Source organism: Sphingomonas sp. BT-65 (genome assembly GCF_026107375.2).
Classification (GTDB): Bacteria; Pseudomonadota; Alphaproteobacteria; order Sphingomonadales; family Sphingomonadaceae; genus Sphingomonas.
Window position 1 is genome coordinate 460,001 of the sequence record NZ_JAPCIA010000002.1, and the last position, 115,343, is coordinate 575,343.

Consider the following 115,343-nt stretch of genomic DNA (forward strand, 5'->3'; position numbering starts at 1 on the left):
TCGTCATCGCCAGTCTCCTTCTCCTGTTTTAGGCGGTTGAGAATCCCACGTTTCGCCCCCAATTGAAAGGGCATGAAACCCGATCTCGACAATCCGGACTATGCCCGCCTCGCCTGGGGCCGCTATCGCCGCATCTTCGGCATCGTCGCGGTGGTCGCCTTGCTCTCCGCGGTCGTCGCGGTGGTCGCGCTCTACATCTCGATTGGCGAGTTCCAGCTCCACGCATCGATCGCGATGGCGATCGGCATCGGGCTCTCGGTCCTGCTCGGCGGCGCGCTGATGGGTCTGATCTTCATGAGCTCGGGGACGGGTCATGACGAGCGCTCTCGCGACGCCACCGAGCGCAGGGAACCCTAGCGCGGCGCGCTGAGCGTATAGCGCAATGTCGCGCTGCCGTTTGCCGGCACGGTCACCGCCCAGAGGCTGCGCCCGTCCTTCTTGCCGAGCCTGGCGGAGGCCTTGCGCACGCGATCGTCGCCGATCTCGAAATCGCCCTCGAAGCGAATCGCGAAGGGATTGGCGTTGCGCACCACCGCCTCGAACTGCCGCCCCTTGGGTTCGTTCTTCACGTTACGCAGCTCGAGCGTGACGTTGCTCGCCTCCTGGAACTTGATCTCGACATCCTCGCCGACCGCCTTGTCGTCGGTCGCGGATTCGCCGATCAGCAGCTCGCGCTTGCCGTGCCGCTCGAACAGCGCGACCGGGCCGGCGGGCAGCGGCAGCCCTAGTCCCTTGTCCGCCTTGTTCACCGCGCGCAGCTCGATCCGCGGTGTCGTCGCCTGATCGGGATAGAAATCGGCGACATAGACGATTCGCACCGGCACTGCGTCCTTGGCGAGCAGCGCCACCTGTTTCTGCGACTTGGCCGCGACCGTGGTCGGCTCGGGCACGCGATAGGCCTTGAGGTCGCCGAGATCCTCCTGGACGACCTTGCGCATCCGCGATCCGGTGACGACGATCGCCTCGGCTCGCATCGCCATCGGCGCCGGCGGGGGCGGCGGGGGCGGCGGCGCGAAATCGACAATGCCCTGCACGCTCACCGGCTCCTTGAGGTAGCATCGGAACTCGAACGTATCGGCCGCCTCATAGGGATTCGACGTCCGCCCCGTGGTGCGGTTGACCTTGCCCGCCACGACCATCGTCTGCGCATCGGCGAAGCTCGTCATATCGGTGCTCGCCAGCGTCACCCAGGCGAACAGATCGGCGGCCGCCGCGCCCGGGTGCAGCGTCGCGACATAATTGGCCTGCCAGTCGAACCCCCAGGCGAGATAGGACAGCGTCACCGTCGCGGTCCCGCCCTGCGGCGATTCGGTCTCGACCGACAAAGTGGGCTTGGCCGAAAGCCCGGCCGGCACCCCGTCATAGGCGATCGCATCCTCGGTCGGGCCGCAGTTGAGCACCTCGAACCCGCGCGCGGTCTCGACGATCGCCGACCCTTCCGGTCCCGAGCGGATCACCGCGCGCTCCTCGACCGTCTTGCCGTCGCGGGTGCGGCGCAGCGTCACCGGCCGCGCATAGCCGCGACTGTAGAGGCTCGCGGCCGAGAGCAATTCGCCGTCGAGATTCTTCTCGCGCACCCCGGCGGGCAGGCCGGTGACGATCGCGCTCTCGGGCAGGATGCCCGACGCCACGCCCTCGAACCGGATCACCGCACGCCCCGCGGGAATCGTGATCGTTCGCGTCTCGGTGATCAGCGCATAGCCGCCGAGCCAGCCAAGATTGATCTTCGTATCCGCGTCACGATTAGGCGCGCGATAGACGGTGACCGCGACCGAATCGGGTGCTGCGGACGTCTGCACGCTCTGCGCCTGCGCGCCGCCCGCGCCCGCCAGCATGGCAAGCGTCAGCAGCGATATGCGCAGCCGCCGCACGGGCGGCGCTCAGTACCGGGTTTCGAAGGTGGCGGTGACGCTCGCCTCGCCATTGGCGGGCACGCTCACCTTCCACAGCGTCTCGTCGGCGTCGACGCGCTCGCTCTTCAGGCTCTCGCTGAGGATGCGGGTGTCCTTCCACCAGCTGTCGAGCCCGCCCTGCGACAGCTCGACCGTCACCGCCTCGGGCCGCGCGTTGGTGAGCGTATAGGCCATCGTGGTGCGCCACTTGAAGTCGTCCAGCCGCTCGCGCGCCTGCACCACCACCTTGACCTTCACGTCGAACGCCTCGCCGGTCTTGATCCCTAGGCGCGAGCCCATCGGGGTGTGGCCGATATTGTTCTCGCCGATGAACTGCGGGGCGCCGCGCGCGTCGCGCATATAGATGCGCACCGTGCCCGCGGGCAGCGCGTCGCCGAGCCCGCCTTCCTTCGACGAGGAGAAGCGCAGCACGGTGTCGACGCTGCGCGCCTGGTCCTGCCGGCCGAGCCAGGGGTTGCGAAAGGCATAGACCCGCGCCGCCGGCGCGCCCGCGACGTTGAGGAAGCTCACCTGCTTCTGCTGGCGCTGCGCGATCGTGATCCGGCCGGGAATCGGATAGACATAGAAGTCGCCGAGCTGCTCGCGGCCGGCGGTCTCGGTGCCCGCCTGCTCGAGCGAGCCGCGGCGCGGCGCGCCGTAGCGAGGCCCGCCGCGCTCGCCGCTGTTGCCGACCACCCCGGCGACGAGCAATGTGCTGGCATTGGCATAGGTGGTGCCGCTGTTGTTGGTCAGCGTCAGCCAGCCCTGGACGTCGATCTTGCCCGCCTTCTCGTCGAACAGCGCGACATAGTCCGATTTCCAGCTCATGCCGGAGGTCAGGTAGGAGAGCGTCGCCGGCCGTGGCCCGGCGGCTTCGGCGTCAAGCGTCACCGACAGCGTCGGGCGCGCGCGCAAGGACGGCGGGAGCGACGGGAAGACCACACGGTCCTTCTCGTTCAGCACCTCGATCCGGCCGCCGATCTCGACCACCGCGCCGTTATTATAAGCGAGCACCTTGGCGGGCATGCTCTTGCCCTCGCGCACGACGGTGACGTTCTGCCCCACTGCCTTTTCCATCAGCGCTTCGGGGGTGAGCAGGTCGAAGTCGAAATTCTGCTCGACGATCGCCGCGCCCGGCGCGGACAGCGTCACCGTCTCCGGCCGGATCTGCGCCGCGACGTCGGGAAAATCCTGTTTCGATTTCCCCGCGGGCAGCCGCAGCTCGCGCTTGTCCTGCACCAACGCGAGATTGTTGTTGTAGATGGTGACCGCGACCTCGCCCTGGGCCGAGGGCGTCTCGACAATCTGCGCGAACGCGGTTCCGGGAAGCACGGCGCCGGCCGCCGCAAGAGCCCCTGCAAGAATTGGCTTCAGACGCCGCATCGCACTCCCCCTACCGATATGTGCGGCCAGCATCGTCACCGCGCGATCCGTGTCAACGGTCAAAGCGGCGCCAACGAAAAAGGCCAGCCCGCGGGTAGCGGACCGGCCTCGATTCTCGTTCGGGCGAAAGCTCACTCCGCCGCGGCGGGCTCCTCGTCCTTCTTCACGCGGCGGCGGCGCGGCTTGGCCTCGACCACCACCTCGCCCTCGACGCCGAGCGCGGGCGGAAGCACCGCGGCGATGCCGGGCAGCTCGTCCATGTCCTCGGCCTCTTCGCGGCGCGGACGGCCGCGACGGCGGCGGCCTTCCTCGCGCATCTCGTCGTCGCGCGGAGCCTCGTCCTCGTTGGCGGCGACAGGCTGGTCGACCTCGCCGTCATAGCCATTGGCCGGGCGGTCGCGGCGCGCATCACGCTGACCTTCACGGTCGCGGCGCGGCTCACGCTGCGGTTCGCGCTGACCGTCGCGGTCGCGGCGGCCCTCGCGGCGCTCGAAGCGCTGCGGCTCGCCCCCCTCCTCACTGGCGTCGCCGGCATCGCCCTCATTCGCGCGCATGCCCTCGCTGCCATCGTCGAGATCATCGTCATCGCCGTCGAAATCGTCGCGGTTGCGGCGCTGGCGATCCTGCTCCTCGAAGCGCGAGCGGCTCTCGGCCAGCACGCGAAAATAGTGATCGGCGAACTGGAGGTAATATTCGGTGTTGACGCGGTCGCCCTGCATCTGCGCGTCACGCGCCAGATTCTTGTACTTCTCGAGCAACTGGGCGGCGTTGCCGCGCGCGCGGTTGTCGATGCGGTTGCCATTGCCCTGATTGGGGTTGCCACCCTGCTGGCGCTGGCCACCACGGCCACGCCGGCGGCCGTTGTTCGCCTGACGATTGTTCATCAACGTCTGTGTGTCCTGTCCTTACTCAATCCGCCATCGATCATCAGCGATCCCGGATGCGTGTTATCCCGCCCGCCGCGCCGGAACTGGCCCGGAGCGGCGCCCCGCATGGCTGCCGGACATTCAGCAGCGTACATGCCTTGGATTGGGTCGGCGTGCCTTTTCAACGATTTAGGTCGAAAGTGCCTTCCCCGGGGTCATCTTTAGCCCGTGGGGCACCAATCTCCAAGCACTATATTGGTATCGGGAGGCGATAGTTCAACTTGCCGTGACGACGCGATCGCGCCCGCCCAGGTCCTTGCGAATCGCCGGTGTCAGCCCCGCGTCGCGGACCAGCGCCGAGACCACTTCGCCCTGCGTCCAGCCAATCTCCAGCACCGCGATCCCGCCCGGCGCGAGCAGCCGCGGCAGGTCGGGCACGATGCGGCGATAGGCGTCGAGCCCGTCCGCGCCGGCGAACAGGGCGGTGGCGGGTTCGTGGTCGCGTACTTCGGGAGCCAGCTCTTCCTGGGTACCGATATAGGGTGGGTTGCAGAGAATGAGGTCGAACTGTCCGTCGAGGCCGTTGGCCCAGTCGCCCAGCTCGAACCGCGCGCGGCCCGTCATGTCGAGCATGGTGGCATTGGTGCGCGCATATTCGAGCGCCTCGGGCGACGCATCGATCCCCAGCCCACTGGCTTCCGGCCACTCTGAGAGCGCGGCCAGCAACAAAGTACCCGGCCCGGTGCCAAGGTCGAGCACCCGCCGCGGCCCATCGGTCCCCGCGAAATGCGCTACCGCCGCCTCGATCAGCGTCTCGCTGTCTGCGCGCGGCACCAGCACACCGGGGCCCACACGCAGCTCGATCGTCCAGAACCCCCGGCTGCCGAGGATATAAGCCATCGGCTTATGCGCGATCCGCTCCTCGACCAGCGCCGAATACTGGAACGGCTCGGGTTCGTTCAATCGCGACAGCAGCATCGTCTCGCGGGACACGCCCAAGGCAGCGGCCATCAGCAGCTCGGCATCGAGCCGCGGCGTGTCCGATGGAATGCGCGCGGCCGCCGCGGCGATCGCCGCGCGGACCGTCACGAATCGAGCGCCGCCAGCCGCTCCGCTTCGTCCTCCGCGACCAGCGCGCCGATCAACTCGTCCATCTCGCCTTCGAGGATCTCGGGCAGGCGATGCAGCGTCAGGTTGATGCGGTGATCGGTCACCCGCCCCTGCGGGAAATTATAGGTGCGGATTCGCTCCGAACGGTCGCCCGATCCCACCATCGACTTGCGCGCGCCCGAGCGCTCGCTCGCCAGCCGCTCGCGCTCGAGCTCGTAGAGCCGCGTGCGCAGCACCTGCATCGCCTTGTCGCGATTCTTGTGCTGCGAGCGCTGGTCCTGCTGGATCACGACCAGCCCGGTCGGGATATGCGTCAGCCGCACCGCCGAATCGGTGGTGTTGACGTGCTGCCCGCCCGCGCCCGACGAGCGGTAGATGTCGACGCGCAGATCCTCGTTGCGAATCTCGACATCGACCTCCTCCGCCTCGGGCAGCACCGCCACAGTCGCTGCGGACGTATGGATGCGCCCGCCGCTCTCGGTCACCGGCACGCGCTGCACGCGGTGCACGCCGCTCTCGAACTTGAGCTTGGCGAACACGCCCTTGCCCGCGACGCTGGCGACGACTTCCTTGAAGCCCCCGGCCTCCGACGTGCTGGCGGCGATCATCTCGACCTTCCACCCCAGCCGCTCGGCATAGCGGGTGTACATGCGCAGCAGGTCGCCCGCGAACAGCGCCGCCTCGTCGCCGCCGGTGCCGGCGCGGATCTCGAGCATCGCCGCGCGCTCGTCGGCCGCGTCGCGCGGGAGAAGCGACAGCGCGAGCGCATGCTCGGCCTTCGCCAGCGCGTCCTCATTCTCGCGCAGTTCCTCGCTCGCCATCGCGCGCAGCTCGGGATCACCGTCGCGGCTCATCTCGGCGAGGCTCGCCGCCTCCTCGCGCAGCCGCCGCACCTCGCCCGCCGCCGCGGCGACCGGTTCGAGCTCGGCATATTCCTTGGAGACGGCGACAAAACGGTCCGACGGCAGGTCGCCGGTCGCCATCATCGCCTGCAGCTCATCGCGCCGCGCCTCGATCGCGGCGATCTTGTCGGGCGAGATGCGGGTCACGACGAAGCGCTCGCTACGTCGCCCCGGGTCTGACCCGGGGTCCAGCTGTCTAGCCCGGCCGCGAAAAAGCGGGACCCCGACTCAAGGCCGGGCCGACGGAGGTTCGGAAGGATCACAGCGGGTCAACAATCTTGCCTGATGGCAGCGTCCAGAAGACGCCGCTCTTCTGCGGCATCCGCTGGCTCAACGGAGGCCGATCGTCAGGCGCGGAATCGTCCCAGAGAAAATCCCAAAGCGTTTGCGGAACCAGCTTTGCCAGTAGCTTCTCCTGCTCTCCGCTCGCCAGATCCTTGATCGTAAAGAGACCGGATTGGATCTCCTCCTCGCCGACGAGAACCGCATATCGCGCGCCGCCTTCGGAGGCTTTCGACAGCCGCTTCTTCAAATTCCCTCGAAAACCCATGTCGGCGACGACCCCGGCACGACGCAAGCTCGCTACAACACGCAGACAATGCGCCATCGCAGCCTCGCCCATCGGGATCACGGCGACGTCAATCGTTTCGACCTCCGGCGCCTCGATCAACATCCCCAGCCGCTCAATCCCAGCGGCCCAGCCCACGCCCGGCGTCTCGGATCCACCGAGATTGCCGATCAGCCCGTCATAGCGCCCGCCCGCCAGCACCGTGCCCTGCGCGCCGAGCCGGTCGGTCACGAACTCGAACGCAGTGTGGCGGTAATAGTCGAGCCCGCGCACCAGCCGCGCATTGCGGGTCCAGGCGACGCCAGCCGCATCCAGCCCCTTGGTCACCGCCTCGAAGAACGCCCCCGCCTCGCTGGTCAGGAACGCGTCGATATCCGGCGCCGCATCCGCCACCGGCCGGTCGCGCGGGTCCTTCGAGTCCAGGATTCGCATCGGGTTCTTCTCGAGCCGGGTCAGGCTGTCCTCGGACAGCTCGCCGCGATGCTTCTCGAAATGCGCCACCAGCGCGCCACGCCACGCCTCGCGCGTCTCCGCGTCGCCCAGCGTGTTGAGCTGAAGCGTCACGCCCTCGGCGATCCCCAGCTCGCGCAGCAGCTGGTCGGCAAAGGTCAGCAGCTCGACATCCGCCGCAGGCTCGGCCGCGCCGATGATCTCGGCGTCGATCTGGTGGAACTGGCGGTAGCGCCCCTTTTGCGGCCGCTCGTAGCGGAACACCGGCCCGTGCGTGGTCAGCTTCAAAGGCGCGTACTGCTGCCACCCCTCGGTGATATAGGCGCGGCAGATGCCCGCGGTGAACTCGGGCCGCAGCGTCAGCAGATCATCGCCGCGGTCTGGGAAGGTGTACATCTCCTTGGAGACGACGTCCGAGGTCTCGCCCATGCTGCGCGCGAACACGTTGGTCGCCTCGAACACCGGCACCTGCACCTGCTGGAAGCAATAGAGCCGCCGCACATGCTCGAACGCTTCGACGACGCGCGCGAAGCGGCGCTGCTCCTCGCCGAAGATGTCCTGCGTGCCGCGCACGCGCTTGGGGGTCTCGATCCGTGCCATTTGGGCGGGCTATCTATTGGCAGAGGGGGCGGAACGCCAGAGGCGGTTTCGCGGTGCAGCCCGTTGGACTATAGGCGCCGGGATGAAGTCCGCGCCCAAAACCTATCACGTCAAGTCCTTCGGCTGCCAGATGAACGTCTATGACGGCGAGCGCATGGCCGAGCTGATGGCCGCGCAGGGCATGACCGCCGCCGCCGATGCCGAGAGCGCCGACCTCGTCGTGCTCAACACCTGCCACATCCGCGAGAAGGCGACCGAGAAGGTCTATTCGGACATCGGCCGCTTGCGGAAGAATGCGCGCCAGGGCGAGCGCGATGCGCCGATGATCGCGGTCGCCGGCTGCGTCGCGCAGGCCGAGGGCGAGGAGATCGTGCGGCGGGCCAAAGTCGATGTCGTGGTCGGGCCGCAGGCCTATCACAACCTTCCCGCGCTCGTCGCGCAGGCCGCATCGGGCGCGAGCGCGGTCGACACCGACATGCCGATCGCGAGCAAGTTCGGCGCGCTCCCCGCCCGCCGCCGCGTGCCGCCCTCGGCCTTCCTCACCGTGCAGGAAGGGTGCGACAAGTTCTGCACCTATTGCGTCGTGCCCTATACCCGCGGCGCCGAAGTCAGCCGCCCGTTCGACGCGATCCTCGACGAGGCGAAGGCGCTGGTCGATGCCGGCGCGCGCGAGATCACTCTGCTCGGCCAGAACGTCAATGCGTGGGACGACGATGCCGGCACCGGCCTGCACGGCCTGATCCGCGCGCTCGACGGAATCGAGGGACTGCACCGCATCCGCTACACCACCAGCCACCCCAACGACATGAAGGAAGGCCTGATCCGCGCCCATGTCGAGGTGGAGAAGCTGATGCCCTTCCTCCACCTCCCCGTGCAGGCGGGCAACGATCGCGTCTTGAAAGCAATGAACCGCAGCCACAGCCGCGATTCGTACCTGCGCATCCTCGATCGCGTCCGCGAGGCGCGGCCCGACATCGCCCTGTCGGGGGACTTCATCGTCGGCTTCCCCGGCGAGACCGAGGACGAGTTCCGCGACACGCTGAGCCTGGTCGACGCGGTCGGCTATGCCCAGTGCTTCAGCTTCAAATACTCGCCCCGCCCCGGCACCCCGGCGGCGGAGATGGACGGCGCCGTCCCCGCCGAAGTGATGGACGATCGTCTCCAGCGCCTGCAGGATGCTCTCAACCGCGACCAGGCCGCGTTCAACGCGGCAACCGTGGGCAAGAGCTGCACCGTCCTGATCGAGCGCAACGGCAAATTAGCAGGCCAGATGCTCGGCAAGTCGCCTTGGCTGCAATCGATCCATCTGATGACCGACGCGCAGGTCGGCGATCTGGTCGAGGTCGAGATCGTCCAGGCCGGCCCCAATTCGCTCGCGGGCGTGGCGAAGGTGAAGGCGGCAGCCTAGGCGACGGAGCGGAGTTCCGCAGCGTCCGGCTGGCCGAGCGGGCCCGCACCGAAGCGCGTCGAGCACCCTTCATAATCGCCGAGCACCGGCTCGCCGCCTTGCTGACCGCCTTCGAGCCACGCCACCTTGGCGCGGGTATAGTCGATCATCGCGCCCAGTTGCGCGGCCTTCTCCTCGAGCCGGGCGAGTTGCGCCTGCATCAGCTCGAGGCTGCGCGCGGCGGTCATGCCGGCATTATATTCCGCCGCCAGCGTCGCGATCTCGCGCAGGGTGAAGCCCAGCCCCTGCGCCATGCGGATGGCGCGCGCCACTTCCAGATGCTCGGCGGTGAAGAGCTGGTACGGGTTCGATCCGCCCTTCACCCCCGTCCCGGGCGCGAGCAATCCCTTGCGGATATAGAAGCGGACGGTGTCGACGCTCAGCCCCGCCCGCTTCGCGAATTCGGAGATCAGCATTCCAAACACCCTTGACCATGGACTATGGTCCACACTTATATGGTCGGACTCCAGAGATCAATTGGAGTGCCGCATGCAGAAAATCGCTCTCGTCACCGGCGCCTCGGCCGGGATCGGCGAAGCCACCGTCAAGCGCCTGATCCAGGACGGCTGGAAGGTCTATGCCGCCGCCCGCCGCCTCGACCGGATGGAGCCGCTCCGCTGCCTCGGCGCCGAGCTGATCCATCTCGACCTGACCGACGACGCATCGATCGTCGCCGCGATCGAGACGATCCGCGCCGCCGCCGGCCGCCTCGACCTGCTCGTCAACAATGCCGGCTATGGCAGCTATGGCGCGATCGAGGACGTGCCGATGGAGGAGGCGCGGCGGCAGACCGAGGTCAATCTGTTCGGCCTCGCGCGGCTGTGCCAGCTGACGACGCCGCTGATGCGCGCGCAGCAAACGGGCACGATCGTCAACGTCACCTCGATCGGCGGCAAGTCCGGCGAGCCGTTCGGGGGCTGGTACCACGCGACGAAGTTCGCGGTGGAGGGCCTGAGCGACTGCCTGCGCATGGAGCTTCGCCCGTTCGGCATCCGCGTGGTAGTGATCGAGCCCGGGGCGATCCGCACCGAATGGCAGGGCATCGCCGGACAGAGCCTGGTCGAGCGCTCGGGCAAGAGCGCCTATGCGCCCTGGGCGCTCAAGCACGCCGCGCTGCTGGGCAGCGTGGAGGGCTCCAGCCTCGCCTCCCCGCCCGAGGTGGTCGCCAATACCATCGCCAAGGCGGCCACCGCACGCCGCCCGCGCATCCGCTATGCCACCGGCGGCGGGGCGCAGTTCTTCCTGTTCCTCGTGCGCTGGCTGCCCGACCGCTGGCTCGACGCGCTGATGTGGCGGCTGAGTCAATCGGGGCGGATCGGCTAGCCCGCCGCCACCAGGTGATCGAGCACGCGCGGCAGCAGCTGCTCGGTCGCCGCCTCCAGCTCCTCCGGCCCGGTCCCGAACGCGCCGCTCAGCGCCAGCTCGACGAAGCCGTGGACGATCGACCAGGCCGCGATCGACGGCGCCAGCACCGTGAGGTCGGGCGCTTCGGGGGCACCCGCCCCGCGCGCGGCGCGGTCGAGGAGCAGGAATGCGCGGTCGCCGGCCGCGCAATAATCGGGGTCCTCGCGGTCGAGCAGCGCCTTGCGCCACATCAGCTCGAAGCGCGCGCGGTTGGCGAGCGCGAAGCGGACATAGGCGATGCCCTGTCCGCGGATTCGTTCGCGCGGGTCCTCGCCCGTGGTGCCCGCCTCCAGCGCGTCGCCGAAATCGCGGAAGGCGCGTGTCGCCACCGCAGTCAGCAGCCCGCGCGCATCGCCGAAATGATGCCCTGGCGCGGCGGGTGAGACGCCCGCCCGCCGCGCCGCCTCACGCAGCGAGAATCCTTCCACGCCGCGCTCCGCGATGATCGCCTCGGCGGCGTCGATCAGCGCCTCGCGCAACGCCCCGTGATGATAGGCGCGGCCCGCCATCTTGACACTGTTCACTTCATCATTCATACCCAATCTATACGCTGTTCAGATTGGAGTCGCAACATGCTCGATCCGTCGTCCATCTTCGGCCTCGCCAGCAACCTCGCGATGCTCGGCTGGCTGGCCCTGCTCGTCGCGTTGTTCGTCAAGCCGGCGCGGACCTACGCCTGGCCCGCCGCGCAATTCGTCATCCCGGCGATCCTCGCGATCGGTTACGTCCTGCTGATCTGGCAGGGCCGCAGCGGGTTCGAGCAGGGCGGCTTCAGCTCGGTAGAGGCGGTGCGCACGCTGTTCGCCAACGATGCCGCGCTCACCGCGGGCTGGCTCCACTATCTCGCCTTCGACCTGTTCATTGGCGCGTGGATCAGCCGCGACGCCGCGAGTCGCGGCATTTCACCGCTGATCGTTCTCCCATGCCTCCCGCTCACCTTCCTGCTCGGCCCGGCGGGGCCGCTTCTCTACCTCGCCGCGCGCGCCGTGCTCGCCAATAAGGAGACCGTGCAATGACCGCCCTCGCGCTCAATCCCGCGCGCCCGTCGCAGCTGCTCGCCGAGTTCGATCGCCGCCATCGGCTGCTCACCCGCTATGGCCTCGCCACGCTGGCGCTCGGTGCCGTCGCGATCCTGCTCCAATTCGTCGACCCGCGCACGCTGGCCAGCGGTGTCGGCATCTGGGTCAAGCCCGCCAAGTTCTTCATCTCGGTCAGCGTGTTCGCATTCACCGCGGCATGGTTCATGGGCTATGTCCGGCCCGAGCGGCGCAACAGCCGGCTGATGCGTGGGACGGTCTTCGCCCTGATCGCCAGCGGTACGTTCGAGCTCGCCTATATCGTCTTCCAGGCCGCGCGAGGGCTCGAATCGCACTTCAACACGGGCACGCCCTTCCACGCGATCATGTACGCGCTGATGGGCCTGGGCGCGGTGATCCTCACCGCAACCACGCTGCCGCTCGCCTGGGAGATCGCCCGGCGGCCCGCGCCCGGCCTGCAGCGCAGCTTCGTCGCGGCGGTGGTGATCGGGCTGCTGCTCACCTTCGCTTTGGGCGCCACGCTCGGCGGCTATATGAGCTCGCAGGCGGGCCATGCCGTCGGCCAGGCCGGCGGCAGCGTGCCGCTGTTCGGCTGGAACCGGCTGGGCGGCGATCTGCGCATCGCGCATTTCTTCGGCATCCATGCCGAGCAGGCGATCCCGTTGCTCGCCGCCGCGGTCGCCGGGGCGTCGGCGCGCCTGCGCTGGACCGCGGTGCTGGGCGGAAGCGCAATCTATGCCGCGCTCACCCTCGGCGTGTTCTACCAGGCGGTGGCCGGCCGCGCGCTGCTGCCGCTCTGACCTCAAACTGTTGCCCGCTTGCGTCACCCGCGGGCCAAAGCGCCCGTGGGTGATTTTGCCCTGTCCTACATGGTCCGGCTCTGCCATCCTCCGCCGCACGACATGCGTAACGGAACCTCCGCGCCATATCCCGGTTTGGCCTCAGATGGCCGCCTGACACACGCGCGAATCTGTCAACCTCGTCAACTGGCCGTCATGCTCCCGCGCGAAGGGGAGCGTGACCTTTGTGACTTTTCAATCAGCGAAAGGACCGCATGAGCCGCAAACCCGTCCCCGCCCAGCAAGGACAACGCGCCCGCGTCGAGGTGACGTTCGACCGGCCCCAGCTGCTCCCGCAGCTGTTCGGGGAATATGACAGCAACATTCTCGCGCTCGAGGAGCGGCTCGGCGTCTATATCCACGCGCGCGGCCAGCGCGTGGTGATCGAGGGCAGCGCCGAAGCCGTCGCGCATGCCCGCGAGGTGCTGACCGAGCTGCATACCCGCGTGATCCGCGGCGAGGACATCGATACGGGGCTGATCGACGCGGTGATCGCGATGTCGAGCGAACCGATGCTGACCGGCATCGTCCGCGCCGAGAATGACGAGGACGGTCCGCCGCCGATCATGATCCGGACGCGCAACAAGACGATCGTTCCGCGCTCGATGACCCAGACCGCCTACATGCGCGCGCTGGTGTCGAACGACATCATCTTCGCGCTCGGGCCGGCGGGCACCGGCAAGACCTATCTCGCGGTTGCCCAGGCAGTCGCGCAGCTGATCACCGGCTCGGTCAAGCGCCTGATCCTGTCGCGCCCCGCGGTCGAGGCGGGCGAGCGATTGGGCTTCCTGCCCGGCGACATGAAGGACAAGGTCGATCCGTACCTGCGCCCGCTCTACGATGCGCTCTACGATTGCCTGCCCGCCGAGCAGGTCGAGCGGCGCATCGCCTCGGGCGAGATCGAGATCGCGCCGATCGCCTTCATGCGCGGCCGTACCCTCGCCGACGCCTTCGTCATCCTCGACGAGGCGCAGAACACCACGCCGATGCAGATGAAGATGTTCCTCACCCGCTTCGGCCAGAACAGCCGCATGGTGGTGTGCGGCGATCCCAAGCAGACCGATCTGCCCGGCGGCCCGTCCACCTCGGGCCTCAACGATGCGGTGGGCAAGCTCGAGGGGATCGAGGGGATGGCAATGGTCCGCTTCGGCATCGGCGACGTGGTCCGTCATCCGATCGTCGGCCGCATCGTCGAAGCCTATGAGGGCGAAGGCCGCACCGATGCTTGACGTCGCGGTCCAGCGCGAGGGCGATTGGCCCGAGCTCGACTGGGACGCGATCGGCGTCAGGGCTGCCGCCGCGGCGGTCGAGCAGACGCCCTTCGGCGAGCTCGCCGCCGCCGACGCCGTGATCGAGATCGCAGTGCGGCTGACCTCGGACGACGAGGTGCACCAGCTCAACGCGCAGTACCGTCAGAAGGACAAGCCGACCAACGTCTTGTCCTTCCCGATGGTCGAGCCCGACCTGATCGAGGCGCTGACCCAGAACAGCGACGATGGCGAGGTGATCCTGGGCGACATCGTGCTCGCCCACGGCGTCTGTGCGAACGAGGCGGCGGACAAGGGCATTTCGGTCGAGGATCATGCCACGCACCTCATTGTCCACGGGGTGCTGCATTTGCTAGGCTACGACCATCAGGGGGATTCCGAAGCCGAGGCGATGGAATCGATGGAGCGCGCCGCGCTCGAGACTTTGGGGATCCCCGACCCCTATCTGGTACGCGAGGATTGACCCGGGAAATGGCGGACGGACCCAGTAGCAGCGGGAACGGCGACAGTAGCAGCGAAGGCGGAATATGGCGCGGCCTTCGCACCCTGCTGTTCGGGGAGGAGCATGAGGAGACGCTGCGCGAGCGCATCGAGGATGCGATCGACGAGGTCGAGGAAGAGGGCGGTGCCCCCGCGAAGAATGGCGACCTCTCTCCGCTCGAGCGCAAGATGCTGCGCAACCTCCTTCATTTCGGCGAGCGCGATGCGGGTGATGTCGGCGTGCCCCGCGCGGACATCATCGCGGTCGAGGAGAAGACCAGCTTCTCCGAGCTGGTCCAGCTCTTCGCCGAGGCGGGCCATAGCCGCCTGCCGGTCTACCGCGAGAAGCTCGACCGCGTGATCGGCATGATCCACATCAAGGACGTGTTCTCGACCCTCGCCGCGGGCGCCGGCCCGCCGGCCAGGATCACCAACCTGATGCGCCAGCCGCTCTACGTCCCGCAGTCGATGGGCACGCTCGACCTGCTCGCGCAGATGCAGGCGAGCCGCACGCACCTCGCCATCGTACTCGACGAATATTCGGGGACCGAGGGCCTCATCACGATCGAGGACCTAGTCGAGGAGATCGTCGGCGAGATCGACGACGAGCATGACGACGCCCCGGAAGCGTTGTTCGTGCCGCTCGACGACGGCGGCTGGGACGCCGACGCCCGCGCCGAGCTCGAGGATGTCGCCGCGGCGATCGATCCGCGGCTGGGCGAGGTCGAGGAGGATATCGAGACGCTGGGCGGGCTCGCCTTCGTGCTGGCGGGCCATGTCCCCGGGCCAGGCGAATGCTTGAAGCATCCGAGCGGGTGGACGCTCGAAGTGCTCGAGGCCGATGCGACCCGCGTCCGGCGTCTGCGCCTCCACCCGCCTGTCGTACGCAAGGGACCCGAAGAATGAAGCGTCTGCGCATGTTCCTGATCGTCGGATTGGGGCTGATCCTGTTCGCGGCGGGCTTCTTCTGGTGGGTGAGCCGGCCCGACGTGGCGCGGCTCGATGCCAATGCCGTCGCCGGGCAGCGCCCGGAACTGAGCGACCCGCGCAACCAGAGCTTCCCGACAGTCAAGGTCGCCAAGGCGGTAGGCTGGCCGCAGGGCGCGATGCCGACCGCCGCTGCCGGGCTCCAGGTCAACGCGTTCGCGCGCGGGCTCGATCATCCGCGCTGGCTCTACCGCCTGCCCAATGGCGACGTGCTGGTCGCCGAGAGCAACTCGCCGCCGCGCGAGGAGAGCGGCATCACCAACAAGGTGATGAAGTTTCTGATGGGCCGTGCAGGCGCCGGCGTGCCCTCGGCCAACCGCATCACCCTGTTGCGCGACGCCGATGGCGACGGCGTGGCCGAAGCGCGCTCGGAGCTGCTCACCGCCGCCAACGGGCTCGATTCGCCGTTCGGCATGGTGCTGGTCGGCGAGACGCTCTACGTCGCCAACCACAATGCGTTGATCCGCTATCCCTTCAAGGTCGGCGAGACCAAGATCACCGCGAAGCCGGAGAAGGTCGTCGACCTGCCCGGCGGCGGCAATCACTGGACCCGCGATGTGATCGCCAGCCCCGACGGCAATACGCTCTATGTCACCGTCGGCTCGGCCTCGAACATCGCCGAGAAGGGCATCGAGATCGAGAAGAACCGCGCGACGATCCTGGCGGTCGATCCGAGGGCGCGCCGCGCGACGATCTTCGCCTCGGGGCTGCGCAACCCGGTCGGCATGGCGATCAACCCCGATACCAAGCGGCTGTGGGTGGCGGTCAACGAGCGCGACATGATGGGTTCGGACATGCCGCCCGACTATATGACCCAGGTCGATTTCGGCAGCTTCTACGGCTGGCCCTGGCATTATTGGGGCGGGTACGAGGACAAGCGCGTGACCCCCAGGCGCCCCGACCTGCGCGAATATACCGCGCGGCCGGACTTCGCGCTGGGGGCACATACCGCGCCATTGGGGCTCACCTTCGCGCAGGACCTGCGGCTCGGGCCGAACTATGTGAGCGGCGCGTTCGTCGCCCTGCACGGCTCGTGGAACCGGGTGCCGGCGACGGGCTACAAGGTCGTCTACGTCCCCTTCGGCCCCCGCGGGCTGCCCGCGCCGGGCGCCAAGCCGGTCGACGTCCTCACCGGCTTCCTCGATGCGCAGGGCCAGGCGATGGGACGGCCCGTCGGGGTGACCGCGGACAGGACCGGCGCGCTGCTGGTCGCGGACGATGTCGGCAACGTCATCTGGCGCGTCAGCGCGCCGGGTGCAGCCCCCGCCCCCGCTGCTTCGCCTAGCGCTCCACCTGCGGCAGCCCGATAAGCTCGTCGCGGCTGGTCGCGGCGCGCAGGTCCCAGCCGTCGCCGTCCGCCACCGCGGTCAGCCGGGTGAGGGGCAAGCGCACGAAACGGTCGGGATCGGTGTCGTCGATCTCGATCACGACGTCGACGATGTTGCCCGAGGCATCGGTCTCGACGCGGTGGACGTCGCCCAAGTCGGTGCCGCGCACATCGACCAGGCCGGCCTCCTCGATCTGCCTGGTGGTCAGCCCGAAGGCGGTGCCGGGCCCGCTGGCGGAAGGCAGCGCCTTCGGCGTCAGCACCGGCGCCGGCGCCGCGATCGCGCCGTTGGTCGTCAGCTCGGTCCCCGCCGGGGCCTCGGGCGGATCGTTGGAGCAAGCGGCGAGGCCGAGCGGAAGGGCGAGCAGCAGGCGGTTCATCATCATTCGAGCAGCTTCGGCGCTTCCTTCTGGAGCTTCTCGCGGATCTTGCCGGCGAACAGCGCGAGCATCGGCGGCAGGTCGACCTCGGCATGGACGCGGTCGTCGAACACCTCAAGCCGGCTCGCCACGCTCTGCCCCATCGCCGTCACTGTAAAGTGCAGCGTATCGCCCTGCCAGCTCTCCTGGACGGTGCCGCCGCCGGGGAACATCTGGCCGATCTTCCCCACGCCACCGGCCAGCCGGGCGCGGGCGCCCTCGCGGCCGAGCTTGTGCGGGATATCGACGATGACGGGTTCGGTCATGCTGCTTCCTTGGTGTGCTGCAACCTTAATACGCCGCGTGCTTGTATCTGTCACGGTCTGGCCCGATAGCAACGCACGATGCTGCCCCGTCCCCGCCTGATCGCGCTCGTTGCCGGCGCGACCTCCGCCACCGCCTTCGCCCCGCTCGACTGGTGGGTTGTCGGCCTCATCTGCTTCGCGATCCTGCTGCGGCTGACGCATGAAGCGCCGACGCTCCGCCAGGCGCTGCTGCGCGGCTGGCTGTTCGGCCTCGGCCACTTCACCGTCGGCAACAACTGGATCCAGCACGCCTTCGACTATCAGGACAAGATGCCGCCCGCGCTTGGCTATCTCGCGGTAGTGCTGCTTTCGCTCTATCTCGCCGTCTATCCGGCGATCGCGATGGGGCTCGCCTGGCGCTTCGGACGGATGGGCGCGACGCTGCTGCGCAGACCGGACCTGCCCTTCGTGCTCGTCGCGGGCGCGGCGTGGACTGTCGCCGAATATCTGCGCGGGGTGATGTTCACCGGCTATCCATGGAACCCGCTCGGCGTGATCTGGCTGAAGCTGCCGGGGGTCGCGCAGATCGCCGCGTTTACCGGCACCTATGCGCTGTCGGGACTGACGGTGGTGGTCGCCGGCACGCTCTATCTCGCCTCGCGCCGCGACTGGCGCCCGGCCGCCGGCGTGGCCGTCGCGCTGCTCGCGATCGGGCTGCTGCTCAACCCCGCCGTCTCCCCGCCCGCCGCGAACGCCCCGCTCGTCCGTGTGCTCCAGCCCAATGTCGGGCAGGACGCGACGCTCGACGGCACCTATGCGCAGAAGGCGATGGAGGCGCTCACCCGCCTGTCGAACGATCGCGTGACCATCCTGCCCGGCGGCCCGGTGCCGCGGCTGATCGTGTGGCCGGAGGGCACGGTCGATTACTGGATCGAGGAGGGCTATCCGCCCGAATGGTACGGCAAGGGCGATCCGCGCACGATCCGCCAGATGATCGCGATGACGCTGGGGCCGAAGGACATGGCGCTGGTCGGCGGCAACGCACTGCTGTTCGGCGGCGACCGCACGCTCGACGCCGCGACCAATTCGGTGTTCGCGATCGATCCCACGGGCGCGATCCGCGGCCGCTACGACAAGGCGCATCTGGTGCCCTATGGCGAGTATCTGCCGATGCGCGCGATCCTGAAGCCGCTTGGCCTGTCGCGGCTGGTGATGGGCGATATCGACTTCCGGCCAGGCCCGGGGCCGCAGACGCTGGAGGTGCCGGGCTTCGGCAGGATCGGCATGCAGATCTGCTACGAGATCATCTTCTCGGGCGAGACCGTCGATCCGGCGAACCGCCCGGCGATCCTGTTCAATCCTTCCAACGACGCCTGGTTCGGCAGCTGGGGGCCGCCCCAGCATCTCGCCCAGGCGCGGATGCGCGCGATCGAGGAGGGGCTGCCGATCCTGCGCGCCACGCCCACCGGCATCTCGGCGATCATCGATGCGCGCGGCCTGATCGTCGCGGCCGCCGGCCCGGGCGAGGCCAAGGCGATCGAAGCGCCGATGCCCACCGCCTTGCCCCCGACGCTGTTCGCGCGGCTCGGCAACTGGCTCGCATTCATCATTGCGGGGCTGCTGCTCGTCGTCGCGATTGCCATTCGCCGCTTCGCCCGCTAGTGGCCCCATATAACAAAAGCTTTATATCGTCCGTCGTCTCCATCAGGCATGGCAACGGCCTGAGCATCACGAGGAAAATCATGCGTTCCAACTATCTCTTCACCTCCGAATCGGTCTCTGAAGGCCATCCCGACAAGGTCGCGGACCAGATCAGCGACGCGATCGTCGACCTGTTCCTGTCCAAGGACCCCGAGGCGCGCATCGCCTGCGAGACGCTGACCACCACCCAGCTCGTGGTGCTGGCGGGCGAGATCCGCGGCAAGGGCATCATGGACGAGGCCGGCAACTGGGCCCCGGGCGTCCAGGAAGAGGTCGAGAAGACCGTCCGCGAGACGGTGAAGCGGATCGGCTACGAGCAGTCGGGCTTCCACTGGGAGACGCTGCGCTTCGAGAACAACCTGCACCCGCAGTCGGCGCACATCGCGCAGGGCGTGGACGCCAGCGGCAACAAGGACGAGGGCGCGGGCGACCAGGGCATCATGTTCGGCTATGCCGCCGACGACACGCCCGACCTGATGCCGGCGACGCTCGACTACAGCCACAAGATCCTGGCGCAGATGGCCGCCGACCGCCATTCGGGCAAGGCGCCGTTCCTAGAGCCCGACGCCAAGAGCCAGGTCACGCTGCGCTACGAGGGCAGCAAGCCCGTCGCGGCGACCGCGATCGTGGTGTCGACCCAGCACGCCCCGGGCTATGACCAGGGCGACAAGGAAGCCGAGCTACACGCCTATGTGAAGGCGGTGGTCGCGAACGTGATCCCGGCCGAGCTGCTGAGCGATGCGACCGAATACCACATCAACCCGACCGGCAGCTTCGAGATCGGCGGCCCGGACGGCGACGCCGGCCTCACCGGCCGCAAGATCATCGTCGACACCTATGGCGGCGCCAGCCCCCATGGCGGCGGCGCGTTCAGCGGCAAGGACCCGACCAAGGTCGACCGTTCGGCGGCGTACATCACCCGCTACCTCGCCAAGAACATCGTCGCCGCGGGCCTCGCCCAACGCTGCACGATCCAGCTCGCCTATGCGATCGGCGTCTCCAAGCCGCTGTCGCTCTATGTCGACACGCACGGCACCGGCACCGTCGGCGACGACAAGATCGAGGAAGCGATCCAGAGCATCGAGAAGCTCGGCGGCCTGACCCCGCGCGGCATCCGCACGCATCTCGGCCTCAACAAGCCGATCTACCAGAAGACCGCGGCGTACGGCCATTTCGGCCGCAAGGCCGAGGGCGACTTCTTCCCCTGGGAGAAGACCGACCTGGTCGATGACCTCAAGGCCGCGCTGGCCTGATCCCACACCCCGGTAACGGACAAAGGAAGGCGGCGGTCCCCGGCGGGATCGCCGCCTTCTTCGTTTCCGGACGCTGAAAAGTCACAAAGGTCACTTTGACACGCGCGCGAGGGCGAAAAGCCGGAACGTCCCAAAAGTCACACTGCCACGCGCGCGAGGCAGCTGAGACGCGATTCAACCTTTCAAAGAGCAACACCGAGCCAAGCAGGCGAAATCCAACATTTCAAGCTTGCGGCGCTTACCCTCAACGGACGCCTTCGATCCCCGCGCCGGCATCCACGCTCGGACGATAGCCCGGCTTCACCCGGGCGCGCGACGCCTGCTCATAGGCATAGCCGAGCTCGAGCAGCCGCCCGTCGCTCCACTTCGAGCCGATGAAGGACAGGCCGACCGGCAACCCGCCCACCAGCCCCATCGGCACGGTCAGGTGCGGATAGCCCGACACCGCGGGCAACTGGCTCGCGCTCGGGCCGCTGGACTGATCGCCATGCACCGGATCGGAGAGCCAGGCGGGACCGGTGCTGGGCGCGACGATCGCGGTAACGCGGGCATTCGCCAGCACGGTGTCGATCGCCTCGGTCGCACGGCGCCGGGTGTCGTCGCGGGTCTTCGCATAGGCGGGGTCGTCCATGCCGGCGGTCTTTTCGGTCGTCTCGAAGATATCCTGGCCGAAATAGGCGAGCTCCGCCTTCGACGCCGTATTGAAGGCGATGACATCGGCGAGCGTACGCACCTTCACCGCCGCGGGCGTGGTGGCGAGATAGGCCGCGAGCCGGCTCTTGAGCTCCAGCTGAAACAGGCGGAATTCGGCCTGGCTCAGTCCCTCGGGCGCGGTCAGCTTGATCTCGACCAGCTCGGCGCCGGCGGTGCGCAGCACCGCGAGCTGTGCATCATACTGCGCCGCCAGGCTTGCCCGCATCTTGGGCCGCACCACGCCGAGGCGGACACCTTTGAGGCTGGCCTTGCTCCAATCGGGCGTCAGTACGGCGCGGCGGGCATCGGCCTCGATGGTGACGGCATCGGCCTGATCGGTGCCGATCATCGCGGCGAACAGCGCCGCCGCATCCTTGACGCTGCGCGCCATCGGACCGGCGGTGTCCTGGCTGATGCTGATCGGCACGACATGGGTGCGGCTGATCGCGCCGATCGTGGGCTTCAATCCGACCAGCCCATTCATCGATGCAGGGCAGATGATCGAGCCGTCGGTCTCGGTCCCCACCCCCACCGCAGCAAGGCTCGCGGCGATCGCCGCACCGGTGCCGCTCGACGAGCCGCAGGCGCTGCGGTCGAGCGCATAGGGGTTGCGCACCAGGCCGCCCACCGCGCTCCATCCGCTCATCGAATCGGTGTCGCGGATGTTCGCCCATTCGGAGAGGTTGGTCTTGCCGAGGATGATCGCCCCGGCCGCGCGCAGCCTTGCCACCAGCGGCGCGTCGCGGCGCGTGAAATTGTCCTTGAGCGCGAGGCTGCCCGCAGTGGTCGCATTCTCGGCGGTGTCGATATTGTCCTTCACCAGCACCGGGATGCCGAACAGCGGCCCGCGCGCAATGCGCAGCCGCCGGTCGCGGTCGGCCTTGCGCGCCTGCTCCAGCGCTTGCGGGTTGAGCGCGATCACGCTGCGTAGCTTCGGGCCCGCGCGGTCCAGCATGCGGATACGTTCGAGATAGGCTTCGGCCAGCTGCTCGCTGGTCAGTTCGCCACGAGCAAGCATCGCCTGAAGCTCGTCGATCGGCTTCTCGCCAACCTTGATCGACAAGGGCGGGAGCTCGGCAAGGACGATGTCGCCCTGCTGCGCGGCCGCCGGTGTTCCAAGCGCCAACGCGGCAGCCAGCCAACCATATCGCATGCATTCGTCCCCCAATCCGCGCGCCGCGGACGATACCGCGTCGCGCCCGCTGTGCAACGGCTTCCCGCGCGGTTACCCTGCCCGCATGAAGACGATCCGTGACCCCGCTCACGCCCTCGCCCGCGAGCTTGCCGCGATCCGGACGGAGTTTCAGGTGCCGGACGGCTTCCCGCCCGCGGTGCTGGCGGCGGCCGACATCGTCGCGACGCGCGCGCCGACCAATCATGCCGACTGGACGCACCGCCCGTTCGTGACGCTCGATCCGGCGAGCGCGACCGACCTCGACCAAGCCTTCTGCATCGAGGCGGCGGGTGGTGACCTGATCCTTCATTATGCCATCGCCGACGTGGCGTGGTTCGTCGACGAGGGCGGGCCGATCGACGCCGAGGCCTGGGTGCGGGGCGAGACCCTGTACCTGCCCGACGGTAAGGCCGGGCTCTATCCGCCGGTGCTGGCCGAGGGCGCGGCCAGCCTGCTGCCCGATGGGCCGCGACCGGCGGTGGTGTTCAGCGTGCGGGTGGCGCCGGACGGCGCCGTGAAACTCGACGCGGCGACCCGCGCCGTGATCCAGAGCCGCGCCAAGCTGGCCTATGCCACGGTGCAGCCCGAAGACCTGCCCGCGGACTTTGCCGAGCTGTCGCGGCGGATCACCCAGGCCGAAGCCGAACGCGGCGCTGCCCGCATCGACCCGCCCGAGCAGGAGGTGTCGGAGGGCCCCGACGGCGCGCTCGCGTTGGTGTTCCGCACACGGCACGCCTCCGAGGATCGCAACGCCGCGCTCTCGCTCGCGTGCAACATGGCGGTGGCCGACGTGCTGATCGCGCATGAGACCGGGCTGTTCCGCGTGATGGCGGAGCCGAGCGATCATGCGGTGCGGCGGTTGCGGCACACGGCGCGCGCCTTCGGCATCGACTGGCCCGAACAGGCGACCCTTACCCAGTTCGAGCGGACCCTGGATCCGGCAGACTCGCGCCATGCCGCGCTGATGCTGGCGATCCGCCGCGCGGGCAACGGCGCGGGCTATCAGCCGTTCCGCGCCGGGGAGACCCCGTGGCATGCCGCGGTCGCCGCCTCCTATGCCCACGCCACCGCGCCGTTGCGGCGGCTCGCCGATCGCTATGTCGTGCAGGCCGTGCTGGCGGTCGCCCATGGACGCCCGGTGCCGGGATATGTGAGCGACGCCTTCGCCAGGCTCCCCAAGGTGATGGCCCGCGCCGACTCGCGCGCCGGGCAGGTCGACCGCGCGGTGATCGACATGGCGGAGGCGGTGATGCTGGCCGGCAACGAGGGTGAAGCCTTCGGCGCGGTGGTCACCGACATCGGCGAGCGCGGCGCATCGATCCAGCTGCGCGAGCTGCCGGTGACGGCGCGAGTCGACGCCTCGGAACTGACGCCTGGCGACGCGCTCGACGTCCGTCTGACCCGCGCCGATCCGCGTGCCCGGCAGATCGCGTTCGAGCGACTGAGCTGAACCCGCGGATTGCGATTGTCTCGCCAGCAGCTTGCTGTCAGGCTCCGCTGCACAGAGGGGATTGCCGCCATGATCGTTCGCCTGCTCGCCATCCTGTCGTTGGCCTGTGCAGCACCCACCATGGCGCAGAACGGTCCCGCACCGCTTGATTTGCCCGCGGGCAAGCCATTTCTCCACGCCAACAGCGGCATTACGCTCCCGGTGACCTTGCTCGATCTGCCGCGTGTCGGGGCAAGCGAATATGCGACGCCGCAGCTCGATGTCCTGTTCTCCTACAAGGACACACCGCTTCGCGAAGAGCTGTCGGTTTACATCTATCGCGCGCCCGCGGGTTCGCCTGCAGTCTGGTTCGACCAGGCGACCGAAGTGATCGGCATGCGCCCCGCCTTTCAGCGTCTCACCGACATCGATCTGCCCGCAACCTTCACGCCGCCGGGACAAGCGACGGCGAGCGGGATGAAGGCGGCATGGACGGTATCCGACAGTCAGATACGAAGCACGGCGCTGGCGATCGTCCCGGTGGGCGAATGGCTGGTGAAGTTCCGCTATTCCTCGACCGTCCACGAGGCAGCCTCATTGCTGCGACGGCTCGACGAGGTGATCGCAGCGATGGGCTGGCCGGCGGCAATTCCCTCGGCCCCAGCCGCTACCCTGGTGAGCGATTGCGCCGCGCCGCTCGACCTCGCTGGCGCTTCGAAGCCCGTGAAGGAGAAAGGAGCGGGAGTGGCGGCCGACGCCTTTGCGCTGATCTTGGAGGCCAAGCTCAAAGCCGTCGACAAGGGCGACAGGCCGGTCGAATGGTGCCGGGATCGGGCGGCCAAATCAGCGCTGCCGATTTACCGCCCGCTGGGCAGCGCGAACAGCTATCTCGCAGCCCTGTCCGACTCCGGCCACGGGGTATGGGTGCGGCCGAGCTTCGCCGGCCTCAGTGCTCCGGGCCGGAAGCCCCGGTGGAGCGTCAGCATCGTGCTGGCCGGCGAAGCACGCAACTATCCGCCGCGCGACCGGCTGCCGCCGCCCGGCCAGCTCGACGAAATCCTCAAGGATGCGCCCATGTCGCGCGTCACCACCTGGGGCGAGAACCAGACCATCTCGATCGATACGAGCCGCGTGAAGTAACCGGCGACGCGAAAGGCTCGCCGTGGTTCACATTGCAGCCGCGCGCAGCTAGGGCCGCACGCCATGAACGATCCCGCGAAGATCCGCCGGCTCTATGGCCGGGCCAAGGGCCACAAGCTACGCGCCGGGCAAGCCGCCCTGGTCGAGGAGATGCTGCCGCAGGTGGCGGTGCCGGAGACCGGGCCGCTCGATGCCGTCACATTGTTCGGTGACGCGCGTCCGCTGGAGCTCGAGATCGGCTTCGGCGCGGGCGAGCATCTCGCCGGGCAGGCGGCGATGCGGCCGGACCATGGCTTTATCGGCTGCGAACCCTTTCTCAACGGCGTGGTCGGCGCGCTCATGCATGTCCGCGACAGCGGGCTCAGCAACGTGCGGCTGCACATGGGCGATGCGCTCGACGTGGTCGAGCGGCTGCCCGATGCGAGCCTCGAGCGCGTCTATCTGCTCCACCCCGATCCCTGGCCCAAGGCGCGCCACGCCAAGCGGCGGATGGTCAATCACGGCCCGCTCGACCTGATCGCATCCAAGCTCAGGCCCGGCAGCGAGTTCCGCCTGGGCACCGACGACCCGACCTATTGCCGCTGGGCGATGATGGTGATGAACCAGCGCCGCGACTTTGCGTGGCAGGCGAGGGAGGCCAGCGATTTCCTAACCCGCCCCGCCGACTGGCCCGAGACGCGCTACGAGCGCAAGGCGCGGCGGCAGGGGCACGAGGTGTGGTACTTCCGTTACCTGCGCGTCTGATCGATCCACAATAGGGGTTGGCGGACGGGGAAGTTGCGGATCACCTCGCCGATCACCGGATCAGGGTTGAGCCTGGTCCAAATGCGCAGCCAGTCGGGGCGGTCGAGCGCGCGGGCGCCGAACAGCAAAGCGGGATGGCGCACCGGAAAGCCGTCGAAATATTCGATGTCCCTCGCAAAGGGCCATTGGCCCTTGTCAGCGATGTAGCGGGCCATGAACGCGATCGCCTGCCCGGCCGAGCGGCCATCGGGGGTGCGCCAGGCGATGAGCTCGCCCTTCCTCTCCGACAGCAGCCAGGCGCAGGCGGCGAGGACGTCGAGGTTGAACAGCGAATAGGCATAGGGCTTGGTGCGCGCGAGCTCGAGCGGCTGGCGTCCGTCGGGCGCGATCTGGGTGGGGATGATGACGGTCTTGAGGCGCGCGCGGGCGAGTTCCAGCACGTCGCGGCGGCCGACAACCGCGGCGAAGGCGGCGGCTTGGAGCAGCCAGCAGGTGCCGTGGTTGTTCTTCTGGTCGCGCTCCTCGATCCCGAAGGGCGAGGTGGTGAGCCAGTCGAGATAGCTTGCGAACCAGTCCTCCACGCCCTTGCGGATCGCGGCATAGCCCGGCGCGTCACGCCGCGCGAACAGCGTGGCCGCGCGCGCGACCTCGACGATCTGGAGCGTGTCGATCACCCCGATCGCACGGCCGGTGTTGACGCCGATGATCGCCTGGGCGTGCTGGAGATTGGGGTTCATCCGCGTCGCCGGATCGACGAACCAGGCGATGAGGTGCCGGATCGCCGCGGCGGCGTAGCGCGTCTCGCCGGTGAAGTCCCAGGCCGCGGCGAGCATCGGGACGATCCGGCCGAAGTGGATCAGCGCGTCGCGATGCCCGTCGAACTTGTCGGGGTTGGAGCGCCCGTCGCGGCGGATATAGGGCCCGCCGGGATTGGCAGGATCGGGCCACCAATAGTCGCCCTCGGAATAATAGTCCTGGCGCCCGCCCGGGCTGCGCGGGGCGGGAATCACGGCGATGGTGTGCGGCGGCTCGGCAAGCATCGCGCGGGCCTGCGGAACCACGCGGCGGCGCTCGACCGTTCGAAGATCAGGCGCACGTAGATCGGGTTCGGCGGCACGGGCGGCGGGAAGCGCGAGCAACGGCACGGCGAGCAGGGTGCGGCGGGGGATCATGGCGTGCACGCCGCCGCGGCGGGCGCCACCCGGCCGAAGCGCCATGCGGCATGCCAGCGCAGCGGCTTGCCCGGCGCGACGCGGGTCGAGGGGAAGGCGGGGATGGCGGGGGAATCCGCGAAATGGCCGGGCTCGAGCGCGATTGCGGCGTGGCGTGCGATCGGGCGGCCGGCGCGGTCGCGGTCGGCGCCATCAAAGGCGTTGCCGGTGAAGACCTGTAGCCCCGGCTGGTCGGTGGTGACGGCGAGCATGCGGCCGCTGGCCGGATCGGTGAGCCGCGCGGTGCGGCTGCCCGAGAGCACCAGCATTTCGTCCATCCCGCCCGCTTGCAGGACGGGCGCGAGCGGGCGATCCCGCGTGAAATCGGAGGCGGTGCCGCGCACCGGCACGAGGCGGCCGGTGGGGAGCTTGCGCGCATCGAGCTCGACGCGGCGGTCGGCATCGACGCGCAAGACGTGGCACGCCACGCTGCCCTGGCCCGCCAGATTGAAATAGACATGGTTGGTGAGGTTGGCGACGGTCGGGCGATCGGCGGTTGCGGTGATGTCGAGCGTCAGCGTGTCGCTGTCGCGGGCGAGCGTGTAGCGCGCCTCGATGGTGAGCTTGCCCGGGAAGCCCTGGTCGCCATCGGGGCTGACATGGGTGAAGACGAGGCCGACCGCGTCGCGCGTGGCGAAGCTGCGCGGCACCCACGCCGCGCGGTCGAAGCCGGGGTCGCCGCCATGGAGCGTGACCCCGGAGGCGTTGGTGGCGAGCGGGTAGCGCGTGCCGTCGATTGTCACTTCGCCCCGCAGCCGCCCGGCATAGCGGCCGACGATCGCGCCGTAGCGGCGATTGCTGGCGAGCAAGCCCGCGAGATCGACAGGTGCTGGAACGACATCGACCGCGCCGCCCTTCCCGTCCGGCACCGCGATCCGCACGATCGCCGCGCCATGATCCATCAGCTCGACGGTCATGCCGCGCGCGTTGACCAGGATGTGGCGCTGGACCGCGCGGCCGTCGGTCCGTGTGCCGAACGCCTCGCTGCGCACCCCGGGTTGGTTCGCCGCGCCCAGTGTGGCGAGCGCCAGCAGGGCGACCAGCGGTTTCATCGCGTAGTGCGGTAGCGTAGCACCATGTCCCCGCTCGCCGCGCGTGGATAGGCGCCCGGCCCCCAGGCGGCATCGGCGCGGGTGAGCAGTTCGTCGAGCGCCTCGGCCGGCCACTTCATCTCCTTGTACGGCCAGTCGGCCTGGCGCCCGCGATAGGCCGCGACATAGGCGGTCGCCTTGCGCAGCGAGCGGCCCTGCATATCGGCGCCATAAAGATCGATCCCCATGCACGCCGCACTGTCGGCGACATGATAGGCGGCGTCGAGGGTGAAGACCGAATAATGGAAGCTGCGCGTGCGCGTGAGCTCGTGCGGGAGTGCGCCCGAGGGGTCGACCTGCTTCTCGATCCGCGCCTTGGCAAAAGCGGCGACGGTGCGCCGGGCGATATCGTCGCGGCGCGCGAACAGCGCGAAGCGGGCGAGCTGCGCGTCGTACCAGATGCCATGATTGTTGCGCGCGGCCGCCTCCGCCTTGCCATTGGCGCTGGTGCGCATCCAGTCGACATAGCGCGAGAACCAGCCCTCCAGCGCCTTGACCTCCTCCGCCGACAGCGCACCCGAGGGGCCGATCAGCCCGACCGCATCGATCACCGCGATGAAGCCGCTGGTGTCGAGCACCCCCTCGGCGCGGCCATTCTCGCGCCCCGGCACCGCCTGGGCATAGTTCATATTGGGGTTCATCGCCGTGGCGGGGTCGAGGAACCAGGCGCGGACGAGCGCGGCAGCCTTGTCGGCATAATTGCGGTCGCCGCTGTAATAATATGCGAGCCCGAGCGTGTCGGTGTCGTTGATCAGCCGGCCGAGCGCGGTGCGATCGAAGCGGTTGGTCTCGCGCTCCGGGTTCACCTGCCCGTCGCGGCGGACATACGGGCCTTTGGGATTGACCGGGTCGGGCCACCAATAGGGGGCCAGGCTGACATAATCGTGCCGGTCGCCTGACAGGGGAATCGTGCGCTTGTCGAGCACCGAGCCGGGCTTGCGCGCGAGTGCCTGATCGGCCTGCGCGATCAGCATGCGATAGGCCTGGGCGACCGCGGGATCGCTTTGCAGCGAGGCCTTGATCGCTTCGAGCTCGCCCGGGCGCAGCGTGAAGGTGCGGCGGCCGCCGAACGCAGCAGCATAGCCTTCGCTGCCCTGGCAGACGGCGGGTGGGGAAGGAAAAGCCGCCGCCGCGGATGGGGCACCCGCAGCGGCGGTGGCGGCAAGGACCGAGAGAGGGATGGTCCGGCCAAGTTTCATCAGAGGCGCACCCGGAAGCCGAAGAAATACTGGGTGCCGCTGTTGGAGACTTCGGTGATGCTGTCGAAGCCGCCCTTGTACATGATGTCGGGCGTGCCGGTGACGTTGAGCGCCTGCAGCTTGAGCTGCACGTTCTTGGTCAGATCATATTGCGCCGAGAGGTTGAGATAGGTGCCGTCGCGGATCTCGCGGTTGGTTCCGCCGTTCGGCTTGTAATAGTCCGAACGGTAGCGGACATTGGCACGCAGCGAGAGGCCCCATTTCTCGAACCACACCGATCCGCTCGCGGTCCATTTCGACAGGCCGATCAGGTTCGCCGGATCGACATAGGCGGCGATCGGCGAGGTATCGGGATATTCGAAATTGGCGAAGGCGCGGTTGACCGAGCCCTGGACGCCGAACCCGTCGAGCGGATCGGGCAGCCAGGTCAGCACATGGCTGAAGGTCGCCTCGACGCCATAGAGATGGCGCGTCTCGGTATCGTTGGCTGAGCTGACCGGGCTGATCGTGAAGGTTTGCGTCGTCGGCGGACCGTTATCGCGGATCGTGGTCACGGTGATGTCGGTGGGCTGGGGCTCGGACCGGCCGATCACGGTGCCGGTGACCCATTTATAATAGCCGGCCACTGACAGCATTGTATCCTTCGACGCATAGAGCTCGATGCTGGCATCGGCATTCCACGCGCGAAGCGGCTTCAGGTTGGGGTTGCCAGTGGTGGCGTTGAAGACGATGTTGTTGATGCCGCTCGCCGCGACCGTCGGGGTCAGGCTGATCCCCGCGCCGAAGCTCTCGATGCCCGAGCGCGCGATCGCACGATAGGCGGCGAGGCGCAGCTTGAGCTGCTGCGACAGGTCGAACGAGATGTTCGCGCTCGGCAGCAGGTAATTATAACTCCCCTTGGCGGAGAGGACAGAAAGCGGCTGAGTCGGATCGATCGCGATATCATAGGTATCGTTGCCGGAGTTGATCGTCAGGCGATAGCCCTGACGATAGCCGACCGAGGTAATGTCGGTCTTCACCCAGCGCAGTCCGACATTGCCGCTGAACGGCACCGTCCCCTCGTCCGAACGGAAATTGGCCATCGCATAGGCCGCCCAGATCTTCTCGCGCACGTCGATGTCGCTCGGATCGCGCCCGTCCGTGGGATAGGGTAGCGCATCGTCGCTGCCGGTGAAGGTGCGGAACAGGCAGTCATTGTCGAAGGTTGCCCAGCGGGTCACGTTGGTACCCATGCCCTGCATGTAGGAGCTGGTCGTGAAGGGCACGCGGCACTGCTGGTTCGCCTGGGTGATCAGCGCGGTGACCTGCGCCGGCGTGCCCGGAATAGTATTGAGATCGGTGTTGCGGGCATTGTCGTTGGTGCGGTGATGGTCGGAATAGCGGCCGCCGAACTTCACCGAATTGATGAACCCATCGAGCTCGCGCGTAATGTCGAGCTTGCCCGCCCAGATCACGTCCTCGCGGTCGGTGACAAAGCGGTTGCGCGCATAGACGGCGGTGTTGCCCACCGCGAGGAAGTTGGCGTGGTTGGTGATGTCGAAGCTGCCGAAATCCACCGTCGGCACGACGTCATCGCCATTATAGGTCAGCGTATAGGGCACGCGCGTGGTCGAGCGCATGCGGGTCTGCTTCTGCGTCTCGGTGCGGTGGCTGCGCGAATAGGAGCCGTCGAACGATATGTTCCAGCGATCGGGCGACCAGATCAAGTTGATGCCGCCGCCCAGATACTCCTCGTTGCGCTGGCGCGTCTCCAGCTGGTTCTCGAGATTCGAGTTGCCGCGATAGCTCATCAGCGCGCCCGGCGAATAGCCGTTGGTGCCGTTGCCGATCACCAGCGGCTGGACGCCACGAAGCCCCTCCGTGATCTGCAGGACGTTACGGTCCTCCAGGCTCGCGCGGTTCGAATACTGCCCGTCGAGCGCGATCTCGAAATCGGGATGCGGGCGCCACTGGATCGCGCCGATGATGCCGTCGCGCACTTCGGACGTCTTCTGCGTGCGGAAGCTGCGCGAGGAGTTGGCGAAATAGACGTCCCCGCGCGTCTCTCCGACGAGCACCGGCGTCGCGCCCGTCGTCGGCGGGATCGACCGCGGCCCGGTCGCGACCGTGCAGTTGGCGCCGGCCCCGGCAGCAACCAGCGTCGCGGCCGATCCGGTAACCAGCGAGGGGTTATTGGCGATCGTGTTGCACGGCTGGAAGGTGGCGTTCGTATTGTAATAATCTTCGGGTGTCGTCGTGTCCTGGCGCTGATAGCCGATCGAGATGCCGATATCGCCGAGACCGGTCGAGAACTGGTCGGTGTAGGAGATGTTGGCGCGATAGCCGAGCCCGTCATGCTGGTAGACGTCGTCGTCCTTGGGCTGGAAATCGCCGCGCACCTCGAACTGGATGCGCCGCTTGCCATAGTCGAGCGGCTTCATTGACCTGAGCTCGATCACGCCGCCGACGCCGCCCTCGAGGAAGTCGGCGCGCTGCGACTTGTAGACGAGCACGCCGTTGACCAGTTCCGACGGGAATTGCTGGAAGGCGACCGAACGGTCGGGACCCGCGGTCGAGACCTCGCGCCCGTTGAAGGTGGAGAAGCTCAGCGTCGGGCCGAGGCCGCGCACCGACAGCTCGTTGGCATTGCCCTTGAAACGATCGGCCGAGACGCCGGTGATCCGCTCGAGCGTGTCGCCGACGCTGTTGTCAGGGGTGGCGCCGATCTCGTCGCTGACCAGGCCGTCTACGACCACGTCGGCGTTGCGCTTGAATTCGATCGAGGTGCGCTGCGTGGCGCGCGCGCCGGTGACGATGATCTCCTCTTCACCCGCGCCACCCGCCGCCTGCGGGGCCGGGTCAGCCGGTGTCGCCGCCTCCTGCGCGAAGGCCGGCGCCACCACCGCCAGCGCTGCCGAAGCAAGCAGCGAACCACGGACGATCACGATCGAACGAGACTGCATTTCCATCCTCCCCTGGGCCCGGCCTGATACCGGTGTCATATAGATGTGTCCTACAACTTTGCCCGGAGGAGTCAACCGTCAGAATCGATCAGTTGTAGGACAAATTCCAGGTTAGCGCTATGACGCCATCACGCGCCGTGGGCGCGGATTGCGTGCAGTGGACGATCGTGGCGAAGGCTCCGGTCGGCGCGCGATATTCGGGCTTTTCGGGTTTTCCGGCCGCGCACCCGTCATAGCCGGTCGCCGCGAAGCCCCGCACGTCGCCCGTAGCGAAGCGCACCTCGCCGCCGCGCACCGACGGCGCCGTCGAGAAGCTGGCATATTCGAGATCGATCTTCGCCGCGCGCACGCCAGGCGCGAGGCGCAGGCGATCGCTGCGGGTGATTCGGCCGGCGGCGAGCGTGTAGCTGGTCTCGATGCTCGCGCGCCGGTCGGGCCGGGCGTCATTCTCCCCCATCAGATCAAGCGCGTCCTGGCGCCAACTGACCTGCGTCGTCGCGCCGCGGCGCGTGACGCGCACGTCCTTGAAGAAGGCGAGCGGCATCAGCACCGCGCCATCGGCCAGCGTGATGCGCGGTATTAGATGCGAATAGGTCGCGTCGGCCGAGCCCGAGAGCATGCCGGGGGAAAAGGGCACGGGGAAATAGGGGTTGTGCATATGCTGCCCCCCGGCCCCGTTGATGATCGGCAGCCCGATCACCCGGCCGCGGTCGCGGACGGTGACGACCGCGCGGTCGTGCTCACCGCGCGCGAACCAGGTGAGCGTCGAACGCGGCAGCGTCTCCAGCCATTTGGCATAGCCGGGATCGGGCACGCGGCCGGCATAGCCCAACCGGTTCCAGATCGCGTTGGTGTAGATGTGCTGGCGCGCGAGGCTCAGATTCTCGCCGAAGATGCGGTGGATGCCGCGATAATCGTCGGTGCGCCGCCCCTGCCCCCACATGTCGACCGAGCCGGTCGCCGGGTTGACCCAGAAATCCATATAGCGCGCGCTGATCCGGCTGGAGAAGGCATAGGCCATGCGCTCCTCCTGCGGCGTCAACACCTTGAGCAATGCGGCGGCGGTGAGCACTTCGAGGAAGGCGGTCTCGCCATAGGTGCCGATGCTGCGGCCATATTCGAAGCCCTCGCCGGTGAGGTTGAAGCGCGGCAGCAGCAGGTCGATCGACTTGCGCAGCCAGCCCTTGACCTCGGCCGAGGGCGTCATGCCGGTCTCGATCAGCCGGTGCGCGATCTCGCCGATCAGCAGCACCGAATAACGGTCGAACCGGCCCTTGCCCTCGGTCTCGTCGGCGAAGCCGTAGGTGCCCGAATATTTGCGATAATGATCGAGCGTGCGCGCGAGCAGCTGGTCGGCGCCCACCGCATCCTCCCAGCCGATCAGATGGCGCAGGCGCGCGACCGAGAAGGCGACGCCGTAATAGTTGTTGGGCAGATTGATCAGCGTGAGATCGGGGCGCACGAAGTGACGCCAGTCGAGCTTCTGCTTGAGCCTGGCGAGCGTCGCGGGACGCACCGCGCGGTCGAGCAGGCCACGCTCGTTCAGGTCGTGCAGCGCCGAGATGTAGTAATAGATGCCCCAAGTATCGTTGGGATCGCCGAGCGTCAGATCCGCGATGTCGGCGAAATCCTCCAGCCGCTGCGCGAGCCGCGGATCGTTCTTGTCGAGCGTGGTGATGCGATAGGCCATCGCCGCGGCGATCTTGCCGGGCAGGAACTTGTCGCCGCTCTCGAACACCGCGACCCCGCCGAGGCGCATGCCGCGCTTTTCGCGCAGCAACTGCTCGAGCAGCGTCTCGACCTGCGGCATCAGGCGGGTGCGGACGGTGCGGTCCATCGGCGCGACATCGACGAGATAGACCGGACCGTGCGGCTTGCCCGCCCATAGATCGGCGGGCGCGGCGTTGCCGGCGAGCAACACGGCGAGGACGGGTACGCAAACCAGCTTTCGCATCAGCGCTTCGTCCCCTTGCGCGCGAGATCGTACATCGCGGTGCCGGCGAGGATGAAGGCGCCCGAACCGTAGAATTGCGTCTCCGTGGCCGAGACGCTGTTGGGCCGGTCGCCGACCTGCTGGACCCAGCCGAGCATCCCGTCGGGCTGCACGGCACGGACGACCGCGTTCCAGCCCTTGATCGCCGCGGGCTGATAGGTGGCGCGATCGAGCAGCCCGGCATCGACACCCCAGGCAAAGGCATAGGTGAAGAAGGCGGTGCCGCTGGTCTCGGGCGGAGTCCCGGGATCACCGTCGAGCAGCGAGGCTGGCCAATAGCCGTCGGCCTTTTGCAGCGTCACCAGCTTGCCCGCCATGTCGCGGAACAATTTCTCGTAATAGGGGCGCTTGGGGTCCTTGCGGTCCATCACCTGGAGCATGCGCACCAGCCCGCCCATCACCCAGCCATTGCCGCGACTCCAGAACAGCTTGCGGCCCTTGTCGTCGCGCATGTCGAAGAAGCGGCTGTCGCGGAAATAGAGGCGCTCGGACGGGTCGTAGAGGTAATCGGTGGTTGCCTTGAACTCCTCATGTGCGAAATCGGCATAACGCTTATCGCCGGTGGCGATGGCAAGGCGGAGCAGGGTCGGCGGGGCCATGAACAGCGCGTCGCACCAGCACCAGCGATCGGTGCATTTGGACCAGCCCGCGCCGGGCGCACCGGGAATGAATTCGAGGCTGCCGGTGGGCCGGTTGGCGAGGACATTGTCGAAATAGGCGCGCGCCGGCGCGAGCGCGGCCGGACCGGCACCGTTGCGCGACGCCCAGATCCAGGCCTGCGCGATGAGCTGGTCGTCAGCGTGGAAGACATTGTCGCCGAGCTTCCATTGCAGCTCGCGGCCGAGATCGAGCAGCGGCTTGCCATAACGGCGATCGCGCTGAGCGAGATCGGTGAGCGTGATCCAGAAGGCCGCCTGCTGCCAGTCGCGCGGGTTGCGCACGCTCGGCCGCGCGGCGGGCATCGTCGCCCAGTTGGTACGGTTGGCGAGCTGCCAGTCGGCAACGCGGCGCGTCTCGGCGAGGATCGCGGCGGGTTGCGGCATCGCTGCCCTGGTCTCGACGATAGCGGCCGGTGACGCCGCGGCGGCGAGCGCGATCAGGGTCGGTGACATGCCGAATCTTCCGTGCCGGCCCAGCGATCGTGCGTCATCATTCCTCTCCCCTGTTGCGGATTCTTGTCCTTGACACCGGTAGCATACCTCTTTCCTTTTCGGACGATCGTGTCAATAAGGTTGTCACACAACTCGCCGTTTTCGCGAAAGGAATCAAATGAGGATCCGGGCCCTGCTCCTCCTGCTTCCGGCGAGCACCGCGCTGGCACAGGATCGCGCGCCGCTGCGGCAGGCGACGCCGGAGGAACAGCAGGCGCGCGCCGCGGTGTCGATCGCGGACTATCGCTATGGCGACTTGCTGTGGGAGAATGACCGAATCGCCTTCCGCATCTATTCGCGCGCGCTGGAACAGGCCGAGCCGCCCTCCTCCTCGGGGATCGACGCCTGGGGCAAGCGCGTGCGCTGGCCCTATATGGACCGGCAGCTGCGCACCGGCGACCAGCATGCCGACCATGGCGAGGGGCTCGATTTCTACAATGTCGGCACCGGGCGCGGCGTGGGCGGACTCGGCGTCTGGCATGACAACAAGCTGTGGACCTCGCGCAACTATGTGCGGCCGCGCATCGCGAGCGCGGGGCCGCAGGTCGCGGACTTCACCGTCGACTATGAGCCGTGGCCGGTCGATGTCGCGCGGACCGTGTCCGAGACACGCCGCTTCACGCTGCCCGCGGGCACCAATTTCACGCGGATGGTCTCGACGCTGCGCTCGAACCGGGCGGGGCCGCTGATCGTCGGCATCGGCATCTCGAAGCGGCCGGTCCCCCCGGGGCAACTCGGCAAGATCACCAAGGACGCCGAGCGTGCGCGCCTGACCTGGTGGGGCCCCACCGACCCGGCCAAGGGCACAATGGCGGCGGCAGTAATGGTCGATCCGCGTGCGTTCGCTGGCTTTGCCGAAGATGCCGACAATTATCTGATCCTGGTGCGGGCCGAACCGGGCAAGCCGTTCGTCTATTATGCCGGCGCGGCATGGGACCGCGGCCCCGACTTCGCGACGCGCGAATCCTGGCAGGCGCAGGTGGACAAGGAGACCCCCGATTTCACACCCTAGCCAGCTGCATGGCGGCAATGGTAACGCTCGCATCATGGCGGTTACCAAGGCGGCATCGCTGGCAGACAATCTGGTCCAGCGTTTCGAAGAGCAGATCGAGACCGGTGAGATGGCGCCCGGATCGCGCTTTCCGACCGAGAAGGCGATCACCGAGAGTTTCGGCGTCAGCCGCACCGTGGTGCGCGAGGCCTATTCCCGGCTGGCGGCGCGCGGGCTGCTGATCTCGCGGCGAGGGTCGGGCGCCTATGTTGCCGAGGGGGCGCAGTATCGCGCCTTCCAGCTGACCGCCGACGAGGTCAGCGCGATTGACGACGTGCTCAAGCTGCTCGAGATGCGCATGGGGTTCGAGGTCGAGATGGCCGGGCTCGCGGCGCAGCGGCGGTCCGAGGAGGATCTCGCGGAGATCCGCCGCACGCTGGCGGTGATGGACGCGAGCAGCGATGTTGACGAATCGGTGGTGGCCGATGCCGCCTTCCATGCCGCGATAGCGCGCGCGACCGGCAACGCCTATTTCCTGCGCTTCACCCAGTTCCTGGGCGTGCGGCTGGTGCCGTCGCGGCGGCTCTATCTGCAGGGCAGCGACGCCAAGAAGCACCAGCGTTACGCGCGCACGATCAACCGCGATCACGAGGCGATCTATGCCGCAATCGAGGCGGGCGATGCGACCGCCGCACGGCGCGCGGCGCGGCAGCACATGATGAAATCGATGCAGCGCTACGCGAAGCTCAAGGCTACCGGCACCTCGCGCGCGCCCGACTGAGCGCGACCCTCAATCGCCCTGGGCAGGCACCCAGCCGTGACTGCGCGCCCAGGCGAGGAACAGCCGCGGCCAGGCGGTGGTCGTGGTGCCGCGCTTGCCCAGCGCGAAGCTGTGACCGCCGGCCTCGAACAAGTGCAGCTCGACCGGTCGCTTGGCGGCGAGCATAGCGGCGTGGAGCCGCAGGCTGTGCTCGGGCGCGGCGATCGGATCGTCGGCGGCATGGGCGAGGAAGATCGGCGGCGTCGCTGAGCCGACATGCGCCTCTACCGAGAAGGCGTCGCGATAGTTGGGCAGCACCTTGAGTTCGCGCGCGGTGCGCGTGGTGTCGATCGGCGCACGCATCGAGATCACCGGGTAGATCAGCGCGGCGAAGTCGGGCACCGCGCTAACCTGGTCGACGGCATCGGCCGGCGGGTAGAAAGCGTCGCCCCCGCGCGTCGCCAGCGTGCCGGCGAGATGTCCGCCCGCCGAGAAGCCGAGCACGCCGATCCGCTTGGGATCGATCCCCAGCGTCTTCCAGTTGCCGCGCAGCAGCCGCATGGCGCGCTGCCCGTCCTGGAACGGGGCGTCGGCATTCCAGCCGTCACCGGGCAGGCGGTAGTAGAGCACGAAGGCGGTGACCCCGCGCTCGGCCAGCCACTGCGCGGTCGGCATCGCCGCGCTGCCGATCTGGATACGGAAATAGCCGCCCCCGCCGATCACCAGCACCGCCGCGCCATTCGGGTTCTCCGGCCGCACCACCACCATGCGCGGCACGGTGACGTTGGAGACCGATCCGGTCGCCGCGCCCTCATTGCCGATCTTCTCCGGGCCAGCCGGCCTGCCGCCGCCGGGCATCGCGCCCGGCCACAGGTTGATCACTTCCCCGCCCTGCGCCGCGGCCGGAACCGCGACGAGGAGCAGGGCGAACGCGGCGAGCCAGCGGATCATCATTTCCCTCAGAACTTCTTGCCGATCGACGCGTAGATGTATCGGCCATAAGGCACGTAGAGCGAACCCAGATAGCCATCTGCGGTGATCGGCGGCTGGGTGTCGAAGATGTTGCGCGCGCCGATGCGGAAGCGCGTGTCCTCGAGCGGCCCGCTGCGGATGCGATACTGGCCGTAGAGGTTGAAGAACGCCTTGCCCTCAAGCGGATACGGATTGCCCTGCGCGTCGAGGAAATTGGTGTCGTAGACCTTGCCGATATAGTTGCCGAACGCGCCGATCTGGAAGCCCTTGTGCGACCAGGTGAGCGATCCGGTGACGCGCCATTTGGGCCGGCCGCGCTCCTCCAGCAGATCACTGGCGTCGGTGAGCGGGGTGGCGGGATCGATCGCCCCGGATTCGCGCGCGTCGAACAGCGCCTGCACCGCCGGCGGCGTATCGCGCGAGAATTTGGTCAGGCGCGCGGCGTTGAGCGCGACGTCGAACCGGCCGATGCCGGTGCGGACATTGTAGAGCAGCGCGAGATCGATGCCCTGTACCGTCTGCGGCAACAGGTTGACGAACTGGTCGTTGATCCGCGTCACCGCGCCTGCCGCCGCAAGCCCGGTTCCGGCGAATACCGGCGTGTCGTCCGCCGTCGGCGCCGCGCGGATCACGTTGGGGTTGCTCGATCCCTGCAGCCGCAGGAGATAATCGAGCACCAGCGCATTCTGCGCGCCGAACTGGCCGACGATGCCGGTCTGCTGGATCGACCAGAAATCGGCGGTGAGCGTCAGGCGGCCATATTCCGCGGGGATGAACTTGGGCTCGATCACCGTGCCCACGGTCCAGTTGGTGCTCTCTTCCGGCTTCAGATCCGGATTGCCGCTGATGAAGATCGAGTAGCTGATCCCGCGGCTGCACGCCGAATAGTTCGTGATGCGGCCGGCGCGCAGATCGGCCTCGCACCGGTAATAATCGGTGTTCGAGTTGAGCCGCGAATAGGCGACGGTCTTGGTCTGCTCGAGGTTCGGCGCACGGAAGCCCTGCGACCAGGAGCCGCGCAGGCGCAGGCCGTCGACGATATCCCAGGCGGCGGCGATCTTGGGCTTCGCGACCGAGCCGAAGTCCGAATATTCCTCGAACCGTCCGGCGAGCTGAAGGTCGAGCCGGTGGACCAGCGGCACGTTCATCTCGGGCGAGACCACCGGCACCGCGAGCTCGGCAAAGGCCGAGAATACGCTGCGGCTGCCGCGCGTCGAGGGCGTCGGGCTGACCGCGGCGACGTTGGAGAGGTTGGTCTCGCCCGTCACCATGTCGGTGAAGGTGATCGTGCCGTTGAGGCGCGGATCGCGAATATCCTCCTGCGTCTCGCGCCGCCCCTCGATGCCGAACGCGATGCCGAGGCCGCCGGCAGGCAGGTCGAACAGGCTGGCGTTGGAGAGCTTGAAATCGCCGAGCAACAAGCTGGTCTTCGACTTGCGCACCAGGTTGAAGCTGAACGAGTCGATCGTCGCCTGGCTGGCGGGCGAGCAGTCGCCGACCGATGGTGTTGCGGAACACCCTCCGCTGAATGGATTGTACGCATCCGGGGTCGACAAGGCGAGATTGCGCTGAAGCGCGGTCATATCGATCGCATTCGAGCTGTCGCGCGCCTGCGCCTCCGAATAGAGGACCGCGGTGTCATAGTCGAAGCTGCCGAGCTTGCCGCGCGCGCCGAGCAGGAAGCGTGACTGCCAGTTCTCGACGTCCACCACCTGGTTGCCGGCATCGACGAAGCGATAGGTGGTGAGGCGCACCGGCAGGCCCGCGGCGGGGACGTTGGTGAGGCCCGGGATGCGGTTGGGGTTGGCCTGGCCGTTGGCGAAGGTGACCGGGCCGAACGGGTTCCAGTAATTGCTCGCCGGGATGACGATCGCGTTCAAGTTGATCGTCGGCGGCTGGATGCGGCGCGTGTCCGCGAGATAATAGCCGAGCTCGGTATAGAGTTCGACGGCGTCGCTCACCTCGTAGCGGCCGGTGAAGAAGGCGTTGTAGCGGTCGAACGAGGGCGTGACGGTGGTGCCGGGGCGCGTGTCGAACCGCTCGCTGCGCAGCGTGGTGCCGGTCGCGCGGGTGCCGGTGCCGAAGCAGACATTGGTGTTGACGGTGAAGGCGCAGCCCGGGTTCGCCGACGACTGGGTGTGGAACGCGCCGGCCGAGGAGGTCATCGCCTGGTTGCCCGGGCTGCGGCGGATCGTGCCGGGCCCGCCGACCACGGCGAGGTTCGCCCACGGGCTCTGGGTGGCGCGGCCATCGGCGGTGAGGTTGCCGGCGAAGGCGGGGTCGTCCTCGAAATAGGACATGAGATTGTCGGTCGCGGTATAGGGCTGGTCCTCGGCGAGCTGCGCGGTGCGGCGGACATAGTTCAGGAACAGCGAGAAGTTGCCGCGGCCCTCGTCGAAGCTGTGGCCGACCAGCGCGGTGCCTTCATATTCCTTGCGATGCGTGCCCTCGGCATAGCCGTAGCGGAAGTCGAGCTGGGCGCCGTCATAGTCGCTGCGCGTGACGGTGTTGACCACGCCCGCGACCGCGTCCGAGCCGTAGATCGCCGAGGCGCCATCGCGCAGGATCTCGAGCCGCTCGAGCCCGGCGACGGGCAGCGAGTTGGAGTTGTAGCCGAGCACCGGCACGTTGCCGTCACCCGCCTGGCTGGTCGGGTGGCTGACGAGGCGGCGGCCGTTGAGCAACGTCAGCGTGTTGCCGACGCCGAGGTTGCGCAGGTTGATCGAGTTGACGTCGCCGCGCGCCGCATTGCTGGTCTGCGGGTTGTTCGCTTCGTTGAAGGTGACGTCGCCGGCCTGCGGGATCGAGCGGATGAGATCGTCGCCCGAGAGCGCGCCGGTGGCGTCGATCTGGTCGCGGTCGACCACCGAAACCGGAAGCGCGGCGGTGATCTTGCCCTTGATCTGGCTGCCGACCACCACGACCTCCTGCTCGGCCGGCGAAGCCTCCTCCGCGGCCGGATCGGCTTGCGGAAGGCCCCCGTCCTGCGCCTGCGCGGGCAGCGCGATCGCCAGCGCGATCAGCGCAGTGCCGCCGCAAAGCATGCGAAGCCTGGTCCGGTCGGTCATCTCTTCTCTCCCTTGCTGGAAGGCGGCTTCCTCGTCCGCGCTTCCCTTTTCGTTGGTTCAATCCGGGTCGGTCTCCACCGCCGGGCGCGCGGGGGCTTCGGGCGCTGGACCGTCGAGCGCACGTGCGAGCGCGTCGCGGTCGAGCGCATTGTCCCAGCGCGCGACGACGATCGTCGCGACGGCATTGCCGATGAAATTGGTGAGGCTGCGGCACTCGCTCATGAAGCGGTCGATGCCGAGGATCAACGCCATGCCCGCGACCGGCACCGAGGGCACGATCGAGAGCGTCGCGGCGAGCGTGATGAAGCCCGCGCCGGTGACGCCCGCGGCGCCCTTGGACGAGATCATCGCAATCGCGAGCAGCGCGATCTGGTCGCCCAGCGTGAGGTCGACATTGCACGCCTGCGCGATGAACAGCGCCGCTAGCGTCATGTAGATGTTGGTGCCGTCGAGGTTGAACGAATAGCCGGTCGGCACGACGAGGCCGACGACCGACTTCTGGCAGCCGGCGCGCTCCATCTTGTCCATCAGGCTCGGCAGCGCGCTTTCGGACGAGGAGGTGCCGAGCACCAGCAGCAACTCGGCGCGGAGGTAGCGGATCAGCTTGAAGATCGAGAAACCGGCGAGCCGCGCGGCGATGCCGAGCACCACCACGACGAAGATGATCGACGTGAGGTAGAAGGTCGCGACCAGCCCGGCGAGGTTGGCGAGCGATTCGATGCCGTACTTGCCGATCGTGAAAGCCATCGCGCCGAACGCGCCGATCGGCGCCGCGCGCATCAGGATGCCGACCAGCTTGAACACGACCAGGCCGGTGCGCTCGAGCAGGTCGCGCACCGGCGCGGCGGGCTCGCCGACCATCGACAGCGCGATGCCGAACAGGATCGAGACGAGCAGCACCTGGAGCAGCGAATCCCCGGCGAGCGCGGAGACGAGCGTGGTCGGGATGATCGCCATCAGGAAGGCGACGATCGAGCTGTCGTGCGCCTTGGCGACGTAATCCTTGACCGCGCCGGTATCGAGCGAGGCCGGGTCGACGTTCATCCCCGCGCCCGGCTGGATCGTGTTGGCGACGATCAGCCCGACGATCAGCGCGAGCGTCGAGAAGAACAGGAAATAGGCGAAGGCCTTACCCGCGACGCGGCCGACCGATTTGAGCTCGCTCATCCCCGCGATGCCGGTGACGAGGGTCAGGAAGATCACCGGGGCGATGATCATCTTGACCAGCTTGATGAAGGCGTCGCCGAGCGGCTTCAATGACTCGCCCGCGCTCGGCCAGAAGAAGCCGATGCCGACGCCGAGCGCGATCGCGATCAGCACCTGGACATAAAGCTGCCCAAGCCAGTGACCGCGCCGTTGCGGCTGCGTCGAATATTCGAGTGCGATCGCCATTCTATCCTCCCGTCGCGCCTTGCCGGCGTCGATTCTGGGCCACGTGCAGCGGCGGTGCCGTTATCCTTCCGTCACCGCACGAACCCCAAGAATCTAGCCAAGCAGTTGATTTACATGACTTTACCAGCGAACTGTGCCGCCGAACCTGTGCGAAAATGCGCACATGCAAATCCAAGAATGTGTGATATTCCGCACAAATGAAAGGCGTGACTCGATCGACGCGGAGTCTCGTGCTGCTGGCGGCGGCGGGCGCGGTACTGCTGGCGCTGGTCGCGGTGCTCGCCTTCCGCATCGCGCAGCAGCAGGCGGTGTCGGCGACCGACCGCGCCGCCACCCAGCTGGCCCGCGACAATGCTGGTTTGTTTGCGAGCGAGCTGCAGAAGTTCCGGCTGCTCCCGCTGGTGCTCGCCGAATATCCCGACGTGCGCGCGATGCTCGAGACCGGCGATGCCGCAACGATCGGCCGGATCAACTCACGGCTCGAGCTGCTCGCACAGCGCACCGATGCGGCGGTGATCTATGTGCTGACCGCACAGGGCCGCACCGTTGCGGCGAGCAACTATCGCCTGCCGACCAGCTTCGTCGGGCAGGATTACGGCTTCCGCCCCTATTTCCAGGGCGCGATCCGCGATGGCGGCGCCGAGCTGTTCGCGCTCGGCACGGTGAGCGGCCGCCCCGGCCTCTATCTCGCGCGGCGGATCGGCGATGCTGCACGGCCACTCGGGGTGATCGTGGTCAAGATCGAATTCGAGAGGATGCAGGCGGCGTGGGCGCGCCAGCAGGGCGAGACGATCGTGACCGACCGGCATGGCGTGGTGATCGTGACCAGCGAGCCGGGCTGGCGTTTCGGAACGATCGGGCAGCTCGGGCCCGATGCGCGCGCCGCGATTCGCACGACGCGGCAATATGGCGATCTGCCGCTCGCTCCCCTGCCGCTGACGATCGCGGACGGCACGGCGCGCATGGCCGGCGAGGAGCCGGGCAGCCGCATCGCCGCGACCGGGCTGCCGCTCGCTGGAGCACAGCTACGCGCGCTGTTCCCGCTCGACCCGGCGATGCGCAGCGCCAGGGCGAGTGCGTGGCTGGTGTCGGTCGGCGCGCTGGTGGTGATCGCCGGCGCGCTGCTGCTGATGTGGCGCGCGCGCGAGCGGCGGCTGCTCCAGATCGCCGCGCAGCGCGCGCTCGAAGGCCAGGTCGCCGAGCGCACCGCTGAGCTGCGCGAGGCCAACGCGCAGCTGGTCGCCGAAAGCGCCGAACGCGCGCGCGCCGACCAGCGCTATCGCGCCGCGCGCGAGGAGCTGGCGCAGGCCAACCGGCTGGGCTCGCTGGGACAGATCACCGCGGGCGTGGCGCACGAGATCAACCAGCCAGTTGCGGCGATCCGCAGCTTCGCCGAGAATGCGCAGGGGTTCCTCGCCAAGGGCGACGGCGCGCGCACCGATGGTAACCTCGCGCGCATCGTCGAGCTGACCCAGCGCATCGGCACGATCACCGCCGAGCTGCGCAACTTCGCGCGACGACGCACGCCGGAGACCGGGGCGGTCGACGTCGACGCGGCGATCGAATCGACCTTGCTGCTGATCGGCGACCGGGTGCGCGCGCAGGGCGTGACGCTCGAGCGCATCGGCGAGACCGGGCTCCAGGTGACCGCCGATCGCGTGCGATTGGAGCAGATCCTGATCAACCTGATCCAGAACGCGCTCGACGCGCTGGCCGGGCGCGAGCAGACGGTGATCCGGATCGGCACCACCCGCGGCGCGGACCATGTCGCGATCGAGCTGGCGGACAATGGCCCGGGCGTGCCGGCGCATCTCCGCGACCAGCTGTTCATGCCCTTCGTCACCGGCCGCGACGAGGGCCTCGGCCTCGGCCTCCCGATCGCGCGCAACATTGCGCGAGATTTCGGCGGGGAGCTGAGCCTGGCCGAGTCCGCGCTCGGCGGCGGCGCGTTCCGTCTCACCTTGCCGGAGGCGGCGCGTGGCTGAGCCACTCATCCTGTTCGTCGACGACGACGCGGCAATGCGCGAGGCGAACGTCCAGACGCTCGAACTTGCCGGCCTCGCGGTACAGCCCTTCGCCGGGGCGCAGGCGGCGCTGGGCGCGATCAAGCCCGACTTTGCGGGCGCGGTGATCACCGACATCCGCATGCCGGGGATGGATGGACTCCAGTTCTTCGAGCGCATCCGCGCGATCGATCCCGAGATCCCGGTGATCCTGATCACCGGCCATGGCGACGTGCCGATGGCGGTGCGCGCGCTGCAGGACGGCGCGTTCGACTTCCTCGCCAAGCCCTTCGCCGCCGGGCATCTCGCCGCCTCGGCCGCCAAGGCGCTGGCGGCGCGGGCGCTGGTGCTCGACAATCGCCGCCTGCGCGCTGACGCGGCAGCGCGCGGCGAGAGCCCGTTGATCGGCGACACCCCGGCGATGGTGCGGCTGCGCGAGACGATCGCGCAGGTCGCGCGCGCCGATATCGACGTGCTGATCGAGGGCGAGACCGGCACCGGCAAGGAGCTGGTCGCGGCGATGCTCCACCGCGGCTCGCCGCGCAGTGCGCGCCCGTTCGTCGCGGTCAATTGCGCGGCCTTGCCCGAGGCCTATGCCGAGATCGAGCTGCTTGGTCACGCCGCTGATGCCGTACCGAATGCCCGCTTCGCACGCACCGGACGGATCGAGGCGTCGGACCGCGGCACGCTCTTCCTCGACGATATCGACGGCATGCCGCTCGGCGTGCAGTCGCGGCTGCTGCGCGTGATCGAGGAGCGCGAGGTGCTGCCGATCGGCGAGCAACGGCCGGTGCCGCTCGACCTGCGCGTGATCGCCTCGGTCAAGCCGGGGCTGGAGACGCTGATCGAGCAGGGCGCGTTCCGCCGCGACCTGTTCTTCCGGCTCAACGTCGTGCGGCTGTCGCTCCCGCCGCTGCGCGAGCGGCGCGCGGATATCGCGCCGCTGTTCGCCGCCTTCGTGCGCGAGGCAAGCGAGCAGACCGGGCAAGCCGAGTTCCGCATGACCGGCGCGGTGCGCCGTCGGCTGATCGAGCATGACTGGCCCGGCAATGTCCGCGAGCTGCGCAACTTCGCATTCAGCGCGGTGCTCGACCTCGCCGATCCGGCCGCCGGGGGAGCGCCCGAACTCGGCCTTGCCGAACGCATGCGTGCCTATGAGGAGGCGCTGGTGCGCGAGGCGTTGCAGATCGCGAACGGCAGCGTGACCCGCGCGATCGAGCTGCTGCGCGTGCCGCGCAAGACGCTCTACGACAAGATGAACCGCGCGGGCATCGTGCCGTCGGACTATCGCGCCCGCCGACCCCGGCGCTGATCCGGTTCAGCCCGGGCAGGTCGCCGGCGGCGTGCGGTGGCGAAGCGCCTTGCCCCCCGCCTTGCCTGTGAGCTTGCCGCCCTCGATCACCGCGGTGCCATTGACCAGCAGCGTGCGCACCCCCTCGCTGAGCCGCGCCGGTTCGAGATAGGTCGCACGCGGGCGATAGGCGGCGGGATCGAACACCACGATATCGGCGAAATAGCCGGGCTTGAGATGCCCCCGGCGGTCGATCTTGTAGAAATCGGCGGTGCGGCCGGTGCTCGAGTTGATGAAGGTCGCGAGGTCGATCGTCTTCTCCGCGACCACGTACTTGGCGTATTTGGTCGGGAAGGTGCCGTACATGCGTGGGTGTCCGGCCGATCCGTCGGAGCCGGTCATCACCCAGGGCTGCTGCATCAGCAGCTTGATGTCCGGCTCGATCATGTTGAACGAGACGATCGGCGAGCCGCCCCCCTGGTTGGCGAGGATGATGCGGATCGCCGCCTCGACCGGATCGACCTTCCATTCCGCGGCGACCACATCGAGCCGCTTGCCCGCCCAGGGCTTGCCGTCGCCGCGCAGCAGCACCGCGTTGGCGCCGCCGCGACGGACGAGATTGGTCTGCATCTCCGCGACGATGCGCGCGCGTTCGGCCGGGGTCTCGATCCGCTTGACCAGTGCCGCCGCGCCGCCGTCCTGCGCCCAGCGCGGGACGAGCGCCGCGACCAGGCTCGAGCCCGAGGCTTCATAGGGATATTGGTCCGCGGTGACGTTCAACCCGCTGGCGCGCGCCGCATCCACCGTCGCGACGATCTCGTTCGCCTTGCCGTGGACGTCGGCGCCGAGCGCCTTGATGTGCGCGAAATGCACCGGCATCCCCGCCTGGCGGCCGATCTCGACCGCTTCCTTGACCGAGTTGATCAGCCCGATCGAGTAGGAGGATTCGTCGCGCTGGTGGGTGTCGTAGATGCCGCCGCGCCTGGCCGCCTCGCGCGCGACCTCGATCACCTCTTCGGTCTGCGCGAAGCTCTGCGGCGCATAGAACAGGCCGGTCGAGAGGCCGAACGCGCCCTCGCACATGCCCTGCGCGGTCAGCGCCTTCATCCGTTCGAGTTCGACGGGCTTGGGCGCGCGATCGTCGTTCTTCAGCACCTTCACGCGCACCGCGCCGAACCCGACCAGGGTCGCGACATTGGGCCCCACGCCGCCGGCATCGACATGGTCGAGAAGGTCCTTCACCGTCCCCTCGCCCTGGCCATAGCCGTCGATGCCGGTGAAGATCGTGCTGACGCCCTGCATCAGCCACGGCGTCACCAGCCGCTCCTCGGGCGTCTTGCCGCGGATCAGCGCGTCCGAATGCGTATGCGGATCGATGAAGCCGGGCGCGACGACCAGCCCCTTGGCGTCGATCACCCGCGCGCCGGGATATTCGCCCGCCGCCCCGGGACCGACCGCGACGACCCGGTCGCCGACGATCACGACATCGCCGGTGACGGGGCTGGGCGAGCTGCCGTCATAGATCGTCCCGCCCGCGATCACGATCGCCTGCGGGGCGGGCGCGGCGCCCATGGCCAGCCCCGCCGTGGCGGCCAGAAGCAATATCCTGCGCATCGCGTCGCTCCCCTTCGTCTATGAACCCCAGAAACCAGGCTCGGGCGGGTGCATCAGCCCGTGTTCGCCCATGCGGATGCCGCCGGACCGATCTTCCGCCAGCCACAGCGGCCCGTCGAGATCGGCGCAGTCGGCCTGCACCGCGACGCGGAACGCCGCGGCGATCGCGAGCGAGGTCGAGATCATGCAGCCGACCATCACCCCGAGCCCACGCGCCCGCGCCCCGGCGTGCAGGTCGAGCGCCTCGGTCAGCCCGCCAGTCTTGTCGAGCTTGATGTTGACCATCTGATAGCGCGCCACGAGCCGGTCGAGATCGGCGGTCACGTGGCAGGATTCGTCGGCGCAGATCGGGACCAGCCCCTTGAACCCTTCGAGCGCCGCATCCTCGGCGGCGGGCAGCGGCTGCTCGAGAAACTCGACCTCGAGCTCGGCGAGCAGCGGCTGCAACGCCTCGACCTGCGCCATCGTCCATGCCTCGTTGGCGTCGACCACGAGGCGCGAGCCCGGCACTTCGGGCCGGATCGCGCGCAGACACGCCGCGGGCTCGTTGCCGTCGACCTTGACCTTGACGATCGCCACGCCCTTGAGCTTGTGCGCGGCGGCCGCCATCGCCTCGGGCGTATCGATGCCGAGCGTCAGCGCAGTATGCACCGGCTGCACCGCGGGGGGTTGCACCAGCCCGAGCTTCGCCTCCAGGTCCCACAATGCGCAATCGACCGCGTTGCGCGCCGACCCGGGCGGCATCAGCGCCCGCAGCGCGTCGCGTCCCGCGCCATCGGCAATCGCGCCCTCGATCGCGCGGAGTTGGTCAGCCACGCCCTCCGCGCTCTCGCCATAGCGTCCAGTGACCGATCCCTCGCCGCGGCCGATCGCATCGCCCTGGCGGATCGTCACCACCGCGAGCTCGATCTGCGTGCGCGACCCGCGCGCGATGCGGAACGGCGTGTGGAGCGCGCGGCGCTCGATCCCGGTGCTTACAGCGCGAAGCACTGGCCGAGCCGGTCGACGATCCACGAGACCCCATGGCGTACCGGGTCCTGGCATGGCAGGCCCAGTGTATCCTCGGCGGCGGCACAGGCCGCAGCCGCAGCGTCAGCATCGAGCCCCGCGGTGTTGAGCGCCACGCCGACCGCGACGACGTCGGGATTGGTCAGCCGCGCCGCTTCGAGGTTGCGGTCGAGACACAGCTCCAGGCTGGGCACACGGTGCGTCTTCATGTGGCGCATGATCTCACGCCCGGCCTCATGGCACAGCACCAGCGCGTCGGGCTGCGCGCCGTGCAGCAATCCCAGCGAGACGCCCGCATAGGAGGGGTGGAACAGCGACCCCTGCCCCTCGATCAGGTCCCAACCGCCATCCTCGCGCGCGGGGGAAAGCTGCTCGACTGATCCGGAGATGAAATCCGCGACCACCGCATCCACCGGCATACCCGAACCGGCGATCAGGATGCCGGTCTGCCCGGTCCCGCGGAAGTCCGCCGTGATGCCGCGCGCGCGCATCTCACGCTCCAGCGCCAGCGTCGTGTACATCTTGCCGACCGAACAATCGGTGCCGACGGTGAGCAGGCGCTTGCCAGCGCGGCGAGCGCCGGTGCCGACCTTGAGGTCGCGTGGCGGCTCGCGCACGTCCCACAGCGCCCGGCCGAGCTGCGCAGCGCGCGCGGCGATCTCCGGCTGGTCGGTCAGCCGCTCGTGCAGCCCGCTCGCGATGTCGAGTCCGGCTTCCATCGCCGCGATGACGTCGGCGACCGTCGCGGGCGCCATCACGCCGCCGGCATTGGCGACGCCGAGCACCATCGTCCGCGCGCCCGCCGCCACGGCCTCGGCAAAACCCATATCGGGCACGCCGAGATCGATCGGCGAGCCGGGCGAGCGCAGCTGGCCGACCGCCCATTCGGGCCGCCACACCGCGATCCCGCGCGCCGTCTTGGCCGAGATCGGATCAGTCGCCTGCGCGATGTACAGCAGATAGGGCGGCTGGCTCATGAGCGTGTGCGTCTCCCCCGGAAGATGCTCGCCTTGAACGGGATATCACCCGCCATCGCCAATAGAAAATTCGGTATCGGGGCATAGCCTTGGGCTATGCGTCCCTCTGCGCAGCGCCCAAGACAACGGCGGCCGGGATCACCCAGCCGCCGCAAGTTCATCCGCAATGCGGGCGTCAGAAGTTGACGTTGATCGACGCCATCGCGCGGCGCCCGGCGCGATACACGCCGCGCGGCAGGCGCGGGGTGTTGGCATAAGCATAATATTCGCTGTCGGTCAGGTTCATGCCCGACAGCGTAATGCCGATATTCTTGGTGATGTTGTAGGTCGCCGAGACGTCGACATTAGCGCTGTCGCGCACGTACATGTTGTCGCCGCGATCGACACCGGTGAAGTATTTCGAGCGCCAGGTATAGGTCCCGCGCAACGCCACCGGGCCGCTCTCGAAGAACGGGCTGAAGCTCACCTGGTGTCGCGAATTATAGGGCAGGTCCGCGCCCGCCTGTCCCTCGGCATCGGAATAGGTGTAGTTGGCGAGCACGCCGAAGCCGAGCGGCAGGTTCTGCTGATAGGCGAGCGCGAAGCCCTTCACCTTGGCCTGGCCGGCATTGTACGGGCGGCTGATCTGATAGGTGGTGACGAAGCCCTGCGACTGGTTGAAATACTGCTCGGGCGCGGTGCGCTGCAGGATGTAGTTGTCGATATCCTTGTAGAACACCTCGGCGGCGAGGATCGCGCGCGGCGCGAAATACCATTCGAGCGACGCGTTGAGGTTACCCGACTTGTACGGCTTCAAGTTCGGGTTGCCGCCGCCGCCGATCAGGATGCCATCCGACAGCCAGAAGAAGTTGGTGAGATCGGCATAGTTGGGTCGCGCGATCACCTGCGTCGCGGCGAAGCGGAACAGCAGATCCTCCTTGAGCGTGGCGACGAGGTTCATGCTGGGGAGCACGTCTTCGTAGCTGGTCTTCGTCGTCTCCCACAACCAATGCGCCTGTGCATTGCACGCCGTTCCCGGCGCGCAGACATAGCCGGCGCTGGAGGTCGAGGTGCTGACATAGCGCACGCCGAAATTGCCGCGCAGCCAGTCGGTCTCGAAATTCGCCTGGCCATAGACGGCGTGAATGTCCTCGGTCACTTCCCAGTTGCCGGCGGTGAACTCCGGCGCGGCGAAGATCGACGGGGTCGGCAGCGTGCGCCCTTCGAGGAAGTCGACCATCGCCCCCCCGCTGATGATGAAGCGCCCAGCCATCTCGTCGTTGATGCCGTTGATGCCCTTCAGATAATTGTCGGCGACGGTCTCGGGCGAGAATTGCCCGGCGGCGACCGCGAGCCCGGTCAGCGAGATGCCGGCATATTGCTGCGCGGTCTGGTGGCGGCGATATTTGTAGCCAATCTGGAAACGCTTGAGCGCCCCGTCGAAGTCGACGCCGAAATCGATCTGGCCGTAGCGCTCCTTGTCGCTGGTCGGCTTTGCGACGGTGTTGCCGCTCCAGCCCGGATCGGTGACGAAGGCCGCGGGATTGCCCTGGACGTCGGTCGCATAGTCGATCGTGCCGGGGCTGCCGGGCGCGCCGCTAATGTCGACCGTGTAATCGGCCCAGTTGAGGAATTCGAGGAACACCTGGCGCTTGGTGCCGCCATCGGCGTCGGAGAAGCCGCCCTCGAGGTTGACGTCCCAGTTCCCACCGTCCCAGCCCAGCTTGCCGTGATAGGTGTTCGAATGCATCTCGGCTTCGCGATACTGCACGTCGAGCACGCTCAGCGCATTGTCGAACGTCGCGCGGGTGACGATGCCGTCCTGCACCGTGATGTCGGTGAGCTGGCCGAGGCTGTTCCAGGTATTGCCCTGGAAGGCGTACATCGACTGATTGAGGTTATCGTAGGTGGCGTCGATCTTGAGCCAGTTGAACTCGAGCGTGAGCTCGTCAACCGGCTTCCACTGCGCGGTCGCCGAATAGGTGAGACGCTCGCGGCCCTGCTCAAAATAGGAGGTGCCGAAGGCGTTGGGGCTGATCGCACCGGGATTGGCCGTCAGCGTCGCCGCGCAGGCGCCCAGGCAGCCACGGGTGCGCGAATCAATCGGATTGTCGGGGTTTGCGCCCGCCCACTGGTCGGCGCGCATCGTGCCGTAGGATTCGAGGCCGTCGCGGCGCAGCCGGTCCTTGGCGCGCTGGAACGAGGCGAGGATGCCGAACGTACCCGCCTCGTTGCGCCAGCTGACCAGCGCCGAGCCCTGCACGTCGCCCTTTTCCGAGCGATCATTGTAAAGATAGCCCAGCGAGCCGGCGATAGTGAACGCCTTGAGCTCAAGCGGCTTGCGCGTGACGACGTTGACCGTGCCGCCGATCGAGCCTTCGTCGATCCGCGCCTCGGGCGACTTGTAAACGTCGACCCGGTTGACCAGCTGTGGCGCAAGCAACGCGTAGTTGAAGGTGCGGCCCGGCGTGTCGAGGATGAACCAGTCGGCCGACGCGACGGTCTGGCCGTTGAGCAAGGTCCGGTTGAGCGCGGGGTCGGTGCCGAGGATCGAGACCTTCTCGCCCTGGCCGAACGCGCGGTCGACGGTCACGCCCGGCACCAGGGTCAGCGCCTCGGCGACGTTGGTGTTGGGGAATTTGCCGACATCCTCGGCCGAAACCGAGTCGACGATCGCATCCGCGTTGCGCTTGGTCTCGAGCGCGGCGGCGAGCGCGGCGCGATAGCCCGAGATGACGACCTCTTCGCCCTCGTCCGCCTCGGCGGTCTGCGCCGCCGGCTGGCCGCCGGTGTCCTGCGCCTGCGCCGCGCTGGCGAGCAGCGCCACGCCGCTGGCGGTGCCAACGAGGAAAGCCCGAATCCGCATGTCCCATCCCCTTCCCTGATCTTCCGCGGCACCCGGTTGAGTACCACATGCATACATTAATAAGACCATCTTCCTATTGGACTATACTGTCAAGGGGGATTTGTAGGCTACAAATGTGCGCATTCCCGACAGGAATTGCCGCATTGGTATCTAATTGGATCGGCTGACAAACCTGTTTCCGCTACGGCGCTGCCGCTGCGGGTTCAGTCGCGCGGCGCGGGCTCGACCCGGACGATGCGGCTCGCGCGCTTGCCGTCGGCAGAGCGGGTACGCAGCTCGACCGCTCCGGTCACCGCCACCGGGCCCGCATAGTGTTTCCAACCATCGCCCATGCGATACTCGATCACCATCCCGGGAAACGCGCTGTTGGCCTCGAGCTTGCCGCCAGCGATGCGCGCGCCCGGCGGCGTGACGCGATAGGCGATGCCCATGCGATCGAGCAGCGGCAACTGCGCCGTCACGCGCCCGGCAAAGCCGCGCCATTCGCGTGTCAGCAGCGCGGCGTCCACCCGCGGATCGTGCCAGCGATAGTTCGCGCCCGCCTGATAAGGCGGAGTCCACGGCGCCGGCGTCCAGCCGCGCTCGGCCAGCGCGAACAGGCGCGGGAACAGCATGTAATCGACCTGCGCGTCGGTGCGGATCGTCTCGCTCCACAATTGCGCCTGCACGCCCGCGATCTTCTGTCCCGCCTCGAGCACGGGCTTGTCCTCGATCGCCTTGGGCTCGGCGAAGGTGGTGCGGATCGTCGCGGCGTTGGCAGGCAGATTGTCGGGCATGAAGCCGAACACCTGGTGCGTGCTCACCCCGCGCGACGCCCAGTTATAGCCGCCCTCCTCGGGATGCGGGGCATAGGGCATGTCGAAATAACCGAGATCGGGGATCGAGAGCACGACGTCCCAGCCGCGGTTGAGCTGGTCGTGCGCCTCGCGGATCGCGCCGTTGTGGAGCACGCCCCAGATGTTGGTCTGCACCTGTGCCGGCATCCGCGCCGGATCGGTGTGTCCCATCCCGTCGCTCCAACCAGCGGTGCGGATGCCCTTGGCCGCGAGTCCCGCGGCCACCCGCTCGATGAAGCGCGGGGTCAGCTTGCCCGTGTCGCCGCCATTCTCGGCGATCATCTTCGCGCAGGCCGGCGACTTGGCCCAGGCGCCCGCGGTCTCGTCGGCGCCAAGGTGGAAAATGCGCAGCGGGACGCCGGCCTCGCGGTGCATCGCCACCAGCGCGTCCACCACCGTATCGACGAAGCGATAGGTGGAGGGGAGGCACACGTTGAGCGTGTTGTCGTTGTAGTTCTGGATGCTGCGATATTGCGTGGCGTCGGCGGGATCGACCAGACGATAGCGCTCGGCCGCGTCCTTCTTCCCCGCGGCGCTCAGCCAGGCATGGCGCGCCTCCATCGCCACGATCGCGGCACGCGAGTGGCCGGGCATGTCGATCGAGGGGATCACCTCGATCTGCCGCGCCGCCGCCGCTTTCAGGATCGCGATATAGTCGGCGGTCGAGAGATAGCCGTTGACCCCGCTCGTCCCGTCCGGCCCGGCGCCGAGCTGCGGCAGCAGGCAGGTCACCTCGGACGGGTCATGGCACCGCTTCGACCCGATCGCCGCCAGTTCGGGCAGCGCCGGGATCTCGATCCGCCAGCCTTCGTCGTCGGCGAGGTGCAGGTGCAGCCGGTTGAGCTTGTACGCCGCTATCGCCTCGATCAGCTTGAGGATCTGGTCGCGGCCGTGGAAGTTGCGCCCGAGATCGATGTGCAGCCCGCGAAACCCGTAGCGCGGCGCATCCTCGATCGTGAGCGGCCGCATCCGCCCCTGCTCGAACGCCGCCTGTTGCGCCAGCGAGCGCAGCGCATGGCTCGCCCCCGCCGCGTCGCGCGCGGTGATGACGATTCCCGCCGCGCTGGCATCGAGCCGATAGCCTTCCGGCGCGATCGGCGACGCCGAATCGACGCGGATCGAGAGCGGCAGCTTGCCGCCCTCCGCCACGCCGAGCGCGGCGAGCGCCGGGGCGACGGCTTCGCGCGCGACGCCACGGAACTCGACCGCCACGCCGCGGGTCAGGTCGACCGCCGCGCCTGTGCCTTGCACCGCCTTGACCGGCTTGGGCAGGATCACCACGCCGCTCGCCCCCGGCGCTTGTTGCGCCACATAGAGGTCGAAGGCGCGTTCTGCGGTCAGCCAACGGGTCTTGTCAGCGTCGCTCTTGGTCGCGAGCCGCGCTTCGTCGGTCATCGGCGCGACGAAGCGCAGCAACTCGAGGCCCGTATCGGGATCGATCGCCGGGCGCGTCGCCACGATCGTCCGCGCCGCGAGCCCATCCGCCGTCAGATAGGCGTTGGGCATCGCGAACGCCTTGGAGAAGTTCGCGCCCGTCCCCCATAACCGGATGACATGGGTCGAGCCGGGCTTCAGCGCCGCGCCGGGCTTCAACGTCAGTCGCTGCAGGTCGCCGTTGATCAGCTGGTGCGCAAAGACGTCGCTCTCGACGCGCGGCAGCCGGTCGACGAAGCTGAAATAGAGCGCCAGCCCCTCGGGCAGCTGCGCGGGCGCCGTGGCGGGAACGGTCAGCGTGATCGTGGCGAGAAAACAGGGGTCGAGCCCGGCGGGGCATTGCGGCCGATTGTCGACCACGGCGAAGCGATAGCCGAGCATCGCGGCAAGCTGGTCCAGCGTCGCTTGCGCCGACGGCTGGACCTGTCCGAACGCGGGCGCGGCCACGACCAATGCCGCCATCGCCGCCCAGCCCGGTCCTCGCATCCTGCCTCCTTGATCGATATTTGTATTCAATTTGTCATGTAGGCATGGGGTGGTCAACGTTTTTCAGAAACTGGCAGTTTTTCGGGAGGAACCCTCGGATAGCGATCACGTGCTGCAACGAATCTCGATCGCCGCGTCAGATTGGTTTCATATTCGTATTGTACTCAGCTATCCGGAATCGCGCGTCGGCGATTGACGGTTCGGCACCAATGCAACACATGTGACGACCGAATTGGTATTATCGCGCTGCGCAGCCAGATGTGGAGCAAATGTCTTGTCGCTGATCGAACGTGTGGGTCCACTCCAGAAGGACGATCCGACTCCGCTCTATCTCCAGTTGCAGAAGATCCTGCGCGACGCGATCGAGGGCCAGGTGGTGAAGGCCGAGGAGGCGATTCCCACCGAGCGCGACCTGGCCGAGGAGTTCGGCGTCTCGCGCATCACCGTGCGCAAGGCGATCGACGGGCTGGTCAGCGACGGGATGGTGGCGCGCCGCCGCGGCGCCGGCACCTTCGTCTCGCGCCCGCGCGTCGAGAAGAGCTTCTCGAAGCTCACCTCCTTCTCGCAGGATATGATCTCGCGCGGCCGCCGGCCCCACAGCGAATGGGTGAGCCGCACCGCCGGCTCGGTGACTCCCGAGGAAGCGCTGTCGCTGGGTCTGTCGCCGGGGTCGCTGGTCTATCGCTTCCACCGCATCCGCTATGCCGACGACACCTCGATGGCGCTCGAATATGCGACGATTCCGGCCTACTGCCTACCCTCGGTCGAGGTGGTTGGGGACTCGCTCTACGCGGCGCTCGACGCAGCGGGCCATCTGCCCGTGCGCGCGCTCCAGCGGCTGCGCGCGATCGCCTTCACCGCGGAGCAGGCCGAGATACTCGGCATCGAACCCGGCGCGCCCGGACTGTTCATCGAGCGCCGCGGCTTCCTGTCCGACGGCCGCACCGCCGAGTTCACCCAGAGCTATTATCGCGGTGATGCCTATGACTGGGTGGCGGAGCTCAACAGCGGCTGAAGGTCGTTAGACTCTGTTTCGTTCAGTTCGAAGCACCCGCTGCTCCCCTGCGAAAGCAGGGGCCCAGGGTCCGGAGTACATCGCTTGTGGCTCTGGCCCCCTGCTTTCGCAGGGGACAATCCATCCTGCGCCCCAAGCTGTGGTTCGTGAAAGTCCAACTAGGCGGGAGAATACCTCTTGATGAGACCAATAGAACCTATATAGTACCAGACAGGATCCGGCACGGCCGGCAAGAGGATGGGACGGGAGGGCGATGCACATGGCGGCGGGCTCGGCGTTGGCCGGCGGCACGACCCGGATGGAGCGCGAGGCGGCAGAGGCCGGCGCGGCGGTCGCGCGCATGCTCACCGCGAACCGCGACGCCTTCGCTGCGATCGGCGCCCGGCTGCGCGCCGCGCCACCCTCGGCCGTGATCACCTGCGCGCGGGGCTCGTCGGACCATGCCGCGACCTATGCCAAGTACCTGATCGAGACTCGCACCGGCGTCCCCGTCGCCTCGGCCGCGCTGTCGGTCGCGTCGCTCTACGATGCGCCCGTCGCGCCCGGTAACCGGTTGTGTCTCGCCATCTCGCAATCGGGCAAGAGTCCCGACCTGCTCGCCACCGTCGAACAGCATCGCGAAGCCGGCGCCTTCGTCGTCGCGATGGTCAATGCCGAGGACGCGCCGTTGCGCGACCTCGCCGATGTCGTGATCGCGCTCAGCGCCGGGCCCGAACGCTCGGTCGCGGCGACCAAATCCTATATCTGCTCGCTCGCCGCCATCGCTGCGCTCACCGCCGCCTGGGCGGAGGACGCCGCGCTGGCCGAGGCCGTCGACGCGCTCGCGGCGGGACTCGAGGCGGCGTGGCAACTCGACTGGTCGCCCGCAGTCCAGGCGCTGGCCGATGCCGACAATCTCTTCGTGCTCGGCCGCGGCTATGGCTATGGCATCGCGCAGGAGGCGGCGCTCAAGTTCAAGGAGACCTGCGCGCTCCACGCCGAGAGCTTCAGCGCGGCCGAGGTGCGGCACGGCCCGATGGCGATTGTCGGGCGCGATTTCCATGTCCTCGCCTTCGGCGGCAGCGACCGCGCCGGCGCGAGCGTGCGCGAGACCGCCGCCGAGTTCCGCAGGCGCGGCGCCGGGGTGCTGCTCGCCGATCCGGACGCAGCCGAAGCCAATCTCCCCGCGCTCGCCGGTCACCCCGCGATCGAGCCGATCCTGATCGTCCAGAGCTTCTACCACATGGCCAATGCGCTCTCGCTGGCGCGCGGCTGCGATCCCGACCAGCCGCCGCATCTCAACAAGGTGACCGAGACCCTATGATCGTCCGCATCCGCAACGGGCGCATTGCAACCGCCTCCGCCGTGCTCGACGGCGCCGATATCCGCGTCGAGGGCGGCCGCATCGCCGCGATCGATCCGGCAGGGCGAGAGCCGGCCGGCGCGGTGCTCGATCTCGACGGCGGCTGGCTGCTGCCCGGCTTTATCGACACCCAAGTCAATGGCGGCGGTGGCGTGCTGTTCAACGATCAGGTGGATGTCGACGCGATCGCCGCCATCGGCGCGGCGCATGCCCGGTTCGGCACCACCGCCTTCCTGCCCACGCTAATCAGCGACACCCCGGCGCAGATCGCCGAGGCGCTCGACGCGGTCGATACCGCGATCGAACGCGGCGCGCCGGGCGTGGTCGGCATCCATGTCGAAGGGCCGTTCATCAACGAGGTCAAGCGCGGCATCCACGAGGCGCACCGCATCCGCCGGCTCGACGCCGACATGCTCGCGCTGCTCACTGCGCCGCGCCGGGGCAAGGTGATGCTGACGCTAGCGCCGGAGATGTGCGACGAGGCCGACATCCGCACGCTGGTCGCGCATGGCGTGATCGTCAGCGCCGGCCACACCAACGCTAGCTATGACCAGGCGAAGCGCGCGATCGATGCGGGAGTCACCGGCATCACCCACCTGTTCAACGCGATGTCGCCACTGCATCATCGCGGCCCCGGCGTGGTCGGCACGGCGTTCGATTCGGACGTGTGGTGCGGGCTGATCGTCGACGATGCACACCTCCACCCCGCGGTGGTCCGCGTGGCGGTGAAGGTGAAGGGGATCGAGCGGCTGATGCTCGTCACCGATGCCATGCCCAGCGTGGGAACGAACGACACCGACTTCATGCTCCAGGGCAAACATATCGTGGTGCGCGACGGGGTCTGCGTGTTCGAGGACGGCACGCTCGCCGGCACGCATCTCGACATGGCCTCGGCGCTGCGCAACACCGTCGAGGTGACCGGACTTTCCGTCCCCGAGGTCGCCGTGATGGCGAGCACTACGCCGGCGCGCTTCCTGTCGCTGGGCGAGAGCTACGGCGCGATCGCCCCCGGCATGCGCGCCGACTGGGCGTGGCTCGGCGCAGATCTCCAGCCGCGCGGCACCTGGATCGGCGGCGCCCCGGCGGCCGAACCCTTTCCCGCCCTCGCCCACGCGGCACGATAAGGATCCGCGGCACGATGGCGTTGATCATCACTTCGCCGTTGCGGGGCTGGGCCGCGCCGCTCGACCAGGTTCCCGACCCCGTCTTCGCGCAGCGGATGATGGGGGACGGGGTCGCGATCCATCCGCTCGGCGACACGGTCTGCGCGCCGTTCGACGGCGAGGTGGTGACGCTGCACGAGTCCGCGCACGCCGTCTCGCTGCGCAGCGCCGAGGGGGCGGAGGTGCTGATCCATATCGGCCTCGACACCGTGGCGCTGAAGGGCCGCGGCTTCACCCCGCTGGTCAAGGCGGGCGACATTGTCGCGCGCGGGGACCCGCTGATCCGCTTCGATCTCGACTCGGTCGCGCTCGCCGCCACCAGCCTCGTCACCCCGGTGATCGTCACCAATGCCGAGGCGTTCACGATCACCCGCCGCACGCTCGATCGCGCGATCGGCGCGTGCGAGGAATTGATGGCGCTGGTCCCGGCCAAGGCGGAAACCCGGCGTTGGTCCGACGACGGCACGGTGATCGCGGAGAAGGTGGTGCTGTCGCTCCCGCACGGCATCCATGCTCGACCCGCCGCCCGGATCGGCGAATGCGCGCGCGGCTTTGCGGCAGAGGTGCATCTGGTCAACGGCGACAAGAAGGGCGATGCGCGCAGCACCGTCGCGCTGCTCGCGCTCGGCACCCGCTTCGGCGACGAGGTGACGGTCGAGGCGCGCGGTGACGACGCCGAGGCAGCGCTCGCCGCGATCGTCGCGCTGCTCGCCTCCGACATGGGCGAGGCTGCACCGGCCCCCGCGCCGATCACCCCCGCTGTTGCACCCGCGCTCGAGCCCGGCCAGATCGCGGGCGTGATCGCGTCCCCGGGTCTCGCCATGGGCCCCGCTGCGCGCCTCCGCCAGACCGAGATCGCCGTCGAGCGGGAAGGACGCGGTGCCGAGACCGAACGCACCGCCCTCGCCGGCGCCCGTGCGGCTGTCCGCGAGCGGATCGCCGCTCGCGCCAAAGCTGAGGGTGGCCAGATCGCGACGGTCATGCGCGCGCATCTCGCGCTGCTCAACGATCCCACGCTCGCCACCGCCGCCGACGACCGCATCGGTTCGGGCACCAGCGCCGGCTTCGCCTGGCGCGGCGCGGTGCATGACCAGATCGACGCGCTCCGCGCGACCGGCAGCGCGCATCTGATCGAGCGGATCGACGACCTGATCGATATCGAGCGTCAGGTCCTCGCGGCACTGACCGGCATGCCCGCCGGCACCGAAACGATTCCGCCCGGCGCGATCCTCGTCGCCGACGATCTCCTTCCGTCGCAGCTGGTCACGCTCGCCGCGCACAAACCGGCGGGCATCGCCCTCGCGCGCGGCGGCCCGACCTCGCATGTCGCGATCCTCTGCGCGGGGATGGGCCTGCCCGCGCTGGTCGCGATGGGGGATGCGCTCGACGGCGTCGAGGACGGCGAGATGCTGCTGCTGGATGCCGAGGCGGGGCACGCCACGCGCACACCGGCGCCGGACGCGGCCGAAACCTTCGCCGCCCGCCTCGCCGCCCGTGCCGCGCGCCGCGAGGCAGCCCGCGCCACCGCCGCCGATGCCTGTCACACCGTCGACGGCGTCCGCATCGAGCTGTTCGCCAATCTCGGCAGCGTCGAGGATGCCCAGGCCGCCGCGGCGCAGGGCGCGGAGGGCTCCGGCCTGGTGCGCACCGAATTCCTGTTCCTCGGCCGCGACGACGCGCCGTCGGAGGAGGAGCAGCTCGCCATCTATCAAGGCATTGCCGATGCCCTGCCCGGCCGCCCCGTGATCGTCCGCCTGCTCGACGTCGGCGGCGACAAGCCCGCCGCCTATATCCCGATCGACCCCGAGGAGAACCCGGCACTCGGCCAGCGCGGCATCCGAGTCGGGCTCGCGCATCCGGCGCTGATCGAGACCCAGATCTGCGCGATCCTGCGCGTGCAGCCGGCTGGCCAGTGCAAGATCATGCTGCCCATGGTCGCGAGCGTCGCCGAGGTCCGCGCCGTCCGCGAAATCGTCGAACGGCTGCGCGGCGAGCTTGGCATCGATACCCCCGCGGAGCTCGGCGTGATGGTCGAGACCCCGGCGGCCGCGATCACCGCCGACCTGCTCGCCGCCGAGGCGGACTTCCTGTCGATCGGCACCAATGATCTGACCCAATATGTCCTCGCGATGGACCGCGGCAATCCGGCGGTCGCCGCCGGGGTCGACGCGATGCATCCCGCGGTGCTGCGCATGATCGCCGAGACCTGCCGCCGCGCCGTCGCCAAAGGCCGCTGGGTCGGCGTGTGCGGCGGTCTCGCCTCCGATCCCGCCGCGCTGCCGATCCTGGTCGGGCTCGGCGCGACCGAGCTGTCGACCGTCCCCGGCTTCGTGCCCGAGGCGAAGGCGATCGTGCGCGGCGTCACGCTCGCCGACGCGCGCGCCCATGCCGAGCGGGCGCTGCAATGCACTTCCGCCGCCGAGGTCCGCGCGCTCGCCCGCGCGTTCGAGGAGAGCAACGCATGAGAAAGATCCTCGAGACGCTCCAGCCGCTCGGCCGCGCGCTGATGCTGCCGATCGCGGTGCTGCCGATCGCCGGCCTGCTGCTGCGCATCGGCCAGCCCGACCTGCTCGACATCGCCTTCATCTCGGCGGCGGGCGCCGCGATCTTCGAGAATCTCGGCATCCTGTTCGCGATCGGCGTCGCGGTCGGCTTCGCACGCGACGGCAATGGCGCCGCGGCGCTGGCGGGGGTCACCTGCTATCTCGTCACCGCCACCGGCGCGCAGACCTTCCTGGTCGCACCGCCCGAGATCGGCGCAGGCCTGCCCGAAGCTGCCGCCGCGCTCGCCGCCAAGAACTGGACGCTGACTCAGGTCGACAAGCTCGAAGTGCCGATCGGCATCCTTTCCGGGCTGATCGGCGGCAAATTCTACAACCGCTTCGCGACGATCGCGCTGCCCGAATATCTCGCCTTTTTCGGCGGGCGCCGCTTCGTCCCGATCGCCGCCGGGGTCGCCGGGCTGCTGCTCGCCGCGCTGGTCGGCGGCGCCTATGCGCATATCAGCGCCGGGCTCGACACGGCGAGCCGCGCGGTGGTTGGCTCGGGCGAGGTCGGGCTGTTCGCCTATGGCGTGCTCAACCGGCTGCTGATTGTCACCGGGCTGCACCACATCATCAACAACGTCGCCTGGTTCGTGATCGGCGACTATGGCGGCGCGACCGGTGACCTCAGGCGCTTCTTCGCGGGCGATCCCAGCGCGGGCGCGTTCATGTCGGGCTTCTTCCCGGTGATGATGTTCGGCCTGCCCGCCGCCTGCCTCGCCATGTACCACGAGGCGCGGCCCGAGCGGCGCAAGGCGGTGGGCGGCATGCTCTTCAGCCTCGCCTTCACCAGCTTCCTGACCGGCGTGACCGAGCCGATCGAGTTCAGCTTCATGTTCCTCGCGCCCGTGCTCTACGCGATCCACGCGCTGCTCACGGGCCTCGCCATGGCGCTGATGAACCTGCTCGGGGTCAAGCTCGGCTTCGGCTTCTCGGCCGGGCTGTTCGACTATGTGCTGAACTTCAGCCTCTCGACCCGCCCCTGGCTGCTGCTGCCGATCGGTGCGGCCTATGCGCTGCTCTACTACGGCCTGTTCCGCCTGTTCATCCGCAAGCTCGATCTCGCCACCCCGGGGCGCGAGAAGGGCGAGGCGGCCGAGACCAGTGCGGCCACGCCGGGCAATGCGCGCGGTGCCGCCTTCGTGGCGGCGCTGGGCGGACCCGCCAACCTGACCAGCGTCGACGCCTGCACCACGCGCCTGCGCCTGATCGTCGCCGACAATCACGCGATCGACGACGCCGCGCTCACGTCGCTCGGCGCGCGCGGCATCATCCGCCCCTCGGCCAATGCCGCGCAGGTGGTGCTCGGCCCAGTCGCCGATCTCGTCGCGGAGGAAATCCGCACCGCGCTCGGCGGTCGCGAAACGGTCGCAGTTCGGGCCAGCGAACTCGATACGCCGGCGGACGGTCCGGTCCTGCCCCAGGCGATCCTCCGGGCGCTCGGCGGCGACGCCAATATCCGCTCGGTGCGGCAGCTGCACGGCCGCTTGCGGGTCGAGGTGGGAGATGGCGATCAGGTCGACCAGGCCGTCCTCGCCGCCGCGAGCCATGGCGTCGCCCAGCCGCAGCCGCGCATCTACCATATCCTCAGCGACTAGGGCGGGGCTCGCTATGCGTTTCCCGCCTGCGGTGGGTGGACGGTGAGGCGGTAGCCCACGCCCGGCTCGTTGCGCAGCAGCCGCGGCCGCGCCGCGTCGCGCTCGAGCTTCTGGCGCAGGTTGCGCACGACGATGCGCAGATACTCGACGCGGTCGAGATGCGCCGGCCCCCACACGGTCTTGAGCAGCTGGGCATGGGTGATGACCCGGTCGGGCCGCTTCGCCAATTCGGCCAGCACCTCATATTCCTTGGGCGACAGATGCACCTCGACGCCTTCGCGCAGCACGCGCCGGTGCTCGAGGTCGATCTCGACATCGTCGGCATGGACCGACTGCAGTTCCGCACCGCCGGCATTGCGGTGCCGCAACGCGGTGCGGATGCGGGCGAGCAACTCCTCGGTATCGAACGGCTTGACGACATAGTCGTCCGCGCCAAGATCGAGCGCGGTCACCTTCTCCGCCGTGTTCTCGCGCGCCGACACGACCAGGATCGGCGCAGTGGTGCGTGCGCGGACAAGCTGGATCAGCTCCAGCCCGTCCCGATCGGGCAGCCCGAGGTCGAGCAGCACCGCGCCGGGCCGGTCGATATCGACCGCCGACAGGCCCTCGCGCGCGGTCGCGGCCTGAACCACCTGATAGCCCGCCCGCTCGAGCGTGACCGCCAGGAGCCGGCGGATCGCCGGATCGTCCTCGATCACGAGCAGCTTGTCGGCATTCGGCATCAACACGGGTTTACGGCTGCGCAGGCATCCGGTCGAGGGCGAGATTGAGCGCCAGCACGTTCACCCGCGGCTCGCCCAGAACGCCGAGCAGCCGGGTCTCAACATGCCGCTGCACTTCGTCCTCGATCAGGCGCACCGACACGCCGCGCGCCGTCGCGACGCGGGCGGCCTGCGACAAGGCCGCCTCGGGGCTGATATGGGGGTCGAGCCCCGAGGCAGAGGCCGTCACCAGATCGGCGGGGACCGATTGTCCTGGTGCAGGAACCTGGGCGGCGACATCGGCCTTCACCCGGTCGACGAGCGCCTGGCTCGTCGGACCGAGGTTCGATCCGGCCGAGGCCGACGCATCATAACCGTCGCTGCCGGCGGCAGAGGGGCGGCCGTGGAAATAGCGTTCGCCGGTGAACTTCTGGCCAAGCAGTTCGGAGCCGATGACACGGCCGCCGCGCTGGATCAGGCTGCCATTGGCCTGATGCGGAAAGACCAGCTGGCCGATGCCGGTGAGCAGCGCCGGATAGGCGAGCCCAGTGAGCGCTGCGAACAGCAGCGTCATCACGATTGCGGGGCGAAGCGCGGATTTGAGATCGTCGAGCATATGGAAATCCTCACGCAAGACCGATGCCGGAGACGGCAAGGTCGATGAGCTTGATGCCGATGAACGGGGCGACGAGACCGCCGAGGCCATAGATTGCGAGATTGCGCGCGAGCAGCGGGCCCGCCGCCATCGGGCGATAGGTCACGCCTTTGAGCGCCAGCGGTACGAGGCAGGGGATGATCAGCGCGTTGAAGATGATCGCGGACAGGATCGCGCTTTCGGGCGAGGTGAGACCCATCACGTTGAGCACGCCGAGGCCCGGATAGAGCGCAACGAACATCGCCGGGATGATCGCGAAATATTTGGCGACGTCGTTCGCGACCGAGAAGGTGGTGAGTGCACCACGCGTCATCAGCAGCTGCTTGCCGAGGCCGACGACCTCGATCAGCTTGGTCGGATCGCTGTCGAGATCGACCATGTTGCCCGCCTCGCGCGCCGCCTGGGTGCCGGTATTCATCGCCACGCCGACATCGGCCTGGGCGAGCGCGGGCGCGTCGTTGGTACCGTCGCCGCACATCGCCACCAGGCGCCCGCCCTGTTGTTCCTTGCGGATCAGCTCGAGCTTGTCCTCTGGCGTCGCCTCGGCGAGGAAATCGTCGACCCCGGCCTCAGCGGCGATCGCCGCGGCGGTGAGCGGGTTGTCGCCGGTGATCATCACCGTGCGGATGCCCATGCGCCGCAATTCGGCGAAACGTTCGCGGATGCCCGCCTTGATCACGTCCTTGAGCGCGACGGCGCCGAGCAGCTCGCCATCCCGTGCGACTGCCAGCGGCGTCATGCCGCCGCGGGCGATCTCGTCGGTGATGCGGCGCAATTCGGCCGCTGCCGGGGCCTCACCCAGCCCCGGATTGGCGCGCAGGATCGAATCGACCGCGCCCTTCTCGATCAGGCCCAGGCCGCTCTTCACGCCCGAGATGCGGGTCTGCGCAGTGAACGGAATGACCTCGCTGCCCGCGGGCAGATCGCGTGCCTGGATGCCGTGCTTCTCGCGTGCGAGGAGCACGATCGAGCGTCCCTCGGGCGTCTCGTCGGCGAGACTGGCGAGCAGGGCGGCGCTGGCCAGCTGGTCGACGCCGATCCCGGTCAGCGGCCGGAACTCGCTCGCGGCACGGTCGCCGATGGTGATCGTGCCGGTCTTGTCGAGCAGCAGCGTGTCGATATCGCCCGCCGCCTCGACCGCACGGCCCGACTTGGCGAGCACGTTGAAGCGCACCAGCCGGTCCATGCCCGCGATGCCGATCGCCGAGAGCAAAGCCGCGATGGTCGTAGGGATCAGCGTGATCAGCAGCGCCGCGAGGATCGCAACGGGGACGCTGCCGCCGGCATAGCTCGCGAAGCCCGGGATCGTGCTCACCGCGATCAGGAAGATGATGGTGAGGCCGACCAGCAGGATCGTCAGCGCGATCTCGTTCGGCGTCTTCTGCCGCTCGGCGCCTTCAACCAGGGCGATCATGCGGTCGAGGAAACCCTGGCCCGGCTCCTGCGTCACGCGCACCTTGATCCGGTCGGAGATGACGCGCGTGCCCGCGGTGACCGCGCTGCGGTCGCCGCCCGCCTCGCGGATCACCGGCGCGCTCTCGCCGGTGATCGCCGCCTCGTTGACGCTGGCGACGCCCTCGACCACCTCGCCATCGGCAGGGATCAGGTCGCCGGTCTCGACCAGCACCAGTTCACCCGCGCTGAGCCGGGTCGCGGGAACCAGCTCATAGGTGTCGCCGACGCCGAGCATCAGCTTGGCGCGCAGGTCCGCCTTGGTCTCGCGCAGGCTGGCGGCCTGCGCGCGGCCCCGTCCCTCCGCCAGCGCCTCGGCGAAAGTGCCGAACAGCACCGTCAGCCACAGCCACACGATGAGCTGGAGTTGGAAGGGGATGGAGAGCTTCTCGCCGCCCAGCAGAAGCAGGACGGTGAGCAGCAGCGCCACCACCGCGGTGGTGAACAGCACGGGGTTCTTGATCAGCTCGCGCGGCGAAAGCTTGCGGAACGCGTCGCCGATCGCGGGAACGACCAGTTCGGCCTTGAAGATCGAGGTTGTCGTCATGGCGATACCTTCAGAACAGCTGGCCGCCGACCATCGCGAGATGATCCGCGATCGGGCCGAGTGCCAGCGAAGGGAGGAAGGTGAGTCCACCCAGGATGAGGATGATGCCGACCAGCAGGCCGACCCACAGGCCGCCCGTCGTCGGGAACGAACCAGCCGAAGCGGGCGTGTACTTCTTCGCCGCCAGGCTGCCCGCGATGGCGAGCACCGGGACGATCACGAAGAAGCGGCCGAGCCACATCGCGACCCCGAGCAGACCGTTGTACCACGGCGTGCCGGCGGTGAGGCCCGCGAAGGCAGAACCGTTGTTGGCGGTCGCAGAGGCGAAGCCGTAGAGGATCTCGCTGAACCCGTGCGGCCCCTTGTTGAGCGGGCCCGCCAGCCCGTCGGGCATCACCGAAGAAAGCGCCGTGAGGCCGAGGATGCAGAGCGGGAGCACCGCGATGGCGAGCACCGCCAGCTTGACCTCACGCGATTCGATCTTCTTGCCGACATATTCGGGCGTGCGCCCCACCATCAGCCCGGCGACGAACACTGCGAGGATGGCGAACAACAGGAAGCCGTAGATGCCCGCGCCGACGCCGCCGATCACGATTTCGCCGAGCTGCATGTTGAACAGCGGGACGAGGCCGCCCAATGCGGTGAAGCTGTCGTGCATCGCGTTGACCGCGCCGCACGAGGCGGCGGTGGTGACCGCGGCGAACAGCACGCTGGCGACGATGCCGAAGCGGACTTCCTTGCTCTCCATGTTGCCGCCGGGGACACCGAGCGCATGGAGATTGGGGTTGCCCGCCGCTTCGGCCCAATAGGCGAGCGTCACGCCGGCGAGGAACAGGATCGCCATTGCGGCGAGGATCGCCCAGCCCTGGCGCGTGTCGCCCACGGCCTTGCCGAAGGTCCAGGTGAGGCCGACGCCGATCAGGAAGATCGACAGCATCTGCACGAGGTTGGTGAGCGCAGTCGGGTTCTCGAACGGGTGTGCGCTGTTGGCGTTGAAGAAGCCGCCGCCATTGGTGCCGAGCATCTTGATCGCTTCCTGCGAGGCGACCGGGCCGAGCGCGATATTCTGCTGCGCACCCTCGACCGTCGTCGCGACGGTCATCGCGTCGAAGGTCTGCGGCACGCCGCTCGCGATCAGGAAAACCGCATAGACGATGCAGATCGGCAGCAGCAGGTAGAGCGTGACTCGGGTCATGTCGGCCCAGAAATTGCCGATGTTCTTGGTCTCGCGCCGCGCGAAGCCGCGGAACAGCGCGAAGGCGATGGCGATGCCGGTCGCCGCGCTCAGGAAGTTGTGGATGGCCAGGCCGAGCATCTGGCTGAGGTTGCTCAGCGCGACCTCGCCCGAATACCATTGCCAGTTGGTGTTGGTGGTGAAGCTGATCGCAGTGTTCATCGCGCCGTCCGGCCCGATCGCGGCGAGCTCGCGCGGGTTCATCGGCAGCACCGCCTGCAACCGCAGGATCGCATAGGTCAGCAGCAGCAGCGCCACGTTGAACAGGATCATGTGCAGCGCGTAGCGGCGCCAGCCCTGCTCCTCGTTCGGGTCGATTCCCGACAGGCGATAGAAGCCGCGCTCGACCGGGCCGAGCACGATGTGAAGCGGTGTGCGCCGTCCCTCGTAAAGTGCATGGAGCCATATGCCCATCGGCTTGGCGAGCGCAGCGAGGATGGCGACGAAGAGCGCGATCAGCGCCCAGCCCAATAGGGTCATTTTGCGTCCCCCGTCAGAATTTCTCGGGCCGCAGCAGCGCCACGACCAGATAAGCGAGCAGGCCGAGCGCGGTCAGCCCGGCGAGAATGAGGTGAATCGTCATCGCGTCAGGCTCCGTCGCACAAGCGGACGAAGGCGAACGTCAATGCGACCAGCCCGCCCAGAATGGCGAGCCACAGAAGGTCCTGCATCGGGATCGGTCCTGTTATCACCGCCCGGAATGGCGGCCTGGCCGCTCACCTAGGGATGGTGGGCGTTAAGGTTCGACGGCAAAAGCGGAGCGGGGCATTAAGAAAGCATAAGCATCGCCGCGCAGGGCGTGGCGCGACGTCCGCGGGCAGCGTAAGGACGGCGCATGGCATCCGACGACCAGCGTCCCTCCCCCGAAGCCATGTTGCGCGCGGCGAAGCGGGAGGCGCGCGGCAAACTCAAGATCTTCCTCGGCGCGGCGCCGGGGGTCGGCAAGACCTTCGAGATGCTGCGCGAAGGTGCCGAACGGCTCAGGGCCGGCGTCGATGTCGTCGTCGCGGTGGTCGATACCCATGGCCGCGCCGAGACCGAGGCGCTGACCGCGCCGTTCGAGATCATTCCGCGCCGCACGATCGAGTATCGCGGCCACAACCTCACCGAGATGGACCTCGACGCGGCGCTCGCGCGCCGCCCGGCGCTCGCGCTGGTCGACGAGTTCGCGCACACCAATGTCGAGGGCAGCCGCCATCCCAAGCGCTGGCAGGACGTGATGGAGCTGCTCGACGCCGGTGTCGACGTCTACACCACGCTCAACATCCAGCATGTCGAGAGCCTCAACGACGTCGTCGCGAGCTTCACGCGCGTCCGCGTGCGCGAGACTGTGCCCGACGGGGTGTTCGAGGGTGCCGAGATCGAAGTGGTCGACCTGCCCCCCGACGAGCTGATCGAGCGGCTCAAGGACGGCAAGGTCTATGTCCCCGACGAGGCTTCGCGCGCGCTCGGCCATTTCTTCTCCAAGCCCAATCTGTCGGCGCTGCGCGAGATGGCGCTGCGCCGCGCCGCGCTCAGCATCGACCAGGCGCTGGTCGAGCATCTCGACGAAGGCGCGCTGCCCGGCACCTATGCCGGGGGCGAGCGTGTTCTGGTCGCGGTCAGCGAACTGCCCGGCGCCGACGCGATCGTGCGCGCGGCGAAGCGGCTCGCCGATGCGCTGAAGGCGCCGTGGCAGGCGGTCTATATCGAGACCCCGCGCGCCGAGCGGCTGAGCGAGGAGGCCAAGCGCCGCGTCGCCGAAACGCTGCGGCTGGCGGCGACGCTCGGCGCGACGATCGCGACGCTCCCGGCCGAGCGGGTGATCGACGGCCTCGCCCAGCATGTCCGCGATACGCGCACGACTCAGCTGGTGCTGGGCAAGTCGGTACGCAGCTGGTGGTTCGAGCTGCGCCACGGCTCGGTGGTGACGGCGATGCTGCGCGCCCGCGACGGGCTGGCGGTGCACGTCATCCCGTCCGCGTCGGGCATCGGCGCCAGCGAAGCGAGCGGCGCGAGCCAGGGCTGGGGGCCGGGCTCAGCCTATCTCATCGTCGTTGCGCTGGTGGGAGGGGCGACGCTGCTCGGCCATCTCGCCGAGCCACTGATCGGGCTGGCGGGCGTGGATCTGATCTTCCTGCTGCCGGTGATCCTTGCATCGAACCGCTACGGGCTGCGACCGGGGCTGGTCGCCGGGCTGCTGTCGGCGCTCGCCTACAACTTCTTCTTCCTGCCGCCGCTGCACACCCTCACCATCGCCGATCCGCGCAGCGTGCTGACGCTGTTCGTGCTGATGGGGGTCGCCGCCTTCACCGCGCATCTCGCCGGCCGGCTCAAGACGCGTGCGACCATCGGCGCCCGCAGCGCACTGGAGAATGCGGCGGTCGCCGCCTTCGGCCAGTCGCTCGCGCGCGTGTCCGAATGGCAGTCGACGAGCGAGGTCGTGTGCAACGAGCTGGCGGCGCTGTTCGACCTCCAGGTCGTCCTGCTCAACGAACGCAACGGCGCGCTGACCGTCGTCGCCGCGTCCCCGGCCGGCGCCACGCTCAGTCCGGTCGATCAGGCGGCGGCGGACTGGAGCTGGTCACGCGGGGAGTCCGCCGGCAGCGGCACCGCGACGCTCAACGCCGCAGACTGGCAATTCCATCCGCTCAAGACCGCACTCGGCGTGCTCGCGGTTGTCGGGCTCTCGCGCGGCGACGGCCGCGATCCAGTCAGCGCCGATCGCGCGGTGCTGCTGCAGACCCTGCTCGGCCAGGCGGCGCTGGCGCACGAACGGCTGAGCCTCGAGACCCAGGTGCGCGAAGTGGCGCTGCTCAAGGAGCGCGACCGGTTGCGCGCCGCGCTGCTGTCCTCGATCGGGCACGACCTGCGCACCCCGCTGACCTCCGTCTCGAGCGCGATCGACGAGGTCGCCGCCGAGCATCCCGAAGCGCAAACCATCGCGCTCGCCCGGATCGAAGTGGCGCGGCTGCGGCGGTTCCTCGACAATCTCGTGGACATGATCCGCATCGATTCGGGCGCGCTCACCTTGTCGCTCGAGCCGATCGATCTGACCGACGCGATCGGCAGCGCGGTCCACGACCTCAAGGAAACGCTGCGCGGCCGGCATATCGATCTCAAGGTGCCCGCCAACTTGCCCCTGGTGCGGGCCGATCCGACGCTGCTGCACCACATCCTCATCAACCTGCTCGCCAACGCCGCGCAACATGGCGGCGACGGCCGGATTGTGATCGAAGGGCGGCGAACCCCCGACAGCGTCGAGCTCGCGATCCGCGACCATGGCCACGGCCTCGTGCCGGGCATGGAGCACCGCGTGTTCGACACCTTCGCCCAGGGCGAAGGCGGCGACCGGCATGGCGGTAGCGGGCTTGGGCTTGCCATCGTCAAGGGCTTCGCCGACGCGATGCAGGTCGGCGTACGGGCGGCGAACCACGCCGATACCGGCGCGGTGTTCACCCTGGTCTTCTCGCAGATCGCCGACGTCTGAACCGGCAGCAAGACCGCGACGCCATCTTCGGCGGCAACGCCGCGCGCCTCTATCGTCTGGAAGACGCCTACCACGATTGAGCGCGGGGATAACCCCCATGCCCGAATCGCTTCGCGCGGCGGCTCCCCTAGTCTGTGCATGCGAGTCTGGCATGCGAGGAACGGCGCGATGCAGGTGGTGCTGTTGGCGGGAGGATTGGGTTCACGGCTTTCGGAAGAGACCGTCCGCGTACCCAAGCCGATGGTGGAGGTCGGCGGAAAACCGATCATCCTGCACGTGATGGACATCTATGCGCAGCACGGTTTCACCGACTTCGTCGTCGCGTGCGGCTACAAGATGCTGCTCATGAAGAAGTTCTTCCACGACCTTCATTTCATGACGAACGACTTCACGGTCGCGATCGGCAACGGCCGGGTGGCGCTGCGGCAATGCCGCTCGCTCGACTGGAACGTGTCGGTAGTCGATACCGGCGAGCTCACCATGACCGGCGGACGCCTGCTGCGGCTGCGCGACTGGCTAGAGGGCGGGACCTTCATGGTCACCTACTCTGACGGGGTAGGCGATATCGACCTCACCGCGCTGCTGGCGTTCCACCGCGCCCACGGCAAGCTCGCAACGGTCACCGCGGTGCAGCCGCCTGCACGGTTCGGCAATCTCGAGCTCGATGGATCGCGCGTCGCCGAGTTCACCGAGAAGGTGCGCAAGCACGAGACCTGGATCAACGGCGGCTTCTTCGTGTTCGAGCCGGGCGTGCTCGACTATCTGGAGGGCGACGAGGAGCCGCTCGAGCAGGCGCCGCTCAGCCGCCTCGCCCAGGACGGCGAGCTCTTCGCCTACAAGCACACCGGATTCTGGCACCCGATGGACACGATCCGCGACCGGGACCACCTCAACCAACTCTGTGTAGCCGGATCTCCGCCATGGGCTGAAAGTCCCCCTGCCCCATGGCGGCTCGCCACCGCGCCGACAGGAGCGCATGTACATGCGTGACGCGCGGTTCGACGAAGGCCGGCTGAGCCGCGCGCTGGCGGGCCGCCGGATACTCTTGACCGGTCACACCGGCTTCAAGGGTGGCTGGCTAGCGCTGTGGCTACGGCGGCTGGGCGCCGACATCACCGCGGTCGCGCTGCTCCCGCGCGATCGCGAACCCAGCTTCTTCGAAGCCGCCGGCGTTGCGGAGCTGGTAGATCACCGCATTTGCGACATCCGCGACGAGGCGGCGTTTCTCCGGACGGTCGAGGATTGCGACCCGCAGCTCGTCATCCACATGGCGGCACAGGCGCTGGTCCGTCCCTCCTATGCCGCGCCGGTCGAGACGTTGCACACCAACGTCGTGGGCACCGCGGTGGTGCTGGAAGCGGCGCGGCGCTTTGCCTCGCTCAAGGGCGTGATCGTCGTGACCAGCGACAAATGCTACGAGAATCGCGGCTGGCCCTGGGGCTATCGCGAGACCGACCGGATGGGCGGGAGCGATCCGTACAGCGTGTCCAAGGGCTGCGCCGAACTGGTGGTCGAGGCGTATCGCCGCTCGTTCTTCCGCGAGCCGGGCAGCCCGGTGCTCGCCACGGTGCGCGCGGGCAACGTCTTCGGCGGCGGCGACTGGGCGGTCGACCGGCTGGTGCCGGACATCGTCCGCGCGGTCGAAGCGGGCAAGCCGGTGCAGATCCGCAATCCGCACAGCGTGCGACCGTGGCAGCATGTGCTCGATCCGCTCGCCGGCTATCTGATGCTCGCCGCCGGGCTGGTCGAGGGCGACCGCGGCCTCGAAGGCGGCTGGAATTTCGGGCCGGACAGCGAGGCGACGGCCGATGTCGCGACGCTCGCCGCATTGCTCGAACGCGCCTGGGGACCGCGGGGCCCCCAGTTCCTGTTCGGCGATACGCACGATTCACCACCCGAGGCGCAGGTCCTGCGCCTCGACAGCACCAAGGCGCACACATTGCTCGGCTGGCGTCCGCGCCTCGCGCTCGAGGACGCGGTCGCGCTGACGGTCGAATGGTATTCGGCCGCGCTCGACGGGAACCGCAGGCTGCGGGCACTCAGCGAGCGCCAGATCGACCGCTATGTCCGCGGCGTCTGCCCGGCGCCGTCGCTCGGAACATCCTTCGACCCCGTCTTCGGAGTAGCTGCCGCATGCGCGTGAACTATGGCCAGAGCGTCCATGGCGAGGAGGAAATCGCCGCCGTCGTCAACGTGCTGCGCACCTCGACTCAGATGGGCGCCAACGTCCGCGCGATGCAGGCGCGCGTCGCCGCGCTGTTCGCCAAGCGGCACGGAATCATGGTGAACTCGGGCTCGTCCGCCAATTATCTCGCAGTCGAGCTGCTGCGCCTGCCGCCCGGCAGCGAGGTGATCACGCCCGCGCTCACCTTCGCCACCACGGTCGCGCCGCTCGTGCGCAACGGCTTGGTGCCCGCCTTTGTCGACGTGCGCGAGGGCACCTACAATATCGACGAGGACGCGATCGAGGCGATGATCACGCCGCGCACCCGCGCGATGATGATCCCCTCGCTGATCGGCAACCTTCCCGACTGGGACCGGCTGCGCGCGATCGCCGACCGGCACCGCCTGATCGTGATCGAGGACAGTGCGGACACGCTCGGCGCGACGCTGCGCGGCACGAGCACCGGTACGCGATCGGACATCAGTACGACCAGCTTCTACGGCTCGCACGTGGTCAACGCGGCCGGCAATGGCGGCATGCTGTGCGTCAACGACGAGGCGCTGGCGCAGCGCGGGCTGCTGATGCGATCCTGGGGCCGTTCCTCGTCGCTGTTCGTCGAATCCGAGGCGATCGAATGCCGGTTCGACGCCAGGCTCGGTGACATCCCCTATGACGCGAAATTCCTGTTCGAGGAGCTCGGCTATAATTTCGAGCCGTCGGAGATGGGCGCCGCCTTCGGGCTGGTCCAGCTCGACAAGCTCGCGAACAATATCGCGCTGCGCGAACGCAATTTCGCGCAGCACCTCGCCTTCTTCGCCGACTATCAGGACTGGTTCATCCTCCCGCGCCAGCTGCCCGAGGCGCGCACCGGCTGGCTGGCCTTCCCGCTGACGCTCCGGCCCGACGCGCCGTTCACCCGGCGCGAGCTGCAGATCTGGTTCGAGCGGGCCGACATCCAGACCCGCGTGGTCTTTACCGGCAACATCCTCCGCCAGCCGGCGATGGAGAATGTGAAGGCCGAGGTCGATCCGCGCGGCTATCCGGAAGCCGATGCCGTGACGCGCGGCGGAATCCTGCTCGCCTGCCACCACGGCCTCAACAACGAACAGGTCGCGCACATCCACGCGACGTTTCGCAGCTTTGCCGAGCGTCACGCGTCGGCCGTGTCGTGCGTGGCATGAATTTTCCGATCGATCGAAAAGGATCTCAAATGGAACGACTGCAGCACTGCCGGGCGTGCCTTGCGCCAAGTCCGTATCTGTTCCTGCCGATGGGCCGGCATCCGCCGGCCAACATGTTCGTTCGTCCCGACGAGCATGACGCGGAGCAGCCGGCATTCTCGCTGAACACCGAGGTCTGCCTGAATTGCGGCCTGATCGAGATCGCCGACCAGATCCCGGCCGACTTCTTCCGTCACTATCTCTACGTCCCTTCCGGCGCGACGACGATGCACAAGCACTTCGAAGCACTGGCCGGGATTCTCGGAGAAGCGGCCGCAGGCGGGCTGATCGTCGACATCGGCTGCAACGACGGGCTGCTGCTCGCCGCTTGCAACGCGCGCGGCGAGAAGACCCTGGGGATCGATCCGGCCGCCAACCTGGCCGAGACCGCCACGGAGCGCGGCGTCGAGGTGCACGTCGCCTATTTCGACCCGGATACGGCCGATGAAGTCCGCGAGGTCCATGGGCGTGCGAAGATCATCGTCACCACCAACACCTTCAACCATATCGGCGACCTGCATCGCTTCATGGAAGGCGTCACCCGCCTGTTGGCCGATGATGGCGCCTTCGTGGTCGAGGTGCCCTGGGCCAAGGAGCTGCTCGACCGCAACGAGTTCGACACCGTCTACCAGGAGCATGTCTCCGAGTTCAGCCTGCTTTCGATGAAGAAGCTCGGCGCGTTCTTCGATCTAGACGTGGTCGACGTCCATCGCCTGCCCATTCACGGCGGCTCGATGCGCGTATTCTTCCGCAAGAGCGGCACCGCCAAACCCACGCCGGAGGTCCAGGCGATGCTCGACGAGGAGCTTGCCGGGGGCATGCTCGAGCCCGAGACCTACGAACGTTTCGCCGAGCGGGTCGAGGCCGTGGGCGTGCGCCTGCTCGCGATGCTCGACGAGCTCAAGGCGCAGGGCAAGAAGATCGCCGGCTATGGCGCGCCGGCGAAGGGCAACACCCTGCTCAACTATTTCGGGATCGGACCCGACCGGCTGGACTTCCTGGTCGATCGCAATCCGCTGAAGCAGGGGCTCTATTCGCCCGGCATGAAGATCTCGATCAAGTCCGTCGATGCAATCGCCGAGGAGAAGCCCGACATCCTGATGGTGCTCGCCTGGAACTTCTTCGACGAGATCCGCGAGCAGCAGTCGGACTTCGTCGCGCGCGGCGGCCGTTTTCTCGTGCCGTTGCCCGAGCCCGTGCTCGTCGGCTGAAGCGGGGCCCGCCGATGCCCGAGCGCGTGCTGATCACTGGCGGGGCCGGCTTCATCGGTTCGCATCTCGCCGCAAGCCACCTCGACTGCGGTGACGAGGTGCACCTGATCGTGCGACCGGCGGGAGCCGCGCACACCGGGCGGATCCGTCCCGGCGCGATCGTCCATGCGGTGGACCTGAAGGACTTGCCTCAGGTGCGGGAATGCTTCGGCCGGGCCAATCCCACGATATTCTATCATCTGGCGAGCGCTACCGGGCGCGATCCGGGCATTCCCGACCCTGCCGAATGGCCGGTAATGACGCGCGATCTGGATCAGTTGCTGATCGTGCTTGCCGCCGCCGCCGAAAGCCCAGACCTGCGCATCATGATTCGCGCGGGCTCGCTCGCGGAATACGGCAATCAGCCCACGCCTTCGCCCGAGACCCGGCGCGAGCTGCCGCGCACGGTCTACACCGCAGCCATGGCAGCCGGGGCACTTTACTGTGCGATGGTGCAGCCGCGGCTTGCCTTTCCGGTGCTCACGGCGCGCCTCGGGCTCACCTATGGCCCGGGCCAGTCGGAAGATTTCCTGCTGCCCGCGCTGCTGCGCCGGTGCCTTTCGGGCGAGACGATGGTGATCCGTCAGCCGGACGATCGACGCGACATGGTCTATATCGACGATATCGTCGCCGGCCTTCGCGCGATGGCGCGATCGAACCTGCCGGGCGGCACGATCATCAACCTGTCGAGCGGGCAGGCCCCGAAAGTTCGCGAGATCGTCGAACTTGTGCTGCGGGTGACCGGCACGCCCGCAGATCGCGTCCGGATGGAAGCCGGCGAGCGATCCAACTTGCGCATCGACACGGTTTGCGGCGTGCCGGACCTGGCGGCATTGGTTCTGGGCTGGCGCGCCCGCACGTCGCTGGAGGAGGGTATCGCCCTGACCTCCCGCTCGCTTGTGGAGGTCATCGCATGACTTCCGCCACACTCGTTTCCGTGATCGTGCCGGCGTTCAACGAAGAGGCCACGGTCGAACGCGCCTATCGCAGCATCGTGGAGGTGTTCCGGAACCTGCCGGGCTATGCGCTCGAGCTGATCTTCATGGACAATCACTCGACCGACGAGACCTTCCCGATCCTGCAGGCGATCGCCGCCACCGACCCGCGCGTTCGCGTGGTGCGCTTCTCGCGCAACAACGGCTATCAGCGTTCGCTGCTCGTCGGCTATCAACGCGCCAGCGGGGCCTGTGCGGTGCAGATCGACTGCGACCTTCAGGACCCGCCCGGGCTGATCCCGGACATGCTCGCGCTCTGGCGACAGGGTCATCAGGTCGTCTACGGCGTTCGCCGCTCGCTGCCCGACGGGCCGGTCACGGCGCAGTTCCGCAGGGCCTTCTATGCCGGAATGCGGGCGCTGAGCGACGACGACCTGCCGCGCGACGCGGGCGAGTTCCGCCTCGTCGACGCCTGCATCCTGGCCGAGCTGCGCAAGGTCGACGACACCAGCCCCTATCTGCGCGGGCTCATCAGCGCGATGGGGTTCTCGCAAGTCGGATTGCCCTATGACCGCGAGGCGCGCGTCGCGGGGCAGAGCAAGTTCCCGCTGAGCAAGATGCTGAGCCTCGCGCTCGACGGCCTGCTCAACCACTCGCTGGTGCCGCTGCGGGTCGCCTCGATCACGGGGCTGACGGTCGGCATCTGCACCTTCGTCCTGACCTTGGTCTATCTCGCCGGGCGGCTGGTCTTCGGGCAGAGCTGGCCGGCCGGGTTCGCGACGACGACGATGCTTCTCCTGCTCGGGATCACGCTCAACGCGATCTTCCTCGGCATCATCGGCGAGTATCTCGGCCGCATCTTCCGGCAGGTCAAAGGGCGGCCCACGCCGATCGTCGAAACCGAGATCGGGCAGGCAGGGCAACGACGGCTGCGTCCGATTGACAGGAAGGACTCGCGCGTCGAGCTGCTAGACCAGGCGCGCAGCTGATCAGCGCGGCAGGTACAGGCGAACCCGCTCGGCATCCTCGACGTTCTTCAGGGAAAGTGGAATCACGCGATAGCCGCGGTCTCTGGCGAACGCGTCCAGTGCGGCTTCGGTGTCGCCGTCCATCCCGGTCAGGATCGCCGCCGGCGGCTGCGCGGCGAGCAGCGAAGGAATTGCGCCGGGCGTGACGAAATAGGCATAATGGCGCCGCTCGTCCTCCGGCACCCATTGCGCGGCGCGAACCATGAACTGCCCGAGCGCGAAGTGCGGGTAGATCGGCAAATGACCCTCCAGCGCATGGATCGGCGAGAGCGTCGCCACCGGACCGTTGCCCGGCTGCTTCCGGACCAACGTTGCGATCGCGGCGCCGTCGCGCGCCACGCGGATGCCCGTCCATCCGCCGGGACTGGCGAGCCCGGCGAGCGAAGGCAGCAGCAACGGCGCGCCGGTGACCGCCGTCAGCGCCAGCACCGCCGCCACCAGCGGGCGCGTGAGATTGCGGCCCGGCGGGTCGAGCGCGCCGAACAACAGCCCGATCAGGACGATGGCAAAAGGCAGCGGCGGCGCGAAATATTGCGCAAATGATGGCGTCGGCACGAAGGAGATGATCGCGCCGATCGCGGCGAGTCCGGCGACGAGCAGATGCGGCCAGCGCAGGATCAAAGTCTCGCGCCGGACAAAGGCGATCGTGAGGAACGACAGCAGCAGGACGAGCATGAGCATCGGCACGCCGGACAGCCACAGCCGGTGCGCCAGCAGCAGCTTGCCGGCGATGCCGATCACCTTGGGATCGGTGGGATCGGGGTGCGCCGCCCAATAGCCGAGCTGCGGCCCGCGATGGGCGCTGAAGACATGGGTGACGAAGCCCTGCGGGTCGTCCAGCGCGTATATGATGGACGGGAGGCCTCCGACGATCCCGCCGACCAGCAGCGGCAGCGCCACGCGCAGCAGCCGGCTACGCAGCGGCAGGTCTGGGGGCACCAGGAGCGCGGCGACCCCGAACGGGATCAGCAGCAGCACATAATTGGCCTTGAACCCCGCCGCCACGGCGAGGAGGAACCCGCTCGCAAGGGCTAGCGCCGGCGCGGGTTGGCTGCGGTCGGCGGCGCGCAGGAACAGGTACAGGCCGAACAGCATGAACGGCACCGGCAGGAAATTGTTAGTCGCCGCCATCCCGGTCGCGTTGAGGAACATCGGATTGAGGACGAGCAGGGCGATCATCAGCCCGCCGATCAGCGCACTCCGCACATAAGTCCGCGCGATCAGCAGCAACGCGGCAAAAGTCGCAACCCATGCCGCGAAGGTCAGGAGCCGGCCGATGAGCAGATAATGCGCGTCACCGAACAGCGCGAAGGCGCCCGCATAGAGCAGGGCGATGTTGGGAAGGTGCGTGAACCCGATCCCGGAATAGAGCGGATATTGGCCGAACAGGACACCGGCGGACACGTAGAATTGCTCGTCATGCTGCAACGGATAAGTCATGATCCGCGCGAACAGGGCGAGCAGGCACAAGGCGCCGGCCGCCCATGCCGCGATGCGCCACGCGCGATCGAGCCTATCGGGCGATGTCACGTCGCGAAACTCTGCGGTTTCTCGGAAAGCAGTTTTCAGCATCATGATCGTCCCGCTGAATGTGGCGCCAATGGATAGCTCGAACTGTCCGAAAGAGCGGGTGGGCAGGAGGAGTACCCCGAGCGTTCCCCCCACCAGCGCCGCGCCGGATGCTAGGTCGAAAGGCGAGCCCGGCCTGACCGGGTGCCGCCGGGAGCCGAACCACCGTGCATTGTGCCAGCGCATTCTTCGCCGCCGCGCCGGAGCGGATCACCGCCCGCGACGAGGCGCGCTTCTTCGGGCGGCTCAAGACCGCCAACAACACGTTCAAACGCACCGAGCCGTCGCGGCTGGCCGGGATCGACGCGGCGCTGGTCGCGACCCTCGCGGCACATTGCAGCCGGGTCGACACCGCGCTCGATCTCGGCATCTCCTCCGGCGTCACCACGCTCGAGCTGATGGAAGCGCTGCGTGCCGCGGACCATGCGGTCGAGGTGACCGGCACCGACCGGTCGCTGCGCGCGCGGCTCGTCGCGCTTCCTCATGGTTGCCGGGCGCTGGTCGAGCCCAACGGCCATGTGCTGCAATATGAGGTGCTCGGGCGAGCGGTCCGTCCCTGGGAGCGGCGGCTCGACCGCTGGACCGGGATGGCGGCCGTGCGCGCCCTGGTCGAATGGCGGCTGCGTGAACCCGCCATGGCGCGCGCCGCGGCCGGCGACGGCGAGGAAGTGGCGCTGCTCAGCCCGCGGCTGCGGCGTGCTGGCGCGTTCCGCTGGCACGAGGACGATATCACGCGGCGCAACGACGCCTTCGTCGCACGGTTCGATCTGGTACGCGCGGCCAACCTGCTCAACCGCCATTATTTCGCGCCGGATACGCTTCGCGACGCGGTCGCCAACACGATCGCCTATCTCCGCGGCCCGAGGGCATGGCTGCTTGTCCTGCGCACGCATGGCGCGTCCGATCACCGCGGCACGCTGTTCCGGATGGGCGAGGGACGGCGGCTGGCGATCATCGACCGCTACGGTACGGGGTCCGAGGTCGAGGATCTGGTGATGGAGCTTGCCGGCTGACCTAGCGCACGACGCGTCCCGCCAGCCGCGTCTCGTGGGCGTAGTTCAGGAACTCCTCGAGATTGGCCCAGCCATTGCCGTCGGCGTCTCCCCACGCGTCGTTGCGCGCGGGATCGAGCTTGCGGTGGCGCTCCCACGCATCGGACATGCCGTCGCCATCGGCATCGGCATAGGGCGTGCCGGCGCGCAGCACCGGAAGGACGCGATTTTCGCGCCCGATCTTGCCCGTGCGCGAGCGGACCTCGTCCGCGATCCGAACATCGACCGCATCGCGGGGAAAGGCCCCCGCCCCGCCGAGCACTTGCGCATAGGCCGCGCGCGCGTCCAGCACCGCGCTCCGCAGCGGGCAGACCGGCGTCGCGACGAACGCCTCCTGCGCGATCGGGGCGAAGGTCACGCGATCGCCGTCGATCACATTGCCGGCCTGGTAGATGCGCGCCCTGCCGGTCGATCCGACCAGCGGCCGGTCGATGGCGTAGGCGCGGCCGGCCGTGCTCGGGCCCTGCCGGTAATAGTTGCCGACGATGTTCGCCGGCGTGCCGCCATAGCTCTCCCACACTTCGGTGAACTGCGAGCTGGCGTTGTACAGCACGTTGTTGATCACCTCGACGCACGAGCCGGGCGGGAAGTTCACGTCCGGGTTGCGGTCGCCATTGTGTGCGCAGAGGTTGCGGATGAAGCTCAGCTGTTGCGGCCCCTTGGGATCGCTCGACAGCAGCGCGCACTTGTCGTGGCGCGGCACGCCCTCGGCGAAGATCGACCAGGAGATGGTAATCGCATCGTTCTGGGCATAGCCGCCGACATTCTCGTCGAGCGCCCAGGACGCGCTGACATGGTCGAGGATCACGTTGCGGCTGTTCTCGATGATGAACGCGCTGTTGGCGCCGCGCTGCTCGCCCGGCAGATCGGTGCGCACGCGGATGTGGCGGACGATCACGTCGTGCGTGTTCTTGACGACGAAGGGGGTGAAGGCGTGCTCCCCGCCCGAATGGGTGATCAGGATGCCGTCGCCCGGCGCGGTCTCGCCGGCGATGGTGATATTGGGGTGCACGATGATCGGCCGCTCGCGGACATAGCGGATCACGCCGCCGACCCGGAACACACAGACGCGTGGGCCCGCCGCCTCGATGCAGGCGCGCAGCGAACCAGCCCCCTCATCGGCGAGCGTCGTCACCTGGATGATTCGCCCGTCGCGGCCGCCGCGCGCGAAGCGGCCATGGCCTTCGGCGCCGGGGAAGGCCGGCCGGTCCGCCTGCGTCACGCGTGCGAGCGGGCGCTCGACGATCGGCTCGTCCTCGGCCGCCTGGCAAGCCGCGGTCAACGAGCAGCAGAGGACGACCGCTGCAGGCCGCGCCAGCCGGAAGAAGGACCTGACAGAGGAGCTGAATGTCGTCATGGTCATCAAAAGCGCGCGCGAAGCCCGACCTGGACATGCGCGCGCGAAAACTCCTCCAGCGGATCGCGCGCGCTGCGCCGCGCATAGTCCGCACCGGCGAAGATCGAGAAGGTGCGGTTGACGAGATACTCGCCCTCGGCCGCGAGGCTCCATGTGTTCAGCGTGTCGGAGCCCACTCCGCGATATTTGCTCTGGGTCCAGCCCGCGCGGCCATGGAGCAGCACATTGTGATAGGCCTCCTGGCTGACCGTCACCGCGACGCGCGTGTCGGTGCGCCCGCTCGCCCCGGCACGCGCGGTGGCGACGTCGCCGCGGAAGACCTGCGCCGTCACCGCGGTGCGCGTGCGCGGATTCCAGGTGAGGTCACCGCTCAGCGCGAAGCCGGTATAGCCGTCGAGCGCGCCATCGTCGGGATCGAAGCGGAACAGGCCGGCACCGATCCGCCCGCGCAGCCGCGCACTCACCTCGCGGCTGACGCCGGCGAGCACACCATAGGTGGTGGCGTCGCGGTTGACCCCGCTGATGTCGAACGCGGTGCGGAAGTTGCGCCGGTTGGCATAGCCTTCGACGAAGAACGAGACCGGCGCCGCCGGCCGCCAGGTCGCGCGCGCCGAACCGCGCAGCATCGTGAAGTCGCGGTCGCCCTCCGCCGGGTCGAGGAAATCGAACTTCTGCACGCCCCCTGTAAGGTTGAGCCCGATGCGCGTGCCGGTGAGCGCATAGCCGATCTCGCTCGTCAGGATGTTGATCTTGCGCGGCGGGAGCAGGATGCTGGCGCGTGCTTCCGGGTCGGCCCGGTTCTCGACCGCGCGATCGAAGCGCAGCTCGGTCGAGAGGCTATGGTTGCGTGCCGGCGCCATCCGCCCGGACACCGCCGCGCCGAAACTGGTCGCGCTTTCACGGCCCTGGTCGAGATAGCGCCGCGTGTCGGCATAGGCCTCGCCGTGCAGCTCGGCGTTGGCCGACTGCCAGTCGATCTCGACTCGCGGCCGCGCGACCAGCGCGATGTCGTCGATCTCGTCCTGCGAAGTCGAATAGACATTAGTGTCGTAGATCGAGGCGATCTCGACATCGATCCGCATCTCCGCCGGACCGACGCGGATCGGGCGGCGCTCATATCCCGGGCGCGGAAGGTCGAGCGGCGAGGCGCCGCGCCGGACCTCCTGCGCGCCAAGGGGCGCAGTCCCGGCCAGGGCAACCGCGATCAGCGGCAGCGCCCGGCACGCCGGGACGGATCGGCGCTTGGCCATGACCGGCCCCTCAGAACCAGGCTTCGGGAACGACGATGGTGTCGCCGGGCAGCACCTGCGAATCGGCATCGAGCCGCGCCTTGCTCCGCGCGCTGCCATTCATCCGGTCGACACTGGCAACCCGCTTGTTGGCGCGGAAGGTATAGCCGCCGGCGATCGACACCGCGGTGAGTACCGTCATGCCCGGCACATAGGGATATTGGCCGGGCCGCTGGACCTCGCCCAGGATATAGAAGGGGCGGTATTTCTCCACCTGCACGCTGACATTGGCGTTGGGCGCGAGGTCGCGCGTGCGCAGCACGCTCGCGATCTCGGTCTCGAGCTCGGGCGCCGACTTGCCGGCGACCTGGAGCGTGCTCAGCATGGGGAGCGAGATGGTCCCGGCATCGCTGACGGTATAGCTCCCGGCCATCGCGTCGAAGCCATAGACCGCGACCTTGATCGAGTCGCCCGGTCCCAGCGTGTAACGCGCGGTCGAACCCGCGCTCGCGACCGGCAGGTCGGAATAGGCACTCGAGCATGCGGCCACGGGCAACACGAAGATGCCACTCAACAGCGTTCGGCGGTTCACGGCAATTCCCCCTTCCTGATTGCAGGGCAGTGACGCGAGTTTACCGTTTCGACCTGTCCCTTGGGGAACGCATGGTGGGCAGCGCACGCCCCAAATGGGTTAGCCCTCGCGGACGGGCACCACCTCGTTGGAAGGTCGGGTGAGCGCGATCCCGAGCGCCAGGATCAGCGGCACCACCCAGCTGCGCGCGTACATGTGCGGCGCGGCGTTGGAGAAGATCAGGAACGGCAGCGTCACCGCGATGACCAGCGCGGCGGCCGCCCGGTCCTGGACGAACGTCCGCATGGCGATCGACAGCGGCACGAGCATCATCAGCAGCCAGCCGATCAGCGACAGCAGCCCGCCTTCGGCCCATGCGAGCAGATAGATGTTGTGCACCGGCGCCCGGTCGGCGCTGACGACGCGATACTGGTCGACGCCGAGCCCGACCACCGTGGTGTCGCCGACAATGCCCCAGGCTTCCTCCACCAGCTCCATCCGGCCTGCGAAGGTGCCCGCCCGGCTGATGTCGCCTGCCTCGAGCGCGGTCGCCACGCGGTTCTGGAACGCCGTCGGGAGCGCGACTCCGGTGGCGAGGATCGCGCCGCCGAGCGCGAGGATGCCGAGGAGCATGCCGATCGATCTTTTGCCCCAGTCGAGCAGCAGGAACGCCAGCACGCCGATCGCGGTGCTGGTGAATCCGGTGAACGATCCCGACAGCAGCAGGCCCGAGCCGAGGATGCCGAGCGCAGCAAAGGCGACGATCATGTTCAGCCGCCCGATCCGCGCGAGATAGAGCACGAACGGCGTCGTCATCGCGATCATCGCCGCGTTCCAGTTGGCATCGGCCATGAAGGCACCGAGCCGGTGCGCGCCGGTGATGAACTCGAAGCCGAAGCGTTTGGCCGCCTCATAGGAGGCGCCGGTCGCATGGTAGACGACCGACCCGAACAGCTCCATCGCGGTGACGCCCGCCACCAGCGCCAGCGCAGCCGCGACCAGCGATCCCCGCCGCTCGCGCAGCAACAGCGCGGGCAGCACCGCGAAAGCGAAGCCATATTGCACCGCGACGATGATCCAGCGCAGCGGATCGCCGTTGACGACGCTGCCGATAAAGAAGCCGAGCAGCAGGCCGCTCAGTCCGAACATCCACAGCGCCCACCAGCCTTGCAGCGGCCGGATCGCGATCCCGCGCCCGGCAAGCAGCAGCACCGCCGCGACGCAGAACAGCGCGTCGCTGAACGTGAACAGGTACGGCGGCACGATGCGCCAGGTGACGTAAGGCGCCAGGAAGACCGCAGCCAGCAGGACCGGCCCGGCCAGGCGAAGCATCGCATGATGGTACGGCGTGCGGTCCTGATCCTCGATCACCCAGGCGGGCGATGCGATGCTGCCATAAGTCATGACGCGGCCGGCGCCGGGTTCGTCCAGGCGCCGAGGTCCCGCCCCAGCGTCCGGCCGAGCTGCTCGACATCGTCGCGGTAGAAGTCGGCGAGCCGCCTGCGCGTGTCGTCGGTCAGCGGCGGATAGTGCACCGGGCGCGCGATCATCCGGCGCGCGCGCTCGAATAGCGGGTTGCCCCGCAACGGATCGGCGAGCCGTTTCACCGGCGCCGGCAGCCGCCGCAGCGCGAGCGGGACGACCGGTGATGCACCGTCGTTCACGCGCCGCTCGATCGCCTCGCCGTCGATGCGCGGCGGCAGGCCGAGCATGCGCAGCAGGTTCGCGGTCACCGCCGCGGGGTCGCGCTTGATCTCGTCGTGCAGGATGATCTCGAGCTGCTCCTGCGGGAAATGATCGAGGAAACGCTGGATGTGCCGGCCGTAGAGCCCGTCCTCCAGGAAACGCCGCTCGGGCGCGCGCGCGCCGTCGAGATGGCGATCGACGTCGCCGTCGACCTGCCCGCGGCGGAACAGCATGCAATAGTCCGAATAGGCGCGCTCCACCGGATTGCGCAGCTGGGCGATCAGCCGGACCGAAGGAAGCAGCGCCGCGATCCGCGCCGGCGCCTCGGCGTGTGCGAGATAGTCCGCGGACTTCTCGGCCACCAGCTGGCCCGGCCGCGCGCCGGCGAACAGCGATCGGTACCACTGCTCGCCCCGGTCGAACTCGCGACTGAAATAATGCGGCTCGGGCCCCGGCATGCACACGTCGGGCCGGGTGCGGAGCTGGTGGGCGATCCAGGTCGTCGCCGCCTTGGCAGCGCCGATCACGATCAGCTGGGGAAGCGGCGGCGAATCCATTCAGGCCCCCTGAATTCAAATCCCGCCCTCAGGCGGTGGCGCGTTCGATCACCGATGCGACGATCGCTCCCATCCGCTCGACCGTATCGGCGTCGAGCGTCGGATCCACCGGCAGCATCAGGCTGGTCTCGCCCAACCTTCGGGAAACGGGCAGCGGATTCAACGGTACGGACGGGCTACCGACAAAGGCTTGCTCGCGATAGATTTCGGGGCAGCTGCCGGTGCCGCACGGCACGCCAGCGGCGATGCATTCGCCGACGATGCGATCGCGCGTCCAGCCCGGCGCCAGCCGCTCGGGATGCACGAAGGCATAATATTTGTAATAGGCATGGTGGACGTTCGACGGCGGGAAGGTCAGCCGCACCGCGGCCAGCGGTGCCAGCGCGGCATTGAGAATCCGCGCATTGCGCTGCCGCGCCGCGATCCACGAGTCGAGCTTGGCGAGCTGGCACAACCCGATCGCCGACTGCATCTCGGTCGCGCGATAGTTGCTGCCGAGGCTGCCGTGCAGCCAGCGGAAGGTGCCGGGCGGGCCCATCACCGCGCCGGCATGCGGCGACTTGCCATGATCCTTGTACGCCCAGGCGCGCTCCCACACCGCGGCGTCATGCAGCACCAGCATACCACCCTCGCCACCCGTCGAGATGATCTTGTCGGTGCAGAAGGAAAAAGCAGCGGCATCGCCGCACGATCCGACCGGCGCACCGTCGTGCATCGCGCCATGCGCCTGCGCGCAATCCTCGATTACGAGCAGTCCCATCGCCCGCGCGAGCACCATGATCTCCTGCATCGGCGCGGGCCAGCCGGCGAGGTGCACGACGATGATCGCGCGCGTCCGCGGCGTGAGCGCGGCGGCGATCGTGTGCGGGTTGATCGCCTGCGAGTCGAGATCGATATCGGCAAAGACCGGCGTCGCGCCCACGGCGGCAGCGCAGCTCGCCGAAGCCATGAAGCTGCGCGCCGGCACGACCACCTCATCCCCGACCCCCACGCCGAGCGCGCGGAGTGCCAGCTCCAGCGCCAGCGTGCCGTTCGCCACCGCGATGGCGTGAGATGCGCGGCAGCGCTCGGCGAACGCCTGCTCGAAGGCGCGGGTCTGCTCGCCATGATGCAGGGCATTCACCTTGCCGCTGCGCAGCACGGCGGTGACGGCAGCGATCTCGTCTTCGGCATAGACCGGCCAGCGCGATCGGATGGGGCCGACATCCCGCGCGACGACGGGACGCGGCGCCGTCAGGCGGGCGGCGGGACGCCGCTGAGCGGCGACGGATACAGCCACCTCAGCCATGTGCCGCGATCCGCGTCCGGCTTGCCGGGATCGCCGCCACCTCGGCAAGCAGCGCCTCCTTCCGGTCAAGCAGGCCCGTTGCAATGACGACGCACGCCCTGTCGTCGGCTTCGTCGCTGGCGCGCTCAAGCGCATCGAACGCTTCGTTCAGCGTCCGCAGCGGGATCGGGCGCGGTTCCGCCTCGAACACGCCCGGGATCGAGGACGGCAGCCGTTCCTCCTCGACATCGAACAGCTCCTCGTAGAGCTTCTCGCCCGGCCGCAGCCCGATGATGTCGATCCCGACATCGAGCTCGGGGTCGAGCCCGGCAAGCCGGATCATCCGGCGCGCGATGTCGATCACGCGAATCGGATCGCCCATGTCGAGCACGAAGATCCGGCCATGATGCATGCCGTCGCGCAGGCCGCGCGACGCGCTTTGCAGGATCAGCTGCACCGCCTCGTGCACAGTCATGAAGAAGCGCTCGATCTCCGGGTGCGTGACGGTGAGCGGCCCGCCGCGGCTCAGCTGGCGCTGGAACAGCGGGATCAGTGAGCCACTCGACCCCAGCACGTTACCGAACCGTACGGTGATGAAGCGCGGCGCGTCGGGATCGCCCCGGCTCGCCATGTCCAGCGCCTGGCAATAGAGTTCGCCCAGCCGCTTGGTGACGCCCATGAACCCGACCGGATTGACCGCCTTATCGGTCGACACCTGCACCATCGCCCGCACGCCGTAGCGGCGCGCCGCATCGGCCACGTTGCGTGTGCCCAGCACGTTGGTCTGGACCCCCGCCAAAGGATGCATCTCGACGAGCGGCACATGCTTCAGCGCCGCGGCGTGGAAGACCAGCTCCGGGCGATGGTCGGCGAAGACCTGCATCACCTGCCTGCGCTGGCGGATCGAGCAGAGCACCGGCGTACGCGCGACCTGCGGATGGCTCTCCCGCAGCTCCAGATCGACGTCGTAAAGGTTGAACTCGTTCGCATCGAGCAGCACGAGCTGCGCCGGCTCGAATTCGGCGATCTGCCGCACCAGCTCGCGCCCGATCGTGCCGCCCGCACCGGTGACGAGGATTCGCCGCCCGCTGATCATGCCCGCGACGATGCGGCCGTCGAGCGGCGCCTGCGGCCGCCCCAGGAGATCCGCGACGTTGAGGAAGCGGAAGTCGAGGCTGGCGCCAGGCTCGGGCGCGAAGCCGATGAAGCCGGGGCGATAGGCGATCTCCAGCTCGAGGCTCTGCGCCTGTGCGATGATGTCGACCATCGCCATCCGCTGCAGCCGTTCGACCGGCCCGGCGAAGATCAGGCACGCCGGGCGCTCGTCCCTGGCGGCGAGGCTGCCGACGACTCGCGACAGATCCGCCGGCCGCCCCATCACGGGCACGCCGCGCACACGCGCGCCGGTATGCGCGCCAGCCTCGTCGAGGATCCCGACCGCGCGGAACGCCGCGTCGGGTTCGCGTTCGAGCTGCCGCAGCAGCTGTTCGATATCGTCGCTTGAGCCGAACAGCAGCGCCGGACGCTTCATGCTTTCCGGGCTCGCCGCCGACGCGGGCGGATGGAAGCGCCCGCCCAGATATTCCGCGGCAAGGCGCCGCGCCATCCGCGCCCCGCCCATCAGCACCACCAGCACGAGCCACTGGATGACCGGGATCGAGCGCGGCAGCCACCCCGCGCCGCCGATCACGATCAGCAGCGCGACATAGGAGAACACGGCAATGCTCGCCGCCTTGATGATCTCGAAAATCTCGTCGGTCGAGGAATAGCGCCACACCCGCCGGTGCAGCCGCATCGCCGCGAAGGTGACCAGCGCGACGGCGACGAACAGGGGCAGTGTCGCGCGGTGTTCTTCCAGCACCTCCCCGGCGCGCAGCGACCCCACGCGAAGGCTGATCGCGGCCGCCAGCGAAACACCCGCGATCAACCCGTCGATCAGGTAGATCGACGCGGCACGGACCAAAGATGAGGAACGGTTTTCGAAAGTTATGATCATCTGTTGCCCCCGTCAGACTTGGGTGGTCTTCCCGCGGGATTCCCGTGACCGGAAAGCTAACCTCGAAGCAGGGGGGCAATAAGTCGGGCATCGAGGTTCGTTCGAAAGGACAGCACGCGCACCGCTTGCGCCGCGGCCTACCCCTTCTTGATCGGACGCAGGACAAAGGAGCAGCCAGTCCACGGCGCTGATTCCTTTGGGCAGTGTCCGAAGTTGCCGTGGCGGGTGCGGGTTCGATGCGCGACAACCCCTCGCTGTCTGAGCAGGGGCCGAGCGATCGATGATGATCGAACGACGCACAACCACCATACAAGAAGGCATCGCGGCGCTCGCCGCGCAGGGGCATGGCACCCGCGCGCATCCGGCCTATTCGATGCGCACGCGGATCTGCTTTCCGTTCGCCGGCGGGCTGATCGGGGGAAGCCATGTGTCGGCGCTCAAGCTCGTCCAGTCGCTCGATTCGACCGAGTTCGAACCGCTCGTCCTCCTGCACAGCCTGGAGGGTCCGCTGCGCGATTTCGTCGAGCGCGAAGGCATCCGCTTCGAGCTTGCTCCCCCGGTGCATGTCTGGCGGCCGGGCGATCGCGCCGCGGCGCGCGAGGTCATCCGGTACCTCCCGGACGTGCTGCGCATGCGCGCCTATCTGAAGGAACGCGACATCCGCATCGTCCATACCAATGAAGGGCCGATGCACGCGACCTGGGCGTTGCCCACGCGGCTCGCCGGCGCGCGCCACATCTGGCACCATCGCGGCCATCCCCGCGCCCGCGGCCTGCGCGTCCAGGCGCCGCTATTGGCGAGCCGCGTGCTGTGCGTCTCCAACTACGCCGCCCCCGACCCGGGCTTCTGGTCGGCGCGCCGCAAGTCCTCCGCCGTCTACAGCCCGTTCGACACCTCGATCGCCGAGATCGATCGCGAGGCGGCGCGCGCCGCGCTCGAATCCCGTCTCGGCATCGGTCCGGAGACCGTCGTCCTGGCCTTTCTGGGCCATTTCTCCGCACGCAAGCGCCCGCTCATCTTCGTCGAGACGATCGCCGCGCTGCGTCAGCGGCGGCCGAACCTCCCGCTGGTCGCGCTGATGTTTGGCGAGGAGTTCGAGCCCGGGATCGAGGCACGTCTCCGCGCGCGGATCGATGAAGTCGGGGTCGCCGACCTCGTCCGGATCATCGGGTTCGTCCAGCCCGTCGAGCCCTGGCTCGCGGCCAGCGACGCGCTCGTGGTTCCCGCCGTGGACGAGCCCTTCGGGCGCACGCTCGTCGAAGCGATGCTGGTCGGCACGCCGGTCGTGGCGGCAGCATCCGGCGGCAATCTCGAGGCGATCCGCAATCGCGGCAATGGCCTGCTCGCGCGCGTCGACGATCCCGCCGATCTGGCGGCGCACATACTCGAGCTGATCGATCACCCCGAGCTGGCGGCCACGATCGCCCATCGCGCCAAGCAGGAAGCGCTGCTGAAGTTCAGCGTCGGGCATCACGTCAAGAAGGTCACGGCAATCTATCGGGAGGTGCTCGCAGCATGATCGCGCCATCCTATCGTGCCGCTTCGGCGATGCCGGGGCTCGTACAGCATGTCACGACCAGCCTCGACGTCGGCGGCGCGCAGACGATGCTCGTCAAGCTGGTCGAGGCCGGCGTCGCCAAGCGCAAATGCGCGCGGCCCGCGGTGCTCTCGCTGATGCGGCCCGGCACGCTCGCGCCGCGGCTGCGGGACACCGGCTGCCCGACCTACACGCTGGGCATGTCGCGCGGGTTCCCCGGCCCGGTCGCGACGCTGCGGCTGCTGCGGATCACGGCCATGCTGCGGCCCGACATCCTCCAGGGCTGGATGTACCACGGCAATCTCGCCGCGAGCGTCGCCGGCCTCGCGGCGGGGCGAAAAGTGCCGGTGTTCTGGAACGTGCGCCACTCGGTCGCCGACCCGAGAGTCGAGAAACGCAGCAACCGGGCGCTGTTCGCACTCAGCGCGCGGTTGTCGCGATCCGTGGACGGCATCATCTACAATTCGCGCGTCGCGGCCATGGAACATGCCGCGATCGGCTTCGATCCCTCGCGTGCGATCCACATCCCCAACGGTTTCGACCTGTCGCGCTACCACCCCGATCCCGCGGCGCGCGGGCGGCTGCGGATGCTGTTCGATCTTCCCGGCGACGGAATCCTCGTGGGGATGATCGCGCGCAACCATCCGATGAAGGACCATGCGATGCTGGTCCATGCGATCGCGCGCGCGCGCGCTGCAGGCCACGACCTGCGGCTGCTCCTCGTCGGACCCGGGATGGACCGGCCTGACGCCGCGTTGCGGCAGGCGATCGCGGCGTGCCTGCCGCCCGAGGCGGTGACGCTGGCGGGCGAGCGAACCGATATCGCCGATTGGCTGCCGGGACTCGATCTGCTCGCGCTCTCCTCCGCCTGGGGTGAGGCGTTTCCCAACATCCTGGGCGAAGCGATGGCGTGCGGCGTGCCCTGCATCGCCACCGATGTCGGCGACAGCGCCTGGGTGCTCGGCGAGGGGGGCCTGATCGTCCCGCCGCGCGATGCCGAGGCGATGGGCGCCGCGCTCGAGCGGATCGCGGCGCTGGACGGGGACGCGCGGCGGAGCCTCGGCGCGGCGGGCCGTGCGCGCGCCATCGCCCATTTCGACATCAACGACATCGCCGTCCAATACCGCCGGCTCTACGCCAGCGCCGTGCAGCGGATCACGCGAGACACCGCGCGCGCCAGCGCGAGCACGCTGGCGAGCGATGCGGGAGTTAGCCAGGCATGAAGGTCCTCGTGCTCGCGAGCCTCGCTTACTCCCTGGTCAACTTCCGGGGCGCCTTGCTGCGCGAGATGATCGCCGAGGGTCACGACGTGGTCGCATGCGCGCCGGACGAAGACCCCGCGACGATCGCCAAGCTGTCGGCGATGGGCGTCCGCTTCCGGCAGGTGCCGATGGACCGCACGGGGACCAATCCGTGGCGCGATCTCCGCACGCTGCGCGCGATGGTGAGGACCATCCGCGCCGAGGCGCCCGACATCATCCTCGCCTATACGCAGAAGCCGATCGTCTATGGCGGCATCGCCGCGCGGCTGGCGGGCGGAGGCGCGCGTTTCTTCGCGATGGTGAGCGGCCTGGGGCACGTCTATTCGGAGGACGGGCCGGCGTCCTGGACTCGCGCCACGCTGCGGCGGCTGACGTCGCTACTCTACCGCGTGGCGGTTGCACGTGCGGCCGGCATCTTCGTCTTCAACGCCGACGATGCGGACGAGATGCGCCGCCATGGCATTGTCGGACGCGGCCGCCGCATCGTCCAGGTTCCCGGCTCGGGGATCGACACCACCGACTTCCGGCACGTCCCGGTTCCGGAGGGGGCGCCTGTGTTCCTCCTGATCGCACGGCTGATGCGCAACAAGGGCATTGGCGAGTTCGTCGAGGCTGCGGCGTCGGTCCGGGACCTCTATCCCGATGCGCGGTTCCAGATCCTCGGCCCGCACGAATCGGGGCCGGCGGGGTTCGCCGCCGAGGAGGTCGAAACGTGGCGCGCGCGCGGGATCGAGTATCTCGGCGCGACGCGCGACGTTCGCCCCTGGCTCGCCCAGGCGAGCGTGTTCGTGCTGCCGACCTGGTATCGCGAGGGGCTGCCGCGGACGATCCTCGAAGCCATGGCGACCGGTCGGCCGATCATCACCACCGATATGCCGGGCTGCCGCGAAACGGTGGTGCCGGGCGAGAACGGCTTGCTCATTCCCCCGCGCGACGCGCCCGCGCTGGCGCAGGCGATGGCGCAGCTCGCCGCCGATCCCGCACTGGTCCGGTCGATGGGCGCGCACTCGCGGCAGCTGGCGCAGCAGCGCTTCCGCGTCGACAAGGTCAACGCGCAACTGCTCGGCGAGATGAGCCTGACCGGCGCGCCGCCCGTGCCACACCCGCGGCGCGCGCTGAGCGACTACCGGCTTGCGGAACGCGGGCTCGCGATGCTGACGCTGGTCGCGGCGGCGCCGCTCCTGCTGCTGGTCGCCGGCGCGGTCGCGCTGATGCTCGGCCGGCCGGTGCTGTTCCGCCAGCGCCGCGCGGGCCAGGGCGGACGGACATTCCAGCTGGTCAAGTTCCGCTCCATGTCCCACGCGAGCACCGGGGACGGGCGACTCCTCCCCGACGCGGCGCGCCTCACCGGCTTCAGCCGCCTGTTGCGGCGCAGCCGGCTCGACGAGCTGCCCGAGCTGTGGAACATCGCGCGCGGCGAGATGAGCTTCGTCGGCCCGCGCCCGCTGCTCCCCGAGACGGTGGACGCGATGGGCGAGCGCGGCAAGCGCCGCGGCGCGGTGCGGCCGGGCCTCACCGGCTGGGCGCAGGTGAACGGCAACGCGCTGCTCAGCGACGCCGACAAGCTCGCGCTCGATCTCTGGTATATCGACAACCGCTCGCTCGCGCGCGACGCCAAGATCGTCCTGCGCACCCTGGCAATGCTCACCCATGGCGAACGCATCAGCGACCTCAACATCGGGAGGGCTTATGCGCGCACTGCTGATCGGCGCGGTTGAGGGCACGCGCGTCGCAGCCGACGCCATCGCCGCCACGCCGGGCTGGGAGCTCGCCGCCATCGCGACGCTGCCGCCCGAGCTTGCCGCGCGGCACTCCGATTTCATCGACCTCGCCCCGGTCGCCGCGCGCCACGGCGCATCGCTGCTTCCTGTCGCGCAGTGCAACGCGCCGGCCTTTCTCGAGGAGATGCGAGGGCTCGCCGCCGACATCGTGTTCGTGATCGGCTGGTCGCAGATCTGCGGCCCCGAGTTCCGCGCCGCTGCGGGAGGCCGCGTGGTCGGCTATCACCCCGCTCCCCTGCCCCGGCTGCGTGGGCGGGCAGTGATCCCGTGGACGATCCTGCTCGACGAGAAGATCACCGCCTCGAGCCTGTTCTGGATCGACGACGGGGTCGACAGCGGCCCGCTGCTCGCCCAGCGCTTCTTCCATGTCGCGCCCGGCGAGACCGCCGCAACGCTCTACGCCAAGCATATGACCGCGCTCGACGCGATGCTGCGCGAGTTGCTCCCGCAGCTGGCCGAGGGTCCGGTCCCCGGTGACGCGCAGGACGAGGCGGTTGCCACCTGGGCGACGCGCCGCCGTCCGGCGGACGGGCGGATCGACTGGCGCGAGCCCGCGGACCAGGTCGAGCGGCTGGTGCGCGCGGTCGGCCGGCCCTATCCGGGCGCCTTCACCGAGGCCTCCGGTGAGCGCGTCACGATCTGGGCGGCTCGCGCCTGCGCCTGCGCCGACCGCCAGCATGCCAGCCCAGGTCAGGTCGTCCTGCGCGATGCGACCGGCTTCGCGGTCCGTTGCGGCGACGGCCGCGCGCTCCATGTTCTGGACTTCGAAACCGCGGCGTCCGGCGCGCCGATGCTGCACAGCGTGCTCGGGGGCGGCACATGACCGATCCCCTGGCGCGCATGGGGACCGTCCTGGTCGTCGCGCCGCACCCCGATGACGAGATTCTCGGATGCGGCGGCACGATCGCGCGCCTCGCCGCGGCCGGTCACGACGTCCATGTCGCGATCGCGACCCGGGGAACGCCGCCGCGCTATAGCGAAGAGGATGTCGAGCGAGTCCGGCAGGAGGCTTCGGCCGCGCATGCGCTGCTCGGCGTCGCGCAAACCCACCATCTCGACCATCCCGCCGCCGGGCTCGACCGCGTCCCCCATGCCGAGCTCAACGCGACGATGAGCGCGCTGTTCGCGGCAGTGGAGCCGGATACGCTGTTCCTGCCGTTCGTGGGCGACATTCATCTCGATCACCAGCTGATCTTCCGCTCCGCGCTCGTCGCCGCGCGGCCGCACAGCTGGAACTATCCCGTCCGAATCTACGCCTATGAGACGCTGTCGGAGACCAACTGGTCGGCGCCGCACCTCGACCCCTCGTTCGTGCCCAACATCTTCGTCGACATCCACGAGATGCTCGAGCGCAAGCTCGACGCCTTCGCCTGCTACCAGTCGCAATGCCGCGCCTTTCCGAACGAGCGTTCGCCCGAAGCCTTGCGCGCGCTCGCGACCCTGCGCGGGGCCACGGTCCATCGGCGGGCGGCGGAAGCCTTCCTGCTCATCCGGGAGATAATCTGATGCACCAGCTCATTAGGGACCAGGCGCTGGAGATCCCGCCAATCACGGGCCACGACCGGCAGCTGACGATGCTGCTCTGTTCGGCGGGGCGGCGCGTTGGCCTGTTGCGTGCGTTCCGCCGCGCTGCCGCCAATCTCCACGTCGATCTGCGCATCATCGCCTGCGACGTGCAGCCCGAATGGAGCGCCGCCTGCCGGCTCTCCGACCTGGCGGTGCGCGTGCCCTATGCGGACGATCCGGACTACATCCCGGCCATTGAGGCGATCTGCCGCGAATATAATGTCGGGCTCGTCGTGCCCACGATCGACCCCGAACTGCTGCCGCTCGCGGAAGCGCGCGAGCGGCTTGCGGCGGTCGGCACGACGGTGGCGGTGGGCGATCGTCGAGTGATCGAGATCTGCCGGGACAAGCTGCGGACCGCCACCTTCCTCGCCGAGCACGGGATTCCGGTTCCGCGGACCATCGACCTGGCACTGGCGGACCGGCGGGACTGGAACGGACCCGCGATCGTCAAGCCCCGAAGCGGAAGCGCGGGACGCGCGATCACGCGGGTCGACGATCTCGGCGCACTGACCGGGATCGCGCCGGAGCCGATGGTCGTGCAGGAGCTGCTCGAGGGCGAGGAATGGACGGTCAATATCTATTTCGACCGCGCGGGCGCCCTGCGTTCGGTCGTGCCGCATCGCCGCGTGCAGGTTCGCGCCGGTGAAGTCGAGAAGGGCGTGACCGGGCGGCAGGATCAGCTGATGGAAATCGCCGGGCAAATGGCCGCCTGCCTGCCCGGCCCCTATGGCGCGCTCTGCTATCAGGCGATCATCGCCGCCGACGGCTCCGCCAAGGTGTTCGAGATCAACGCGCGCTTCGGCGGCGGCTACCCGCTCGCCGACTATGCCGGCGCGAACTTCGCGCAATGGCTGATCGAGGAGCGGCTCGCACTTCCCAGCACCGCCGCGAACGAATGGACCGCCGGCGTCGCGATGCTGCGGTTCGATGCGGCGATCTTCGTCCGGCTATGAACACGACGATCGTCTTCGACCTCGACGATACGCTCTATCGCGAGTCCGAGTATGTCCGCAGCGGCATCCGTTCGGTCGACATTTGGGTTCAATGGCAGCTCGGCGTGCCCGGGTTTGCCGCCACGGCGATCAGGCTCTGGAACGCCGGCCGCCGCGAGCTGCTGTTCGACGCGACGCTGGCGGAGCTGGGCGCGCCGGCCGATCCGTCGACGATCGCGGCGATGGTGGCTGTCTACCGCGATCATGTCCCCCGCATCCGGCTCGCCACGGACGCGCGTGTGTTTCTCGCCGGCGATCACGGGTTCAGCCTTGCGTTGATCAGCGACGGTTTCGGCAAGACGCAGCGGCGCAAGGCCGCCGTGCTCGGACTGCCGCGCTACCCCTTCGACCCGCTCATCTTCACCGACGACTGGGGCCGGGACTATTGGAAGCCGCACCGGCGCGCCTTCGAAGCGGTCGAGGCTGCCCATCGCGGCCGGTCGAGCCGGTTCGTCTATGTCGCGGACAATCCGGCCAAGGATTTCCTCGCGCCGCGCGCGCTCGGCTGGGCAACGGTGCAAATCGACCGGCCCAGCGCGGTCCATCCCCGCAACCCGCCGAGCGAGCGGCATCACGCCGACACGCGCATCCGGTCGCTGCGCGACCTGACGCGGCAGCGAGTCGAGAGCCTGTTCGACCCGGTTTTCATGAAGCTGCGCGCATGAACGTGGCGTTCGTCCTGTCGGCTCTGGAAGCGGGTGGGGCAGAACGGGTCCTCAGCGAGATCGCCAGCGCGGCGATCGCCCGCGGGTGGCGCGTCACGCTGATCACTTTCGACGCGCCCGGCGATCCAGTCTTCCACAAGATCGATCCGCGCGTCGAACTCGTGCGTCTCGCACTGCCCGCGGGGGGCGAGGGATTGTCCCGGTTCGGCAGGAGCATCCGTCGCCTGATCGCGCTTCGGCGCGCGCTTTCCGGCGGGCGATTCGACGTCGTCATATCGTTCCTCACCAAGATCAATGTGCTGACCTTGCTGGCCATGCTCGGCAGGCGCACACCCGTCATCGTCTCCGAGCGCAACAATCCGGATCGGCAGCCCGCACACCCGCTTTGGCGCGTGATGCTCCACCATCTCTATCCCCGCGCCACCGCGATCGTGATGCTGACCGAGCGCGGCAAGGCGCGGCTGCCGGTTGCGGAACGATCGCGTGCGATCGTCATTCCGAATCCGATTCCCACGCTCGCATTCCGGCCGCGCGAGACGGGCGCGCCGCAGCTGGTGGCCGTGGGCCGCCTGACCGAGCAGAAAGGGTTCGACCTGCTCATCCGGGCATTCGCCCGGATCGCGAATCGCTTCCCCGACTGGAGCCTGCTCATCTTCGGCGAGGGGCCGGAGCGGCCGCGGCTCGAGGCGATGGTCCGGGAACACCGGCTCCAGGACCGCGTGCGCCTTCCCGGCAGAACCGAGCGGCATGGCGAATGGATCGCCGCCGCCAGCATGTTCGCGCTCTCCTCCCGCTATGAAGGATTCGCCAACGTCGTCGGGGAAGCCATGCAGGCGGGGTTGGCCGTGGTCGCCAGCGATTGCGACTTCGGGCCGTCGGACATGATCGAACCCGAGGTCAGCGGCATCCTGGTGCCGCCGGAGGATGTCGGGCAGTTCGCGGATCGGTTGGCGGAGATCATGTCCTCGGAGGCGCGGCGCCGGCAATTGGGTGCCAAGGCCATCGAACGCGCCCGTCAATTCGGTGAAGCTATCATTCTCGACCGCTGGCTGCGCCTGATCGCCAATCCAGTGGCCTGCCTGTCCAATGGCGCGAGCGACATCACCCATGTGAGGGGTCACGGGCTTGAAGAGGGTTTTTCGTGATCCCGAAAGGGAATGGCGGCCCCTCGCGAAGCCGCCATCCGAGTTCAGAACATTGCCGGGCGGCAATGTTCCGGTCGCGTCCCAAGTTTAGCGCGGACCCGGCTGAGTCGAACTGAGGGATTCTACTGAGACGATGGATCGCCCGCCTGCGTTGAATGGCCCAACGAACAATATTCCATTTTGACACACTTGCGCATGCCTTTAGCCGCACAATGGGTTAATATCGGCATAGATATCTTAGTATATATTAAAGTAGGATATTTTTTGTTCCAACTTTGGACATATAAGGAGAAATTGGGTCGCCCCAGTGAAATAGAAGTAATCCGGTCGATGAACCGGGTTCGCTATCACAGACCAACAGGGAGGCGACTAATGTCGAGTGAAGCCATTCACGTAAACATCGTTGGCAAGAACGAGATCGTCCGGGAAGGACTGAAGCGCATTCTCGCCGAACAGGATTTTCTGGTGGACTGCGCCGTATCCTGTGTCGACGACATGGATATGGAGAGCGAACCGTCCGTCGTGATCGTCGATGCCAATGACATCGACGAAGGCCTCGGCGTCTGCGCCGACGTCCGCGAACGCTGTCCCAAGCCACGCATCGTGATCATGGCCGATGGATACAGCATGGAAGATGTCTCGCGGGCCTTCGCGACGGGCGCCGTCGACGCCTATCTCGTGAAGGAGATTTCGTGCGATCCGCTGGCGGGCGCGCTGCGTCTCACCGCGCTCGGCGAAAAGGTGCTGCCCTCGCAGATCGCCGGATCGCTCGCGAGTGCGCCCTCGAGCGCGATTTCCCGCTGTTGGGACGTCGGCGCGAGCGGCACCAACCTGTCCGCACGTGAAGTGGATATCCTGCGGTGCCTGGTCGACGGGGAACCCAACAAGGTCATCTCGCGCCGGCTCAATATCGCCGACGCCACGGTCAAGGTGCACATCAAGGCGATCCTGCGCAAGCTGCGCGTCCGCAACCGCACGCAGGCGGCGATCTGGGCGGTCAGCAGGGGGCTGGCGGGCGAAGCGCCGCGGCAGCCGCTGCCGCTTCCCGCGTTGCGGCCAGCGCACGTTCCCGTCGCAATGTCCGCGCATAGAGCGCCAGACATGCAACTAGCCATATGAGGTTGAAGATGATGTGAGCAACGCCGGCGCCGCTCACGCCCAGCGCCGGCGTTGCCACATAAAGCGCCGCGAAGAATGCGGCTGCCGCGACGACCGCGGTCGCGAACACCTTCGGCTGCAACCCCATGGTCATCAGGGCCGGCCGCAGGGCGCTGCCCGCAAGGAACAGCAGCGCCGCGACCGACTGGACGATCAGCGGCCCTGCCGCATCCTCGAACTCGGGCCCCGCGATCAACCGGATGGCGATGTCGCCCGCGAACACCGCACCGGCGACGAACAGGATCGCGACGCCGAGCGTGAGCAGCTCGACTTGCCGGATCGCCATCGCGAAGCCGTCGAGATCGCGCCGCGCCCAAAGCCGGGCGAGATCGGGAAAGACCACTTGCTGGAGCATCGCCCCGGCCTTCATCGCCGCCAGCGTGAACTTGCGGACCAGCTGATAGACGCCGGCGCCGATCGGACCGGCGACCGCTCCGACGGCCAGGATATCGAGCTCCTGGGTGCTCTTGCGCACCAGCACCGCGCCATTGGCCGACAGGATGAAGGCCCAGATTCCCCGGAACTTGCGCGCGTCCGCCAGCGCGCCGAGCCGTGGCCGGCACCGGTATCCGCGCCGGCGAAGCTCGCGCCACGCCGCAGCTGCCAAGCATACGCGCTGGAGACACGGCACCGCGATCGTGATCGCCAGCAACTCCCATATCGAGCCGTCGAAGACCCACACCAACACTACGGCAATCAGCCGTAGCACGGCGAGCGCAGGATCGATCCACGCGATCAGCGCGAAACGATCGAACAGGCGGAGGATGCCGGTCGGGGTCGACGAGATGCCGAACGCGACGGCGATGGCGTAGAAACTCGCCATCAACCGGGCCTCCGCTCCCCACCCGACCCAGTCACCGACCAGCGGAATCGCAAGCAGCGCGACCGCGCCCGCGGCGAGCGCCCCGATGATATCGAGCGCGATCCCGAAGCCGACCAGCTCGACAAAGCGTCGTTCGTTCCCCGCCTCGAGCGCCTCGGAGCCATAGCGGATCACGGCCTGCCAAGTCTCGAGACGGACGACCTGGTCCACGAAGCGGCCATAGGCTTCGACCATGGCGAGCAAGCCGAGCAATGCCGGCCCCAGCATCTGCGCCATCAGCGCAAGAGTCACCATGCCGATTGCGATCGCCGTGGCGTTGCCGGACGCGAGATGCGCGGCTTGCCGGAGGATCCACCCCATGGGGCGGCGGCGCGGGGCGTCCTCCGCGAAGGGTGCGGCTTCCTTGTCGCCGCCGCCGATGCCGGGGCTGCGTCCGGACTGTGAGGCCTGAGGCTGCACGACCCTCGCTCGTTTTGTAGGATCTTGGGTCTGCCGCTCGCTGAGGGCGATTCCTAGGCGAGCAAGCGGGATAGCTCCACGGGGGTAGCCAACCGGGCCAGGTGCGCATTCCTGCCCGGGTGCCTACCCGAAATCGCTCCACTTCCCCCTTCTGACCAATATCCGTGGATCAAGGGCGGCCTAAGCTCCTTCGCAAATCGCGGAGCTGGGAGTCTGGCCAATGAACATGCAGGAACATGCATTGATGGAGATGCGACCGGGCGCGGTAGCCGTCCCGCAGCACGCGTCAGGCGTCGATTTTCTGCGCGTCCTGCGCCGCCACCAGGGACGGCTGGTCGTCACCTTCCTAGTGGTGATCGGGCTCGCGGCGTTGGCGCTTGCGTTCATCGAGCCGCGCTACCAGGCGACGGCGGTGATGCGCGTCGACGTCGAGGAATCGGCGCTGCGCGGAGAGGAAGAGACCGCCGCCTCGATCCGCGACGCGGAGCTGCGGCGCGAACACCAGATCGAAACGCAGATCCAGCTGCTGCAATCGCGCCCGGTGGCGCGGCAGGTGGTGCGCGACCTCGCTCTGCACGACGACCCCGAGTTCAACCCCGACTCCGATCCAGACAAGAAGACCGGTTGGGACCGGTTCTTTGACCGTCTGCGATTCTGGGACCGGGGCGGCGTCACGGCGACACCGTCGGCCACCGGCGTGGTCTCGCCCCAGCTCGTCGAACGCACCACCGACCGGCTGCTCGAAATGCTCGACGTGGCGCAGGACGGCCAGTCCAGCTTCATCGACGTGACGGTGACCTCGCGGAATCCCGAAAAGGCGGCGGTGATCGCGAACAAGGTCACGCGAGTCTATGTGAAGACCCAGGTCGAGGAGCGCCAGGCGGCGATCCGGCGGCGCATCCAGACGCTCGGCGAGCGAGTCGCGGAACTGCGCGGCCAGCTCGTTTCCACCGAGCAGACGATCGCGGCGTATCGCCGCTCACGCGGTCTCGATGCCGGCGCGGGCAGCCAGGCCAGCGCAGCCCAGATGGGGCGCGCGGCGGCCGAACTCGCCGCGGTCCGCGGGCAGCGGGCGGAAACCGAGCAGCGCAGCGGCTCGGCAGGCCAGATCATGTCGCCGCTGCTGGCGGATCTGCGCAGCCAGCAGACCACGACTCAGCGGCGGCTCGGCGAGCTCAGCACTCTCTATGGCAACGCCCATCCGGATGTGCGCAAGGCGCGGGCCGAGCTGGATCAGCTGGCCGGCAGCATCGCCCAGGAAGCCGGGCGTGTCCGCGCGCAGCTCGCGAACGAAGCCTCGGCGCAGCGCTCGCGCGAGGCGCAGCTCGCGGGCGACCTGTCCTCGCTCCGCGCCCGCTCGCTCGCCGACATCGTCGAGGGCGTGCCGCTGGCCGATCTCGAGCGCAACGCGACGGCCACGCAGACGGTCTATCTCGCGCTGCTCGGGCGGTTGACGGAGATCAGCCGCAACGAGCGGAACGTCAAGGCCGACGCGGCGATCGCATCGCCCGCGCTGCAGCCAACGCAACCGAGCTTCCCGCGCCGGACGCAGATCATGGCAGCGGCCGCCGCTGCGGCGGTCATCTTCGGCATGATCATCGTCATGCTGAGCGAAGCGCTCGACACGCAGGTGCGAAGCGCCGCGCAGGTGTGGGCGATCGCCGGTCTCGCGACGCTCGGCATGGTCCCGGAGCTCAAGAAGGCGCGGCGGCGGATTCCCACCCATCTGCGCGTGATCGGCCAGCCCTATACGATCTTTGCCGAAGCGATCCGTTCGATCGAGACGCGGCTGGGGCGCAATGCGCCGCGCACGACGGGGAATATCGTGCTGGTGACGTCGCCGCTTCCCGACGAAGGTAAGACGAGCATCTCGATCGGCCTTGCCGCGGCGGCCGTGGCCCGCGGACGCCGCGCCGTCGTCGTCGACTTCGACCTGCGCCGGCCGGGCCTCGCCAGTTTGCTCGATGACGCATCGGGCGGGAAGGACCTGCTGGACTATATCCGGGGCGAGGCGGAAATCGACGAGATCATCCTTCCAAGCGGCTCGAACCCGGCGGTGCACGGCGTGATGGCGCACCGGCCGGCGCCGGATCCCGGCGCGGCGATCGCCTCGCCGCGCGTCGATGCATTATTCGCCATTCTTCGCGCGCGTTATGATCTGATCGTCGTCAACACGCCCCCGGTGCTCGCGGTGAGCGATGCCCAGCAACTGGCGCGCTTCGCGGAGCAATCCATCCTCGTCCTGCGCTGGGGACGCACCACGCCGGACCTGCTGCGATCGGCGATCCTGCAGTTCGGGGAGACGCTGACCGGCGTCGTCTTCAACCGCGTACGCTATGGAAAGCACGCGAGGTTCTATTACGGCGACGGCATTCAGCAATATCATCGCTATGCGCGCGACGCTCAACCGGCGTTGCTGCGCCTTCCGATCCTGCGACTGCTCGGCCGCCGTTCGGAGCCAGCCTGAACGGGTCATTCGCACGGTGACCACTCGAACACCAGTCGCGCCTCGTGAAGAGTCAGGCCGTTGACCGCGAACCTGCGCGCGATCAGCGGGGGGCGGAACGTGGGCCGTCCCGGTTCCGACGAACTGTATCTGCTGGTGATCGATCCCCGATCCCTGACCCGCGATTGCCTGGTGGCGGCGCTGGAAGGGGTCGGGGACCTGGGCTCGGTGATCGCCGCCGGAAGTGCCGAGGAGGCGGCGGCGATCCTGGCCGGGATCGACGGGCGCACCGCAGCGCTGCTCAACCTCGCGTCGGACGCCTTCGATCATCCGACGCTCTCGCGCATGATCGAGCCGTTGCGCCAAGCGGCACCTGGCAGCATCCTCGTCCTGACGACGCATGTCGACGCCGAGCATGCGCGCGCCGCGCTGAGCCTCGGGATCGCCGGCTTCCTCAGCGCCGACATGTCGTTCGACCTCACGGTCGAAGCGATCCGGATCGTCAGCCGCGGCTGGATCGCCTATCCCCGATCGATCCTCGAGCAGCCGGCAACCCAGTCGATCATGCTGTCGCCGGGCGCACGCCGCAGCTATGATGCGATGCTCACCGGGCGCCAGCGCCAGGTTCTCGAGGGTTTGTCCCGCGGCCTCACCAACCGGCAGATCGCGACGAGCTTGAGAGTCACCGAACGCACGGTGAAGGCGCATGTGAAGGAACTGATGCGCCGGCTGGGGGCGAGCAATCGCACGCAGGTCGTCGCGATCACCAGCGCTTATCCTTAGATCTAAACAAGCCACCCCGGACAAGTAAGTTATGCACACTGTCCTAAAGGACAATGTGCATTTGTTCAATATTTACCCCGCGACCTATAAGGTGAATTGGGTAAAAATCGCGATCGAATTCATTTTCTTTAAACCAGTGCCGTAGTAGGTCGCGCCTAATAAGAGCACGATTTACTTATCAGCCATGTCAACGACAGGGCGACAAACTCATGTTTTCTATAAATATCATTGAACTATGCATCGACCTTCAAATCATAGTTAACTGATATTTACTAAAAAGAGGTCGCGTATCATGTTTGTCCTCCCACGGCGCAACCTGGTGCCTGTCTTGTCTGCCACCGCCATCGCATCGATCGCCGTCGCGGTGGTGACCGCTCGCGCTGCTCCGATTGCGATCGGATCGGGCGTGGAGCTGACCGCCAAGTTTCGGGTCATGACGCGAGACCTGCTAACCGGCGCCGGCATACAGGCCGCAGGCGCGACCGGCCGAGTCGTCGAAGGGCCGGTCACGCGTTCCGGAGACCGGTGGTGGCGCATTGATTTCGGCGCCGGCGCCGATGGCTGGGTGAACGAGGCGGTGTTGCGCGCGAGCGGGGTGATCGTGACGCCCAGCCCCAGTCCGACGCCGGCTCCCGGACCTGCTCCCTCCCCTCAGCCTACGCCCACACCTTCGGCCGGTGCGGCCGCCGCCTTCGCCAATCCCGACAATGGCAACATCCCCGACCGGGCGCTCCACCCGCTCGCCTTTCCGACCGCGACCGGCTTCGGAAAGCGCACCAGCGTGCGCAGCGCCAACGCCGTGGTCTACAAGATCAACACGCTGGAGGATGTCGCCAGCGCGGGGGACGGCAAGATCAGCTACCGCGAATGCGCGCTCGCCCTGGCGGTGACGAGCCCCTATAGCATCCCAGCGAACCGGCCGCGCTACTGCGTCTTCGACGTCGCCGGGGCGATCGTCCTGCAGTCCTCGGCATTCATCACCAAGCCGCAAATCTATATCGCCGGACAGACTTCGCCGGGCGGGATCGAATTCCGGCTGGGCGACCGCTACAGCCCGGTGGACTCGCTGATCGACACCCGCCACGGCGGCAACCACATGATCCTGCGCCATGTGCGCACGCGCACCGGCCCGCATCTCGGCCGCCTCTCGGAAAATGGCGATCCGATCCGGCTACAGGGCACCAACAATCAGATCCTCGATCACGTATCGACGATGTTCGGCACCGACGAGAGCCTGGACATGGCGTGCGTCGACTGCACGGTGCAATGGTCGATCATCGGGCCCAATATCTGCCGCAACGGCGGGCACGTCGGGGCGCTGCACTGCAAGACCTTCTTCCTCAAGCCCGCCTCGCGCATCACCATCGCGCACAACCTCTCGCAGCATGGCGAGCAGCGCGGCATCAACATCGCCGTCGGAACCAACCCGGCGACCGCTGGTGCGACAGGTCAGGTCGATGTGGTCAACAACGTCCTCTACCACTTCATCGCGGAGGCGGGGCTCGTCTCGAACCAGTTCGGCAGCGTCTATGCCAACTATGTCAACAACGTCTATCTGCGCGGGCCGCGCTACAATGCCAGCGACGGCAATTACCTGGTCGGTCTCTACACGCCGGGGAGTTCGTCGGGCTTCGGCTTCAACATCCATTCGACGGGCAATGTGACGCCGCGCACGCGGATCGCCGGGCAGTTCGGATCGGCTACGACGGATCCGTTCCAGAACACCGCCGGTTTCATCGCGCATGTCTCGCCGAGCTCGATCTGCGGCGTCACCAGTACCGGCGCGCGCGATTGCAGCCGCACCGGCCTCGCCACGGTCCAGAACCTCGCTTACGCCCTCATGCCGGGCCTCACCGCACCTTCGTTCGATCCGGCGCGGGTCGTGCCGGCGGAGCAGGCGCTGCGCGACGTCCTCGCCTTCGCCGGCGCCGATCGCTGCCGCGATGGCGTGTGCCGCGACAATGTCGACCAGATGTACGTCGACGACGTGCGCAGCTGCGACTCCGCGCCCTATCTGTTCGCGTCGAGCTGGCCGGGGAGCATCGCGGATGTCGGCGGCTGGGCACGGATCACGGCGGGCGCCGCCAAGCCCGACCGCGACAATGACGGCATGCCCGACGACTGGGAGAGCCGGTTCACCAACACCAACCCCAATGTGTGGGACGCGAACGACGACAAGGACGGCGACGGCTACCCGAACATCGAGGAATATCTGAACGCGCTCGCACAGGATGACGTTCGATATTCCGGCATGGTCGGGGCCGGCACCGGGCGCGTGCCCGCCTATAATTGCGGAAGGCCGATGTTCTGATCCACGCCTACCCCACCCGTGGCCGCCGCGATCGGCCTGTCCGACAGGCAGCACGCTTCAGCCATGTGCCTCAAATTGGGGCATGAAATGGCCCGGCCCGCGGATTCGCGGCGGCCGGACGCACCGGCTTCCGGCAACTGCCCCAAAATGGATGATACGGGGTAGTACGGATTAACAGGTTGGCACCATGCGCTAACAGCATGATCTTCTTTGGTTGTTCCGCCTTGGTGGAAATTTGCTTGGAAGGTGATCGTGCTCAACCCACTCCTCGCCAAGCTCGACAGCAAGATGCGGCTGGGCCCCGAGGAAAGAGGCGCACTTGCCGCATTGATCCAGAACAGGACACATCGCCTGCCGGCGCGGCAGGATCTCTATGTCGAAGGCGATCCGACATCACCGATGATCGTGATCCTCGACGGTTGGGCGTGCCGCTACGATCAGCTGGCCGATGGCCGGCGGCAGATCGTCGAGCTGTTCCTGCCCGGCGACATCCTGGGCCATGATTGCCTGTTCGCGGAGCGCCAGGATCATTCCGCCTGCTCGATCTCGCAGCTCTATTATGCGCAGATTTCCCGGACCGATCTTGACGCGGCGGTCCAGCAATTCCCCGCATTGGGCCGGGCGCTGCTATGGGATGCTTCGGTCGCGGCGGCGATCCACCGGCAATGGATCCGTTCGCTCGGCAGGTTGAGCGCCACGCAGCGGATCGCGCACCTGTTCTGCGAGCTGTTCTACCGTTCCGCACGCGCCGGCCTCGCGCGAGGCACCGCGTTCGACATGCCGATGGGTCAGCGCGATCTTGGCGATGCGCGAGGCCTGAGCGCGGTGCAGGTCAATCGAACGGTGCAACTGCTGCGCTCCGCCGGCTTGCTGGGATGGCGGCGGCGCGTCGTCGAGATTACCGATCTCCCGCGCCTGGCGACGATCGCGATGTTCAGGCCGCATTATCTCGACGTCGAACCCGCCGGCGAACGGCTCGCGTCGCCTTCTGGCGCCGCCGCGGCGCCCAATATTCGCCCTCTGCCGGAGGAACGCGACCTGCCTCTGTTCAGATAGCGACGGTAGCCCGCGCGGTTTCCCCGCCGTCGCGTGCCCGCGACACCCCATGATAGCGGCAATACCAGTCCACGAAGGCGGCGACGCCGTCAGCGATACCGGTACTCGGAACATAGCAGGTCAGCGCGCGCAGCAGCGACGGGTCCGCCGCCGTGAGCGGCACGTCCCCCGCCTGCATCGGCAGCATGTCGAGGCGCGCCTGCCTGCCGATACAGGCTTCCACGGTTCGAATGAAGTCCATGAGCTCGACGGGATGCCCCCCGGCGATGTTCACGACCCGGTAGGACGCGACCGGCGAAAGGCTGTCGACGACGCCTCCCGCATCGGCCGGCGCGCCTTGCACCGGCATGGCGTCGACCAGCCGGACGATCGCCTCGACCAGATCGTCGACATAGGTGAAGTCCCGCGCCATCCGGCCATTGCCGTACACCTCGATCGGCCGGCCGGCGAGGATGGCGCTGGTGAACTTGAACAGCGCCATGTCCGGGCGTCCCCACGGCCCATAGACGGTGAAGAAGCGGAACAGCGTGCTCGGGATCGCGAACAGATGCGCATAGGCATGCGCCATCGCCTCCATGCCTTTCTTGGTCGCGGCATAGAGGCTCATCGGATGGTCGGCGCGGTCGGTTTCGCCGAACGGCACCTTCTCGTTCGCGCCATAGGCGGACGAGGTCGACGCCATCAGCAGATGCCGGGGGCGAACCGCGCGCGCCAGCTCCAGCACCGCCCAGGACCCCGTCAGGTTGCTCGACACATAGGTCGCCGGCGCGTCGATCGAGTAGCGCACGCCCGCCTGCGCCGCGAGGTGGACGATCACTTCGGGCGGACGCTTCTCGGCCGCGCGCATCAGCTCGTCCCGGTCCTCCAGCAGTGCCTCGGTAAAGCTGTAGCCGGGATACGCCTCAAGGATGGCATTGCGCGCCCGCTTGAGCGCGGGGTCGTAATAGTTGGTGAGCGCGTCATAGCCGGTCACCTGATGCCCTTCGGCGAGTAGCCGCCGCGCAAGGTGGAAGCCGATGAAGCCCGCGCTGCCGGTGACCAGGAACTGGGTCATTCGGCTGCCTCCAACAGCGGCTCCGCCTCGCCCGGCATCGGCCGCCCGATACCCGCATAGACGAACCCGGCGCGCTCGACCTCCTCCGGCTTGTAGATGTTGCGCAGGTCGACGAGCACCGCACGCGCCATCGCCGCGTGCAGCCGAGCCAGGTCGAGCGCGCGGAACGCGTCCCATTCGGTGACGATCACCAGCGCCGATGCGCCCTCCGCGGCGTCATAGGCCGAACGCGCGAAGCTGACGTCGGGAAGCAGTGGCCCGGCCGCCTCCATGCCCTGCGGATCATAGGCGCGGATCGTGGCGCCTGCGTCCTGCAGCGCCTGGATGATCGTCAGCGCCGGCGCCTCGCGGATGTCGTCGGTATTCGGCTTGAAGGTCAGGCCGAGCACGGCGGCGGTCCTGCCCCGCAGGTCGCCGCCAGCCGCCTGGAGCACCTTGCGCGCCATCGCGCGCTTGCGCGCATCGTTGACCGCGACCGTCGCCTCGACCAGCCGCAGCGGCGCGCCATGGTCCTGCGCGGTCTTCATCAGCGCCAGCGTGTCCTTGGGAAAGCAGGAGCCGCCATAGCCGGGCCCGGCATGGAGGAATTTCGGCCCGATGCGATTGTCGAGCCCGATGCCGCGCGCGACCTCCTGCACATCGGCACCCGCCTGCTCGCACAGATCCGCGATCTCGTTGATGAAGGTGATCTTCATCGCGAGGAACGCGTTCGCGGCATATTTGATCAGCTCGCTCGTCCGGCGCCGCGTGAAGAGGATGGGCGAGCGGTTGAGGAAGAGCGGGCGATAGACTTCCTCGAGCACCGCACGGGCGCGCGCGTCCTCGATGCCGATCACGATGCGGTCGGGGCGCTTGAAGTCCTCGATCGCGGCACCCTCGCGCAGGAATTCGGGGTTCGATGCGACGGCGAAGTCGGCGCCGGGATTGGTCTCGCGGATGATCCGCTCGACCTCGTCCCCCGTGCCGACCGGAACCGTCGACTTGGTCACCACCACGGTGAACCCGGCGAGGTTCCGCGCGATCTCGCGCGCCGCTCCATGGACATAGGAGAGGTCCGCATGCCCGTCGCCGCGCCGCGCCGGGGTGCCGACGCCGATGAACACGACCTCGGCCTCACGCACGGCCTCGGCCAGCTCGGTCGTGAACGAGAGGCGGCCGGCGGCGACGTTGCGCGCGACGAGCTGGTCGAGCATCGGCTCGTAGATCGGGATGCGGCCGGCGCGCAGCGTCGCCACCTTCGCCGCATCCTTGTCGACGCACACCACCTCATGCCCGAAATCGGCGAAGCACGCCCCGGAAACCAGTCCCACATAGCCGGAGCCGATCATCACCAACCGCATCGTGAACCCTCCTCTTCGAGACAGCATCGGTGGGTAGCGGATCGGCACGCGCGCGTGCGGGGCGCATTGGAGGGAGCGCCTGACCCTTACTGGCGCTCGCGATCCGCGGCGCGGCGCGATCACTACTTCCGGGCTACCCCGCGTTCCCCGGCCGCTCAGCGGGCTTGGCAATATTCAGCGCGACAAGGACCCGCCATGCTGCGTGCGAGCCTGAACTGACCGACGGAAACACCATGCGCCTGACGCAACCGCTTTCACCTACTCTCACGCATCTCGAACGGCTCGAGGCCGAAAGCATCCATATCCTGCGCGAGGTGGTCGCCCAGGCCGAGCGGCCGGTCATGCTCTATTCGGCGGGCAAGGATTCGGCGGTCATGCTGCATCTCGCGCTGAAAGCCTTTTATCCCGCCCCACCGCCTTTCCCGCTGCTCCATGTCGACACGACTTGGAAGTTCCGCGCCATGTACGAATATCGCGACCGTGCCGCGGCCGCGGCGGGAATGGAGCTGATCGTCCATCGCAACCCCGAAGCGGTGGCGCGCGGGATCAACCCGTTTGATCATGGCAGCCTCCACACCGAGATGTGGAAGACCGAGGGGCTCAAGCAAGCGCTCGACGCGCACGGCTTCGACGCGGCGTTCGGCGGCGCCCGGCGCGACGAGGAGAAGAGCCGCGCCAAGGAACGGGTTTTCAGCTTCCGCGACCGCAATCACCGGTGGGAACCCCGCGACCAGCGCCCCGAATTGTGGCGGCTCTACAACGCCCGGGTCGCCAAGGGGCAAAGCCTGCGCGTCTTCCCGCTCTCCAACTGGACCGAGCTCGACGTCTGGCAATACATCCTCGCCGAAGGGATCGAAATCGTCCCGCTCTACTTCGCGGCACCGCGGCCGACGGTGGTGCGCGACGGTATGATCCTGATGGTCGACGACGAACGCTTCCCGTTGAACGGCGAAACGCCGGTCGAGCGCTCGATCCGCTTCCGCACGCTCGGCTGCTACCCGCTCAGCGGCGCGGTGGAGAGCAAGGCCACGACCCTGCCCGAGCTGATCCAGGAAACGCTGCTCGCGACGACGAGCGAGCGCCAGGGCCGGGCGATCGATCAGGAGGGCGACGCGAGCATGGAGCGCAAGAAGCAGGAAGGATATTTCTGATGGCCGAACCCTATCGGCTGGTCGCCCCAAACTTCGACGCCTGTATCGCACAGCATCAGGAGCGCTCCCTGCTGCGCTTTCTGACCTGCGGGTCGGTCGACGACGGCAAGTCAACGCTGATCGGCCGCCTGCTCTATGATTCCAAGCTGATCCTGGAGGACCAGCTCGCCAGCCTCGAGGCAGTGTCGAGCGGTAGGCAATCGATCGACTTCGCTTCCTTGGTCGACGGGCTCGCTGCCGAGCGCGAGCAGGGCATCACGATCGACGTCGCCTATCGCTTCTTCGCGACCGGGAAACGCAAGTTCATCGTCGCCGACACGCCCGGGCACGAGCAATATACGCGCAACATGGTCACCGGCGCGTCGACCGCCGACCTCGCGGTGATCCTGATCGACGCGCGCAAGGGCGTGCTGACCCAGACCCGACGCCACAGCTACATCGTCCAGTTGCTCGGGATCCGTCACATCGTGCTGGCGGTAAACAAGATGGACCTGGTCGGCTACCAGCAAGCGGCGTTCGACGCGGTGGTCGAGGACTATGCGGCCTTCGCGCGGCAGATCGGCATTCGCGATTTCACCGCCATTCCCATCTCGGGCCGAAACGGCGACAATATCGCCGGCCGGTCGGATGCGATGCCGTGGTATTCGGGCCCGGCGTTGCTCGAGCATCTCGAGACCGTGGAGGTCGATGTCGAGGCCGACGCGACGAAGCCGTTCCGGATGCCGGTCCAATGGGTCAATCGCGCCGGTCAGGACTTCCGCGGCCTCGCGGGCACGATCCCCAGCGGGGTCGTGCGGCCAGGCGACCCTGTGCGCATCCTGCCTTCGGGACGGACCAGCAGGATCGCACGGATTGTGACGTTGGCCGGCGACCTCGAGCTTGCCCGTGCCGGCCAGTCGGTGACGGTGACCCTGGCGGACGAGATCGACTGCTCCCGCGGCGACGTCATCGCCGCCGCCGACGCGCCGTTGCAGGTTTCCGACCAGTTCGAGGCCTCGCTGGTCTGGCTGGACGAGGCGCCGCTGCTGCCAGGCCGCCGCTATCTGCTGCAGACGGCAAGCACGACCATCGGCGCGACGGTGATGCAGATCAAGCATGCGGTGGATCTGGAAACGCTTGGCGAGGCGCCCGCGCGCACGCTGGCCTGCAACCAGATCGCCGTGGCCACGCTACGGCTCGACCGCGCGATCCCCTTCGCCGCCTATGCCGAATGCCGCACGCTCGGCAGCTTCGTCCTGGTCGACCGCGAAAGCCATCGCACGCTGGCGGGCGGCACCTTCCATTTCTCGCTGCGCCGCGCCGACAACATCCATTGGCAACCGCTCGAGGTGCGCCGCGAGCAGCGCGCGGCGATGAAGGCGCAAGTGCCCAAGGTCCTGTGGTTCACCGGCCTGTCGGGAGCGGGCAAGTCGACCATCGCCAATCAGGTCGAGCGCAAGCTGCATGCGCTCGGCTACCACACCTTCCTGCTCGACGGCGACAATGTGCGGCATCGGCTGAACGGCGATCTCGGCTTCACCGACGCCGACCGGGTCGAGAATATCCGCCGCGTCGGCGAGGTTGCGGCGCTGATGGCCGATGCCGGCCTGGTCGTGCTCGCCGCCTTCATCTCGCCCTTCCGCGCGGAGCGCGAGATGGTGCGTGCGATGGTCCCGGAGGGCGAGTTCGTGGAGATCTTCATCGACACCCCGCTCGGCGAAGCCGAGGCGCGCGACGTGAAAGGCCTCTACCAGAAGGCCCGGCGCGGCGAACTCGTCAACTTCACCGGCATCGACAGTCCATACGAGCCGCCTCTGGAGCCCGACCTGCAGATCGACACCATGCGGTGCTCGTCGGAGCAGGCAGCCGACCAGATTCTCGCAGCCCTGTTCCCCTGAACTGACCGGCGCCTGGATCAGGGGAAGCATGCGCTCAGGCGCGGTCTTCGCCCATGCCGGCTGCAAAGGCGATGCGCAGCGCCCCGGACAGGCTGCGCGCCTTGAGTTTGATCATGATGTTCGCGCGATGCACCTCGACGGTGCGCGGCGAGATGCCGAGATAATAGGCGATGGTCTTGTTGGGATGACCTTGCGCCAGCCCCTCGAGCACCTCGCGCTCGCGATCGCTCAGCACGCCGAGCACGACCTCCGCGTCGGCCGCACGGACCATGATGCTCTTCTCCGCGGCAAGCCGCTCGAATGCGCGGCGGATCGCATCCTCGAGCGCGTCGGTCTCGAAGGGCTTCTCCAGGAAATCGACCGCGCCCGCCTTCATCGCCTTCACCGCCACGGCGATATCGCCATGGCCAGTCAGTACGATGACCGGCATCGTCACGCCGCGGTCGTTGAGCTGCTGCTGGACCTCCAGGCCGTCAATCTCGGGCATGCCGATATCGAGCAGGATGCAACCGCATTCGATGTGGCGCACCTCCTTGAGAAATCCCGCCCCCGATTCCCAGGTGCGCACGGCATAGCCGATGCTCTTGAGGTAGAAGCTCGTTCCACGGCGGACGCTTTCCTCGTCGTCGATGACGTGAACCAGGGGCCTGTCGGTCATTCGGACACCTCCGCATCGGCACGGATTAGGGTGAAATGGAAACGCGCGCCTCCCTCGAGCTGCGGCTCCATCCAGATACGCCCGCCATTGGCCTCGACGATGGTGCGGCAGATCGACAGGCCGAGGCCGAGGCCGTCGCGCTTGGTGCTGTTGAAGGCGCGAAACAGATTCTCGGTGATCTCCGGAGCAACCCCCGGTCCGGTATCGGCCACGGTCACGCGCAGGAAGCCGTCATCGTCGGACGCGCTCGAAACCGTCAGCAGGCGCGACGGCGACTGGCCCATCGCCTCGATCGCGTTGCGCATGAGGTTGATCAGCACCTGCTGGATCTGGATCTTGTCGACGAGCACCTGGCGCACCGCATGGTCGAGCTCGATCTGCGTCCGGATGCCCTTTTCCCGCGCGTCGAGCAGAGCGAGCTTCGAGGCTTCTTCGACCAGCTCCACCAGGTCGGCGACCGACTTCTCGACCTCGCCGCGCGCGACGAACTCGCGCAGGCGGCGGACGATCGCCCCCGCGCGCAGCGCCTCCTCATAGGCACCGTCGAGCCCGTCCTCGATCATGCCGCGATCATCGAGTTTGTCCTCGTGCAGCAAGTTGCGGGCGCCGCGCACGAAGGTGGCGACGGCGGTGATCGGCTGGTTGAGCTCATGCGCCAGCGTCGAGGCCATGGTTCCCATCGCGCTGACCCGCGCCGCGTGGACCAGGTCGCCGCGCAGCTCGTTGATGCGCCGTTCGGCGGCCTGCTTTTCGGTGAGATCCCGGATGAAGCCGGTGAACACACGCGTGCCGTCCGAGATCGCTTCGCCGATGGCGAGCTCGATCGGAAAGGTGGTGCCGTCGCGCTTTTGCCCGATCACGCTCCGCCCGATCCCGATCACCCGTTTCTCGCCGGTGATGAGGTGGCGTTTGATATAGCCGTCATGGCGCTCGCGGTCGGGCGAGGGCATGAGCCGGCTCACGTTCAAGCCGATGACCTCGGCTTCGGCATAACCGAACAGCCGCTCGGCAGCGGCGCTGAACCAGAGGATCTTGCCGGTCTCGTTGATGACGACCATCGCGTCGGGAACGGTGGCGAGGATCGAGCGGAAGTGCGACGCGCTCGCCGCGAGCTTCTGCTCGGCGGCACGCTGTTCGGTCACGTCGCGGATGACCTTGCCGAACCCCTTGAGCTCGCCCTGCTTGTCGTACAACGCGGTGAGGGTGACGTGCGCGAGGAACTCCGATCCGTTCTTGCGGACGCGCCAGTCCTCCTTCTCGAGCCGCCCGTCTTCGCGCGCGCGCGCAAGATCGAGTTGCGGCTTGCCTGCCGCGACCGCGGCTTCGGGATAGAATAGCGAGAAGTGACGGCCGACCACCTCGGCCTCGCGCCAGCCCTTCAGGCGCTCCGCCGCCTTGCTCCAGATCGTCACATTTCCATCGGGGTCGAGCATGTAGATGCCGTAGCCGGTGGCGCCGTCGATCAGCAGGTTGAGCTCCTCGGCAAGCTCGTCGGCGAGCTCGGCACGCCGCTCGGCACGCCGCTCGCTCTCTTGCGATTTGCGGCGAAGCCAGGTCATGTGCCCGGCGATCAGGATCGTCAGGCTCGCCGCAACAGCGAAGATCAGCAGGCTCAGCGACCAGAACGGTCCCGGCGCCCATCCCATTGCCCGGACGGCGGCAACCGCAAGCAGCGCCGTGAGGATCGCCGGCCCGCGCCCCGCGAATACGCAGACGACGAGAACGCCAATGGCGAAGGACAAATAATATGCGCGCCCCTGCAGCCAGGGGTCCAGGATCAAGCGCACCAGCGTGGCGACGGCCACAACCAGGATGGCGAATCCATAGCCGCGCCAAGCTCGAGTGCTGATGGTATCCCCTTCAGCGTTCATGTGGCCCCCGCCGGACGGTTCAAGTGCCGGCCAGCGGTCGCAACATAACATATGTTCGATATCGAGCAAAAATTCGCCGGCTCAAGCGTTTGGCCGGGATTGCCCCTTTAATCCGCGACCGGCGCGCCGCGCGCCAATGCGTCGAGCAGCTCGGTGTCGCGGAATGGCTTCGGGAGGACCGCGGCAAAGCCGGCGGCGACCGCCGTGTCACGCAGTTGCCGGGAATAGAAGGCGGTGACCAGCACGGCGCATCCATTCCATCCATGCGACTGGAGGAAGCGCAAGGCCTCGATCCCGTCCGCCTCGGGCAGGACATAGTCGATGACCAGATGGCTCGCGGTGATCGCCGTGGAATCGGCAAGGGCAAGCGCCGCGCGAGAGAATGCGTGGACCTGATATCCTTGCCCGGTCAGCAGCAGTTGAAGCCCGCGCCGCACGGCATCGTCATCCTCAACGAGCAGCAGGCGTGGTGCCAGCGAGCTCCGGGCGGTCGAGTTCATACCGAGTCACGCCTTCAGTTGTTGGAGCACTCCAGGCCCGCCTGCGCCAGCGAGCCGCCACCGGTGTCAAGCGGAAGAGTGCGTTACCGCCGGCCTGTTGCAGTTCGCGTAAAGCTTGACCGGGTCGCCCCGTGACTCGGCATGCGAAATCATCCCCTCGCCGGCCACTGCCACCCGCGCGTAAACCTAATGGGCGCGTCCCGAACGCTCGATTGGGGTTAGTACGTAGGCCGTAGACTCATAAGCTCGGACCCCAGCGTATTGAAGCGAGCTGGACCGTGGCAAGGAAGTTGGCGGCGAGCTTCTCGTAGCGGGTGGCGAAGCGGCGGAAGTTCTTCAGCTTGGAGAAGTATCGCTCGCTGAGGCTACGCAGGCGGTAGAGCCGCTTGCTGAAGACAGGGCTTCCAGCGTCGATTACTCTTGGGTGGGATGTTGGGCATAGCGCTCTGGTCGTGGATAACTCCCGGAGGCGGTCGGCGTCGTAGGCTTTGTTCGCCAGCACGATGGTGCGCGGGCTGAGGTGGTCGAGTAGCGTATCGGCGACCTGCCCGCCTTGTGTTTGCCCTGTGGTCAGGCTGAGCAGGATCGGGAGCCCCTGCGCGTCGACAACGACACGAATCTTGGTCGTGAGCCCGCCGCGTGATGGACCGAGACAGCGATCTGCCCCCTCTTTGCCGTCGCTG

At 68.1% G+C, this 115,343-nt stretch carries 90 protein-coding genes and 1 pseudogene (1 of these 91 cut by a window edge); 46 read left to right on the forward strand and 45 right to left on the reverse strand.

What is annotated here, in order from left to right:
* On the reverse strand, positions 1–7 hold the start of the coding sequence (locus OK349_RS16815; protein ID WP_265119057.1) for a CBS domain-containing protein. The gene continues 422 nt to the left of window position 1, outside the view; only the first 7 of its 429 coding nucleotides appear in the window; its start codon is at positions 5–7; its stop codon lies off the left edge, out of view.
* 65 nt (positions 8–72) lie between these two features.
* Between OK349_RS16815 and OK349_RS16820 the strand changes: the two genes are divergently transcribed.
* A complete protein-coding gene (locus OK349_RS16820) occupies positions 73–357 on the forward strand; it encodes a hypothetical protein (RefSeq protein WP_265119058.1) in 285 nt (94 codons plus the stop codon).
* On the opposite strand, the gene OK349_RS16825 is transcribed toward OK349_RS16820, so the two are convergent.
* From OK349_RS16825 to hisS, 6 genes are all read right to left on the reverse strand, one after another.
* The gene (locus tag OK349_RS16825) at positions 354–1,871 is read right to left on the reverse strand and encodes a DUF4139 domain-containing protein (RefSeq protein WP_265119059.1); all 1,518 of its coding nucleotides are present in this window, start codon (positions 1,869–1,871) and stop codon (positions 354–356) included. The genes OK349_RS16820 and OK349_RS16825 overlap by 4 nt on opposite strands.
* 9 nt (positions 1,872–1,880) lie before the next feature.
* Positions 1,881–3,275: a DUF4139 domain-containing protein gene (locus tag OK349_RS16830; protein ID WP_265119060.1), complete on the reverse strand. Its 1,395-nt coding sequence runs from the start codon at positions 3,273–3,275 to the stop codon at positions 1,881–1,883.
* Between the two features lie 131 nt (positions 3,276–3,406).
* The gene (locus tag OK349_RS16835) at positions 3,407–4,159 is read right to left on the reverse strand and encodes a DUF4167 domain-containing protein (RefSeq protein WP_265119061.1); all 753 of its coding nucleotides are present in this window, start codon (positions 4,157–4,159) and stop codon (positions 3,407–3,409) included.
* A gap of 258 nt (positions 4,160–4,417) precedes the next feature.
* The gene (gene prmC, locus OK349_RS16840; RefSeq protein ID WP_265119062.1) at positions 4,418–5,230 is read right to left on the reverse strand and encodes a peptide chain release factor N(5)-glutamine methyltransferase; all 813 of its coding nucleotides are present in this window, start codon (positions 5,228–5,230) and stop codon (positions 4,418–4,420) included.
* Positions 5,227–6,300: a peptide chain release factor 1 gene (gene prfA, locus OK349_RS16845; protein ID WP_265119063.1), complete on the reverse strand. Its 1,074-nt coding sequence runs from the start codon at positions 6,298–6,300 to the stop codon at positions 5,227–5,229. The genes prmC and prfA overlap by 4 nt, the downstream gene beginning before the upstream one ends.
* A 112-nt stretch (positions 6,301–6,412) precedes the next feature.
* Entirely contained in the window at positions 6,413–7,771 is a 1,359-nt protein-coding gene (hisS, locus tag OK349_RS16850) for a histidine--tRNA ligase (RefSeq protein ID WP_265119064.1), read from the reverse strand.
* A 70-nt stretch (positions 7,772–7,841) separates the two neighbouring features.
* On the opposite strand from hisS, the gene miaB reads away from it, so the two are divergent.
* Positions 7,842–9,179, forward strand: coding sequence for a tRNA (N6-isopentenyl adenosine(37)-C2)-methylthiotransferase MiaB (gene miaB / locus OK349_RS16855; protein ID WP_265119306.1), 1,338 nt, complete (start codon positions 7,842–7,844; stop codon positions 9,177–9,179).
* Here the strand turns inward: miaB and OK349_RS16860 are convergent.
* Positions 9,176–9,634: a MerR family transcriptional regulator gene (locus OK349_RS16860; RefSeq protein ID WP_265119065.1), complete on the reverse strand. Its 459-nt coding sequence runs from the start codon at positions 9,632–9,634 to the stop codon at positions 9,176–9,178. The genes miaB and OK349_RS16860 overlap by 4 nt on opposite strands.
* Before the next feature lie 73 nt (positions 9,635–9,707).
* Between OK349_RS16860 and OK349_RS16865 the strand changes: the two genes are divergently transcribed.
* Positions 9,708–10,541 carry an oxidoreductase gene (locus OK349_RS16865; RefSeq protein ID WP_265119066.1) on the forward strand — a complete coding sequence of 278 codons (834 nt, stop codon included), beginning with the start codon at positions 9,708–9,710 and terminating at the stop codon, positions 10,539–10,541.
* Here the strand turns inward: OK349_RS16865 and OK349_RS16870 are convergent.
* A complete protein-coding gene (locus OK349_RS16870) occupies positions 10,538–11,146 on the reverse strand; it encodes a TetR/AcrR family transcriptional regulator (RefSeq protein ID WP_265119067.1) in 609 nt (202 codons plus the stop codon). The genes OK349_RS16865 and OK349_RS16870 overlap by 4 nt on opposite strands.
* A 48-nt stretch (positions 11,147–11,194) precedes the next feature.
* Between OK349_RS16870 and OK349_RS16875 the strand changes: the two genes are divergently transcribed.
* The 6 genes from OK349_RS16875 (at position 11,195) to OK349_RS16900 (ending at position 16,543) form a co-directional block, all read left to right on the forward strand.
* A complete protein-coding gene (locus tag OK349_RS16875; protein WP_265119068.1) occupies positions 11,195–11,638 on the forward strand; it encodes an ABA4-like family protein in 444 nt (147 codons plus the stop codon).
* Complete coding sequence (locus OK349_RS16880; protein ID WP_265119069.1) at positions 11,635–12,459, forward strand: hypothetical protein; 825 nt, start codon at positions 11,635–11,637, stop codon at positions 12,457–12,459. The genes OK349_RS16875 and OK349_RS16880 overlap by 4 nt, the downstream gene beginning before the upstream one ends.
* Before the next feature lie 254 nt (positions 12,460–12,713).
* Positions 12,714–13,727 (forward strand): PhoH family protein, encoded by a 1,014-nt coding sequence (locus OK349_RS16885; protein ID WP_265119070.1) that lies wholly within the window; start codon positions 12,714–12,716, stop codon positions 13,725–13,727.
* A complete protein-coding gene (gene ybeY, locus OK349_RS16890) occupies positions 13,720–14,229 on the forward strand; it encodes an rRNA maturation RNase YbeY (RefSeq protein ID WP_265119071.1) in 510 nt (169 codons plus the stop codon). The genes OK349_RS16885 and ybeY overlap by 8 nt, the downstream gene beginning before the upstream one ends.
* Before the next feature lie 8 nt (positions 14,230–14,237).
* A complete protein-coding gene (locus OK349_RS16895; protein ID WP_265119072.1) occupies positions 14,238–15,152 on the forward strand; it encodes a hemolysin family protein in 915 nt (304 codons plus the stop codon).
* Positions 15,149–16,543, forward strand: a complete 1,395-nt coding sequence (locus tag OK349_RS16900) for a PQQ-dependent sugar dehydrogenase (RefSeq protein WP_265119073.1) — start codon at positions 15,149–15,151, stop codon at positions 16,541–16,543. Before OK349_RS16895 ends, OK349_RS16900 begins: the two co-directional genes overlap by 4 nt.
* On the opposite strand, the gene OK349_RS16905 is transcribed toward OK349_RS16900, so the two are convergent.
* Positions 16,515–16,946: a hypothetical protein gene (locus OK349_RS16905; RefSeq protein ID WP_265119074.1), complete on the reverse strand. Its 432-nt coding sequence runs from the start codon at positions 16,944–16,946 to the stop codon at positions 16,515–16,517. The genes OK349_RS16900 and OK349_RS16905 overlap by 29 nt on opposite strands.
* Positions 16,943–17,245: a polyhydroxyalkanoic acid system family protein gene (locus OK349_RS16910; RefSeq protein WP_265119075.1), complete on the reverse strand. Its 303-nt coding sequence runs from the start codon at positions 17,243–17,245 to the stop codon at positions 16,943–16,945. The genes OK349_RS16905 and OK349_RS16910 overlap by 4 nt, the downstream gene beginning before the upstream one ends.
* Positions 17,246–17,323: 78 nt before the next feature.
* Here OK349_RS16910 and lnt point away from each other — a divergent pair, with 78 nt between their 5' ends.
* Together lnt and metK are read left to right on the forward strand one after the other, a co-directional pair.
* Positions 17,324–18,886, forward strand: a complete 1,563-nt coding sequence (lnt, locus tag OK349_RS16915) for an apolipoprotein N-acyltransferase (protein WP_265119076.1) — start codon at positions 17,324–17,326, stop codon at positions 18,884–18,886.
* Between the two features lie 80 nt (positions 18,887–18,966).
* Entirely contained in the window at positions 18,967–20,178 is a 1,212-nt protein-coding gene (metK, locus tag OK349_RS16920) for a methionine adenosyltransferase (protein ID WP_265119077.1), read from the forward strand.
* A gap of 244 nt (positions 20,179–20,422) precedes the next feature.
* Here the strand turns inward: metK and OK349_RS16925 are convergent, their stop codons facing one another.
* Positions 20,423–22,024, reverse strand: coding sequence for an amidase (locus OK349_RS16925; protein WP_265119078.1), 1,602 nt, complete (start codon positions 22,022–22,024; stop codon positions 20,423–20,425).
* Here OK349_RS16925 and OK349_RS16930 point away from each other — a divergent pair.
* From OK349_RS16930 to OK349_RS16940, 3 genes are all read left to right on the forward strand, one after another.
* A complete protein-coding gene (locus tag OK349_RS16930; RefSeq protein ID WP_265119079.1) occupies positions 22,023–23,495 on the forward strand; it encodes an RNB domain-containing ribonuclease in 1,473 nt (490 codons plus the stop codon). The two genes, OK349_RS16925 and OK349_RS16930, sit on opposite strands and share 2 nt — an antisense overlap.
* A gap of 69 nt (positions 23,496–23,564) precedes the next feature.
* Positions 23,565–24,614: a hypothetical protein gene (locus OK349_RS16935; RefSeq protein WP_265119080.1), complete on the forward strand. Its 1,050-nt coding sequence runs from the start codon at positions 23,565–23,567 to the stop codon at positions 24,612–24,614.
* Positions 24,615–24,677: 63 nt separating this feature from the next.
* Positions 24,678–25,358 carry a tRNA (guanine(46)-N(7))-methyltransferase TrmB gene (locus OK349_RS16940; RefSeq protein ID WP_265119081.1) on the forward strand — a complete coding sequence of 227 codons (681 nt, stop codon included), beginning with the start codon at positions 24,678–24,680 and terminating at the stop codon, positions 25,356–25,358.
* Here OK349_RS16940 and OK349_RS16945 read toward each other — a convergent pair.
* The 6 genes from OK349_RS16945 to OK349_RS16970 form a co-directional block, all read right to left on the reverse strand.
* Entirely contained in the window at positions 25,343–26,530 is a 1,188-nt protein-coding gene (locus OK349_RS16945) for an alginate lyase family protein (protein WP_265119082.1), read from the reverse strand. The two genes, OK349_RS16940 and OK349_RS16945, sit on opposite strands and share 16 nt — an antisense overlap.
* Positions 26,527–27,621, reverse strand: coding sequence for an aldose epimerase family protein (locus tag OK349_RS16950; RefSeq protein WP_265119083.1), 1,095 nt, complete (start codon positions 27,619–27,621; stop codon positions 26,527–26,529). Before OK349_RS16950 ends, OK349_RS16945 begins: the two co-directional genes overlap by 4 nt.
* Positions 27,618–28,859 (reverse strand): alginate lyase family protein, encoded by a 1,242-nt coding sequence (locus OK349_RS16955; protein WP_265119084.1) that lies wholly within the window; start codon positions 28,857–28,859, stop codon positions 27,618–27,620. Before OK349_RS16955 ends, OK349_RS16950 begins: the two co-directional genes overlap by 4 nt.
* Positions 28,859–31,801: a TonB-dependent receptor gene (locus OK349_RS16960; RefSeq protein WP_265119085.1), complete on the reverse strand. Its 2,943-nt coding sequence runs from the start codon at positions 31,799–31,801 to the stop codon at positions 28,859–28,861. Before OK349_RS16960 ends, OK349_RS16955 begins: the two co-directional genes overlap by 1 nt.
* Before the next feature lie 88 nt (positions 31,802–31,889).
* Positions 31,890–33,755 (reverse strand): hypothetical protein, encoded by a 1,866-nt coding sequence (locus tag OK349_RS16965; protein WP_265119086.1) that lies wholly within the window; start codon positions 33,753–33,755, stop codon positions 31,890–31,892.
* The gene (locus OK349_RS16970; protein ID WP_265119087.1) at positions 33,755–34,906 is read right to left on the reverse strand and encodes a glycoside hydrolase family 88/105 protein; all 1,152 of its coding nucleotides are present in this window, start codon (positions 34,904–34,906) and stop codon (positions 33,755–33,757) included. The genes OK349_RS16965 and OK349_RS16970 overlap by 1 nt, the downstream gene beginning before the upstream one ends.
* Positions 34,907–35,063: 157 nt before the next feature.
* Here OK349_RS16970 and OK349_RS16975 point away from each other — a divergent pair, with 157 nt between their 5' ends.
* Together OK349_RS16975 and OK349_RS16980 are read left to right on the forward strand one after the other, a co-directional pair.
* A complete protein-coding gene (locus OK349_RS16975; RefSeq protein WP_265119088.1) occupies positions 35,064–35,957 on the forward strand; it encodes a DUF4861 domain-containing protein in 894 nt (297 codons plus the stop codon).
* A gap of 34 nt (positions 35,958–35,991) precedes the next feature.
* Positions 35,992–36,717: a FadR/GntR family transcriptional regulator gene (locus OK349_RS16980; protein ID WP_265119089.1), complete on the forward strand. Its 726-nt coding sequence runs from the start codon at positions 35,992–35,994 to the stop codon at positions 36,715–36,717.
* Between the two features lie 9 nt (positions 36,718–36,726).
* Here the strand turns inward: OK349_RS16980 and OK349_RS16985 are convergent, their stop codons facing one another.
* From OK349_RS16985 to OK349_RS16995, 3 genes are read right to left on the reverse strand one after another with little or no spacing between them, the layout of a single operon-like run.
* Complete coding sequence (locus OK349_RS16985; RefSeq protein ID WP_265119090.1) at positions 36,727–37,647, reverse strand: alpha/beta hydrolase; 921 nt, start codon at positions 37,645–37,647, stop codon at positions 36,727–36,729.
* A gap of 8 nt (positions 37,648–37,655) precedes the next feature.
* Entirely contained in the window at positions 37,656–40,736 is a 3,081-nt protein-coding gene (locus tag OK349_RS16990) for a TonB-dependent receptor domain-containing protein (protein WP_265119091.1), read from the reverse strand.
* A 57-nt stretch (positions 40,737–40,793) separates the two neighbouring features.
* Positions 40,794–42,128: a dicarboxylate/amino acid:cation symporter gene (locus OK349_RS16995; protein ID WP_265119092.1), complete on the reverse strand. Its 1,335-nt coding sequence runs from the start codon at positions 42,126–42,128 to the stop codon at positions 40,794–40,796.
* A gap of 197 nt (positions 42,129–42,325) precedes the next feature.
* Here OK349_RS16995 and OK349_RS17000 point away from each other — a divergent pair, with 197 nt between their 5' ends.
* Complete coding sequence (locus OK349_RS17000; RefSeq protein ID WP_265119093.1) at positions 42,326–44,113, forward strand: sensor histidine kinase; 1,788 nt, start codon at positions 42,326–42,328, stop codon at positions 44,111–44,113.
* On the forward strand, positions 44,106–45,443 hold the full coding sequence (locus OK349_RS17005; RefSeq protein WP_265119094.1) for a sigma-54-dependent transcriptional regulator: 1,338 nt from the start codon (positions 44,106–44,108) through the stop codon (positions 45,441–45,443). Before OK349_RS17000 ends, OK349_RS17005 begins: the two co-directional genes overlap by 8 nt.
* A gap of 6 nt (positions 45,444–45,449) precedes the next feature.
* On the opposite strand, the gene OK349_RS17010 is transcribed toward OK349_RS17005, so the two are convergent.
* From OK349_RS17010 to OK349_RS17030, 5 genes are all read right to left on the reverse strand, one after another.
* Positions 45,450–47,036: an N-acyl-D-amino-acid deacylase family protein gene (locus tag OK349_RS17010; RefSeq protein ID WP_265119095.1), complete on the reverse strand. Its 1,587-nt coding sequence runs from the start codon at positions 47,034–47,036 to the stop codon at positions 45,450–45,452.
* A gap of 18 nt (positions 47,037–47,054) precedes the next feature.
* Positions 47,055–48,026 (reverse strand): N-acetyl-D-Glu racemase DgcA, encoded by a 972-nt coding sequence (gene dgcA, locus OK349_RS17015; protein WP_265119096.1) that lies wholly within the window; start codon positions 48,024–48,026, stop codon positions 47,055–47,057.
* Positions 48,011–49,021 (reverse strand): N-acetyltransferase DgcN, encoded by a 1,011-nt coding sequence (gene dgcN / locus OK349_RS17020; RefSeq protein WP_265119097.1) that lies wholly within the window; start codon positions 49,019–49,021, stop codon positions 48,011–48,013. Before dgcN ends, dgcA begins: the two co-directional genes overlap by 16 nt.
* Before the next feature lie 175 nt (positions 49,022–49,196).
* On the reverse strand, positions 49,197–51,866 hold the full coding sequence (locus OK349_RS17025) for a TonB-dependent receptor (RefSeq protein WP_265119098.1): 2,670 nt from the start codon (positions 51,864–51,866) through the stop codon (positions 49,197–49,199).
* Between the two features lie 203 nt (positions 51,867–52,069).
* Complete coding sequence (locus tag OK349_RS17030) at positions 52,070–54,622, reverse strand: family 20 glycosylhydrolase (protein ID WP_265119099.1); 2,553 nt, start codon at positions 54,620–54,622, stop codon at positions 52,070–52,072.
* A gap of 274 nt (positions 54,623–54,896) precedes the next feature.
* Between OK349_RS17030 and OK349_RS17035 the strand changes: the two genes are divergently transcribed.
* The 5 genes from OK349_RS17035 (at position 54,897) to nagE (ending at position 62,283) form a co-directional block, all read left to right on the forward strand.
* Positions 54,897–55,637 (forward strand): GntR family transcriptional regulator, encoded by a 741-nt coding sequence (locus OK349_RS17035; protein WP_265119100.1) that lies wholly within the window; start codon positions 54,897–54,899, stop codon positions 55,635–55,637.
* 259 nt (positions 55,638–55,896) lie between these two features.
* A complete protein-coding gene (locus OK349_RS17040) occupies positions 55,897–56,940 on the forward strand; it encodes an SIS domain-containing protein (protein WP_265119101.1) in 1,044 nt (347 codons plus the stop codon).
* Complete coding sequence (gene nagA, locus OK349_RS17045; RefSeq protein ID WP_265119102.1) at positions 56,937–58,103, forward strand: N-acetylglucosamine-6-phosphate deacetylase; 1,167 nt, start codon at positions 56,937–56,939, stop codon at positions 58,101–58,103. The genes OK349_RS17040 and nagA overlap by 4 nt, the downstream gene beginning before the upstream one ends.
* 14 nt (positions 58,104–58,117) lie before the next feature.
* Positions 58,118–60,607 (forward strand): phosphoenolpyruvate--protein phosphotransferase, encoded by a 2,490-nt coding sequence (ptsP, locus tag OK349_RS17050; protein ID WP_265119103.1) that lies wholly within the window; start codon positions 58,118–58,120, stop codon positions 60,605–60,607.
* Entirely contained in the window at positions 60,604–62,283 is a 1,680-nt protein-coding gene (nagE, locus tag OK349_RS17055) for an N-acetylglucosamine-specific PTS transporter subunit IIBC (protein ID WP_265119104.1), read from the forward strand. Before ptsP ends, nagE begins: the two co-directional genes overlap by 4 nt.
* A gap of 11 nt (positions 62,284–62,294) precedes the next feature.
* Here nagE and OK349_RS17060 read toward each other — a convergent pair whose 3' ends face one another.
* The 5 genes from OK349_RS17060 to kdpF are packed head-to-tail and all read right to left on the reverse strand — an operon-like array spanning position 62,295 to position 67,455.
* Positions 62,295–63,005 carry a response regulator gene (locus OK349_RS17060; protein ID WP_265119105.1) on the reverse strand — a complete coding sequence of 237 codons (711 nt, stop codon included), beginning with the start codon at positions 63,003–63,005 and terminating at the stop codon, positions 62,295–62,297.
* A gap of 10 nt (positions 63,006–63,015) precedes the next feature.
* Positions 63,016–63,600 (reverse strand): potassium-transporting ATPase subunit KdpC, encoded by a 585-nt coding sequence (gene kdpC, locus OK349_RS17065; protein ID WP_265119106.1) that lies wholly within the window; start codon positions 63,598–63,600, stop codon positions 63,016–63,018.
* 10 nt (positions 63,601–63,610) lie between these two features.
* Positions 63,611–65,638, reverse strand: coding sequence for a potassium-transporting ATPase subunit KdpB (gene kdpB / locus OK349_RS17070; protein WP_265119107.1), 2,028 nt, complete (start codon positions 65,636–65,638; stop codon positions 63,611–63,613).
* 10 nt (positions 65,639–65,648) lie between these two features.
* Positions 65,649–67,352, reverse strand: a complete 1,704-nt coding sequence (kdpA, locus tag OK349_RS17075) for a potassium-transporting ATPase subunit KdpA (RefSeq protein WP_265119108.1) — start codon at positions 67,350–67,352, stop codon at positions 65,649–65,651.
* A gap of 13 nt (positions 67,353–67,365) precedes the next feature.
* Positions 67,366–67,455: a K(+)-transporting ATPase subunit F gene (gene kdpF, locus OK349_RS17080; RefSeq protein ID WP_265119109.1), complete on the reverse strand. Its 90-nt coding sequence runs from the start codon at positions 67,453–67,455 to the stop codon at positions 67,366–67,368.
* A 252-nt stretch (positions 67,456–67,707) separates the two neighbouring features.
* Here kdpF and OK349_RS17085 point away from each other — a divergent pair, with 252 nt between their 5' ends.
* The 7 genes from OK349_RS17085 to OK349_RS17115 all read left to right on the forward strand — a co-directional run bounded on the left by OK349_RS17085 (position 67,708) and on the right by OK349_RS17115 (position 76,899).
* Positions 67,708–70,341: a sensor histidine kinase gene (locus OK349_RS17085; RefSeq protein ID WP_265119110.1), complete on the forward strand. Its 2,634-nt coding sequence runs from the start codon at positions 67,708–67,710 to the stop codon at positions 70,339–70,341.
* A gap of 138 nt (positions 70,342–70,479) precedes the next feature.
* A complete protein-coding gene (gene rfbF, locus OK349_RS17090) occupies positions 70,480–71,331 on the forward strand; it encodes a glucose-1-phosphate cytidylyltransferase (RefSeq protein ID WP_265119111.1) in 852 nt (283 codons plus the stop codon).
* Positions 71,324–72,484 (forward strand): CDP-glucose 4,6-dehydratase, encoded by a 1,161-nt coding sequence (gene rfbG, locus OK349_RS17095; protein ID WP_265119112.1) that lies wholly within the window; start codon positions 71,324–71,326, stop codon positions 72,482–72,484. The genes rfbF and rfbG overlap by 8 nt, the downstream gene beginning before the upstream one ends.
* Positions 72,475–73,686 carry a DegT/DnrJ/EryC1/StrS family aminotransferase gene (locus tag OK349_RS17100; protein WP_265119113.1) on the forward strand — a complete coding sequence of 404 codons (1,212 nt, stop codon included), beginning with the start codon at positions 72,475–72,477 and terminating at the stop codon, positions 73,684–73,686. The genes rfbG and OK349_RS17100 overlap by 10 nt, the downstream gene beginning before the upstream one ends.
* Before the next feature lie 29 nt (positions 73,687–73,715).
* A complete protein-coding gene (locus OK349_RS17105; protein WP_265119114.1) occupies positions 73,716–74,936 on the forward strand; it encodes a class I SAM-dependent methyltransferase in 1,221 nt (406 codons plus the stop codon).
* A gap of 14 nt (positions 74,937–74,950) precedes the next feature.
* Entirely contained in the window at positions 74,951–75,892 is a 942-nt protein-coding gene (locus OK349_RS17110; RefSeq protein ID WP_265119115.1) for an NAD-dependent epimerase/dehydratase family protein, read from the forward strand.
* Positions 75,889–76,899: a glycosyltransferase family 2 protein gene (locus tag OK349_RS17115; RefSeq protein WP_265119116.1), complete on the forward strand. Its 1,011-nt coding sequence runs from the start codon at positions 75,889–75,891 to the stop codon at positions 76,897–76,899. The genes OK349_RS17110 and OK349_RS17115 overlap by 4 nt, the downstream gene beginning before the upstream one ends.
* Here the strand turns inward: OK349_RS17115 and OK349_RS17120 are convergent, their stop codons facing one another.
* Positions 76,900–78,468 (reverse strand): glycosyltransferase family 39 protein, encoded by a 1,569-nt coding sequence (locus OK349_RS17120; protein ID WP_265119117.1) that lies wholly within the window; start codon positions 78,466–78,468, stop codon positions 76,900–76,902. It abuts the gene before it with no gap.
* 206 nt (positions 78,469–78,674) lie between these two features.
* On the opposite strand from OK349_RS17120, the gene OK349_RS17125 reads away from it, so the two are divergent.
* The gene (locus tag OK349_RS17125) at positions 78,675–79,520 is read left to right on the forward strand and encodes a hypothetical protein (RefSeq protein WP_265119118.1); all 846 of its coding nucleotides are present in this window, start codon (positions 78,675–78,677) and stop codon (positions 79,518–79,520) included.
* Between the two features lies 1 nt (position 79,521).
* On the opposite strand, the gene OK349_RS17130 is transcribed toward OK349_RS17125, so the two are convergent.
* The 7 genes from OK349_RS17130 to OK349_RS17160 form a co-directional block, all read right to left on the reverse strand.
* On the reverse strand, positions 79,522–80,922 hold the full coding sequence (locus tag OK349_RS17130; RefSeq protein ID WP_265119119.1) for a pectate lyase family protein: 1,401 nt from the start codon (positions 80,920–80,922) through the stop codon (positions 79,522–79,524).
* Positions 80,922–82,166, reverse strand: a complete 1,245-nt coding sequence (locus OK349_RS17135; protein ID WP_265119120.1) for an outer membrane beta-barrel protein — start codon at positions 82,164–82,166, stop codon at positions 80,922–80,924. Before OK349_RS17135 ends, OK349_RS17130 begins: the two co-directional genes overlap by 1 nt.
* Positions 82,167–82,176: 10 nt before the next feature.
* Entirely contained in the window at positions 82,177–82,737 is a 561-nt protein-coding gene (locus OK349_RS17140; protein ID WP_265119121.1) for a polysaccharide biosynthesis/export family protein, read from the reverse strand.
* 99 nt (positions 82,738–82,836) lie between these two features.
* Positions 82,837–84,120 (reverse strand): O-antigen ligase family protein, encoded by a 1,284-nt coding sequence (locus tag OK349_RS17145; RefSeq protein WP_265119122.1) that lies wholly within the window; start codon positions 84,118–84,120, stop codon positions 82,837–82,839.
* Complete coding sequence (locus OK349_RS17150; protein ID WP_265119123.1) at positions 84,117–84,959, reverse strand: sulfotransferase family protein; 843 nt, start codon at positions 84,957–84,959, stop codon at positions 84,117–84,119. Before OK349_RS17150 ends, OK349_RS17145 begins: the two co-directional genes overlap by 4 nt.
* A 28-nt stretch (positions 84,960–84,987) precedes the next feature.
* Positions 84,988–86,247 (reverse strand): DegT/DnrJ/EryC1/StrS family aminotransferase, encoded by a 1,260-nt coding sequence (locus tag OK349_RS17155; RefSeq protein ID WP_265119124.1) that lies wholly within the window; start codon positions 86,245–86,247, stop codon positions 84,988–84,990.
* Positions 86,240–88,189, reverse strand: a complete 1,950-nt coding sequence (locus tag OK349_RS17160; protein WP_265119125.1) for a polysaccharide biosynthesis protein — start codon at positions 88,187–88,189, stop codon at positions 86,240–86,242. Before OK349_RS17160 ends, OK349_RS17155 begins: the two co-directional genes overlap by 8 nt.
* Positions 88,190–88,505: 316 nt before the next feature.
* Here OK349_RS17160 and OK349_RS17165 point away from each other — a divergent pair, with 316 nt between their 5' ends.
* From OK349_RS17165 to OK349_RS17225, 13 genes are all read left to right on the forward strand, one after another.
* Positions 88,506–89,741 (forward strand): glycosyltransferase family 4 protein, encoded by a 1,236-nt coding sequence (locus tag OK349_RS17165; protein ID WP_265119126.1) that lies wholly within the window; start codon positions 88,506–88,508, stop codon positions 89,739–89,741.
* Positions 89,738–90,982, forward strand: a complete 1,245-nt coding sequence (locus tag OK349_RS17170) for a glycosyltransferase (RefSeq protein WP_265119127.1) — start codon at positions 89,738–89,740, stop codon at positions 90,980–90,982. The genes OK349_RS17165 and OK349_RS17170 overlap by 4 nt, the downstream gene beginning before the upstream one ends.
* On the forward strand, positions 90,979–92,739 hold the full coding sequence (locus OK349_RS17175) for a sugar transferase (protein WP_265119128.1): 1,761 nt from the start codon (positions 90,979–90,981) through the stop codon (positions 92,737–92,739). Before OK349_RS17170 ends, OK349_RS17175 begins: the two co-directional genes overlap by 4 nt.
* Positions 92,711–93,625, forward strand: a complete 915-nt coding sequence (locus OK349_RS17180; RefSeq protein WP_265119129.1) for a formyltransferase family protein — start codon at positions 92,711–92,713, stop codon at positions 93,623–93,625. The genes OK349_RS17175 and OK349_RS17180 overlap by 29 nt, the downstream gene beginning before the upstream one ends.
* On the forward strand, positions 93,622–94,308 hold the full coding sequence (locus tag OK349_RS17185) for a PIG-L deacetylase family protein (RefSeq protein ID WP_265119130.1): 687 nt from the start codon (positions 93,622–93,624) through the stop codon (positions 94,306–94,308). The genes OK349_RS17180 and OK349_RS17185 overlap by 4 nt, the downstream gene beginning before the upstream one ends.
* Positions 94,308–95,324, forward strand: a complete 1,017-nt coding sequence (locus tag OK349_RS17190) for an ATP-grasp domain-containing protein (protein ID WP_265119131.1) — start codon at positions 94,308–94,310, stop codon at positions 95,322–95,324. The genes OK349_RS17185 and OK349_RS17190 overlap by 1 nt, the downstream gene beginning before the upstream one ends.
* A complete protein-coding gene (locus tag OK349_RS17195; protein ID WP_265119132.1) occupies positions 95,321–96,028 on the forward strand; it encodes an HAD family hydrolase in 708 nt (235 codons plus the stop codon). Before OK349_RS17190 ends, OK349_RS17195 begins: the two co-directional genes overlap by 4 nt.
* Positions 96,025–97,173, forward strand: a complete 1,149-nt coding sequence (locus OK349_RS17200) for a glycosyltransferase family 4 protein (protein WP_265119133.1) — start codon at positions 96,025–96,027, stop codon at positions 97,171–97,173. The genes OK349_RS17195 and OK349_RS17200 overlap by 4 nt, the downstream gene beginning before the upstream one ends.
* Before the next feature lie 372 nt (positions 97,174–97,545).
* Positions 97,546–98,292, forward strand: coding sequence for a LuxR C-terminal-related transcriptional regulator (locus OK349_RS17205; protein WP_265119134.1), 747 nt, complete (start codon positions 97,546–97,548; stop codon positions 98,290–98,292).
* A 1,541-nt stretch (positions 98,293–99,833) separates the two neighbouring features.
* Positions 99,834–102,080 (forward strand): GumC family protein, encoded by a 2,247-nt coding sequence (locus tag OK349_RS17210; RefSeq protein WP_265119135.1) that lies wholly within the window; start codon positions 99,834–99,836, stop codon positions 102,078–102,080.
* 60 nt (positions 102,081–102,140) lie between these two features.
* Positions 102,141–102,842, forward strand: coding sequence for a response regulator transcription factor (locus tag OK349_RS17215; RefSeq protein ID WP_265119136.1), 702 nt, complete (start codon positions 102,141–102,143; stop codon positions 102,840–102,842).
* 319 nt (positions 102,843–103,161) lie between these two features.
* Entirely contained in the window at positions 103,162–105,153 is a 1,992-nt protein-coding gene (locus tag OK349_RS17220) for a hypothetical protein (RefSeq protein ID WP_265119137.1), read from the forward strand.
* Positions 105,154–105,405: 252 nt separating this feature from the next.
* Complete coding sequence (locus OK349_RS17225; RefSeq protein WP_265119138.1) at positions 105,406–106,209, forward strand: Crp/Fnr family transcriptional regulator; 804 nt, start codon at positions 105,406–105,408, stop codon at positions 106,207–106,209.
* On the opposite strand, the gene OK349_RS17230 is transcribed toward OK349_RS17225, so the two are convergent.
* A complete protein-coding gene (locus OK349_RS17230) occupies positions 106,202–107,263 on the reverse strand; it encodes an NAD-dependent epimerase/dehydratase family protein (RefSeq protein ID WP_265119139.1) in 1,062 nt (353 codons plus the stop codon). The genes OK349_RS17225 and OK349_RS17230 overlap by 8 nt on opposite strands.
* Positions 107,260–108,603 (reverse strand): UDP-glucose dehydrogenase family protein, encoded by a 1,344-nt coding sequence (locus OK349_RS17235; protein ID WP_265119140.1) that lies wholly within the window; start codon positions 108,601–108,603, stop codon positions 107,260–107,262. Before OK349_RS17235 ends, OK349_RS17230 begins: the two co-directional genes overlap by 4 nt.
* Before the next feature lie 233 nt (positions 108,604–108,836).
* Here OK349_RS17235 and cysD point away from each other — a divergent pair, with 233 nt between their 5' ends.
* Entirely contained in the window at positions 108,837–109,754 is a 918-nt protein-coding gene (cysD, locus tag OK349_RS17240; RefSeq protein WP_265119141.1) for a sulfate adenylyltransferase subunit CysD, read from the forward strand.
* Positions 109,754–111,631, forward strand: a complete 1,878-nt coding sequence (gene cysN / locus OK349_RS17245; RefSeq protein ID WP_265119142.1) for a sulfate adenylyltransferase subunit CysN — start codon at positions 109,754–109,756, stop codon at positions 111,629–111,631. The genes cysD and cysN overlap by 1 nt, the downstream gene beginning before the upstream one ends.
* 34 nt (positions 111,632–111,665) lie before the next feature.
* Here cysN and OK349_RS17250 read toward each other — a convergent pair whose 3' ends face one another.
* The 4 genes and pseudogenes from OK349_RS17250 to OK349_RS19550 all read right to left on the reverse strand — a co-directional run.
* Positions 111,666–112,289 (reverse strand): response regulator transcription factor, encoded by a 624-nt coding sequence (locus OK349_RS17250; RefSeq protein WP_265119143.1) that lies wholly within the window; start codon positions 112,287–112,289, stop codon positions 111,666–111,668.
* Positions 112,286–114,160 carry a PAS domain S-box protein gene (locus OK349_RS17255; protein WP_265119144.1) on the reverse strand — a complete coding sequence of 625 codons (1,875 nt, stop codon included), beginning with the start codon at positions 114,158–114,160 and terminating at the stop codon, positions 112,286–112,288. Before OK349_RS17255 ends, OK349_RS17250 begins: the two co-directional genes overlap by 4 nt.
* 107 nt (positions 114,161–114,267) lie before the next feature.
* Positions 114,268–114,660: a response regulator gene (locus OK349_RS17260; protein ID WP_265119145.1), complete on the reverse strand. Its 393-nt coding sequence runs from the start codon at positions 114,658–114,660 to the stop codon at positions 114,268–114,270.
* A gap of 238 nt (positions 114,661–114,898) precedes the next feature.
* A pseudogene (locus OK349_RS19550) lies at positions 114,899–115,318 on the reverse strand (IS5 family transposase); the annotation flags it as partial.
* Positions 115,319–115,343: the final 25 nt, after the last annotated feature.

Excerpts from the sequence above, each read along its gene's own strand:
- OK349_RS17180 (WP_265119129.1), top strand. The coding sequence starts at position 92,711 with ATGCGCGCACTGCTGATCGGCGCGGTTGAGGGCACGCGCGTCGCAGCC.
- OK349_RS16935 (WP_265119080.1), top strand. The coding sequence starts at position 23,565 with ATGATCGTTCGCCTGCTCGCCATCCTGTCGTTGGCCTGTGCAGCACCC.
- nagA (WP_265119102.1), top strand. The coding sequence starts at position 56,937 with ATGATCGTCCGCATCCGCAACGGGCGCATTGCAACCGCCTCCGCCGTG.
- OK349_RS17185 (WP_265119130.1), top strand. The coding sequence starts at position 93,622 with ATGACCGATCCCCTGGCGCGCATGGGGACCGTCCTGGTCGTCGCGCCG.
- OK349_RS16925 (WP_265119078.1), bottom strand. The coding sequence starts at position 22,024 with ATGCGATATGGTTGGCTGGCTGCCGCGTTGGCGCTTGGAACACCGGCG.
- ptsP (WP_265119103.1), top strand. The coding sequence starts at position 58,118 with ATGGCGTTGATCATCACTTCGCCGTTGCGGGGCTGGGCCGCGCCGCTC.
- OK349_RS17205 (WP_265119134.1), top strand. The coding sequence starts at position 97,546 with ATGTCGAGTGAAGCCATTCACGTAAACATCGTTGGCAAGAACGAGATC.
- OK349_RS17100 (WP_265119113.1), top strand. The coding sequence starts at position 72,475 with ATGCGCGTGAACTATGGCCAGAGCGTCCATGGCGAGGAGGAAATCGCC.
- OK349_RS17010 (WP_265119095.1), bottom strand. The coding sequence starts at position 47,036 with ATGCGCAGGATATTGCTTCTGGCCGCCACGGCGGGGCTGGCCATGGGC.
- rfbG (WP_265119112.1), top strand. The coding sequence starts at position 71,324 with ATGCGTGACGCGCGGTTCGACGAAGGCCGGCTGAGCCGCGCGCTGGCG.
- OK349_RS17060 (WP_265119105.1), bottom strand. The coding sequence starts at position 63,005 with ATGCCGAATGCCGACAAGCTGCTCGTGATCGAGGACGATCCGGCGATC.
- OK349_RS17230 (WP_265119139.1), bottom strand. The coding sequence starts at position 107,263 with ATGACCCAGTTCCTGGTCACCGGCAGCGCGGGCTTCATCGGCTTCCAC.
- OK349_RS17150 (WP_265119123.1), bottom strand. The coding sequence starts at position 84,959 with ATGGATTCGCCGCCGCTTCCCCAGCTGATCGTGATCGGCGCTGCCAAG.
- OK349_RS16990 (WP_265119091.1), bottom strand. The coding sequence starts at position 40,736 with ATGACCGACCGGACCAGGCTTCGCATGCTTTGCGGCGGCACTGCGCTG.
- OK349_RS17165 (WP_265119126.1), top strand. The coding sequence starts at position 88,506 with ATGATCGAACGACGCACAACCACCATACAAGAAGGCATCGCGGCGCTC.
- OK349_RS16955 (WP_265119084.1), bottom strand. The coding sequence starts at position 28,859 with ATGAAACTTGGCCGGACCATCCCTCTCTCGGTCCTTGCCGCCACCGCC.
- OK349_RS17200 (WP_265119133.1), top strand. The coding sequence starts at position 96,025 with ATGAACGTGGCGTTCGTCCTGTCGGCTCTGGAAGCGGGTGGGGCAGAA.
- OK349_RS17085 (WP_265119110.1), top strand. The coding sequence starts at position 67,708 with ATGGCATCCGACGACCAGCGTCCCTCCCCCGAAGCCATGTTGCGCGCG.
- OK349_RS16975 (WP_265119088.1), top strand. The coding sequence starts at position 35,064 with ATGAGGATCCGGGCCCTGCTCCTCCTGCTTCCGGCGAGCACCGCGCTG.
- kdpC (WP_265119106.1), bottom strand. The coding sequence starts at position 63,600 with ATGCTCGACGATCTCAAATCCGCGCTTCGCCCCGCAATCGTGATGACG.
- OK349_RS17210 (WP_265119135.1), top strand. The coding sequence starts at position 99,834 with ATGAACATGCAGGAACATGCATTGATGGAGATGCGACCGGGCGCGGTA.
- OK349_RS16980 (WP_265119089.1), top strand. The coding sequence starts at position 35,992 with ATGGCGGTTACCAAGGCGGCATCGCTGGCAGACAATCTGGTCCAGCGT.
- OK349_RS17195 (WP_265119132.1), top strand. The coding sequence starts at position 95,321 with ATGAACACGACGATCGTCTTCGACCTCGACGATACGCTCTATCGCGAG.
- OK349_RS17145 (WP_265119122.1), bottom strand. The coding sequence starts at position 84,120 with ATGACTTATGGCAGCATCGCATCGCCCGCCTGGGTGATCGAGGATCAG.
- OK349_RS16905 (WP_265119074.1), bottom strand. The coding sequence starts at position 16,946 with ATGATGATGAACCGCCTGCTGCTCGCCCTTCCGCTCGGCCTCGCCGCT.
- cysN (WP_265119142.1), top strand. The coding sequence starts at position 109,754 with ATGGCCGAACCCTATCGGCTGGTCGCCCCAAACTTCGACGCCTGTATC.
- OK349_RS17115 (WP_265119116.1), top strand. The coding sequence starts at position 75,889 with ATGACTTCCGCCACACTCGTTTCCGTGATCGTGCCGGCGTTCAACGAA.
- OK349_RS17260 (WP_265119145.1), bottom strand. The coding sequence starts at position 114,660 with ATGAACTCGACCGCCCGGAGCTCGCTGGCACCACGCCTGCTGCTCGTT.
- OK349_RS17105 (WP_265119114.1), top strand. The coding sequence starts at position 73,716 with ATGGAACGACTGCAGCACTGCCGGGCGTGCCTTGCGCCAAGTCCGTAT.
- OK349_RS16965 (WP_265119086.1), bottom strand. The coding sequence starts at position 33,755 with ATGCGAAAGCTGGTTTGCGTACCCGTCCTCGCCGTGTTGCTCGCCGGC.
- kdpA (WP_265119108.1), bottom strand. The coding sequence starts at position 67,352 with ATGACCCTATTGGGCTGGGCGCTGATCGCGCTCTTCGTCGCCATCCTC.
- OK349_RS16835 (WP_265119061.1), bottom strand. The coding sequence starts at position 4,159 with ATGAACAATCGTCAGGCGAACAACGGCCGCCGGCGTGGCCGTGGTGGC.
- OK349_RS17235 (WP_265119140.1), bottom strand. The coding sequence starts at position 108,603 with ATGCGGTTGGTGATGATCGGCTCCGGCTATGTGGGACTGGTTTCCGGG.
- OK349_RS16895 (WP_265119072.1), top strand. The coding sequence starts at position 14,238 with ATGGCGGACGGACCCAGTAGCAGCGGGAACGGCGACAGTAGCAGCGAA.
- OK349_RS17025 (WP_265119098.1), bottom strand. The coding sequence starts at position 51,866 with ATGCGGATTCGGGCTTTCCTCGTTGGCACCGCCAGCGGCGTGGCGCTG.
- OK349_RS16930 (WP_265119079.1), top strand. The coding sequence starts at position 22,023 with ATGCATTCGTCCCCCAATCCGCGCGCCGCGGACGATACCGCGTCGCGC.
- OK349_RS16880 (WP_265119069.1), top strand. The coding sequence starts at position 11,635 with ATGACCGCCCTCGCGCTCAATCCCGCGCGCCCGTCGCAGCTGCTCGCC.
- lnt (WP_265119076.1), top strand. The coding sequence starts at position 17,324 with ATGCTGCCCCGTCCCCGCCTGATCGCGCTCGTTGCCGGCGCGACCTCC.
- OK349_RS16970 (WP_265119087.1), bottom strand. The coding sequence starts at position 34,906 with ATGTCACCGACCCTGATCGCGCTCGCCGCCGCGGCGTCACCGGCCGCT.
- OK349_RS16960 (WP_265119085.1), bottom strand. The coding sequence starts at position 31,801 with ATGCAGTCTCGTTCGATCGTGATCGTCCGTGGTTCGCTGCTTGCTTCG.
- dgcN (WP_265119097.1), bottom strand. The coding sequence starts at position 49,021 with ATGAGCCAGCCGCCCTATCTGCTGTACATCGCGCAGGCGACTGATCCG.
- OK349_RS16860 (WP_265119065.1), bottom strand. The coding sequence starts at position 9,634 with ATGCTGATCTCCGAATTCGCGAAGCGGGCGGGGCTGAGCGTCGACACC.
- OK349_RS17255 (WP_265119144.1), bottom strand. The coding sequence starts at position 114,160 with ATGAACGCTGAAGGGGATACCATCAGCACTCGAGCTTGGCGCGGCTAT.
- ybeY (WP_265119071.1), top strand. The coding sequence starts at position 13,720 with ATGCTTGACGTCGCGGTCCAGCGCGAGGGCGATTGGCCCGAGCTCGAC.
- OK349_RS17030 (WP_265119099.1), bottom strand. The coding sequence starts at position 54,622 with ATGCGAGGACCGGGCTGGGCGGCGATGGCGGCATTGGTCGTGGCCGCG.
- OK349_RS16900 (WP_265119073.1), top strand. The coding sequence starts at position 15,149 with ATGAAGCGTCTGCGCATGTTCCTGATCGTCGGATTGGGGCTGATCCTG.
- OK349_RS17175 (WP_265119128.1), top strand. The coding sequence starts at position 90,979 with ATGAAGGTCCTCGTGCTCGCGAGCCTCGCTTACTCCCTGGTCAACTTC.
- OK349_RS16910 (WP_265119075.1), bottom strand. The coding sequence starts at position 17,245 with ATGACCGAACCCGTCATCGTCGATATCCCGCACAAGCTCGGCCGCGAG.
- OK349_RS17170 (WP_265119127.1), top strand. The coding sequence starts at position 89,738 with ATGATCGCGCCATCCTATCGTGCCGCTTCGGCGATGCCGGGGCTCGTA.
- nagE (WP_265119104.1), top strand. The coding sequence starts at position 60,604 with ATGAGAAAGATCCTCGAGACGCTCCAGCCGCTCGGCCGCGCGCTGATG.
- OK349_RS17040 (WP_265119101.1), top strand. The coding sequence starts at position 55,897 with ATGGCGGCGGGCTCGGCGTTGGCCGGCGGCACGACCCGGATGGAGCGC.
- OK349_RS16865 (WP_265119066.1), top strand. The coding sequence starts at position 9,708 with ATGCAGAAAATCGCTCTCGTCACCGGCGCCTCGGCCGGGATCGGCGAA.
- OK349_RS17135 (WP_265119120.1), bottom strand. The coding sequence starts at position 82,166 with ATGGCCAAGCGCCGATCCGTCCCGGCGTGCCGGGCGCTGCCGCTGATC.
- OK349_RS17000 (WP_265119093.1), top strand. The coding sequence starts at position 42,326 with ATGAAAGGCGTGACTCGATCGACGCGGAGTCTCGTGCTGCTGGCGGCG.
- OK349_RS16985 (WP_265119090.1), bottom strand. The coding sequence starts at position 37,647 with ATGATCCGCTGGCTCGCCGCGTTCGCCCTGCTCCTCGTCGCGGTTCCG.
- cysD (WP_265119141.1), top strand. The coding sequence starts at position 108,837 with ATGCGCCTGACGCAACCGCTTTCACCTACTCTCACGCATCTCGAACGG.
- OK349_RS16885 (WP_265119070.1), top strand. The coding sequence starts at position 12,714 with ATGAGCCGCAAACCCGTCCCCGCCCAGCAAGGACAACGCGCCCGCGTC.
- OK349_RS17110 (WP_265119115.1), top strand. The coding sequence starts at position 74,951 with ATGCCCGAGCGCGTGCTGATCACTGGCGGGGCCGGCTTCATCGGTTCG.
- OK349_RS16945 (WP_265119082.1), bottom strand. The coding sequence starts at position 26,530 with ATGATCCCCCGCCGCACCCTGCTCGCCGTGCCGTTGCTCGCGCTTCCC.
- OK349_RS16995 (WP_265119092.1), bottom strand. The coding sequence starts at position 42,128 with ATGGCGATCGCACTCGAATATTCGACGCAGCCGCAACGGCGCGGTCAC.
- OK349_RS17190 (WP_265119131.1), top strand. The coding sequence starts at position 94,308 with ATGCACCAGCTCATTAGGGACCAGGCGCTGGAGATCCCGCCAATCACG.
- OK349_RS16830 (WP_265119060.1), bottom strand. The coding sequence starts at position 3,275 with ATGCGGCGTCTGAAGCCAATTCTTGCAGGGGCTCTTGCGGCGGCCGGC.
- metK (WP_265119077.1), top strand. The coding sequence starts at position 18,967 with ATGCGTTCCAACTATCTCTTCACCTCCGAATCGGTCTCTGAAGGCCAT.
- rfbF (WP_265119111.1), top strand. The coding sequence starts at position 70,480 with ATGCGAGTCTGGCATGCGAGGAACGGCGCGATGCAGGTGGTGCTGTTG.
- OK349_RS16940 (WP_265119081.1), top strand. The coding sequence starts at position 24,678 with ATGAACGATCCCGCGAAGATCCGCCGGCTCTATGGCCGGGCCAAGGGC.
- OK349_RS17130 (WP_265119119.1), bottom strand. The coding sequence starts at position 80,922 with ATGACCATGACGACATTCAGCTCCTCTGTCAGGTCCTTCTTCCGGCTG.
- OK349_RS17155 (WP_265119124.1), bottom strand. The coding sequence starts at position 86,247 with ATGGCTGAGGTGGCTGTATCCGTCGCCGCTCAGCGGCGTCCCGCCGCC.
- OK349_RS16950 (WP_265119083.1), bottom strand. The coding sequence starts at position 27,621 with ATGAAACCGCTGGTCGCCCTGCTGGCGCTCGCCACACTGGGCGCGGCG.
- OK349_RS17250 (WP_265119143.1), bottom strand. The coding sequence starts at position 112,289 with ATGACCGACAGGCCCCTGGTTCACGTCATCGACGACGAGGAAAGCGTC.
- OK349_RS16875 (WP_265119068.1), top strand. The coding sequence starts at position 11,195 with ATGCTCGATCCGTCGTCCATCTTCGGCCTCGCCAGCAACCTCGCGATG.
- kdpF (WP_265119109.1), bottom strand. The coding sequence starts at position 67,455 with ATGACGATTCACCTCATTCTCGCCGGGCTGACCGCGCTCGGCCTGCTC.
- kdpB (WP_265119107.1), bottom strand. The coding sequence starts at position 65,638 with ATGACGACAACCTCGATCTTCAAGGCCGAACTGGTCGTTCCCGCGATC.
- OK349_RS16820 (WP_265119058.1), top strand. The coding sequence starts at position 73 with ATGAAACCCGATCTCGACAATCCGGACTATGCCCGCCTCGCCTGGGGC.
- hisS (WP_265119064.1), bottom strand. The coding sequence starts at position 7,771 with ATGGCACGGATCGAGACCCCCAAGCGCGTGCGCGGCACGCAGGACATC.